The sequence below is a fragment of the Nocardia aurantiaca genome, from assembly GCF_009708175.1.
GTDB classification, from domain to species: Bacteria; Actinomycetota; Actinomycetes; order Mycobacteriales; family Mycobacteriaceae; genus Nocardia; species Nocardia aurantiaca.
Genome location: NZ_WMBB01000005.1, coordinates 1 through 115343 on the forward strand (window position 1 = coordinate 1; position 115343 = coordinate 115343).

Consider the following 115343-nt stretch of genomic DNA (forward strand, 5'->3'; position numbering starts at 1 on the left):
TCGTGACCGGCGTGATGCCGGGCAGCGGACCCATGATGCGCTGTTCGCGTTGTTGCGGCCGGGTGTGGATCCGGCCGGGCTGGGCAACCACCGGGGTTTGCCGGTGCAGGCGATCCTGACCATGAGCTTGTCGGCAGCGACCATCGGCCCCGGCATCGATGACCACCTTCCTACGGCCACCCCAACATCGGGATGTGAGGATCACCCCCGACAGCGACCCCAGCGCACGGCTTCAAAGGCGAGGGGGCTGGTTGGCGAGCTCGGCCTCCCAAAACCGCCCCTCCCTCCTCCTGGCGTCTTTTATCTTTCGATCTTCGAGTCTTTGTTCTTTCAGCTTTTGTTCTTTATCTTTTGCCTTGTGGCAGCACCCACCCTCACATCCGACCGCTGGCGCATCTTCCTGACGTGGTGGCGTTTCTGGGGCGTCATCGGCTTCTGCCTCTCCTCCTTCCTGTCCTTCCTGGTCATCAGCGACCTACAGGGAGTCCCCGCCTTCTGCGGCTGGCGCCACCCCTGCCCACCGCAGATCATCCTGGGCCTGGGAGCATTCCCCCTCTACGTCTGGGCAGCAGGCGGCGCCATCTCCTGGCAGATCGCCCGTATGGCCTTCCGCCACGGTCTACGCCCCGCACTGGGAATCGTGCTCGGCGCCTTGGTCTTCGTCTCCGGCATGATCCTGAGCCTCTACCTGGTCGCCGACTACTGGTGGCCCAACACCTGACCCGCCCCTCGACCACCCGCCGCAGGCCCGTCATCAGCCGAATCGGCGAACAGATCGGTACCACGCCGATCCGGATAGGCATTGAACTCGGCGATCAAAACGGCCATGGCGGCTTGGAAACGCCGCGGCCCCGCCGACCGGCTGGTATCGGCGGGGCCGCGGCTTCACGCGATCAGGGCGCGACAGACCCCCAATCGGCGAACCCGGTCGGATCGTGGCGACCCATGGTGCCGTGCTCGAACAGGCCCCAGCCCTCGGCGTCGCCGCAGCGCGCCTTGCCGACGTGATCGATGACGCCGAACGGAATGCGCCCGGCCACAGCGGGATCGGTCAGATCGTAGAGGCGGCTCTCGGACCAGTTGCGGCCCTTCCACTGGCCGTGCAGCCAATCCGGGTCGCCGCCGTAGCCGCAGCCGGCATTGAGGGCGATGAAGGTGCCGGCCTCGACCTCCACCTCGAGCGGCTTGCCGTCGGGGGTGATGAGTTCCAGGCGCAGCGCGGTCGGGATGCGGGTGCCGGGCTTGTAGGTGAGATGCACACGCGGCCAGCCCAGCTGCTCGACGCGGCCGTCGCCCCAGATACGGGTCGCGTCATTGAGGGTGCGGAAGCCGTTGGGCTCCTCCTGCACGATGACGATGATGGAGAAGTCGTCGAATTTCAGCGGCACGTAGAGCCACCAGAAGCCCTCCGACGGCTCGTCGGCTGCCCGCCCCGCCGGATCGGAATCGCCGACCGGCCGGATACCCCAGGACCGGTCACGGGTGCCGCACCACACGTTCGGGTCGATGGTGAAGTCGGCGCCGTCGACATTCAGTGTGCCGGACCAGGTTCCGACCTGGGCGAAGCGCTGCGCGTCGATGATGGGCCGGTTCAGTCCGGTGATGATGGTGTGCGGCTGCTCCTGCACGGTCGGGAACGAGCCCTCCCATATCAGGTCGAACGACAGGTCGTCGTGCTCGCACACCACGCGCAGCTTCTGCAGCGGCTCCAGCACCTCGATGCGGTAGCCGCCGACCGCCAGATCCAGCCCGCGCTGCTCCAACGCGTCCGAGAAGCGCACCGCGCGCTGGCTGTCACCACGCCGCACGGTGGCGAAGGCGTCGGTCACGCCGAGGTTCGGGTACACGCCGAACCCGGTGATGAGCATGGTGTCGCCGCCGGTCTCGAGGGCGTTGAAGTAGCTGCGGTCGTAGAAGTTCCGATCGCTGCTCATCACTCGCGCCATGGGCAGCGGGGTCTGATGGATGGGGTATTCGTCCAGCGGACCGATCATGTCCTCGTCTCTCAATCCCAGTCGTAGGTGCCGTCGAGCAGCGCTTCCAGCAGATGCCGGTGCATGACGTAGTCGTCGCGGTCGGCGGTGTCGGTGTCCTCGCCGAAGTGGATCATCCGGCGCTTGATGCGGCCCATGACGATGCCGTGCCGCAGCGCGGCGTAGATCAGGAACCAGTCCATGTCCCGCGGCGCGTGCCCGCTGAACTCCTCGTACAGCTTCTCGACATCGCTGCGCTTGAAGAAGTCGGGCAGGCCGGGCTGGTCGAAGCGGGTGGCGATGTCCTGGAAGAACCGGTGGATCAGGATGGGCCAGGCCACATCCAGTTCGCGCGGGCCGAGTGCGGCCATCTCCCAATCGAGCACGGCGGCCGGGTCGAACTCGTCGAAGATGATATTGCCGGGGCGGGCATCGCCCCAGTTGAGCACCTCGGGTTCGGCCTCGGAGGCCTCCGGCCAGTTCTGCTCCAGCCAGTCGAAGGTGCGCTCCAGCAACGGGATTCGGAACCCGTCGCGGGCCAGCCCCCAGTCGTACCAGTCCTTGTTGGCCTGGAAGTGGCGTCGCAGTGCCGAGCCCTCGCCGTGCAGCATGGGGAATTTCGCGGTGGGGTTCGCAATGGCGTGCACCCGGGCGATGACCTCGACGGTCTTGCGGGTCAACGCGTATCGCTGCTCGGGTGTGGCCTCGAAGAGCCAGCCCAGGAACACATAGGGCGGATTGTCCTCGGGCACACGGCCGTTCACGCGGCGCATGACGATGAACGGCGACCCCAGTATCTTCTCGTCGAGCTCCAACCAGCACAGCTCCGGGACCGGCACCTCGGTGTTCTCGGCGACACCGGCGATGACCGCGTATTGCGTTGCCAGGTCATAGTTCTCGAAGACCGGGAACGAGCTGTCCTCGGGGGCCAGCCGCGCCACGAACGAGCCGCCGGCCGCCTGACCGTGCTCGCTCCATTCCGCGTCGAAAAGCAACGTCGTGCTGGACATGCCGCCCGCCTGCGGCCGGGTTATCGAGGTGACCTTCGGAGGCTGGTCCGCCTGGACCTTGGTGGCCAGCCACAGCGCGAGCTCCTCGGACAATACGTCGAGGTCGCGTTCGCTGACGGTCAGTTGCCGCCGGGTATTGGGATCGGCCGACGTCATGGATCCTCCTGACATTTGAATTGGTGGAAATGTAACTCGTTCTAGTTCGCCTGGTGGCGGTTCCGGGCAAGAAATCCGCCCGTACCGGTGACCGGGATAGTCGCTGGTCACGGCGTCCGGACTCGTGCTGTCACGTAATCCCTCGGGAGTACTTCCGATTAGGCATATTCCGGGTCGGCTCAGGGTCTTCACGGAGGCGCCAGGACGCCGCGGCGTCCTACCGTCGAGATTCCGGATCGATGACGAGGGGATGCGTGGGATGAGCCTGCTGACAGCCGATACCGCAGCCGATCTGGCAGGGAGGGATCCGGGAGTGGTCACCGAGTGGAAACCGGCCACGCGGATTCTGTTTCGCTTCGGCTTCCTGTATTTCAGCCTTTTCTGCCTGCTCTATCCGCAGCCGATCTACGCCTTTCTCGGCGTAATCCATCAATGGCTGCCGGACAATACGCCGATAACGGTGGTGAACGCGTATCGAGAGCCGGTGAAATGGGTCGGGCGCACCGTCTTCGGCGCCGAGGTCGCGCTGAATCCGGAGTCCGGCAGCGGTGATCAGGCCTACCTGTGGGTCATCGTCTTCTGCGTCCTGATGCTCGCCCTCGCCGGCGCCGTGGTCTGGAGCATTCTGGACCGCCGCCGCACCGAATACCGCCGCCTCGCGGGCTGGTTCCTGCTGTTCATCCGGCTGTGCCTGGCCGGGCAGATGCTGGGATACGGCTTCGCCAAATTGATACCCACGCAGATGCCGGTGCCGCCGCTGGACGCGTTGATCCAGCCGCTGGGCGATGTCACCCATCCGGCCATGCTGTGGTTGCAGGTCGGCACCTCGCCGGTCTACGAAATGCTGCTCGGCGCCGCCGAGGTGCTGGGCGGAATCCTGTTGCTGATCCCGCGCGCCACCCTCGCGGGCGTGCTGCTCAGCCTGGTGAGCATGGCGCAGGTCTGGATATTGAACATGACCTTCGACATCCCGGTGAAACTGCTGTCGTTCCACCTCATGCTGCTGTGCCTGGTGCTGCTGGCTCCGGAAGCGCGTCGATTGACCGCGGTCCTGACGGGATCGGCGACCGGGCCCGCGACGACTCCCGAGCCCTTGGACAGTGCCCGTGGTCGCCGGATCGTCGCGATCGCGCAGGTGGCGATGTTGATCTGGTTTCTGATCGGCGAGGTGACGATGAGTGTCAAGGCCTACAACGACTGGGGTCCGGGGCGGCCGAAGTCGGAGCTGTACGGCATCTGGACCGTCACCGAGTTCGTCCGCGACGGACAGCCGGTGCCGCCGCTGGCCACGGATGAAAACCGTTGGCAGCGAATGGTGTTCGACAATCCTCAGATCGCCGCCTATCAGCGCATGGACGACACGGTGACCACCGTCGGCGCGCGGATCGACGGCGCCGCGCACAAGCTGGTGCTGCAATCCGGCGGCGGTCACGCCGAGGGGCCGCAGACGCTGGCCACCTTCACCTTCGAACGCCAGGCCCCCGACCGGCTGGTGCTCACCGGCGACCTGTCCGGCCACCCGGTCGCCATCACTATGCGGCAGGTCGACGAGCGCACGATTCGACTGCGGCAGGGCGGAATTCACTTCATCCAGGATGTCCCGCGGTTCAACTGACCCCGATGCCATCGCTGCTCCGGTTGTCCCACCGTGGATTCGGCGCGAGGAACTCACGATCCCGGAGACGAAGGCCCGCTGGGCATCCGCGCGGCCCAGCGGCGGGCGGCCGGGCGGTGGGGTAGCGGAGGTGGCCGCCGACGCTGGAAGTGCACGAGGGCAGGCGTCGGCGCAGTCCGGCTGGCCCTGAATGTCATTGGCCGCCGGGTTCGCGGTGCGCGATGGCGGCGACGGCGGTGAACTCCCTATCGATCGCTGCGCGGACGCCATGCGATTGTCGTGTACGACGATCCACGCCGTACGCTGAATCCTTGTGCAGAACCCCGCAGCCACCCCCGATGACCAGCCGGTTCCCGAGCCCCGGGTCGAGACCGGTGATCCTAACTACCTCGTCGGCCTCGACCTGAACGGTCGCCGCGTGGTCGTGGTCGGCGGCGGCACGGTGGCGCAACGGCGGCTCGGGCTGCTCATCGCCTCCGGCGCGGATGTGCACGTGATCAGTCGCGAGGTCACGCCCGCGGTCGAAGGCATGGCCACCTCGGGACAGCTGACCCTGGAGTTGCGCGCGTACGCCGACGGCGATCTCGACGGGGCCTGGTACGCCATGGCCTGCACCGACGAACCCGAGACCAATGCGGCCGTGGTCGAGGAGGCCACCCGCCAACGCGTGTTCTGCGTGCGCGCCGACACCGCTCGGCTCGGCACCGCGGTCACCCCGGCGACCGCCCGCTACGACGGCATGACCCTGGGCGTGCTTGCCGGCGGGCAGCACCGTCGCTCGGCCGCGGTGCGCAATGCGCTGCTGGAAGCCCTGCAATCCGGTGTGGTGACCGATGATTCGGCCCCGGTGGCCCCGGGCGTGGCGCTGGTCGGCGGCGGCCCCGGCGACCCGGATCTCATCACCGTGCGCGGCCGACGTCTGCTGGCGCGCGCGAATCTCGTTGTCGCCGACCGGCTCGCGCCGCCGGAACTGCTGGCCGAGCTCGGGCCGGACGTGGAGGTCATCGACGCGGCCAAGATTCCCTACGGCCGGGCCATGGCGCAGGAGGCCATCAATGCCGCGCTCATCGAGGGCGCGAAGGCGGGCAAGTTCGTGGTGCGCCTCAAGGGCGGCGACAACTATGTCTTCGGCCGCGGGTACGAGGAACTCGAAGCCTGCGTCGAGGCCGGGATCCCGGTGACAGTGGTTCCCGGCGTCACGAGCGCGATTTCGGTGCCCGCGCTGGCCGGTATCCCGGTCACCCATCGCGGTGTTACCCACGAATTCGTGGTCGTCAGCGGTCACGTCGCGCCCGACCACCCGGACTCGCTGGTCGACTGGCCCGCGCTGGCGCGGCTGCGCGGCACCATCGTGCTGCTCATGGCGGTCGAGCGCATCGAGAAGTTCGCCGACGCGCTGATGTCGGGCGGCCGCGGGGCCGACACTCCGGTGACCGTCATCCAGGAGGGCAGTCTGCGCACCCAGCGCATCCTGCGCGCCGATCTGGCCGCGGTGGCCGAGCGGGTGCGCACCGAGGGCATCCGCCCGCCGGCCATCATCGTCATCGGCCCGACGGCCGGTTTCACCGCGGGCGCGCCGGACCAGCAGCGCTCCTGACCGTGCGCAATGAGGTCGGTTACGCGGCTACCGCATCTATTACAGTGGGCGGGTGCTCGATAACCCCGCTGCGACGATGCAGTATCCGGTGACCAAGCGGGCGTTCGGTCTCGCCATTCTCGTCTTGAGCGGGCTGCAGCTGATGGTGGTGCTCGACGGCACCGTCATGATCCTGGCGCTGCCGCGACTGCAAGAACAGCTCGGCCTGTCCAGCGCGGGCAGCGCGTGGACGGTCACGGCCTACGGTCTCCCGTTCGCCGGACTCATGCTGCTGGGCGGCCGGCTCGGCGACTCCTTCGGCCGCAAGCGCATGCTCATCCTCGGCGTCGGACTGTTCACCCTGGCCTCGGCGCTGTGCGGCACCGCGCAGAACGAGGCATGGCTGATCGCGGCCCGCGCCCTGCAGGGCACGGGTGCGGCCATTGCCGCGCCGACCGCGTTCGCACTGGTGGCGAGCACCTACGCGCCCGGCCCGGCCCGCAATCAGGCGGTGGCCATCTTCGGGTCCATGGTCGGCGTCGGCTCGGTCGGCGGCCTGGTCATCGGTGGTGCGCTGACCCAGGTGGACTGGCGCTGGATCTTCTGGATCAATGTGCCGATCGGCCTGCTCATCGTGTGGGGTGCGATCTACCAGCTGCGCGACACCGAGCACCACCGGATCTCCCTGGACGTGCGCGGCGCGGTGCTGGGCACGGTGGCGTGCGCGGCCATTGTCTTCGGCGCCACCGAGGGGCCCGCGACGGGCTGGACCAGCCCGGTGATCCTGGGCGCGCTCATCGGCGGCCTGGCGCTGCTGCTGGTGTTCATCTTCGCCGAGCGCGATGTGGAGAACCCGCTGCTGCCGTGGTCGCTGTTCGACAGCCGCGACCGCGTGATCACCTTCGCCGCCATCTTCCTGACCTCCGGCGTGCTCGGCGCGACCACCTTCTTCGTCGCGCAGTTCCTGCAGAACGTGCTGCGCTACAGCCCGTTGCATGCCGGTCTGGCCAGCATTCCGTTCACCCTCGGCGCGGGCGTCGGCACCGCGGTGGCGTCCAAGGCGTGCATGTACGTCCGGGCCCGCTGGCTGCTGCTGGCGGCGGCGGTGGTGCTGGCGGGCGCGCTGTCTTTCGGTTCCACGTTGGACAGTTCGGCCGACTACTTCCCCACGCTGCTGGTCATGATGTCGATCGTGGGCTTCTGCGTCGGCACCGCCATCGTGATCCTGCCGCTGTGTGTGCTGGTCGGTGTGGACATGGCCCACATCGGCCCGCTGTCGGCGGTCGGGCAGATGTTCATGAACATGGGCACGCCGTTCGCGGTCGGCATCCTCAGCCCGGTCGCCCTGTCGCGCACGCTGTCGCTGGGCGGCGTCTCGGGCAAGGTCAGTGAGATGACGCCCGGTCAGATCGACGCGCTGGGCAGCGGGTACACCCTCGTTCTGCTGGTGTGCGCCATCGGAACCGCCGTGATGGGCCTGCTGGCGTTGACGCTGCGGTACACGCCCACGCAGCTGGCCCAGGCGCAGCACGCGCAGGACGAGGCTCAGAAGAACTAGGGCACCCGGGCGACGGCGATCGTCGATTCCGCGAGGGCTGGAATCCGGCACTTGGGTGTCAACAGTTGTTGGCCTACACTTGTGGGCATGACTGTGGAGACGGGTCCGCGGCGGTCGGATGCGACCCGCGCGGCGATTCTGGAGGCGGCGCGCCGCCGTTTCGCCGAGGACGGCTACCGGAAGGCGACCATACGGGCGATCGCGGCCGACGCCGGCATCGACCCCTCGATGGTGATGCGCTACTACGGCAACAAGGATGGATTGTTCGACGCCGCACTGGATGTCGACCTGGAGCTGCCGGATCTCGGTGCGGCCGCGGCGGATTCGCTGGGCACCCTGCTCGCGGCGCGTTTCCTCGAGCTGTGGGAGCAGCCGCCGACCAGCGAGATCCTGCTCACCCTCATGCGGTCGGCGCTCACCGACGAGGCGGTGGTGGAACGCACGCAGCGGATCTTCGCCCAGCAGCTCATGCCGGCGGTGCTGCGATTCGGCGATCCGGTCGACGCGCCCCATCGCGCGGGCCTGATCGCCACGCAAATTCTGGGCCTCGCGCTGTGCCGCTATGTGCTGCGGCTGCCGCCGGTGGTGGCGCTGACCCACGAGCAGATCGTCGCCGACATCGGGCCCACCATTCAACGCTACCTCGCCCTCGGCGACGCTTGATCTTGTGCGCCAGTGGTGAAAGCCACGGCGCCGGAGGGGTTTTCTCCGGACCGAAGTTTCGGCACACTGCCCGAATGGGGAAGAGTGTGGACGCGGACCTGCTGGACCGCTGGACGAAACTGGCCGGATCGCAGGCGCAGGCGGTGGGGGAGGACCTGGTCCGCCGCTACCGCGAGCCGCACCGCCGCTATCACACCGTCGAGCACTTGGCCGCCATGCTGGCCGTCATCGATGACCTCGCCGCCGACGCGGAGGATCTGGACGCGGTCCGCTATGCCGCGTTCTTCCACGACGCGGTCTACGCCATGGACGGCACCGACAACGAGGAGGCGAGCGCGCGATTGGCCGAAACCACGCTGCCCGCACTGGGAGTCGCGGCCGACACCGTGGCCGAGGTGGCGCGGCTGGTCCGGCTGACCGGTGGCCACCACCCGGAGCCCTCGGATCACAATGGCGCGGTGCTGTGCGATGCCGATCTGGCGATCCTGGCGGCCGACGCATCCGCCTACGCCGCCTATGCCGCCGCCGTCCGCGCCGAATACGCCCACGTCCCGGACGAATTGTTCCGCACCGGCCGCGCCGCGGTGCTGCGCGCGCTGGCCGAACAGGGCCGGCTTTTCCGCACCCCGACGGCGCGGGCCCGCTACGAGTCCGCGGCCCGGGCCAACCTCGCCGCCGAACTCGCCACGCTCACAGGCGATTAGGACCCCGCATCGAGATCACCGCGCGCTCGTGCGGCTCGTCGCCCTGGGTCCTCTGCCTCCGGCTGTTGTGAAATCCCTACGGCGCGTGCCGGACTCGCCACCCTCACAGGCGATCAGGAGCCCGCGCCGAGCTCTCTCGCGCACTCGTGCGGCTCTCGGTTCTTCGGTGCTGCCCCCTGCTGCGAATCGCGGCAGTGATCCGAGGTCTTCCCGGTTGGTCAACGCGTACCCCACTTGTAGGTCTGTTTGCGGAGCTTGAGGTAGACCATGATCTCGGCGTGACGGACGCCCGCCAGCGCGCGGATGCGGTTGGACACCAGATCGAGCAGGGCCTCGTCGTCGGGGCAGACCGCCTCGCAGAGGATGTCGTAGCGCCCCGCGCAGATGACCACATAATTGATCTCCTCGATGGCGGCGAGGGTGTCGGCCACCGGCTGCGCTGGGCCGTCCACGGTGATCGCGATCATGGCCTGCCGGAACAGCCCGACCTGGAGGGGATCGGTGACCGCCACGATCTGGATGACCCCGGCGTCGGCCAGCTTCTGCACTCGCTGCCGCACCGCTGCCTCGGAGAGGCCCACGACCTTGCCGATCGACGCGTAGGCCCGCCGCCCGTCCTCCTGAAGCTCGGCGATGATCCGCTTGGAGATGTCGTCGAGGTGTGGGGCTCCCCGGCCGGAGGTCTGGTCGGTCACGTGTGATCATCCTTCCCGAGGGGCACGGTACGTTGGAGAGCACGCCTTCTCCGGCGGCTTTCGGTCCGACAAGGATGATCCCCCGTGAAGTACCTTCCCCGCGCGGTTCTGTTCCTGGCTGTACCCGCGCTGCTGTTCCTGCTCCCGTGGTGGCTGTTGGTGTACACGACCCTGTCCGGGCCGTGGTTCTGGCTCGGCACCGCGGTCGTCCTGCTCGCCTACTTGGCGCTGCCCGCCGGCATGCTGCTCGGGCACGGTCCCCGGCAGTCGGATATCGCGTCCATGGTGGGCGACACATTGCTGGGTGTGGTGTGGGTGGTGTTCACCTGGTCGGTGATCGGCGCGGTGGTGCGAGCGATGCTGGCGGCGGCGGGTGTGGACGATCCGGCGCGCTCGCGCGTGGTGGCCGCCGGTGTGCTCGCGGTGTCGGTCGCCCTGTGCGGGTGGGCGATCTACCAGGCGCGCCGAGTGCCGCGGGTGCGTACGGTCGAGGTGAACATTCCCGGGCTCGGTGCGGGCCTGGACGGGTTCCGGCTGGCGGTCGTCACCGACACCCACTTCGCGGCGCTGGATCGGCTGCGCTGGTCGGAGCGGGTGGTGGACGAGGTCAATGCGCTGCGGCCCGATATCGCCTGTCACGCCGGTGATCTCGCCGATGGGTCGGTCGCGAAGCGCAAGGCGCAGGTGGATCCGCTGGGCAAGGTCGAGTCCGAGTTCGGCCGGTTCTACATCACGGGCAATCACGAGTACTTCGGTGACGCCCCGGGCTGGATCGAGCACATGGCCGGGCTGGGCTGGCGGCCGATGCGCAATGAGCACGAGGTCATCACCCGCAATGGCGACAGTCTCGTGCTCGCGGGCATCGACGATCCCACCGGGCGCGGTCTGCCCGGCCACGGGCCCGATATCACCGCGGCCCTGGCCGGGGCGGATCCGGCGCTTCCGGTGATCCTGCTGGCCCATCAGCCCAGGCAGGTCGCCGATGCCGTGGCCGCCGGTGTGGCCCTGCAGATCTCGGGCCACACCCACGGCGGCCAGATCTGGCCGTTCCACTATCTGGTCCGCCTGGAGCAGCCGGTGGTGGCCGGGCTCAGCCGCCACGGCGAGCGCACCCAGCTCTACACCAGCCGCGGCACCGGCTTCTGGGGTCCGCAGCTGCGGCTGTTCGCGCCCAGCGAGATCACGCTGCTGGTCCTGCGTCAGGAGTCGAAGCCCAATCCGGTGTAGTCGAGGGTCTTCAGCCACAGGTTGCGGCGGCCCTGGTGGGCGTCGGCGCGGGCCAGGGACCAGCGGGTGAGGTGAATTCCCGCCGAGCGCAACGGTTCCGGCGGCAGCGGTAGGGGCCGGGAGCGGACCAGGCGCAGGCGGGTGCGCTCGGTGTCCAGGCCCCACAGCCGGTCGAGCATGACCTCCGCGCCGAAGCGGGTCGCGCCGACGCCCAGCCCGGTGTATCCGGCCGCGTACACCAGCCGGCCCTTGTGGGCAGAGCCGAAGAAGGCGCAGAAACGGCCGCAGGTGTCGATGACCCCGCCCCAGCGATGGGTGAAGCGCAGACCGTCGAGCTGCGGGAAGGTCTGGAAGAAGTGCTGGGCCAGGGTTTCGAAGGTGGCCTCGTTGTATTCCAGGGTCGGGGCGATGCGATTGCCGAAGTGGTAGATCGCGTCGTAGCCGCCGAAGAGTATGCGATTGTCGCTGGTCAGGCGGTAGTAGTGGAACCGGTAGGAGGCGTCGGCCAGTCCCATGCGGGCGCCCCAGCCGATGCTGTCGAGCTGTTCGGCGGTGAGCGGTTCGGTCATGAGCGCGTAGTCGTAGACCGGCACCACGTGGCGGGACACCTTGGGCAGCGGGCCCGCGAAAGCGCTGGTGCACAAGGCGACTCGTGGCGCGCACACCTCGCCGTGCGGGGTGTGCAGGGTCAGCGTGCCACCGGTCGATCTCGAAATGCGTTGCACGGGAGTGCCTTCGAAGATGCGCACCCCGGAGTCCAGGCAGGCGCGCCGCAGGCCCCAGGCCAGCCGGGCCGGATCGAGCATGGCGACGCCGTCGCGGTCCCACCAGCCGCCGAGGTAGGTGGGGGAGTGCACCATGCCCCGCACCTGCCCGGTATCGAGCAATTCGGTGCGGTAGCCGAGGGATTCGGCGGCATCGTGGCTCTCGCGCAGCCACGCCAGCTCGTGGGGCGCGGTGGCCACTTCCATTTCACCGGTGCGCTCGAAGTCGCAGTCGATGCCGTAGTGGAGGATGGCCTTCTCGATGTCGTCGAGGTTGGACCGGCCGAGCCGTTCCAGCTCGTCGATCTCATCCGGAAAGCGCTCGATGCCATTGGACAGGCCGTGGGTGAGGCTAGCGGAGCAGAAGCCGCCATTTCGCCCGGAGGCCGCGTGCCCGCAGAGGCCGGATTCCACCAACGCCACGTCGATGCCGGGATTGCGTTCCTTGGCCAGCAGGGCGGTCCAGAGCCCGCTGTAGCCGCCGCCGATGACGGCCAGGTCGGCGTCGGCGGCGGTGGTGAGGGGGTCGGTGGGGGTCGGCCGCTCGGGCCGGTCGGTCCAGTACGGCGTCGGCGCTGCGTCCACGAGTGCCGACGCCCACGGTTTGCTTCCCTTGGCCGACATGGCCGATCAACTCCTTCTCTCCTGCCGGGAGGTCCGGCCTCCCGGCCCAACGACGGGTGTGTTGGCCTGTGTGCAGATATGCGTGAACCCGGTCCGGGTATGACGAGAACCCGCCGGTCGATCCAGGCATGGATGACCGGCGGGTGCGGTGAGAATCAGCTGGTGGCGGCGCGATCGTCGCAGCGGCGGCGCATGCGCAGCTGCCCGGCGATGTTCATGGCTGCGGCCTGCAGCCTCGGGTCCAACCCGGCGGAGCGGGTTTCCACGGTCACCACCACGAAAGATAGTCAGAATTCGACGTGTGTGGATCGAGGATAACCCACGACAGCGCGGGCGGGCTCCGAAGAGCCCGCCCGCGGGGTGTCGCCGGTGCGGTCCTAACTCAGCGTTTGCTCGAATGCCGAAGTGGCCGTCCCCGATTCACACGGTGTGGCCGTCGGCGACGGTGAGCGCCTGATCCAGAATGGCGAGTCCCTCCTTGGCCTCGGCCTCGGTGATGGTGCAGGGCGGGACCACGTGCAGGCGGTTGAAGTTCACGAACAGCAGCAGTCCGGCGGCCTTGGCGGCGGCGACGGTCTCGGTCATGGCCGGGCTGGTGCCGCCGTAGGGGGCGAGGGGTTCGCGGGTGGCGCGGTCGCGGACCAGTTCCACGGCCCAGAACACGCCCAGGCCACGGACCTCGCCGACGCTCGGATGCCGATCGGCCAGCTCCCGCAGGCCGGGGCCGAGGACGCGCTCGCCCATATCGGCCGCGTTCTCGACGATGCCCTCCTCGCGCATCGCGTTGATGGTCGCGACGGCCGCGGCCGTGGCCAGCGGATGCCCCGAGTAGGTGAGCCCGCCCGGGTAGGCGCGATCGTCGAAGGTGGCCGCGATGTGCGGTGCGATGGCGACGCCACCCAGCGGCACATACCCGGAGTTGACGCCCTTGGCGAAGGTGAGCAGATCCGGCGCCACCTCGAAATGGTCGATGGCGAACCATTTCCCGGTCCGGCCGAAGCCCGCCATCACCTCGTCGGCGATCATCACGATGTCGTACTTGTCGCACAGCGCGCGCACGCCTGCCAGGTAACCGGGCGGCGGCACCATGATTCCGGCCGTGCCCGGCACCGATTCGAGGATGATGGCCGCGATGGTGCTCGGTCCCTCGAACGCGATGGTCTGCTCCAGGTGCTGCAGCGCGCGTTCGGTCTCCTCGACTTCGGTCGTGGCGTGGAACTGCGAGCGGTACAGGAACGGCCCGAAGAAGTGCACGACCCCGGCATTGCCGTGGTCGTTGGGCCAGCGCCGTGGGTCGCCGGTGAGGTTGACCGCGGTCTCGGTGCCGCCGTGATACGACCGGTAGCGCGCGAGCACCTTGTAGCGCCCGGTGTGCAGCCGGGCCATGCGCACCGCGTGCTCGACCGCGTCCGCGCCGCCGTTGGTGAAGAAGATCCGGTTCAGCTCACCGGGAGTGTGCTCGGCGATGAGCCGTGCCGCCTCGGAGCGGGCGTCGTTCACATATCCCGGGCTGACGGTGCACAGGGTGGCCGCCTGCTCCTGGATGGCGGCCACCACCTTCGGATGCTGGTGTCCGATATTGGTGTTCACCATCTGCGAGGAGAAGTCCAGCAGCCGGTTGCCGTCGCCGTCCCACACGTGGCAACCCTGGGCGGCGGTGATGACCATGGGGTGCAGGGACTTCTGGGCGGACCAGGAGTGGAAGACGTGCTTGCGATCCAATTCGTAGGCGCGCGCGGCCCGCTCGCGCGCCGCCTCCGGGGTCAGGCCATTGGGCAGGGTCATCGCGGTATCCGTTCAGTGGTTCTGGGGGAAGCCGAGGTTCAGACCGCCGTGGCTGGGGTCCAGCCAGCGGGTGGTGACGGCCTTGGTGCGGGTGAAGAAGTGCACGCCGTCGGTGCCGTGCACGTGCGAGTCGCCGAACAGGGAGTTCTTCCAGCCTCCGAAACTGTAGTAGGCCATGGGGACCGGAATGGGGACATTGATGCCGACCATGCCGACCTCGACCTCGTTGTGGAAGCGCCGGGCCGCGCCGCCGTCATTGGTGAACAGGGCGGTGCCGTTGCCGTACGGATTGGCGTTGATGAGGGCCAGCGCCTCGTCGTAGCTGTCCACGCGCACCACCGAGAGCACGGGGCCGAAGATCTCGTCGGTGTAGACGCTCATATCGGTGGTGACATGGTCGAGAACGGTCGGGCCGAGCCAGAAGCCGTCGGCCGCGCCGTCGGCGGCCACCGCGCGGCCGTCGAGAACCACTGTCGCGCCGGAGGATTCGCCCGCCGCGATATAGGACGCCACCTTGTCGCGGTGCGCCGCGGTGACCAGCGGGCCCATATCGGCGCCGCGGGCGCCATCGCCGGTGCGAATGGTCTTGGCGCGCTCGGCGATGCGCGAGACCAGGTCGTCGGCGATGGAGCCCACCGCCACCAGCGCGCTGATGGCCATGCAGCGTTCACCGGCCGAGCCGAAGCCGGCGTTCACGGCGGCGTCGGCGGCCAGGTCGAGATCGGCGTCGGGCAGCACCACCATGTGGTTCTTGGCTCCGCCGAGGGCCTGCACGCGCTTGCCGCTCGCGGTGGCGTGCTCGTAGACGTACCTGGCGATCGGGGTGGACCCGACGAATGAAACCGCCTTGATGGCAGGGTTTTCCAGCAGTTCGTCCACCGCGACCTTGTCGCCCTGGACCACATTGAACACGCCGTCGGGCAGCCCGGCCTCCTGCCACAGCTCGGCCAGCCACAGCGAGGAGGAGGGATCCTTCTCGCTCGGCTTGAGCACCACGGTGTTACCGGCCGCGATGGCGACGGGGAAGAACCACATGGGCACCATGGCCGGGAAGTTGAACGGCGAGATGATGGCGACGGGGCCCAAGGGCTGACGGACGGAGAAGATGTCGACCTTGGTGGAGGCGTTCTCGGTGTAGGCACCCTTGAGCAGATGCGGTATGCCGCAGGCGAATTCGACCACCTCCAGACCGCGCGTCACTTCGCCCAGGGCGTCGGCGAGCACCTTGCCGTGCTCGCCGGTGATGATCGCGGCCAGCTCCTGCTTGCGTTCGTTGAGCAGTTCGCGGAAGCGGAACAGCACCTGGGTGCGCTTGGCCAGAGAGGCGTCGCGCCACGCCGGGAAGGCGGCCACGGCCGCCTCGACGACCGTGCGGACATCGGCGGAGGAAGCGAGGGCGACCTGTCCGGTCACCACGCCGGTCGCGGGATTGGTGACCGGTGCGGTCGCCGTGCTGGAACCGGTGGAGGTCTTGCCGTCGAGCCAGTGAGCGATGGTCTGCATGTCTCCTCGATTCCGTGATGCCGCCGGTCCCGCCGCGGATCGTCCGCCCCTACTCTGCGGCATTACCCGCCGGTTGATGCCCGACGTTATGTATGCGGTTTCGAACTTCGTATTACGATTCGTCGATGCTCCTCTCCGTGGGTGACGTGCTGGCCATGCCGGTCGTGCGGGCCGGGCACCCGGTGGTCGTGGGCGGCGGCTCCCTGGATCGGCCGGTGCGGTGGGTGCACGTGAGCGAACTGCCGGATGTGGCGAAACTACTGGTGGGCCGGGAACTGATTCTCACCACCGGACAGGCGCTGGCCGGTAGCGACACGGCCACTGTCGACTATCTGGAAGCGTTGGCCGCGGCCGGGGTGTCGGGGCTGGTCGTCGAATTGGGCACCTACGTGCGGGAATTGCCGCCGGTGGTGGCCGCGACCGCGGACCGGGTTGGTTTGCCGGTGGTGGCGCTGCACCGGGTGGTGCGGTTCGTGGAGATCACCGAGGCGGTGCACCGGGTGATCGTGGCCGATCAGTACGCGGAGCTGGAATTCGCGCGCACCGTGCACGAGACCTTCACCGACCTGAGCGTGCGGCGGGCGTCGCTGGCCGAGATCGTGAAGACCGCCGCCGGAATGCTGGACGCCTCCGTCGTGCTCGAGGACCTTGCGCACCGCGTACTCGCGCTGACGGCGCGGCACACCGGCACCTCGGCCCTGCTCGAGCATTGGGAGGCCGCCTCCCGGCTGTTGCCCGACACCGACCCGGATGTCGTTCCGGTGGGCCCGCATACGCAGCGCTGGGGGCGGCTCATCCTGCGCTCGAGCCGGGTGCCGAATGCCCGGGCCCGCATGGTGCTCGAACGCGCCGCGCAGACGCTGACCCTGCACCGGATGATCGAGCGTGATCGCTTCGGCCTGCACCGGCAGGCGCAGACCGGTCTCGTCGACGACATGGTCAACGGCCGCCTCACCGACGAACGCGACGCGGTGGCGCTGGCGGCCACGCTCGGCCTGGCCCGCCGCGCGCGGTATGTCCCGCTGGCGGTGGAGGTCGCGGCGGAGGCCGAGTCGGATCCGGTGGCGCGGCAACGGCGTACGGCCGCCTTGCTGGACGCGGCGCTGCACGGGGTGGCGCTGGCCAAGGCGACAGCGCTGGCCGCTCCCGATCACGGCAATCGGGTCATCGTCGTGCTGGCCGTCTCGCGCGCCGGCGATCTGGACGCCGCGCTCTCGATGGTCTGCGCGGCCATACTCGCTGAGATCCGCCGCGTCGCGGGCGTGGAACGCGCCGTCATCGGCGTCGGCGGCGAATCGGACTCCCTCCTCGACACCGCCCGCGAGCTCACCCGGGCCGCGCACGTCGCGGAAGTCGCCCTCGCCCTGAATCCTTCGCCTCCGCGCCCGTTCTATCGCAGCGGCGATGTCCGCCTGCGTGGCCTGCTCTCCCTCATTCGCGACGAGCCCGGCGTCCAGCGCTTCGCCGAAACCGAGCTGAGCGCTCTGCTCCGCTACGACATCCGCAATGCCACCGACCTCACCCGCACGCTGCGCCAGTTCCTCGATCTGGCCGGCAACAAAACCGAGCTCGCGAAGCGCCTCACCATCAGCCGCCCCACCCTCTACGACCGCCTCGCCCGCATCGAACGCATCCTCGACGTCGACCTCGACGACGGCGAAACCCGCACCTCCCTCCACACCGCCCTGCTGATCCGCGACCTGGTCGCTGCCCCCGAATCCCGCTGACCGCGGCCCGCGCCGGATCCGCCGACGATAATGCGCGGATGCGGGCATCGGCCCGAGAAGCGCTGTGCACCAGTGCATTCCCGTAAGCGATGGACGAGCGGTGCGCTGTGCCGGAACATCAACCCGTCATCCCCGGCATGCCTGTGGCGGGGATCCTTACCGGCCTGCTCCGACGGGTGCCGGCCGACAGCGCGGGCCGGAATGACCGAGACGGCTCATGTCCATGCGATGGGGATGAGTCTGGTCCGGGCATACTGGCCGCGTGGAGTTCGGGATCGTGGGTCCGATCGAGGCGCGGCGGGCCGATGGGAGCCCGTTTCCGATCGGAGGTCCGCAGGTACGGGCCTTGCTGGCGGCGCTGGCGCTGGACGCGGGGCGCGTGGTAGGGCGGAAGCGGCTGATCGACGAGTTGTATGGGGAACAGCCGCCTGGGGATGCGGGGCATGCGTTGCAGTCGCAGGTGTCACGGCTGCGGCGGGCGTTGCGGAATGGGGTGGGGGAGGGGGAACTCGTCCAATCCGGCGGGGCGGGGTATCGATTGGCGGTCGATCCGGAGGCGGTGGATGCGCTGCGGTTCGGGCGGCTGGCCGCACGGGGACGGAAGGCCGTGCAGGACAAGGACTTCGGGGCGGCGATGACGCTGCTGGAGGAGGCGCTCGGGCTGTGGCGCGGTCCGGCGCTGGCCGATGTGCGGGACGCGCCGTTCGCCCAAGGCCGGGCCGCCCGCCTGACCGAGGCGCGACTGGCCGCCGAGGAGGATCGGGCCGAGGCCGCGCTGGCGGTCGGTGAGCCGCTGGCGGTGGTGGGTTACCTATCGGAACTGGTTGCGGCACAACCGCTTCGGGAGCGTGCCCGTGCTCTGCTGATGCGCGGCCTGTACGCGGCGGGCCGCCAGGCCGAGGCGCTCGAATCCTTCGAGCAGGGGCGGCGGCTGCTCGCCGACGAGCTCGGGGCCGATCCCTCCGCCGAGCTCATGGACGCCCATCTGGCGATCCTGCGCGCGGATGTGGGTGCTGCGGTATCGAATCGGCGGCTGCCGACGCCGCTCACGAGTTTCGTGGGCCGGGATGCCGAGCTCGCCCGGCTGGCGCCGTTGGTCGCCCGGGCCCGGCTGGTGACCCTGACCGGTCCGGGTGGCACCGGGAAGACGCGCCTGGCGCTGGCCGCGGGGAGCCGGGTGCGCGGTGAGGTCTGTTTCGTCGAAATGGCTCCGCTGGTGGACGGCGTGCAGGCCGCGCAGGCGATCGCGAACGCGCTGGGTGGGCGCGATCTGTCGGCGCGTGCGGCCGGTGGCCCGCGCGATACCGAGTCGCGGCTGGTCGTGATGCTCGTCGATCGCCCGCTGCTGCTCATTCTCGACAATTGCGAACACGTCGTCCTCGACGTCGCCCGCCTCGCCCACCGGCTGCTGGTCGCCTGCCCCGGCCTGCGCATTCTCGCCACGAGCCGGGAGGCCCTGCGGGTCACGGGCGAAATGCTCTTCCCGGTCCCGCAATTGCCCACGGCTCCAACCGATTCGGCGCTGGCCGATCAGCTGGCGGCCCCGGCCGTGCGCCTGTTCGCCGAACGCGCCGCCGCGGTTTCGCTCCGGACGCGGGCACCATCGGCCTGGTCGCCCGCATCTGCGCCCGCCTCGACGCGGCCCGGACCAGCTCGAGCACCTGGCCCGCCTCGCCGCCGACCACGACAACCTCCAATCCGCCCTGCGCTGGTCCGCCGCCGCCGACCCCGGTCTCGCTGCCCGCCTGATCGCCGCGCAAGCCTGGTACTGGTGGCTCACCGGCCGCTCCGGCGACGGCCCGGCCGTCGCCAATCTCCTGCTACCCGAACTGAATTCGGACCCGGAGGCTCACATGTCCCGCGCCGAGCGGCGGGTCGTTCTCGACGCCGAGCGGTACGCGGTGTGTGTGGCGGTGGCCGCGCGGGGACGTGATGGTCTCGTGGCCGAGCTGGAACGGGCGGCGGCGGGGGTTGCGGCTCTGGGACGTCCGATGCGGCGACCGCACCTGGTGTTTCTGCTCGCCATCGCGGGTGGGGTACTGCCGGCATGCGCTCGCCCGGTGACGACGAGGTGTTGCGCGGGGATCTGGCGCGAATCCTGTTCGACGCCACCAAGAGCGGCGTCGACTACCGGTTCGGGGACTCCATCGCCGAGCTCATCGAGCACGCCGACGGCGTCGAGGTGCGCTTCCGTCACGCGGCTTCGCAGGTTTCGATCTGGTGATCGGCGCGGACGGCATGCATTCCACGGTGCGCCGCGACATCTTCGGCGCGGAAGAGCGGTTCGCCCGCCATACCGGCATGGCCGCCTGCGTCATCTCGGTGCCGAACTACCTGGACCTCGATCGCTGGGAGCTCATCCACGCCACGCCGGGCAAGGTCGTGCAGGTGTACAGCACCCACCGCTCGGTGGCCAAGGCGCAGTTCCTCTTTCCCGCTCCCGACCAGTTGCTCGACCGCGGGGACATCTCCGCACAGCAGCGGCTGGTCGCCGAGGTCTTCGCCGACGGCGGCTGGGAGGTGGCCAACCTGCTCGGCGCCATGCCGGAGTCGCCGGATTTCTATTTCGACACGGTGAGCCAGATCCACTTGGAGCAGTGGTCGTCCGGGCGCGTCGCGCTGATCGGCGATGCCGCCTACTGCCCGTCGCCGCTGTCCGGGCAGGGCACCAGCATGGCGCTGGTCGGCGCGTACGTGCTGGCCGGTGAACTGCGCGCCGCCGCGGGCGACCACCGCGTCGCCTTCGCCGCCTACCAGGAGCGCATGCGCGAGTACATCGACGAGAACCTGGCCCTGGGCTGGAACAACGCCACCCGGATGGTCGTCGGCGACGCCCGCGCGCTACGCCTGCAGATGACCATGATGCGCATGCTGCGCTGGATGCCGTGGAAGGGCCTGGCCCTGCGCTCGATCATGAAGCCGATCGAGAAGGCCGCCAATGCCATTCGACTCGAGCGGTACTGAGGCGACTCCAGAGGTATCGCGGGCGACTCGAGAGGTACTGCGGGGCACTCAGGGGTCATTCTCCGGGTGGATCCCGGATGTGCGCCCAGAGGGTTGGATGGGAATCTCGACGAATCGGACAGCAAGCGTGGAAGGACAGCCGAACGTGACCATCGCCGTATTCACCACCTGGGTGTGGCTGGCATTCGAAATCGGCCTACGGGTGCGAGATCGGGTGCGCGGCACCGGCTCCACCGCCGGCGACGGCGGCACCCGCCTGATCATCATGCTGTTGGTGGCCGCCGCCATGACCGTGGCCAGCTTCACCGGGATCCTTCTCCCCGCCGACAGCCCCCTGCGCTTCCCGGGCCCCGCGGTGCCGTGGCAGGTCGTCGGCGTCGCGCTCATGTGGCTCGGACTGGCGGTGCGGGTCTGGGCGATCACCGTGCTGGGCAAGCACTTCCGCACCACCGTCGAGGTGGACGCCGATCAGCCGGTCATCAGCCACGGTCCCTACCACTGGGTCCGCCACCCGTCCTACTCGGGCGTCCTGCTGATCACCGTCGGCTTCGGCCTGGCCTCGACCAATGTCCTCTCGCTGCTGCTCACGACGCTCATCCCCGTCTACGCGTTCCTGCGGCGCATCCGCCTCGAGGAGAAGACGCTCGTCGAAACCCTCGGCGCCTCGTACGAGACCTACCGGCTCACGACCAAGCGCCTCGTCCCCGGCGTGTGGTGAGAGCTCAGGCCGGTTCGGCGCCCATCGGATTCGGGTAGGGGACCTCGCCGCTGCGGATCACGGCACGGGCCGCGGGGGTGAGCACCGACAGTGTCTCGACGATGCCCGGGATGCCGCGGTAGGCGGTCATGGCCAGGGCGTCCGTCCGCGCCTCGATGTGCGCGCGCAGCGCCCGCCCGGCCTCGGTGAGGCCGTCGCCGTTGAGGAGGCCGCGGTCGGTGAGCCGCTCTTGCGCTGCCTTCCAATCGGTTTCGCTCCACCCACGATTGTCGCGCCACAGCTGCCCGGGGGTGCCGGTGGAGGCCGAGAACAGCACGTGCGCCTCACAGCCGTCGATACCCTCGCTCAGCAGGCACGCCACGTGCCCATCGCCACGGTGCTCGCGCAGGGCGGTGACGGACTGCCAGAGCGCGTGGACGGAGTCGCCGGAGGTGGGCAGGTCGCGATTGGCGGCGAAGAGCGGGCGGCCCGCCGCGGGAGCGTCGGCGATGGCCCGCTGAAGATGCGGAACGGCCCGCGCGGCAATGGTGGCGATATCGGGCACGACGGCCCGCAGCACCGCCGCCGCGGCGATGGCCCGGGTGGCGATGATCGCCTCCGGTGCGGCGAACCCCCAGGCATCCGGAATGGCTCGCCGGACCATGGCCGGATGGAAGTTGTAGAAGGTGGCCTCCACGACCGACGGGCCGACCGCGCCCAACGGAGCGGAACGGGCCGCGAAGTAACCCATCCAGAAGCCGCGCAGGCCAACGGCTTTGTTGGCGGCGATGCAATCGGCGGCGAAGTAGGTGACGGCATGCAATGGTTCCAGCACGCGCCACACGTCGCGAGCGAGGGAGCTGTCCATGGTCCCACCCTAGCGGCTGAATTTACCGAGCTGAAGCCAGGATCGCGGCGCCGAACGAGATCGTGGTGTCTGCCAGGTCTCCGGGACGGCGGTGGCAGCATGATCGGCATGGTCAATGCACAGGATCTGCTGGTCACCGCCTATGAGGAGGCGCAACTTGGCTTGCGGGAGGGCGGGATTCCCATCGGAGCCGCCCTGTTCGACAGCGCGGGCAATCTACTCGGGCGCGGCCACAACCGCCGCGTGCAGAACGACGACCCCAGTGCGCACGCCGAGACCGAGGCGTTCCGCAAGGCCGGTCGCCGCCGCGACTATCGCGACACCATCATGGTCACCACGCTGTCCCCGTGCTGGTATTGCAGCGGGCTGGTGCGGCAGTTCGGGATCGGCGCGGTCGTCATCGGGGAATCGCGAACCTTCACCGGCGGGCACGACTGGCTCGCGGCGCACGGGGTTTCCGTCACCGTGCTCGACGATCCGGCGTGCGCCGAGATGATGACCCGCTTCATCGCGGCACGGCCCGACCTCTGGAACGAGGACATAGGAGTGGCGGAATGACCCCGAACCGACTCGCGGGAACAAGCCCCGCCGGGGCCGCGTTGGCAGCGAACATGACGACGCTTGGATTGATCGGGAGCGGAAACATCGGCGGCACTCTCGCCCGGCTGGCCGTGGCCGCGGGAATCGATGTGGTGCTGAGCAATTCGCGAGGGCCGGAGACCTTGGCGGAGCTGGTGGCCGAACTGGGGGAGCGGGCCCGGGCCGCGACCCCGGCCGAGGCGGCCGCCGCGGGCGACATCGTGGTGGTCACCGTACCGCTGAAGGCGTATCAGCAGGTCCCGGCCGAGCCGCTGGTCGGCAAGGTGGTCATCGACACCAACAACTACTACCCGGGCCGCGATGGCGATTTCCCCGACCTGGAGGCGGGCGTGGCCACCAGTTCCGAACTGCTGCAACGGCATCTGCCGCGCTCTCGGGTCGTCAAGGCGTTCAACAATATTCTCTTCAAGCACCTGGCCGTACTGGGCCGGCCCGCGGGTGCGGCCGATCGCACCGCGCTGCCCATCGCCGGTGACGACACCGAGGCGAAAACCGTTGCGGCGGAATTGATCAGCGTGCTCGGCTACGACACCGTCGATATCGGCGCGCTCGCCGACAGCTGGCGCACCCAGCCCGACACCCCCGTCTACGGCACGCCCTACGCGGTCGCCGAGCCGTTCTGGGAGCATGAGGCCGCCCCGGCCGACGCCGAGAAGGTTCGCAAGGCGGTCGAGGCCGCCGAGCGCTGAAGTCCACCGAAACGGGTTCCAGCGCAGGGAAGTACGAGCCGGACGCCGGTGTCAGGGCCGCCGTCCGGCTCCGGCGATCAGTCGTTGCAGATGGCCGTGCGCACCAGGTACGAGTCGGAGTACCACTTGGCGGAGTTCTCCGCATCGGCCGGGGTCGCGCCGTAGCCGCCGGTGTACTTGTTCATCGAATCCGAGAAGGCCACCGCGCCACAGCCGGTGAAGGTGGTGACGGTGGAGCAGCTGGCCTTGGCGCACTTGTCGATGGCGGCCTGGCTGGCCGCGCCCTCGGTGTCGTAGTTCCAGGACCAGCCCAGATCGCCGTAGTCGGACACCGCGATCGCGCCCCAGGCGGAGGCGGCCTGTGCCGGGGCCGCGGGCAGCACCGCGGCGGCGGTGGCGAAGGCGAGGCCGGACAGGGCGAACAGAGTCTTGCGCATGTTGTTCCTAGCGTTGGTCGAACCTGATGGCGCACGCATCCCGGTGGGGTGGGGATGCGTGCGCCACTGTCGCAGTCAAGATCGGCCGGATTCGAAAACGCGTTAACCGCCGGGGGATTCGGCGCGTGGTCAGCCCTGCTGCGATTCGGCGGCCGGGGCCCAGCGATTGGCGGTGAGGGCGTACCCGGGCAGCTCGCCGGTCGACATCTTGGACTCGTATATGCGCTGGTAGCCGGTGCTCGCGATGCGCCAGACGCCGTCCTCGCGGCGGTAGGTGTCGTGGTAATAGGCCGCGCCGCGGATCAGCAGGCCGTAGTCGGCCGCGATCACGGTGTCCTCCAGACACCAACTGCCGGAAGCGGTATCGCCGTCCACGGTGATCTCCGGATGGTTGGCGACGTGCACGGTGATGATGTTCCCGCTCAATGCCCCGCGCATGAAGTCCACGATCTGATCGCGGCTGGTGAACTGCGCCGGCAGCCCGCCCGAGGGCGAGCCGTAGGAACCGACGATATCGGCGCAGAGCGTGTCCCCGAACTCGTCCCACTGCTTCAGGTCCAGGGTGCGCAGGTAGCGGTACTTGAGTGCGCGGATCGATTCGAGAGCTGCGAAATCCATACCGCAATGTAGCCGAATCGGACGCTGGCCTACCAAGCATTTGCTACGTTTCCCATATGATTTCCACCCTGGTCTGGGGCACGGGCAATGTGGGCCGCGCCGCCATCCGGGCGGTGGCCGCGCATCCCGGCCTGGAGCTGACCGGCGTGCTGGTCCACAATCCCGCCAAGATCGGTCGCGACGCCGGTGAACTGGCCGGGCTGGACACCGAAGTGGGGATCGCGGCCACCGGCGACATCGACGCCGCGCTCGCGGCCGGGCCCCGGGCCATCGTGTACGCCGCCTCCGGCGACATCCGCCCCGACGACGCCCTCGCCGATATCGAACGCGCCCTCGGCATCGGGGCCGTCGTGGTCACGCCGGCGCTCTACGCGCTCTACGACCACCGCAGCGCCCCGGCCGAAGTTCTCGACCGCGTCTCGGCGGCCATCACGGCCGGCGGCGGCGCGCTGTTCGTCTCCGGAATCGACCCGGGCTGGGGCAACGATGTGCTGCCGCTGCTCATGAGCGGCCTCGGCAGCAGCGTGGATGTGCTGCGCTGCCAGGAGATCTTCGACTACACCACCTACGACCAGCCCGACTCGGTGCGCTACCTCGTCGGCATGGGCCAGCCCATGGACTATCAGCCGCCGATGCTCGCGCCCACCGTCCCGACCATGGTGTGGGGCGGGCAGATTCGGATGATCGCGCGCGGACTCGGGGTGGCGCTCACCGACATCCGCGAGGTCGTGGAGCGCCGCGCCCTCGGCGAGACCGTCGAGACCGAGCGCATGGGCAAGTTCGACGCGGGCACCCAGGGCGCGGTGCGCTTCGAGGTGCAGGGCATCGTCGACGGCAGCCCGCGCATCGTCATCGAACACGTCACCCGCATCCACGCCGGCTGTGCGCCGGACTGGCCACAGCCACCCGGCGGTGCGGGCGCGCACCGCGTCTTGATCGAGGGCCGCCCGCGCATCGAGATCACCGTGCAGGCGACCGACGAGGACGGCAATCACTCCGCGGGCGGAAACGCCACCGCCGTAGGCAGATTGGTGAACGCCATCCCCTGGCTGGCCACCGCCGAACCCGGCCTCTACGACGCCCTCGACGTCCCGCTGCCCTTCGGCACGCTCGGAAGGAACCCGGCATGATCATCGACATCCCCGAGGGCAAGGACCCCATCGGCTACGTGTGGGGCGAAATGGTGCCTGGCATCGGCATCGCCGCCTCCAACCTCTCCCTCGCCGTCTACTCCCACTCCACCCTGGGCCTGCGTGAATTCGAGGCCGCGCGCCTGCGGATCGCCCAGATCAACGGCTGCCTGTTCTGCCTGGACTGGCGCACCGACCGCGATGGCGAGAAGGTCGAGGAGTCCTTCGCGGACGACGTGACCAATTGGCGCGCAACCGAATCCTTCGACGACCGCACCCGCATGGCCGCCGAGTACGCCGAACGGTACGCCCTCGACCACCACAATCTCGATGACGAGTTCTTCGAGCGCATGAAGCGGCTCTACACCGACGCCGAGATCGTCGAACTGTCTATGTGCCTGGGCTCCTGGCTGGCCTTCGGCCGCCTCAACCACGTGCTCGGCCTCGACGCCGTGTGCGTCCTGCCCGGCCATACCACCCATCGGTAGCGCCTGAGGACGTGAAAGCCGTCCGCACGGGCGAAGGAGAGCCGGGATCAGAAGGTATCCGGGAATCCGGGGGTACGCGAAATCCGGCGCGCCGAAACGGAACCGGGAACCTCACGTGGCTTCGGCCACGGGTTGCCGGAGAGCCGGATGCCGCGAAAGCTGGCCCGTTCGGTTCGGAAGGTGGCATGAGGAAACGGACCGGACAGTGAAACCGGCACCGCGCCCCATGGCGACGTTCATCATCGACCGCCGTGGTCGCCGACCGTCGCACATCATGACACCAACACCAGCCGGACCCTCACCGACGTCGATCCGGAGACGCGCCGTGCCCCGACCCGGTACCGCCGATGGCCGGTACCGGGTCGGGGGCGGTTGTGCATCTGCTGGTTACCGCCATCGAGGAGGGTCGGGACCTGTCCTCGATGAGCGGCATCCTGGCCGACAGCTCTTATCGTCTGCCGCCGGCCCGACGGCCCGGCCTCACTTCAGGTGCCGGGCGAAGAACCGGCTCCCTTCATCCGCCTCGGACGCTGGAACGCCGGTATGCCCGCCCATATTGGCGTGCAACGCCTTCTCCTTGGAGCCGAGGGCGTCGAACAGGTCCAGGGCCAACTGTCGGTCATTTCCTTCGTCATCCCACTGCAGCAGGACCTGCAACGGAATGGTGACCTGCCGGGCCTCCTCGAACATGCTGCGGGGCACGAAACTCCCCGCGAACAGCAGGGCGGCCGAGATGCGCGGCTCGACCACCGCCAGCCGGATGCCGATGGCGATCACGCCTCCCGCGTATCCGACCGGGCCGCCGATCTCGGGGAGTGCAAGGAGGGCGTCCAGGGTGGCCCGCCATTCCGGGACCGCCTGTTCGACCAGCGGGAGGATGAGCCGGTCGACGATGTCGTCGTCAACCGGCTGACCGGCCTGCAACGCCCGGCGCAGGTCGGCGCGGGCCTGTTCGGCGGCGGCGGAATGGGGCCGCTCACCGCTCCCAGGCAGCTCGATGGTGGCCGCGGCGAAGCCCTCCGCCACGGAGTGCCGGGCCCGGGCCACCAGTCGGGGGTACATCTTGTGCAGTCCGCCGGGGTGGCCGAGCAGGATCAGTGGGGTTGGTGCGGATGCGGATGCGGGCGTCCACAGGATGCCGGGGATCTCACCGAGGGTGAAATTGCGCTCGTAGATACCGTCGTCGAGGCGCTGTTCGGAAATGAATTGCACGGTCGTGCCTTTCGGGAGTGCTGTTGAACGGCGCTCCCGGACGACCTATCGCCCGACCGTGACCCCGGAGGGGAGCACCCATGTCGATACTGCGTTCACGGGTACCACCTCCTCGTTCTCTGGCACGGCCTTCAGGAAGGTAGCAGTGGTCGCCGTGGCCCGCCAACTGGTTTTCGCGGAGGCGCGGTGGGGGGATGCCACGGACCAGTCGTTTAGAGGCAGGCTGCGGCGCCCGCCGCGAAGGCGGTCACGCTCGGCCCGGCAAGATCCGACCGAGGTACATCACGCTCATCGGCAGCAGCGGACGTTCTGCACCGCACCAGGTTCCGGCCACCGGCGCCTCATGCTGGCCGTTTCGGTCAGCACGGTATGCGACTTCTTAGAAAGTGGTGAGTAGGGCTGGGTCCCGATCAGGACTCGCGGCAAGACCGACAAAAGGTGCTGGTGTACATGCTGGGTCGCTCATCGTCGAGTCGAGCCCGACCCAGCTTCGGTAGCGCAGGCCAACGAACAACACAGGAAGCACATTCCCCATGTATGTCGAGAGTGGAAAAGTTGAGCACATCGTCACCATCGCGGCATCGTTCGACTGGACCTGGACCGAGGAAGACCTCACCCCCTCTGCGAGGCGCCCGGGTGGGAAGGGGCTGTCAGCCGAACCAAGCGCATAGCCACTCTCCGCACCGATCTCTTATCAGCGAAGTCCCAGGCGTATTGGTGCGACTGGGACCAGGGCTGCATTGGTGAGCTATGCATGGTCGTCACAGACAATTCGGGTGAGAGGTGCTGTGGGGCAGCATGTTCGGGCGTATCGTGCCGATTTGTGGGTGGAGGTGGCGGTCGGTTGACCGATCGGATCAGGTTGGGTGTGTTGACGCGGGTGGTCTGCCCGGGCTCCTTCGACCCGGTGACCGAGGGCCATCTGGACATCATCGGCCGCGCCGCGACGCTGTTCGACGAGGTGATCGTCGGCGTCGGCAAGAACGTCGGCAAGCGCGCGCTGTTCACCGCCGAGGAGCGGATCGCCATGATCCGCAAGGTCACCGGCGAGTATCCGAATGTCCGCGTCGAGGCCATGGACGGGCTGCTCGTCGACTTCTGTGTGCAGCACGGCGCGCGCGCCATGGTGAAGGGCCTGCGCGCGGTGAGCGACTACGAGTACGAACTCACGATGTCGCAGATGAACCACCGCCTGTCCGGTGTGGAGACGTTGTTCGTTGCCTCCGATCCGGAGTACAGCTACCTGTCCTCGTCGCTGATCAAGGAGGTTGCGGCGCTGGGCGGCGACGTCTCCGGGCTGGTTCCCGATCATGTGCTCGCCCAGCTCACGACGCGACTGGCTGAGCGCAAGGCGAAGTCCGATTGACCTCCTACCCGCAGTATCGACTTCTCTGAGCATCGTGCTGGCCGCCGACCTCGAATCAGCACGTGATCTTTGCCTACCCAATGGTCGGTCCGATCGGCGCGGTATTCGGCAATGCAGTGCGTTCTCGCCGACGGTGCCCACACCTCATCCGCAGACTTACCGCGGACCGCTACCCGGCACTCCTTCGCGCCCATTTACTTTCGCCTCCATCCGTTGTGGCGGGACGCTACAGCGCGGCACCCACTGAGATCCGACAGCTGGGACGCATGACGTTGGCGAGCCACCTCCCGCTCATAGACAGTTCCGTGCGGTTGGCCGCGGCCACGCCGGTCCGAACAGCCCCGTAAGCGGCAGAACAGTGCGTTCTCAGTGAGCTGCAATCGGCTCAGAGGCCTTCGAGGCCGAGGGCCTTCGCACGGTAGACGAGCGCGTCCATCGCCCAGTGGAGGCTCGGATTCGGATCCATCCCCGAGCCATCACGCAGCGCCTTCACTGCTTCGATCCGACGTCCTTCCCGCAGCAATCGATCGAACTCGGCACGAGCCTCGAACGTTCTGTGCCTCAGGTGTCCGGACGTGGGGAACGTCCTCCTGATGCGCTTGTCGGGCTTGGTGTCCCATCGGGGTAGGAGGACGTTTCATGGTAACGGTAGTGGCGTGTCCCGGGGTGATCGCAATCGCAACGTGCGGGCATTCGGTTGGCCGCGGATGTGAGCATGGTCGTCGTCGAAGCTTTGTGGTCAGCGGCTGCCGATGCTCGGTTCGAGGATGGCCGCGATGTTTTGTGCGCTTGCGCAGGTGTTCTCGTCGGCGTTCGTGGCCTCGACGGTCATGACCCCGGTGGCGGTGCGGAGGTTGACTTCGCAACCCAACATGGACTTCGGGCCGACATACGCATCACGACCGTTGATCTTGGTGACGGTAGGCGCGTGCCCTCCTGGGCTGTTGGCAACCCTCTGCGCCGAGGCGAGGTAGGCGTCATAGGTCCGGATAGGCGCAAGAGCGCTGGGATGCTCGAGATACAAGCTGCCATAGCCGCTCAGAGGGGAGATCTCGCACTTCACCGAGTAGTTGGTCAGGGTTTGAACGACCTTCTTGGTATCCGGATCGAACCCGGCGCTTCGAATCGTTCTGTCGCTGATCTCCTTACATGGATCGAACATTCCCGTCGGCTTGTCCTCCGAGGCCGAACAGCCACTCACCACACCGAGCGCGAGACCGGCAATGATGACGCCGATCATCTTCGTCCGCACACATACCCCGTAAATACCTTCGAACACAACGATTTCGGCCACCGCAGCTGACCCGGCTGCAACTGTACCGACCGTGCAGTCCTTGACTTGATTCGCCCACGACATCCCCCCTTCCCACCGCCGCCCACGACTGAGAGCCCGAGCGCATCGCCGAGAGCGCGTTCCGTCAACGGCTGTACGAGGCTCGGTCCCTCGATCTTCCGAGAAGATTTGATGGTCGACTCGGTCCACGCGGGTTGCGGCAGTTGAGGTTAGAAGATCATCCGAACGGATCTCGTGCACGAGATTCGGAATGATCGAAAGTTGCCTGCGCGGTGCGGCGTTGGAAATGATGGGGCCCCAACGACTGCCGAGATGAAGCTGTAGACAGGATCCACTGATGTCGAGGCCAGCAGAGCCCCACACGTCCGATCTCACCGCTGGGCGAGCGGGCACACAATCGCTGCCCGGCCCGCGAGTGCTCCGTCGGATCATGAACATCTACCCGCCACTCTTGGGTGCCGGTGTCCGCGTCACGCATATCGCGGACGACTGGACCCGCGTAGAAGCTACGCACAAAGTTCGCCGATGGAACCGCAACCCGAACCGGGCAGCCTTCGGCGGCACTTTGTACGCGATGACCGATCCATTTTTCGGGCTCATGGCACGTGGTCAACTCGGAGCCGGCTATCGCGTTTGGACCAGTGGCGCGAGCATCGAGTTCATCGCACCCGGCCGTGAACTGGTGACCGCCTCCATGTCGCTCCCGCTCGATGAGGTCGCGACGATCCGTGCCGTCACCGACGATGGCAGCAAGTCGATAACCACGCACACCACTGAAATCGTCTCCAATACAGGCGTTCTCGTTGCACGAGCCACTCAGCAGCTGTACGTGCGTCGCGCCAAGTAGCGACCTCACAACGTCGTTCCACTTTCTGAACGCATCGCCGAAAGAGGCATTGACGCGGGCGCTCGAGGCCGCCGACGGCAAGGACGTCCGCAGCGGCGGGGGAGTGGCCACGGTCCGGGATTTCCTCGACGCCGATCTCATCGACCAGATGCCGATCTCATCGACCAGATGCCGATCTCATCGACCAGATGCATGTCGCGGTCGCGCCGGTCGAACTCGATCACGGCGAACGGCTGTGGACGACCCCGGACGAACTCACCGACCGCTTCCATCTGGAGCGGATCCCGAGCCCGAGCGGGGTGGTTCACCACTTCTTCTGGCGAAGGTGACCGGGCGCGCTGCCCTTACTTGTCGAACAGCGCCAGGTACTTGGTCTGTCCGAACATCTCGGCCGCGTCCCGGGCGGACGGGTTTCCCGCGTTCGGGTCCGCGCCGGCCGCGAGCAGAGCTTGGACGATCACGTCCGAGCCCTTGAACACCGCGGCGGACAGCGGAGTCTGGCCCTTCTCATTGCCGAAGTTGGGATCGGCCTTGCGTTCGAGGATGGCGTTCACCACCTCTGGGTGCGAGTAGTACGCGGCCAGCATGAGCGGCGTGTCGCCATTCTCGTTGGTCAGGTTCACCGGCACCCCGGCGTCGAGGTACGAGCCCAGGGCGGCGGCATCGCCGCTGCGCGCCAGCTCGAAGATCTTGCTCGCCAGCTCGAACACTTCCGGATCCAGGTCTTTGGGTTCCACCAGGCCACTCTATCGAGGGGAAGCGGCGTGGCCGGACCAACTTTCGTAGATGACCGCCTGGGGTGTCATCCGGTGCGTGTGAATGCCCCTCCTCATCCTTGTGCGCTTTGGTCGGGATCCCTCCCATCGCGGTGGATTCCGGCCGACAACGTGCCGGAATGACAAGAGGGTCTGTCGGAATGACGGAAGAGTCTCCCGCGCCTCAGGACGTGATGATGTGCAGCTCGGTCGGCGAGGCGATCTCGGTGCGCAGCCCCGACTTCTCGGCCACGCGGGCCAGCCCGTCGATATCCGACGGCTCCGACCGGGACAGCACCAGCGCCCGAGCCAGCAGGCCCTTGTGGTGTTTGTTGAAGTGGCTCACCACGGTTCGTCTGCCGTCCGGTCGCTCGGTCAGCACTGTCGCGGTGACCGCGCCCGGGATGCGGCCGAGATTCTGGTAGGTGCCCGACCGCAGGTCCACCACCAGGTGACCGGCCGCCTCGGCGCGCAGCGCCTGCGGCAGCACCGGCTTCCACAGCGATTGCAGCGTCGGCAGGCCGGGCAGCTTGGAACCGCCGGAAAGCCGGTAGGCCGGAATCCGATCGCCCGCGCGTATCACCCCGAACAGCGCCGAGCCGATGCCCAGGCGGGCCTCCGCCTTGGCGCGCTGGGCCTTGGTGAACCTGGCCGCGTCGAGAGCGTCGTAGAGCACGCCCGTGTAGCGGTCCAGGGCCGGGCAGGTGGCGGAGGTGCGCAGGGCGGCATTGCGCGCGATCTCGGTCTCAGCCCCCTTGCCCAGTCCCAGGGCGGCGCGCGAGGCGTCGGGATCGGCGGCCAGCCCGATCAGCTCGGCGACGAGTTTGTCGCGCACCGCTGTGAGCTGCGGCATCGCGAGGGAATCCAGGTCCAGGGGACCGCCCGAACCGCCGTCGGACTTGGTTTCGGAGGGAGGCAGCAGCACCAGCACGAGCCAACACGGTAATGCCTTGTGAGCTGTGTGCGAGCAGGGGCTACTGTGTTGAGCCGTGATCACCCGCCTCTCCCACCTGTTCCTGCGCACCCTGCGCGACGACCCCGCCGATGCCGAGGTGCCCAGTCACAAGCTGCTGGTGCGTGCCGGATACGTGCGTCGCATCGCGCCAGGCGTCTACTCGTGGCTGCCGCTCGGCCTGCGCACGCTGCGCAAGGTCGAGGATGTCGTCCGGACGGAAATGGACGCCATCGGGGCGCAGGAGATCTCGCTGCCGGCACTGCTACCGCGCGAACCGTACGAGACCACGAACCGCTGGACCGAATACGGCGACGGCCTGTTCCGGCTCAAGGACCGCAAGGGCCAGGACTACCTGCTCGGCCCCACCCATGAGGAGCTGTTCGCGCTCACCGTGAAGGGTGAGTACAACTCCTACAAGGATCTGCCGGTCACGCTGTATCAGATCCAGACCAAGTACCGCGACGAAGGTCGTCCGCGCGCGGGCATCCTGCGCGGGCGCGAGTTCATCATGAAGGACTCGTACTCGTTCGACCTCGACGAGGACGGGCTGAAGAAGAGCTACAACGCCCACCGCGAGGCGTACCAGAAGATCTTCGACCGGCTCGGTGTGAAGTACGTGATCGTGGCCGCCACCTCCGGCGCCATGGGCGGCTCCGCGTCGGAGGAGTTCCTGGCCGACAGCCCGGTGGGTGAGGACACCTACGTCATCTGCCGCGAATCCGGTTACGCCGCAAATGTGGAGGCCGTGGTCACCGCCGCGCCCGCCGAGATCCCGATCGAGGGCCAGGCCGAGGCCGTCGTCCACGACACCCCCGACACCCCGACCATCGCCACCCTGGTCGACTGGGCCAATGGCGCGAACGTGCTGGGCCGTGAGGCCACCGCCGCCGATACGCTCAAGAACGTCATGGTCAAGCTGGTCTATCCGGACGGCAAGACCGAGCTCCTCGGCGTGGGCATTCCGGGCGACCGCGAGGTCGACGAGAAGCGTCTCGAGGCGTCGGTCGAGCCCGCCGCGGTGGAACTGCTCGACGAGGCCGACTTCAAGGCCAACCCGTTCCTGGTCAAGGGCTACATCGGCCCGAAGGCTCTGCTGGCCAACGGCGTTCGCTACCTGGTCGACCCGCGCGTGGTCTCCGGCACCAGCTGGATCACCGGCGCGGACGAGCTCGGCAAGCACTACGTCGGCCTGGTCGCCGGCCGTGACTTCACCCCCGACGGCACCATCGAGGCCGCCGAGGTCCGCGACGGAGACCCCTCGCCCGACGGCCGCGGCGTCCTGGAAGCCGCGCGCGGCATCGAGATCGGCCACATCTTCCAGCTCGGCCAGAAGTACACCGACGCCTTCGAGGTCGACGTGCTGGGCGAGAACGGCAAGCCGGTCCGCCTGACCATGGGCTCCTACGGCATCGGCGTCTCCCGCATGGTCGCCGTTCTCGCCGAGCAGATGCACGACGACAAGGGCCTGCGCTGGCCCCGCGCGGTCGCTCCCTTCGACGTCCACGTCGTCATCGCCAACAAGGACGACGCCGCCCGCGCGGGCGCCGAACAGGTTGCCGCCGAACTCGATTCACTCGGCTTCGAGGTCCTCCTCGACGATCGCACCGCCTCCCCGGGCGTGAAGTTCAAGGACGCCGAACTCCTCGGCATGCCATACATCGTGGTCGTCGGCCGCGGCTGGGCGGAAGGCAAGATCGAACTCCGCGACCGCTTCGCCGGCACCAGCGAGGAACTCCCCGCCGACACCGCCGTCGCCTCGATCGCGGCCAAGATCCGCGGCTGACACTTTCTACAACGAAACCCTGAGTGGCGCATCATCTTCCGGTGATGCGCCACTTTCCTCACCGCGTCCCTTCGTTGTCGGGTCGCCAGATGTTCCAGCCCCGACCGGGCCCGCGAACCATCTCCGTGACGGCGTTCTCGTAGTACTTCTTCGCTTCGCAATCATTCGCGCAGGCCATGTGCCGTTCGAGGCCGCTCTTCGCGTCGGCGAGAGTGGCGGGACGCCGGTAGGGTGCGCGGTGCCGATTACGGGTCACACGTGCCACAACCCGGCTCCATCCGACTCGCCGGAAACCGAATGACCCTCGCGGACGTGATCTTCTCGGCGTCGATCTTGATGATCTGCCCCGCCGCCATCTTCCGCTCACACATCGCGGTGACGCAATCATGGTGCAGAACAAGCGATTCCATCGCTTCAGTGGACGTCATCGCGGGTTCCCGGTCCCCGACGTCGCAGCTTTCCAGCCTTTCGTAGATATCCACGGCCCATTCACCTCCCGACGCCCGCTCAATTCTTATCGCCCACGGCGGTGGCGGCCATGGTCTCTTTTTTCGTACCGACCGGAATTTCTAATATCCTCAGCGAGGCAGGCGGTGGAGACCACTGCCCCAACCAATGTCAAGATCATCAAAGCCCAAGCATCCCACGGCATTGCGACTCCTAGTTGCTTTCTGATGAATTCCCCGGCGCGGCTGATCTGGTGTCGTCGCCAGGTGCTGACTGCTTGTGTCGCTGGGTGTTGTCGTGTTGGTGGATACCAAAATATTGTCTGCGAACCGAGCGCGGTGCTCAGTTCGCGGAATAAGATAGATGTGCAGAAAGCACGTGTGCGCGACGAACATTCACCTTGATTGTGAGGCTAACGAAGTGGTCGGATCTGCGAAGACATCCGTTTCCCGGCTGGATTTCGGTAATTTCATGCAACGACTCCGCAAGCGTGCCAACAAGAACACGACCGTCGCCGGGCTGCACTTGGGTGAGGTCTCTCGCTTCGTCATCGGACGACTGGAAGACGGGACGCCGACGAAGCTCACCACACCACAGATCGAAAGCCTGCTCTGGTTCTACGACGCCACCGACTGTGAGCGGGAAGAGGCGCTGACGCTGTGGGCGGATATCAAGCGGCAGGAAAAGGTCGCGCGGGCAGAGGGTGGTGCGAAAGGGTTCTGGACCGAGTACACAGACCAGGTCGCACCTAACTTCTCGAAATTCCTGCGACTCGAGGAACTCGCAATCAGCATGGTCGCCTACCACCCGACGATCGTTCCGGGCTTGCTGCAGGGGCCGGACTATCGGCGCGTGATCGTCCTCATCGACAACCCGGGGCTGTCGGCCGTGAACGTTGAGCGCCGCCTCGAGCTCACGGCGCTGCGACAGAACCGACTGAACGAGAAGGATTTTCGCGTCCGCGTACTGATGTCGGCCGCAGTACTCCGGAATCTGGTCGGCGGCACGGCCGTCATGTCAGCGCAACTGCGGTGGTTGGCCGATATGAGCGAGCGCGAGAACGTCAGCATCCGCCTCATCGACTTCGGGGTCGCGTCGCATCGAGGGCTGACGATCCAACCCTTCACACGCCTCGAGTTCGCGCCTGGTGTGAGCGGTCTGACGAAGGCGCCGGTCGTATATGTCGAAGGCGCCTTCAGTATCGGCTACCACGAGCGGGAAGACGTCGTGACGAAGTACGACGAGGCGATCGCCGCTCTCGAAGCGGTAGCGTTGACAGAAGCCGGCACCAAAGACCTGCTGGTGCAGACAGCGAAGGAGTATGCGGCGTGAAGAATCCGCCAAAAGGCATGTGGTACAAGTCGAGCAGGTCCGATGGGGGGAACGCCTGTGTCGAGGTCTGTCACACGGCAGCCGCCACGCTGGTCCGAGACACGAAGGACAACGGCCGCGGTCCGATCCTCGAGTTCCCGGCCGACGTCTGGACCGACTTCATCGACAGCGGCATCTGGAAATGCTGACGAACCGGTAGAACCACGAAAATCCCCCGGCGGAATGTCGGAACGTTCCAGGGTCCGGTTCAGGGGAGATTGCGATGGGCTTCTGGATCGCCCGTCGAATCAGAGCCGCTTGCTGAGCAGGCGACGGCCGTCGTCGTGGAAACCGCGTGCGAGGTAATAAGCGAACAGATGCCCCACATCGCGACCGTTCGGTGCTACGACCAACTCCAGACACGGGCAACCTCGCTCGCGCGCCCACTCGGAGCTGTCCTCGATGAGTCGACCTGCCAGCCCGCACTGCCGTGCCGTCGGCACCACGAACAGATCGTCGAGTACGGCGATCAGCCCGTTTTCCAGACCGAAGCCGGTGGTGGTGACGGCGTAGCCGAGTAACCGATCCCCTGAATCCGCCACGGCGACTCGCGCCGCGGGCGATGCGAGCAACGTCGCGAGGTTGTTGCCCAACTCCTGCTCGTCGATGGCGAAACCGTCCTCTGTGTAGAACGCGACGGCCAACGCTGACACGGCGGCCAGATCGACCGGGTCGGCGGCACGCACGGTGGGAGATGAAATCGTCATACCCGCAGTACATTCGGCCGGTCCGAATCGGACAACCGAATTTACCTACCGTGCTTACCCCGGAACCGCTCGCAAACCGATTGCTCGCCACGTCGGATGTATTCATGCCGCAATGTCAGAGCTCCAGATACCGGGTCCGCGTCGCGCGGCTCCATCTCCCTCAGTGGCGACCGAACCACGCCCGCGCCTGTTTCAGCCGTGTGGTCTTCTGCCGGACCGTGCCGCCCGCTCGTATCGAGCGGGCGGCACCCTGTGGTATTCAGGCCACGGTATCTGTGCGAGGACGAGCGCATTCACATCGCCGACCGGTAGTGGGAAAGGTCGGAATCCACACGGCCACAAACGAATTGGGAATGCACCCGGCGCGATCCGCCGGGAGATCGCGCATAACGCCACCGTTGAGCCGGGCCGGACAGGCGATCTGTCGCCGGCCCGCCCGCACCGAAGCCCGCCGGCGCAGGCCGAAGATCTCCCAAGACCATGCGGCGGCAGAATCTTCACGTCCGACTCGACTCAGGTCAGTGGTGGATCGCCTCGCCGAGTCGCGGCAGAACGAGGCGCTTCCAACTGCGCTCCATCGCGTTGCGTACCATTTTCTGTCGACGATCTTCGATGTCGAATCCTGTCTGCGTCAGCAGAAGTCGTGTACCACGACCCTGCGGCTGCAGCGTCCAGTCGACAATCCACCGGGCGGGATACTCGGCCCGCGGATACATCCAGCTGTACGTCAACTGCTTGCACCGCCGGGCTGCCAGCACCTCGCAGATGATCTCGTTGATCGATGAGTCCGGGATGATGAATCGAAAGTGGGTTCCGACCGAGGCGGCGAACCCGGTCGGTCGAAGCAGCCACCGCTCCAGCAGATCCGGCTCTGTCAACGCGCGCCATACAGCGTCGGGTGGCGGTCGGAAGAAGCTGCCGAGCTCGACTGCGGCGGGATTCAACCGCGGATCAGCGATCATCGGCTCACCACCTCACCGAGGCACGAGACCGCCCCGAGCTGCTCAATTGGCCTGGCCTTCCTTGTATTTCGCTTCCATCTCCGCCGCGAGCCGCGGCTTCTCGGCCTCCATCTTCTGGACGTAGGCAACCGCGTCGCCGACGGTTCTCAGGCTCGCAAGATCCTCGTCGGGGACCTTCACGCTGTATTTATCCTCGAGTTGTACGGCGATCTCCACCAGCGACAACGAGTCGATGTCCAGATCGTCGACGAAAGACTTCTCGATCACCACCTCGGCGGCGTCGATACCGGTCACCTCCTCGACGATCTCCGCGATGCCGGCGACGATTTCTTCTTTCGTGGCAGCCACGAAACACCCTCCTCGGTGTGACGACGTATACGTAGGTCTCCACCGTCCTCCGCGACCGCTGTTTCGGCTGTCGGCGGCGGACGGCAGTGTCAGTACGCTAAGAGCTCCAGTGGGGTGGAGGTTCAATAGGTTGTGACGGACGGCACACGATCCGGTGTGCTGGTGAGCATCGGGGAGTTGGCGCGCAGCACCGGGTTCGCGGTGCGAACGATCCGGTTCTACTGCGACGAAGGAATTCTGGAATCCCAGCGCAGCGCAGGCGGGCATCGGATGTTCGACGCCGACAGCGCCACCGAACGACTGCGATTGGTGCGGCGGTTGCGTGCGCTGGGTATCGGGCTGAGCTCGATCATCGATGTGCTGCGAGAAGAGCGGTCGATGACAGAGGTCATCGCTGCCGAAAGTGCGCGGCTCGATATCGAATTCAGGTCAGTGGCATGGCGGCGGGCATCACTGCGGGCCATCGAGACGGTTGCGCCGGCGCAGCGGGCCGAGCGGCTCGCCTTGCTGGCCGCCGCGCAGGACGGTGGTGCGGTACACGATTGCCTCGTACGGTTCTGGCGGCGAATCCTCGCACCCATACCCCGGCATGAGATCGACAGGTGGGTGGGCTGGAATGTCCCGGAGCCACCGGCCGATCCGTCCATCGACGAGGTCGTCGCGTATGCCGAGCTGGCGGCTATCGTCGCTGATCCCGATATGAACAATGTTGTGCGACAGCAATACTGGCGAAGTCAGCCGGAGCTGATCCGCGACGATCACGGATTGTACGTCGAAGTAGGCGACGTGTTGACGGACGTTGTGCCACTTGTATCGGAAGGCGTGCGACCGCACGCCGGAAGCGAACTTGATCGATTCGTCAACGCCCACGCTCACGCGCGAGGGGAACGTGATTCCCCGCGCTTCCGCGAGCAATTATTGATCGACGCAACCGATTCCGACCACCGGGTTCATCGTTACTGGGCTCTGACAGCACGGTTCTTCGGAACTCGTGTCAGTGTCGGACGAGCCCACGACTGGGTGTATAACGCGTTGGCTCACCCCACCGATGTCGCCGATGCACAAGCACAGCACCACCGTTCACTTCCATCAATTCGCGAACGCTGATCCGCCACCGACGCCGCGCGGCAGGCCTGGCCGCGCGAAACTCTAATGGCGATTCGCGTGGTTCGAAGCGGCCACGGAACCGGCCGACTAACACACGGACATGGTGAGTTCTGTACGACTGCCCGAATCGGGCTCACTACCCCCCACCGATCGGTCCGCTTCCCGTTAATTCTGCTGTCCTAGTGCAGATTCAAGGGCCAGTCTTGGGATGTGGCGAACGGGCGAGGGTTTCGCCGGTGTGATGCGATGGCCGCGGCCCGGCGCGATGCGCCGGGCCGGTGGGATCAGTTGATCATGAAGCTGCCGGCCATCGGGGGCGTGCCATCGGTGCCGGCGGCCACGGTGCCGATGGGATCGCCCGAGCAGTCGATGCTGGCGTAGAAGGTGGCATCCTGGTCGGTGCCGTTGGACACCACCGTGGTGCTCAGGTCGGTGAGCAGGATGCGGACGCACCCGGTCGGATTGACCAGGACCCGACCGTTGGAGACCAGCGTGCCGGTCGCCGCACCGGCGGTTCCCTGGACGAGGACCGCCACCATCCCGGCCACCGCGGCAGCGCCCAGAACTCCGGCAATACGCAACTTCATTGAATCCTCCGTGGTGAATCTGCGCCCGACGACTCGGGCACCGTGACCCTGGCAACCTACCGCCGTCCTCGCACCGCGATGTAGCCGCCAGGAAACGACTGTATTTCGTCATTCGGCCGATAGCCGCCCACACCGAAGCACTATGACCTGCACCTGTGCCTTCGTATCGGTCACCGAATGGGCCGGTGGCCATGCTCATCACGCGATTCGAAGCGGCCGCGGCACCCGCAGACGAACGCACCATCACACCGAATGTCATGTGTTCGCCGAACGGTGTGTGCGTTGCCTCCCGACGCGCGACTCATGACTTTCGAGTCACCCGGAGGTAGCGCCAAAACATGTCGAATGCCGAGCCTTTGAGCTCGGGCGACTCCCCCGGAGCGCCGCACACTGATCCTGGCCTGGATCGAGCCCAGCCCCACCACCGGTCTCGGAGGAGCAGAGTTCGGGTGTTGCATGGGCGTGGAAGCGATCTCGGACGCGCCGATGCGCAGGTACGACGGCATTCGTGGACGCGTCCCCGAACGGGTTGAAACGACAGTGGATACACTTGGCCGTGCCGCTCACCTTTCCGTCGCATGCGTTCGCAGTGCTCCCGTTGAAAATCCGGTGGCCTCGTCATCTGGATGGTGTCGCGTTGGTGGTCGGCTCAGCGGTTCCCGATGCCTCCTATCCGGTGGCAGGGTTCTTTTCGATGCCGGAGACGCATGCACTACCGGCGTTGCTGTGGTGGTGTCTACCCATGGGAATCGTCGCAACGGTCGTGATCCGTTGGGGTGCCGCGCAGATTGCCGCACATCTGCCACGGCTGGGGTCGTTCGATCTGCCCGCCTATGGCGTACTCGGTGCCGTGCGATATCGGTGGTATGTCACGGGATACTCGATTCTGATCGGTGCGTTCACTCATATCTTCTGGGACGGGTTCACCCATGATCCGGCCGGCGGGCATGGCTGGGGAGTAGCCAGATTTCCCGTGCTGTTGCAGCCAGGTCCGCTCGGCAGGCCCTGGTGGTACCTGCTGCAGCAGACATCGACCCTGGGCGGTGGGGCACTCGCGGTCGGGTTGTTCTACTACATCGGCCGGCACGGACTACTGCGAGCCTGGCACGGTGACCCACCGCCCACCCGGCGCGCACCGAGGCGGTTCTGGCTGGCGGCCGGACTGGTCGCCGTGTTGACCTTGTCGTTTATTCCGCTGATGCCCTTGGCATTCCAGCCGTTCGTGTTGGGAGTCCGTTTGCTCTATGTAGGGGCGCTGTCGTTGCTGGCAGGCGCAGCGTCGATGCGCCTGGCAGGTCGCGAATCCCACAACGCCGACGCCAACAAACCAGACCTCGGCGTTCACGGTCTCGAAGACGACATGCCAAGGCGATGAGACCTCGGGACTCGCCGTATGGGCGGGCACACCGGCATCCCGGCGTCCGAGGCGGATGAAGGAAGCCGGTTCTTCGCCCGGCATCTGAAGTGAGGCCGGTCGGTCGGGCCAGCGGTAGACGATAGGAGCTGTCGGCCAGGATGCCGCTATCGAGGGCAGGCCCCCGGCCTTCGCGATCACTGTGGCCGCAGTCAATGCACTCTCGTGCCGCATATCGCGCTGACCGAACCGGCCAGCGCGGGGTGCCGTCGGAACGTGGTGCGGTGCGTAGCGTTGGAGCCAAGGGGGTGCTCTCTTGGTTGCCGAGTTCCGTAATCAACTGTGCAGGGGAAGGATTCGTTTCTGCCAAGTGCGACGAACATCGATGTTCCACATCTCGGGCTCGCGAGTTCGGGTTCGTCGTCGGTGAGGCACGCGAACCGTTCGCATAGCCATGAGACCGACTGCGGCTCAGTCGAATCCACTATTGCAGATGTACGGCCATAGGCAACCAGACTTTCACCAACATCAGAAGGAACCTCGTCAGCGAAGAATCGCTTGACTGGGTCGAGGCAGGGCCAGGACTTACGCTAGAGCTCCACCGGGGTGGAGGTTTAACAGATCGTGACGGATAACACGCAGACGCGCGTGCTGGTGAGCATCGGGGAGTTGGCGCGCAGCACCGGGATTGCGGTGCGCACGATCCGATTCTACTGCGACGAGGGCATTCTGGAATCCTGCCGCAGTTCGGGCGGGCATCGGATGTTCGATGCCCAGACCGCGACCGACCGACTGCTGCTGGTCCGGCGGCTGCGCACGCTCGGCCTCGGACTGGGCTCGATCACCGATGTGCTTCACGCACAGCGGTCGATCGCCGAGGCCATCGCCGCCGAAAGCGCGCGAGTCGATGTCGAATTCAGGTCGCTGGCCTGGCGGCGGGCATCGCTGCGGGCCATCGCCGCGGCCGGCCCGACGCAACAGACAGAGCGAATGGCGCTGCTGGCCGCTGTACAAGACGGCGACGCGGCATACGATTGTCTCCTCCGATTCTGGCGGCGCATCCTCGCACCGATACCGCAGCGCGAATTCGACATCTATGTGTACTGGAATATCCCGGAACCGCCCGTCGATCCGTCTGTCGACGAGATTGTCGCGTATGCGGAATTGGCGGCTCTCGTCTCTGATCCCGAAATGGACAGTGCGGTGCGACAGCAACTCTGGCGGGGTCGATCGGAGCTGATCCGCGACCGCCGAGGCCTGTACACCGATGTGGGTGACATCTTGGTGGACGTGGTGGCACTGGTCATGGAAGGAGTGCTGCCACACGGCGGCAGCGAACTCGATCGATTCGTCCACGCCCATGCCGGCGCACGAGGTGAACGCGATACCCCTAGTTTCCGCGAACAATTGCTGATCGACGCCACCGACGCCGACCATCGAATTCGTCGTTACTGGGCCCTGACCGCGCTATTCCTCGGAACTCGCGTAACTGTCGGGCAGGCCCACAACTGGCTGTTCGACGCCCTGGCCAGCGGCACCGAGGCAGCCGACCGACCAGCAGCTCAGCTATCCGCACCCTCGATGGGTGATCTGATCAGTTCCGGCAACGAGCACGACAGTGCACGGCGCCGCGCTGGCCGGCGAGCCGAACTGCTGCGGCAGCTCCTGTAGCACCGGCTCACATCTCGACTCGCCGCGAGGCTGGACCGCAGATGAACGCACTGTCATGGCGCACCTCGAGCACATCCGCCAGCCTGGTCGTGAAGGTGGACGTACTCCAAGGCCGCAGCCCCGCGCTGACCGAACCGGCCAGCGCACGTCTGGGGAAGATCAACTCGCCGAGACAATCTCGGTGTACGTCCCACTGCCCCCAAAGCACTGAAATGCCGAGCTTCGTGCGCTGGTCCTGACCTTGCGGATCGGAGGGAGTCCACTGGCGGGGCACATCATGCAAGGCGGCGTCGAGCTTGCTCGGGCGCGATGAACATTCATTCATCGTCGCCCGCTACCCGACGGAGGCAGCGCCGCCGATCGATCGCGATTTCGGCGGAGATCCGCAGTTCACCGCGTATGCGGTGGTTGTGGATGCTGTTCGGACCAACCCCGAGAGCACAGTCGGTCCGTTGATCCCCATGCCCCGTGTGCCCGTCGATTCCCAAACTGACTCACGATCATTTCAGAAACTGGTCCACCGACCACTTCGCCGTGATCTAATGCTGCCCAACTCGGGTGCGACAACACCTCGACGACCACGTCAAGGGACACCCGACATATGTGGGAGAAATGATGGTGGACAGTAGTATTCGGCGCACGGCCGGTTCGGTGGCCGCGTTCGCGGTGGCGGCCGGTTTCGCGGTGGCGGCGATCCCCGGCACGGCCTCGGCCGCAGCGGGAACAACCACCTGGACCGACGGGAACAGCAAGTTCACCCGGACGGTCTCGGACACCAACCCGATCGCGGGCGAAACTATCACCGTCACGACCATGTTCGAGCGGACCGGCATTCCGGTCGAGTACATCTACTCCGTCAAGGACATGCACCCCACCTGCCTGACCCCGGTCCCGGGCTCGGGCAAGATGGGCGGCGACCAGGTCTCGCTCGACACCTCGGCCCCGGACTCGGTCAGCGCCTCCTTCAGCATCATCAAATACCCCGTGTACCCGAACATCTCGCCGAAGTCCCAGACCTTCGAGGTGCAGTACACCGTGGGCGTCAACTGTGCCCGCGACACTCCGCTGCCGACTTCGATGAGCTACACCGGCTCCCTCGGCGCCGGCAACTACACCGACAAGGGCCCGGCCATCACCGTGTCCAGCGACGCCGTGTCGACCACCACGCTCGCGACGGTGAGCGGCGCCCAGGTCAACCAGGCCGTCACCCTGCAGGCGACCGTGTCCCCGGCGGCCGCGGGCGGCACCATCCAGTTCAAGGCGGGCGACCAGGTTCTCGGTGACATCCCCGTCGCCGCGAACGGCACCGCATCGATCGTCTGGACCCCGGGCGCCGCGGGCACGTACAACATCGGAGCCACCTTCTCCGGCCGCACCGGCGTAGCCGGATCGACCACCACCCAAGCGGTCACCGTGGCCGACGTCCCGACCCCGACTCCGACCCCCACCCCGAAGCCCAGCACCGGCTCCTTCGGCTGATCGCCGCACTCGGCACGCCGTGACCACTGTGGTCGGGGGCCCCAACTCTCGACCACAGTCACGTACAGGCGATGCCGCAGCGCAGGCTGCCAAATCTGTTGCGATAGTGCACGTTCAGGCCGTTGCCGAGCCAGATGAGTCATTCGCACAACAAACTCACACCCGGCAACCCGCCGACCGAACGCCTTGAAATGCCGAATGTCGTGCGGTCAGCAAAGTGGTGGCGCCCGATGCATGGGGTGGCGGCAGTTGGTCAGGAATTGCTGCGAGTGAGTCCCAATTCGACGTCGAGGTATGTCATAGTGCCAGGTCCCCACGAGGAGAAGGTGATTTCGTCCGGCCCGGCGACGCCGAGGACGTCTCGGAACGTGGCGACCGTTCGGTGAGCAACATCGCCCAAGGTCGTATGCCACCACGTGCGTACTCGCGGACCGATCCATCCCGGGTGCTCGACGCCGTAGGCTTCCTGGGGTGCCCATTTGCAGCCGAGCCGCGTCATCCGCTGATGAAACTCTTCTCGAGTGAGTCCAGCCGATTCCCACATGACCGATTCATTGGCGATGGCGAAGTTGTGGTTGATGAACTGGTTGAAACATTTGTCGCGGTCCGGGCCCGGCGCCGACATCGTCAGCAGCGCGCCCTGCGGGAGTGTGGTGAGCACCCATTCGAAACGCTCGACGAAATCCCGCCATTCGAGACATCTGTTGGGCGCACCCCGGTCACTGGGACGATCCGCTGCTACTGACGTCAACTTGCGCGTGATCCCATAGAGCGCCGCGACCGGGCCGTGACAGTCGAAAGTGCTGTAGCGCAACCGCTCCGGTGTCGCTCCCAGCCCATCACGCAGAACCTCGACAACCGCGGCGGCGATCCTCGAGCGGCCCGCTGGGTCGTCCGGCCAGTAGGTGCCCCATTGCAGTGCTGTCTCGGGGCGCCGGGCAACCCGCTCGCGTGCTCGACTGTCGGCCGGGTACGCCAGCTCCTCCGCAGTCCATCCTTCGCTGGCTTCCTCGGCCGTGGTGACCCATCGCGGTTCGGGGTTCCACAGGGGCAACTCGGATACGACGCGCTTGCTCGATTCCGCCTCGATATAAATTGCCACAGAGTTCTTTCGATGTGATCGCATCACGGATAGAAGACGGTCCCGGACGTTGTGGTCGGCGGGAACAGGAATTTTGATCTCTGCCTCGTCTCCGGCGGCGCGGAACAGCCACCTCGTAGCCGGTCTCGGCGTCGCGGAGCCGAATTCCTTTCCCCGCGCGCGGTTCTGCCTCGACAAAGTTGAACAGGTGCTCCGGCATGTCCTCGAGCACCCGCGCCCAGCTGAATTCGGTCATCGCCCACTCCTCGATCCATCGTCAGCGCGAACAGTACTGTTCGGTACCGACATGGCGGCAAGACCGAGTGTCGGGATAATGGCTCTGTCCCTCTCTTGGTGGTGGCTGCGCGTCTGTGACGGCACGATGTTTCGGTGCGTGAGGTGAATGTGCCTGCCGCCATCACCTTTTCAGGGTTATGGCCATTGGTGGTCGAGGATGTGGTCGATGAGGGTGAGCGGATCCTGGTGCGGGCGAGGACTCCGGGCGGTTCGGCCGCTTGCCCTGGCTGCGGAACGGACTCTGCACGGTTGCATGCCTACCATCACCGGACCGTGGTCGACGTTCCGCTCGACAGCCGGGCGGTGGTGCTGCAGGTCCGTGTTCGCCGCCCGGTGCGCCTGACATTGAACTGCTGCAGGACATTTCGAGAACAGGTTCCCAGCGTCCTGGATCGTTATCAGCGTCGCACTACGCTCAACCGCCGCCGTATGTCTTGGGCGTGGACCACCTCGCCGAGTCGGTCGCCCGTGTGGCCGAACGGCGCAATCATGCGCGTGAGTACAGCCGGAACACATCGGCCGACTACACGGTCAGGGGCGGGTGGAAGTGCCCGGGTGGAAGTCGGGGGTTCCGGCCTGCTGGATGATGGCGGCGGCGAGACTTGCGTAGTTGGCGGCCATGTCGCGGGCGGGGAGAGGTTGGTTGTTTGTGAGCCACCAGGTGACGGTCTGCACGAACATGCTGCCCAACAGTGTGGCGACCAAGTTGTCCACGGGTGTGGGGAGGGGAAGATGGGTGGCCGTCATCCCGGTGACCGTGTCCTGAATCCGGGTGGCGAACCACCGGCTGCCCTTGGGGCCGAGCAGCGCACGATATAGATGCGTGAATTGGGCGACGTGCTCGAAGAACAGCTCGAGCCGCCGCAGTCGGTCGGTGTCGGAATCGCTGTCGCTGGCGTCGGTCAGGGCCGCGGCCGCCTCGTCGAAGATCTGCTCGACCAGCTGATACTTGTCGCGGTAGTTGCGGTAGAAGGCGGCGCGGCTCACCATGGCCCGCTCGGTGATCTGCCCGACGGTCACGCGTTCGAATCCGTGCTCCTCGATGAGATCGATCAGCGCCTCCCGCAACAGGATTCGGGTGCGTCGCACGCGAACGTTCTCCGGTGAGCGAGACAATTCATGCTCCTTGTCCGCTTCGAGACGACTCGGCGGGTTTGTGACTGTCACCGCGCCGCCCCGGAAGCAAGCATTGATTGCGGACAGTATGACCAAGAAGAGACAACATGTCTCGGACATAAGGAGTTCGTTGAACCACGCAACTTCACAACTGATGCGCGCCGCTGTATACGACCGCTACGGCGATCCGGAGGTGCTCTCGGTTCGCGATGTGCACCGCCCGCAGCCGGGTCCGCGGCAGGTGCAGGTGCGAGTGCGCGCGACTGCGGTGAATCCGGTGGACGCGAAGATCCGTTCCGGTGCAATGAAACTCATGTCGGGACGCCGCTTCCCCAAGCGGACGGGCGGCGAGTTCTCGGGCGAGATCACCATGCTCGGCTCCGGCGTCAGCGACCTCGCCCCTGGAACGCAGGTCTGGGGCTTTCTCGGCGAGGTTTCCGGAAAAGCTGGGTCGGCGGCACAATACCTCGTCGCCGATGCCAGCTCGATCGGTCCAGCGCCGACCACGATCGATCCCGTAGCCGCCGCGGCACTGCCAACCGGCGGCGTGACCGCGCTGCTGGCCCTGCGGGATACGCTGAAAGTGACACCCGGCCACCGGCTGCTTGTAGTCGGGGCCAGCGGTGGTGTGGGTAGCGCGGCCATTCAGCTCGGTGTCGCGTTCGGGGCGGAGGTGACCGCAGTTTCCAGTCCAGCCAACCACGATTTGTGCCAGCATTTGGGTGCCACCAAGGTTTTCGACTACGCCGACCCTGCCGCCGTCAGCGGCCGGTTCGACGCGATACTCGATTGCCACGGCACAGCGCTGGCCACCTACCGCCGCCTGGTGCGCCGCGGCGGCAGAATGCTGAGCACCGATCCGAGCGGCATGAAATACGCCGTGCTCAGCACCGTGCTGCCCGGACCACGGGTGCGGATGATCATGGCCAAATCCCGCCGCGCCGATCTCGTCGCACTCGCCGAATTCGTCGACTCCGGGCGACTTCAGCCCGTTATCGATGACGTCTACGCGCTCGACGACATCGCCAAGGCGCATCAGTTGGCCGAGACCGGGCATGCCCGTGGGAAGCGGCTCGTCACCATCGACTGACCGGACCCGCCAACGGGTACGAGGCGATCTCCAGAGGACTCCTGTGTCTTGCTCGACTCGAGCGCGCAGTCGGCGGACGTGCCCCGATCCAGCGGTCGTGGGATTCCGGATCGGTGATCGCCGGTGGTCGATCCGTCGCTGGGGATGTCGCGGTTGACGTGGTTGTCGACCGGCCCGGTGGAGGCTTCCGCGGCTGCGGCTGCGGTGAAGGCCGAGGTCGACAAGCTGGGGTTCCTGCGCGGGCTGGGCCGACACCCTGGACATCTCGGTGCTGCCCGCGGAGCGGCGGCGGTTCCTGGCCACGATGGGCCGCCGCCTGACCGGTCAAGCACTGGAACGGCGGGATCCCCAGCGGCGGTATCCGATCCTGCTTGTGCCACGCCTGAGAGCGTCCGGCCCGGTAGGTGCTTTCCAGGCGATGGCCGATGACGCCCTCGATGTCGTGCTCGGCGGCGACTTCCAGCATCCGCTGGACCGGGATGTCCCGGTTAGGACAGCGGGACCGGGCCATGGGGCAGTCCCAGCCGTTCGAGGTGCTCACGGCGTTCCAGGTGGGTCACGAGTGGCCGCTGTACCGTCGGCGAACCGCTCCGATGACAACACCGCCGGAGTGGACTGCCGCATGTCGGCGCACACAGAACTCAGGTGTCTTGTGTAGCTGTCTCAGGCGCGCAGGGCTTCCTCGACGCTGTGGTAGAGCGCGAGAAACTCTTCCAGACCGGTGATTTCGATCGGACGAACCACCGGCCGGTTGCTGTCGACGACGATACGCAAGGGCTGCTGCAGTTTTTCGGCACTGCGACTGACCTCGAGAAGAGCCGCGAGGCCATGGCCGCCCAGGAAACGCACGTCGGTCAGATCCAGGACACAGAACCCGCCGCGAGTGCGGGCCAGGCAGGTACGCACTGCCTGCTCGAGCTGCGCGCGGGTAGCGATGTCGACCTCACCACGTACCGTCACGATCGCGACCTCGCCGGCCATCCGATGTTCGGCCACCAGCTCGGAAACCGCCGACTCATCATTTCGGTCAGTCATAGACAAGACCCTAAACCTCGGCCATCAGCTGGCAGCACCGGCCCGGCCGGGCACGAATGGATCGTGCGACCCATCCCAGCGGCGCTGCCACACCTGCGCGCCGCAGTCGCGGGGCCAGCCCATATGCCGAATTCTGTTGGATTTTCGACGGATTCGACCAAACGACAACTGACCCCGCGGGTCCGTGCCCGTGCCTTGTCCGGCAGGTAGCGTCAGGACGATGTGTCGAGACCGGCCTTGACGGGCTGCTCCGGCGACGACCCCATCATCGACGCACCATAGATTCCAATCCTGTCACCCCGACTGTGTGGATGAGACACAAGAAAAGGTCCTGACCATTTCATATGGTCAGGACCATTCTTCTATTCGGGGAGGGCGAGAGTACACGTCATGATGCGATATGGCCGCGTGCCGAGAAGGACCACAACAGCGGGATCCCCCGGCGGTCGATTACTCGGCACCCAACGTCCAACATCGCCGCATACCGCGCTGGCCGAAACGGCCTGGCACCGGGCATCGGAACATGAAGTGGCCGTGCCGATCTGAGGATGGCAGAACGTCCGCTACCGCCGATTTCAGTGTGGTTTGCAGAACTGCCGGTCGCGTAGGCTCACCACGCAAAGCTCACGTCTTCGGAGTGGACCGTAGGAAGCGCCGAAATATGATTATCGCCGAATAGCCCTCGAACATTCAGGCCACGTCGAAGTAGTGGCCCTCCTCCAGATCTTCGAGGAGACCGGGATGGGTGGGTTTCCAGCTCATAACCTCCCGGGTGAGAGAGCTGTCGGTCGGATTGTCCGCGCCTGCGATGAAACTCAGGAAGCCGAAGTGCTCAGCGGCCTGGTCCGGCTCGATGGGGGCAGCGGGGAGCCCGAGGCGGCGGCCGATAGTCTCGGCGATCTCCCGGAACGGGATGCCTTCGTCGCCGACAGCATGCAGGCGAGTGCCCGCGGGTGCGGATTCGACAGCCAGACGGAACAATTCGGCCGCATCCAGGGTATGGCAGGCAGGCCAGCGGTTCGCGCCGTCGCCAAGATACCCGGCCACGCCCGTGCGGCGCGCGATGCCGATGAGGACATGGGCGAAGCCGTGGTGGTCGAGGTGACTGTGCACGATGGGCGGCAGCCGCACCATCGACGACCGGACACCCCGCCCGGCCAGTCCGATGACAAGGTTCTCGGTCGCCACACGTGGCGAACTCTCCGCTGCCACATCGGTTTCCAGCCCGGGCCTGTTCAGGCCCAGAGAGGCCAGCAACAGCGTCCCGGAGGCAGCCGTGAATGGCTTGCCGCTGCCGGCCAACGCGTCCCCGATGGCCTCTGCGACGCGCAAATCCGTCGCCGCCGCGCCCGCGATATCGCCGGAGACCAGGGCCTCATGGTCATAGGCCAGGTGCACGACGCCGTCGGCGGCCGCGGCGGCCGTGGCCAGAAGCTCGAGATCGGTCAGGCTGCCGCGGACGACCTCGACACCGCGGGCTTGCAGCACAGCGGCGGCAGCGTCGGAACGGGCCAGACCGACGATCTGGTGACCGGCGGCCCGCAACGCGGGGACGACGGCGGATCCAAGATGACCGGACGCACCGGTGACGAATACACGCATGGGAATCACTCCGGGTAGAAGGGAAGATGAGTCGCTGATGTCAGGTTCTGACATCAGGTTACGCCTTCATGTCAGCTCCTGTCATCACCTCGTGTAACATCGAGTCGTGAGCCGGTGGGAACCCAATGCGCGCGGCCGCCTGGAGACGGCGGCTCTGGAGCTGTTTCGTGAGAACGGGTTCGATAGCACCACGGTCACCGAGATTGCCGCCCGCGCCGGACTGACCGAGCGCACCTTCTTCCGCCACTTCGCCGATAAGCGCGAAGTGCTGTTCGGCGGCTCGCAGCTAGTGCGAGACCTGCTGATCTCCAAGGTCGGCGCGGCTCCCGCCCATGCCACGCCCTGGGCTGCGGTGGTGTACGCGCTCGAGGAGATCGCGGCCGAGGTCTTCGAACCGAGACGGCCGCTGGTGCTGCAACGGCAGGTCGTCGTTGATGCCAATCCCGAACTGCGGGAACGGGAATTGATCAAGAGCGCCACCTTCGCCGCGGCCATCGCGGACGCACTGCGGGACCGAGGCGTGGCCGACACTGCGGCGGAGCTGGCCGGTCAGGCGGGAATAGCGGTGCTGCACACCGCCTTCGGGCGATGGACCCGCCAGGACGGCGACCGTGAACTGTCCCGGTTCATTGGCGAGACAGCAGACGAGATGCACACACTCACCGCGCGGGAAAGCCCCACCGGACGTCGATAGCGAGTGCGCCTCTGCGCACCCTCAGCGCCTGACACAGCTGAGCCGTTGCATGTCGGCTGGTGACGGGGCCGGCCACGACCAGATCCGGTGTCAGCGTCGCATGGGTATCCAGCGCCCGCTGAACTCGAGTGCGCGCTCATGCCGAATGTCGTGCATCCTGTTCCGTTGATCTGGACAGCGCGGCAGACTGCGAGGGCCAGGATCCGTACGTGCTCCATGAGATAGGCAGGGTCACATACGCGGTGGATGTAGCGGCGTGATTCGACTGGACTTGGGCTGGTCCGGATCTGGAGAGATTCCCGCAGCGAAGGGTGGGGCGATTGCGCAGTCCTCACCGTGCTCGCGCAGGCCACGGCCTGCGCCTGTGTCTCCCGACTCGGCCGCGAGATTTACGGTTGGGCGAGCTCCTTCGGCACTACGTTCGCGTGGTGGTCCTCGGGTGTGCCGGAGCGGCGGGCGGGCCGAAGACGGCGCGCAGCACCGTTTGTGTGCCCGGCGCCTGGCCGATGTCGGCCAGCATGGTGATGAATTCGTGGAAGTTCGTCTTGATGGGGTTGAAGGTTCCGATGTTCTTGGTCAGGCCGTAGGTGATGGGGCTGGTTTCGTGCGCGTAGCTGCCGAAGATGCGGTCCCAGATGATGAGGACGCCTCCGTAGTTCTTGTCCAGGTAGGGGTTGTTGGAGCCGTGGTGAACGCGGTGGTGGGAGGGGGTGTTGAAGACGTATTCGATCGGTGTGGGCAGGAAGCCGATGCGTTGTGTGTGCAAGGGCCACTGGAAGATTGTGCTGGCGAGCTGCCAGAACAGGATGATGAACGGTGGGACTCCGATCACGGCCGCGGGCACGAACGCCGCGTTGTGCAGGAAGGTGGCGAAGGGCATCAGGGCGGGCATTCGGAGTGCGGTGGACATGTTGAACTGCTCGCTGGAGTGATGCACGCTGTGGGCGGTCCAGAGGATGCGGACCCGGTGGTCGGCTCGGTGTCCCCAGTAGTAGCAGAAATCGGTGGCCACGAACGCGGTGATCCAGGTCCACCAGCGGTCGGCGGGCAGGTGAATCGGCGTCAACGCGGCGGCGACGAGGACGAACGAGAATGGGACGAGCAGGTTCTCCAGCGGGCCGGTTGCTTTGCTTGCGATGCCGATGACCAGGCTGTTCATGGTATCGGGGCCATGGAATCCGTTCTTGCGATCACTGCCCGCGATGTGACGCCAGGAAATCCATTCGGCGGTCACGAGGACAAGATATGCGGGTATCGCAATCGTGAAGATACGAGCGTAATCCACCGTTGGGGTCCTCGTCGGGTGTGTGTGGCGGGTGCTGCAGGAGATCGATTCTCGGACGCGCGGACCTCCCGCAGGGATTGTGCTGCGGGAGGTTTCGGTGACGGCGAAACGGCTCGGAATCCCAGTTCCAGCTGGGATTTCGATTATCCGGACCCGATGCCCCAGCAGGGGCCCAGGCCGCATCGGAGGATGTTGTCGAGGTAGGCCGACCCGGTCGACGATCCTGTTGCCGACACCGTCGCGGGCGAGGTCGAGTTCCCAATCGGTGCGGCGGGCTGAAGGGTAATCGGTGCAGCAGCTACGGCGGCGCCTTTGGCTGCGGCCAGTCCGGCGAGAAGCGCTGCGGCGGCGAGTGATGCGCGAAGCATCGTTCGAGTGTCAAATTTGGACACGGTAGGTCCCCCAGCTAGGTAGGTGCAGAGGTTCCCGAGGCTATCGACTGTGAAGCACTTATGTTTCATATTGTGTGCCCCGATTTTTCGGGGCACTGTTCCGGCTGAAGGTCCCCCAAGACCTGAACGACCAGCGCGCGGACATGCGCATTCAGCGAACACACTGTTTGCGCGCTCACGGGGTGGCTCGGACCGGCCGAGACGCGGCCGGCCGAACGCACGGAACTGCCGATTACACGACGTCTGGCCGAGGCCGATTCTTCTAAGGTTTGGTCATGTCGTTTACACCGCTAGCCGCGTTGACCCCAGCCGCCTATCTGGCAGACGACCCAATCATCGAGGTCGACCATCCGGAGGTTCGTGCGCTCGGGGCCCAGATTCGGTCGAGATCCGACGGTGAGATCGATTGTGCCCGGAGGTCATTCGAATGGGTACGGGACAACGTCGCACACTCCTACGATGTACGCGATCCTCATGTGACGCTGCGTGCGTCGGACGTTCTCGACCAGCGAGTGGGCCTCTGCTACGCGAAATCTCATCTGCTCGCCGCCATTCTGCGAGGCAACGGGATCCCCACCGCACTGTGCTACCAGCGGTTGACTCACGGTGATGGGCACGTTCTCCACGGTCTGGTTGCCGTGCATCTCGAGGGGGCCTGGCATCGGCAAGACCCCCGCGGCAACCGCGCCGATGTTGCGGTGGAATTCTCGCTGGGCGAGGAACGGCTCGCATTCCCCGTCGACTCCCGGCGCGGCGAGATCGACTATCCAGAGCTTTACCGCACACCGGCAGAATCTGTCGTCGACGCGCTGTCGAATGCAACTGACATTCTCGCGATCTATGACCGGGGACTGCCGTCGCAGCTCGCTTGATCTGGTGCGTTCACTGGGGGGATGTCCGCTACTGGCACCCCTCTATGTCAAGACGTCGGTGTAGGTGCGGAGCTAGCCTTGTTGGTGGGTCCGGGATGTGGCTTGTCCGAAGGACCGGTGCGCGGGTTGGAGCCGGTCACGCTGGAGTCAGGAGTCGTCCCCGATTGCCCTCCCGGGCCTGCTAATTCGCGGCGCTGCTGATCGGCGAGCATCCGGGTGTAGATGGTGTTCGACAGGCGGCGTTTGAGGGCGCGCAGTGCTTCCATCGAGGTCTTCCCGCCCGCTCTGCGGGTGTCGTAGTAGACGCGGCCGGCGGTGTGGTTGCGTAGTTGGACGATCGCCATGATGTGCAGGGCCCGGTTGATCTTGCGGTTGCCGGCGCGGGAGAGCCGATGCCGTTGTTGGTCGCCGGAGGAGGCGTCCAGGGGTGCGGTGCCGTTCCAGGACGCGAACCGGTCCCGGGTGGCGAAGCGGCCGATGTCGCCGGTATCGGCCAGAAGCCGTGCCGCGCCGGAAGGCCCGATGCCGTGTAGATCCATCAGGGTCGACCCGCGTTCGAGGACCAGCGCCCGCAACTCTTTGTCGGCGGCCTTGGTCTTGCGGTCGATGGTTTCCAGATCCTCGATCAGCTCGGTGATCAGGCGCAGCCGGACTCGGGCGGCCGCGTCCCGCGGCAGGATCGAGGCGATGGCCTCGCGGGCTTGTCTGGCCGACAGGAACTGTTTGGCGCCGCCGGGAACCAGCTCGAGTAGCCGGTGCAGCCGGCACAGGGTCTCGGTGCGGGCCCGGCCGAGTTCGTCGCGGCGGTCGGCGAGCATACCCAGAGCGACCAGTTCCGGGTCGGCTTCGACGCGACGCAGGTTCGGTGCGTGCAGGGCGGCCAGGGCGACCGAGTGGGCGTCGACGGGATCGGTTTTGCGGCCGTTGCCGGTGGCGAAGACCCGGACCTGGGCCGACAGTTTCGCGGGCACGTCGATCACGGTCTCGCCGTCGTGGACCAGCCGGTGCGCCAGGTGGCGTCCGATGCCGTTGCAGCCCTCGATGGCCCAGACCCGATCGGTGAACTACTCTCCCGCAGAAAGCATTTCGTTGCATCCGGCGGTGTCGGTGGCATACCGGCCGCCGGTCACTCGGCGAAGAAGGTGCCGTTCGGAATCAGGAAGTTCTGTCCCGCAAGGATTCCGGTAGAGGCCATGGCTTACTTGCCCGGGGCCGCGAAGGCGAACAGCGCCATGAAGGTCAGGTTGATGAAGTACACGGCATCGACCAGGCTGACCGCCATCAGGTAGTTTCCGCGCAGTTTGCCTTCGTGCTCGGGTTGCCGGGAGACGCCGGTGATCAGTGCCGAGTCGGCCATTCCATTGCCGTAGCCCGCCCCGTCACGCCCCGACCTCGTGTGGCGCGATCCTCACCGGCACGAGTGGGCAGAATCGGATGGGTGAGGCTAGCCGAGATCTTGTTTTGTTTTGCGAATGCCGCAGGTTTGGCCGCGTTGTGGGCACCGTTGCGGGGTCGGCTGCGCCAGCTTCGGCATCTACCCACTATCCCGCCCCTTGCGGCGGTTGCCCAAGTGATGGTCGATGGATACCGCTGGCCCATGATTCCGGCGTACGCGCTGGGTGCCGCGATCGGGGTGTCATGGCTGCTGCGGGTCGCCCGCCCCGCGCACCGGTCACGATGGGGCCGCTGTGTCGGGATGAGCATCGGGATCGTCGTGTTCGTCGTCTCTGCGACGGCGCCGGTTGTTGTTCCGGTTTTTCGGCTTCCACAACCTGCTGGGCCATACGCGATCGGCACGGTGACCTACCATTGGCGCGACGCTGATCGACGGGAAATCTTCAGCACTGATCCCGCTGCCCGCCGCGAGCTGATGGCACAGGTCTGGTATCCAGCCGACCCCGGGGCCAAAGCCCCTACAGCGCCCTACGTTTCGGACGCAACGACACTGTCGGGCGCAGCAGGCCGGCTTCTTCATATCCCCGGATTCGTCTTCGACTTCTGGGACATGGTTCCCACCCATGCTACTCAGATGCCGCCGATGGCATCGACTCGTCCCAAATACCCTGTGCTGGTCTTCGCCTCAGGGCTCGGTGGTTTCCGTCAGTCCAACATGTTCCAAGTCGAGCAACTGGTGTCACGCGGCTTCGTCGTGGTCGGTCTCGATCAGCCATACACCGCCGCTGCGACCGTATTTCCTGACGGGCGCACGATTGCCGGATGGACCAAGGATCGGGTGTACCCCGCCATCGAGCAGAGCATCACACCGATCACGCCTGCACCCACACTCGGTGGTGTCGAGTTACCGAACGGTCTAATCCCCTATCTCGCACAGGATGTCAGCTTCGCCCTGGATCAGCTGGCGCGGTTGAATACCTCGGATCCGCAGGGGCTGCTTACCCATCGACTCGACCTGGATCAGGTCGGCGCATTCGGTATCTCACTCGGCGCCATGGTGGTCGGCCAGGCATGTCACGCCGACACGCGGCTGCGGGCATGCTTGATGATGGATGCTGCAATGCCCGCGGATGCTGTGCGCGATGGCCTGCGGCAGCCGAGCATGTTTCTGACTCGCGATGCCGATTCCATGCTGCTGGAACGGAGCCGTAGCGGCGGCTGGCCGGACCACGATATCGACGAAACCCTCACCACTCAGCGAAAAGTGTTCGCGCTGAGCCCTCCGGGATACGGTTACTACGTCGAGATCCCTGGCATGTTCCATGTGAACTTCACCGACGCCCCGAGCTGGACACCGATGGCGGAGCTGCTCGCGCTCTCAGGACCGATTGGTGGAAAGCTCGGCCACGAGATCGTCGCCGCATACTCCGTAGCCTTCTTCGACCGGTTCCTGGCCGGCAACGATCCAGCGCTACTTGATGCCCCACCGCCCTGGAACGGCGTCCGCATCGATAAGCGGTGAGCACTGGCTGCCCGCGCTGGCGCAGTGTGTTGAAACGGCGTTCCGACCGGTGCGAAAGACAACGGCGACCGTCGCCGATGCCGGCCCTCGCTCTGCTGGTGAAATCCGACATCGATTATCGGCCATTGACGACGTCACGCAGCACGGTCGAGATCCGTTGGCATCGGCGAAAACTGATGACGCCAGCTGGGGCCTGATCTCCTCGAGCCGCAGCGACGGCTCGTCATCGACTGCTGCAGCGGTTGCCGTAGAAAGACCCATCCGTGGTACTGGAACATCGCGACAGCCCAGTTCTACGCATCCGGAATTGCCGCATACCGCGCTGACCGAAGCGGCCGTCGCGTGGTGTCACAAGACCAACGGGCAGAGGGTCTCACGCTGTGGGCAATGCGCGCACATGCCGATGACCGTGCCGTCGCCATGATCGACTGTGGCCGTGGTACGACAACGCACGCCTGCTCGGGACTCGTGATCCTCACCTTTGTCGTGGGCGGAGTTGAGGAGTCCTTATGCGTGGTGGGCGCGGGTGGTGAATCGGTCGGCGAATTCGGTGACCAGGGAACGTAATTCGGTAGGCCGGTCGATGGTGAAGGGCCGGTCGAGGGCTGCCAGTATCGAGGGTAGCCAGTCGAGTCGCTCGGCGCGGATCTCGACGCGGTACCAGCGTTCGGTGGCGGGATCGGGTGCCCGGTGTGGTTCGAGGTCTTCCAAAACAGCGATGCTCGCGGGCAGCTGATGCCGGATGTGGTCGAGGGTGGCGTGGATGCGCACGATCACCTCGTGCCGGTAGGGCGCGGTGGCGAATCCGGTCAGCAGCGATTGCGCCGGGTCTGAGTCGGCGGCGGGCTCGAACGATCCTGGCAGTGTTCTCGCGTCGGTGATGCGGTCGAGCCGGAATGTGCGGCCCTGCGCCAGGTCGGGGTCGGTGGCGGTGACGTACCAGCGGCCCGCGTGCGCGATGACGCCGTGTGGATGCACGATGCGTCGGGTGGGCCGGCCGTGGCGGTCGGTGTATCGGATCGAGAGCGGGCGGTGGTGGTGTACGGCGTCGGTGACGGCGAGCAGGACCGCGGCCTCGGGGGCCTCGGATCGGCCGGGCGGTTCGGTGAACGACACCGATTCCAGGACGCTGGTGAGCCGATCGGCCAAGCGGGCCGGTAGTACTCGCCGGATTTTGGCGGCCGCCGTCTCGTTCGCGGTGGCCGCTGCCGCGGTCAGTCCGGTCCTCTGTCCGGCGATCAGCCCGAGCAGGACCACGAGGGCTTCGTCGTCGCTGAACATCAATGGCGGCAACCGGAAGCCTGGGGTGAGGCGATAGCCGCCGTAGCGTCCGCGTACCGCCTCGACCGGGACCTCGAGATCGATCAGGTGGTCGATATAGCGGCGCACCGTCCGTGTGTCGACCCCAAGGTGCTCAGCCAATTCGGTCATGGTTCGGGTGCCGCCCGATTGCAGCAGTTCGAGCAGGGCCAGCACCCGCACAGTCGGTCGAGTCACGGTCACAACGCTAGCGCGAATAGTGGACCGGATCTGTCCACTATTGGTTCTAGCATCGGGAAAGTAGCAGTTCAGCGAGCAAAGGAGAACGCCATGGACTTCCTCTCGGTCCGGATCATCACCGACGACGTGGCACGCCTGGCAGGGTTCTACGAGAAGGCCACCGGGCTCACCGCGGTGTGGTCCACACCGGAATTCGCCGAGATCCGCACTCGCCGCGCCACATTGGCGCTGTCGAGCCTGGGCAATATCGAACCGCTCGTCCCGGGTGCGACTGCCCCATCTGCCAACCGCAGCGTGATCATCGAGTTCCTCGTCGAGGACGTGGACGCGATCTACGCGAATGTCTCCGGCTTGGCGACCGAGGTCGTCAAGCAACCGACCACGATGCCGTGGGGTAACCGGTCGCTGCTGGTCCGCGACGCCGACGGCAACCTGCTCAACTTCTTCGCTCCGGTCACCGCCGCCGCGAAGGAGAAATTCGCGCACTGACACCGTGCCCCTTACCCCAGAGCGCAACCTGTGGGCCCGAGTTTGCACCTGATCACACGCTCGTGGCTGCGGGTTCGAGCGGTTCGGAACTCGCGGCCGATGGCTGGAAGATCAACTGTCCCTGGCGGTCTCGGCGCCGAAGAAGTGCCCTGCATTGCCGCATGCCGCGCTGGCCGAACCGGCCAGCGCCGGGCATTGGAAGATCAACTGGCCGTGCGGATCCGAGGCCGGCGGAACGTCCGCTACTGCCGTTGCGACACGATGTCGCACGATGCGAGTGAACGCAGATAGGGGGCCGAGTTTGGTTTCGGCTGTGTGAGTTTCGGGCTGGTGCTCGAGGCCCGGCCCCGCTCTGACGTGCGTTGCTGGTAACGGCAGGGTGCGAAGCTCAGGGAAACACCGAAGGGCTCCCGTGCCATCCGGGGGCCACGGGCCGGGGGTAGACCGGACGGGTGAATCGCGTGAACCTTAGTTGATGTCTGCTAAAGCGGACCTTGTCGATGGACAGCAGTTGGCAGGGGATAGGGACCGGCCGTTGAAAGGCGGCGGGCGCCGGTCGGGGACGGCACCCGACCGGATGAGCACCGCCGTCCCCGGGATAGAGGAGGCACCCACCCCGGTCGTATCCCGCACGTGTGGAACGTGGGAACCCCGACGGGGTCCGGACACGACAGCATGGTGTCCGATAAGCCGACACAGGCGGTGGGCAGCCGAATATTGGGAGCATCCCACCGGGCACCTGGATCAGATCCTGGCCGGGATCTGATCCTGACACCGGTCTCTTACCAGCCGATGACAGGATGGTTATCCCACGGTCACCGAGTGTTCGGCCGGTTGGATTTGTGTCGGGATGCCAACACTGCGGGCATCAATCGTGGTAGCGGCGGCAGTGGCGCGGACTCGGAGGAGGTCTGGAACGCTCGGATCATGAGTGCGGCGAAGCGTCGGGAGGCCGCGAGGCGTGTTGCCGGCGTGGTCGCGTGAATGCCGTTGTTGGCCATGATCATGAGGATGAGGTCGTCGAGCGTTATGTCGGGGCGTAGGTGCCCGGTGGCCTTGGCACGGCGGATCAGTTCGGCGGCGGCGGTCAGCGAGGATGTGCGGATCGCGGCGAAATCCAGCGCGTGGGGGTAGGTGGACATGAAGGCCGCGGTAAAGCCGTGGTCGCGTGCCTGCAGTTCGCAGAGCTTCTCGATCGTGAGGCAGAACCCGTGCCAGGGATCGGGGTCGGCGAGCCCCTCGTCCACGAGGGACCGGCAGGCCAGCATCTGATCGGTGAACGCCTCCGCGACCAGCATCTCCTTGGTCGGGAAATGACGGTAGAGGGTCGCGGGCCCGACCTCGGCACGTCGGGCGATCTCTCGTATCGGCACGTCCAGGCCAGCGCGGACAAATATGGTGCGAGCCGCTTCGAGGATGCGTTCGCGATTGTCACGCGCGTCCGAACGCAGTGTGTGAGGCAAATGAGCAGTCACCGCTCTCACTTTAGCTAAACGGACGGGAGCGTCCGTTACGGTCCGCTCGTTGGTTCCGATCGAAAAGAAGATGGAGAAACCGGTGAAAGCAGTGATGGTCCAGGCATTCGGAGGTCCCGAGGTGCTCGCGGTCGCCGACCTCCCCGACCCGCATCCGGCCGCCGGACAGGTGTTGATCACAACCGAGGCGATCGGCGTCGGCGGTGTCGACGCCCTGATCCGAAGCGGTGCGCTGGCCGCGTACGGCGCCGCGCCCGGTCGCATCCTCGGTAGCGAGGTCGCGGGCACCGTGACCGAGGTTGGCGAGGGCGTCGACACCACCTGGGTCGGCCGGCGCGTGTGGGCGCTCACCGGTGAGAGCGGCGGCTATGCCGAACAGGCCCTCGCACCGGCTGAGACGCTCGTCCCCATCCCGGCCGGCCTGTCGGCCGTCGCCGCGGTGACGCTGGGCGGCTCGGCGACGGTGGCCCACTTCGCCCTGCGTCACGCCCACTTCACTCGCGGTGAGTCGGTGCTGGTGCGCGGCGCGGCCGGCGGCATCGGGGTCATGGCGGTCCAGATCGCGGCCCGTGGCGGTGCCGGTGCGGTGGCGGTCACGACCTCCTCGACCGAGCGTGGCGATCGCCTGCGAGAGCTGGGCGCCACGCATGTGCTGGATCGGCTCGGCCGGGGTGCACCGGATGCTCCGGGGGGCTACGACGTCATCCTCGACATCGTCGCCGGTGCGGACCTGCCTTCCTTCTTCGCCAGGCTCGAGCCGAACGGTCGCATGGTGGCCGTCGGCGTGATGGCTGGTCCGCCACCGGCGGACTTCGGCATGGAGATGGTCGCGGCGTTCCGGAAGTCGATGTCGTTCGCCACCTTCAGCGCCGACACCGTGCCCGCACCCGACCGACGCGCCGCGACCGCCGAACTCTTCACTGCCGCCAGTCGTGGCGAGCTGAAAGCCGTTGTGCACGAAACACTTCCCTTGAAACAGGCGGTTTTGGCCCACCAGAAAATGGAAACAGGCGAGGTGTTCGGCAGGCTCGCGCTCACACCGTCGCGGAAATAGACGACATCGCCTCTCATTCGAAAACCACGCACGCACATGCCGCTACCCGCGCTATTCGCCCTGACTAGTGCGGCAGCACCGGGCGATTTGGCAGATCCGATCACGCATCGCTTGATCGGTCTTCGCCGGCCTGCCCCCTCCATTTTGAGTCCAGAGCGTCGAATCCCTTCTTGTTGAAGTCGTGGATCACTTGCCGCACATACGACTCCGACACCTGCATCAGCTTCGCGATGAACCCGACCGGCTGATGCTGCGCCGACGCCATGACCACCACTGCCCGCCGCATCCGGACCGGCTGCCTGCTGCGCCGCGCGATTTGAGCGAGCTTGCGACCCTCCTCGGGCATCACCGCTCTGACCAACAATTTCGGCTTCCGAGCCACCGGCACCACCTCCACCGGTCGCACGCCGATGATCAACCCGCCACCCCGAGCCAGGGTTTCAACATCAAACTTCTTGGACGCGGCACTAGCGCGCCCGATTTTGCGGCCGCGCTTCACTCTCGGTCACGGCATCAATGGCGGCTCGCAGCGGTGTGCCCGGCCTCCCCAGTAGCGCCCAGGTGATCGCGATTGCACGGATCGTGCTTGTGCCACGCTCGACCAGGAAGGTTTGGACCGCTTGCATCCCGTCGTTTGCGAGGATGGGGCGGCACTGCTCGACGAGAGCGGTCCACCGTACGGCATCCTCCGGGCTCAGGCCGATGACGTCGTCGAACACAAGCTCTCCTCTCCGCGTCCTTGGCACTGTAAGTGCTACGTGTGCGCACACCGCGCGCTCATGGCGCATACCGCGCTGGCCAAAGCGGTCAGCGCGGGGAGTCGGAAGACCAACGGGCAGAACGTCATGCGGCCGACGGAGGAAGGAGCATTTTGACGAATTCCCAGGTGATGTAGCGTTTCCGGCTCCGTGGGGGGCGAAAGCGGCCTCGGACCGCAAACGCCCTGGATCCGACCAAGCGATCACGACGGAGGCGACGACGACAGCTCCGACGCCGGGTGTCGAGGTCAGGTCCGCTGCGGTGGTTTCGACCAATACAGGCGATGCTCACCGGGACGAGCACGTTCACGCTCACTTGCGCGCCCGGCGCAAGACAGCCGTGAATCGCTGTCGGCGGGTGGCGAGCAAGGCGTAGAGCCCACCGGCGACGACGCTGCCCGACAGCCAGGAGAAGTCGGTATTGCCCAGGGAATTGGCCAGGGGGCCTTGCATACTGGGGACCAGACCGTATTGCCAAACCCAGCTGGCGATCAAGCCGGCCACGAGGCTTGCCAGGCCCGGGATATTGAGCTTGCCGTAGGCGGAGGAGCTCGCGTCACGGTAGAGGTCGGGGATCGACAGGGTGCGGCGGCGGATCAGGAAATAGTCCACGAGCAGGATGGACATCCAGGGACTGATCCACATGAGGATGGAGACCATCCAGTTGTCGAAGGCGTGGGCGAAGCTGGATGAGTTGATGAAGACGGCGAGAACTATGGAGGCGATCGCGCCGGCGAAGAGGGTGATCTTCCAGCGGTCGATGCGGATGCCGATGGTCAGGGCTGCCAAGGAGCATGAATAGAGGTTGAGGATGTTCGTGGCGACCGGGCCGTGCATGATCAGCAGGAGTACCGGGATCGCCAGGGCTCCGAAAGTGCCGACCACCAGGGTGGACGGGTCGGCGCTGCCGCCGGCGCTCGCGAGACAGGCGCCGAGCGCGGCGAGCCAGACTGTCGGAACGTACATTCCGGAGGCCGAAGCCCAAAAGACAGTTCGGGCGGGCAGCTTCGGACGGGCGAAGCGGCTGTAGTCGGCGGCGTAGGGAATCCACGTCAAGCCCCAGCCCACGCCGATGGCGGTGATCAGCTGTGTGATGGCCGTGAGCTTCTCGGCGGGGCTGTCGGCTTTGGCGGATGACCAGTCCAAATGGGTTCGGGCGAGCGCCACCAATGTCATCACCACCATGACCGCGACCGTGAGCGGCACCGTGTACTTCTCGAAGGAGCGGATGGCGTAGAAGCCGTACAGGGCGAGGACGAGCTGCACAGCCATGATCACCGCCGCGACAGCGATCTTCAGCGCCAGACCACCTCGGATGCCTACCTGTTCGAGCACGGCCAGCACCAGGTCGAGCACCACCCAGCTGTTCACGCCGACCCAGGCCATGGTCAGCAGGCCCTGCACGATGGCGGGCAGAGCGGCGCCGGTGATGCCGAAGGCCGAGCGTCCCAGCACCATCTGATTCACGGCGGTGCGGTGGCCGATGACATTGAACAGGCCGAATATCGCGCACCCGAACAGATTTCCGACCACGACGACGATCAGGGTGTCGAACAGGCTGAGCCCGAGGGTGATGCCGAGCGCGCCGAGCACCCAGTTGATGGGGGCGATATTCGCGCCGCACCAGATCCAGAAGAGTTCCCAGGGGGAGCAGTCGCGTTCCTGGTCGGGGATGGGCAGGACGCCGTGCTGGTCGAAACGGACGCCAGGATCGACGGGGGAGGTGATCTCAGTGGTGCCAGGGGGTTGCGGTGAGGACATAGCTGCATTCCTTCATAGTGAGGTACTTCATAACAGCACCGTCGCAGCCATGAGGGGGATGGATGTTCATCCACCAATCACCCTTAGCCCGTGTACATTCCACCAGATGTTGACCATTAGCCGACTAGTCGCGGATCCCGCCCTCGGATTACGGGTGGTGACGTCGGAACTCACCGAACCCCTGGGGGAGGAGATTCACTGGCTGCATACCACGGAGCTCGCCGACCCGTCGCCCTACGTCCGGTCCGGTGAACTGGTGCTGACCAACGGGCTGTGGCTGTCCCACGTCTCCCCGGACCGGTTCGTGGCGGCGGTTGCGCGGGCGGGTGCGGCCGGGCTGGTGTTCGGCCTCACGGCACAAACCCCCACGCTGCCCGAAGGGCTTGCCGCGCTGTGCCTTTCCCACCGTCTACCGCTGATCGAGCTGTGTGTCGGGGTGCCGTTCGCCGCGCTCACCCGCGCCGCCGCCCGGATCCAGAACGAGGTGCTACAGGCGGAGCTCACCGCCACCGTCCATCGTGGTGACGCCCTCGCCACCGCTCTCTCGCGAGGCAGCGGCGCGGCGGGGGTACTCGAAATCCTGCGCGGTGAAACCGAATTGCCGTTGCTCGTGGTGGACCGCAAAGGTCGCCGCCTGGCCAGTATCGGCTGTGAGCCGACTGATGAGCAGGTGCGGCTGGCCGCGGCCGCGCTCAATCGCACCCCGCCGCCGATCGAGGTCGATCTGCTCGGACGCGGGCCGGCGGTGCTGTATCTCGTGGAGGGCGCGATGGGGGAGGTCGACGCCGGGCTCTACTGCCTGGAGCCGGCCGAGACTCTCGCCGCGGCCGATCGGGAGGCGCTCGCGCAGGCCGCGCGCTTCTTGAGCCTCGAGGTCACCAAACAGCAAGCCGTGCACGCCATCGAGGCGCGGTTCGCCGCAGAGCTGTTGGAGATGATCCTGTCCGGGCCGCGAAGCAGCGGTGAGGTGATTCGCCGCCTGCGCGCCTACGGCGTGCCGCCGGACCGGCCGCTGGGCGTGCTGGTGTCCGCACCGGTCGCAGCCTCCGACCCCGATACCCTGCCCGGCGATATCACTCACGCAGTCGGCGCGTTCTTCGCGACCCACGGCATACCTGTATTCACCGCGGCGGGCAGCCGGGATGTGGTGTCCATCTGCCTGTGGGAGCGCTCGGCCGAGGAGTTGGCGCGCTTCGCCCGCGACCTGGCCGCGGAGGTCGGCAGGCGTGTTCCCACCGGAAGGGTCGTGATCGGCATAGGCGATATCGCCACGGCCGGTGTACTCCGGGAATCGCTGGTCCGCGCCCGCGAGGTGTGCCAGATCCTGCGGGCGCAGCCTGCCCCCGACATCGCTGCCTTCGCCGATATCGCGACCTTCCGCATGCTGCTCGGTTTACTCGATAATCAAGTACGGCAACGATTTTCGGAGCAGGTGCTGGGCGCCATCCGGGACCATGACGCCCGCGCCCACACCGACCTCGAACACACCCTGCGCACCTTCCTCGCCCACGACGGCCAATGGGCGGTCACGGCCACCGCCTTGCACGTCCACGTCAACACCCTGCGCAACCGCATGGCCCGCATCACCGAGCTGACCGGTCGCAATGTCAACCGCCTCGAGGACACCATCGACCTGTACCTGGCCCTGGTAGCCGAACCCTCCGGCCCCGCCACGGGCACGTCAGCCCACTGACCGGAGGGCATGATCGGCACACGGCACCGACTTCGCGCAGGTGTCACCGCGGGTAGACGGCCTCGTCCAGGTCGTAGGTCGGCAGGGGGCGGGTCGGAATGTGGGTGTCCTCCCGCGCCCAGGCCGCCACATCGCGGCAGCGGGCGAAGGTGACGTCCGCGCGGTCCTGGGCATAGATGATCAGGTTGCGCAGGGCCAGCATTCGGCCCGGGCGACCGGTCAGGAACGGATGCATGCACACGTTGAACAGACAGCCGTAGTGACGCATGCCATCGAGTTCGGCCCGCCACATCTGCTCGACCTTGACCGGGGACTCGATGACCGAGCCGATGCGCGGGGCGGGCAGGTAGGCGTACTGCTCCCAGTCGTCCAACGACCAGTGCACGGGCAGCTCCACGACCGGCCCGTGCGGAGTATCCACGTGGTACGGCCGGTCATCACCCATCAGTGAAGAGTCGTAGGCCAGGCCGTATTCCGCTATCAGGGACAGGGTTTCGTGACTGGCGCTCCACATGGCGGCGCGATGTCCGGCGATCTCGATGCCCTGTGCCGTGAAGACCTTCAGAGCGCGTTCGAAATCTGCGCGCTCGGCACCGGCGGGCAGCGAGGTGGGTGGCCGGTGGCTGTAGGAGTGATGCCCGACCTCATGGCCGCGTTCGATGATCGACGCGGCCAGACCCGGGCGCTGCTCGGCGACCCAGCCGGGCACGAAGAACGTTGCGGGGACCCTCATCTCGTCGAGAAGATCGAGAATGCGCGGTACCCCCACATCCGGTCCATACGTCTGGTGTGACATCACCATGGGCTGATCTGCGTAATGCCGGCCCTCCGCGAGGATAGGCGTCTCCGCATCCACGTCGAAGGTCAGCGTCGCCACGGCGGCCGCGCCGCGACTCCAGGTCCGTTCGCTCATTTGCCGGCGCGCTCGCGCCAGGCCGCGGCGCAGTCCAAGGTGGCCATGGGGTGCAGCATCTCATGATCGAACGCGGAGAGTGCGGCTCCGGTCTCGACACGGCGCGGCAGGTCCGGATTGGCCAGTGCGCCGGTGCCCAGCGACAAGACGTCGGCGTGCCCGCCGGTCAGCACACCGGCGGCCTGGCCAAGATCGTGCATACCGCCATTGGCGATGACGGGGCGGCCGGACACCTCGCGGGCCAGTTCGGTGATCGTCGCGCCGCTCGGGAGTTTCGCGGTTTCGAGGAAATCCCGGCCCTCGCTGGCGATGTGCAGGTAGGTCGCGTCGGTCAAGGCCGCGAAGATGGTCCGCGCGTCGGCTTCGCCACCCGGCCAGCGATAGGTGAAGTCGTTGACCTTGGTCTGCGACAGCCGCACACCGACGGGGAAGTCGCCGAGGGAGTCTCGAATCGCGTGCAGCACCCGCGCGGTGAGCCGAACGCGATTCTCCACCGGCCCGCCGTATTCATCGGTGCGCTGATTGGTGTAGTCGGTCAGGAATTGATCGAGCAGATAGCCGTTCGCCCCGTGGATCTCGACTCCGTCGAAACCGGCCACACGGGCGTTCTCGGCCGCGGCGACGAAACCGGCAATGACATCGTCGATATCGTGCGCGGTCATCTCCCGGGGTGCGTTCCATGCTCCACCGACACCGCCATAATCGACCATCATCTGCCCCCGCGGCTGAATTGCGGACGGTCCGATGGTCTCGAATCCCTTTGCATTGCCCTGCGAAAGGGCTCCGGCGTGCATCAGCTGCGCGACGATCGGAGTGCCGGACGCGTGCACGGCGTCGACCACCGCGCGCCAGCCCGCGACGTGCTGTTCGGTGACCAGACCGGGCTGGTTGAAGTAACCCTGGCTGTGGACGGCGTCGGGATAGATGCCCTCGGTGATGATCAGGCCGAATCCGCCCATCGCGTATTCGCGGTAATACGCGGCCATCTGCTCGGTGGGCGTGCCGTCGGGGGTGGCCGAGACCCGGGTCATCGGTGCCACGGCGAATCGGTTGCGCAGTTGCAGAGTATCCAGCCCGAATGGCTCGAGTGCGGGGTGGGCGAGTTCGGTGGTGGTCATCGGGGGGTCTCCTCACTGATAGGGGAAAGGATGGTCAGAGCCAGTGGCGTCGGCCGGGACCCATTGATCGGGTTGTGGTCTTGTGGACAGGCCGAAACGACCACCAGACAGTCCATTTCGGCGCGCAAGGTGATGCTGTCTCCGGGCGCGGTAATGGCCTCGAGCCAGGTCAGACTCTCGTCCGCCGCCACCGGAATGCGCATGAACACGTTGATCGGTTGCGGAATGAATGGCGGCGCACCGTATCCCAGCTCGGCGATGATTCGGCGCAGATTGTCGGCGCAGTTGGCGTGTTCCGGATCTCCGTACGCCGCATAGCGTTCCGGATCGCAGGCGGCGATCAGCATGTCATGCACTCCCGGTGAGGTATCGGCCACATACGTGAGGATGGGCCGACGCCGGTTTGTCACGAACGATTCGCCGAGCGTGGGAAACAATCGTGCGGTGTGAGTGCGCGTATGCGAGGCGCTGTGGTGCTCGGTGAGGTCATCGGCGTTGTAGGCGAACACGTCACCCACCTGGCCGCCATCGACGTCGGTGATCCGCAGGCTCTGCCCGGCGCGCAGGGTCACCGCTCGGGCCTGCCCGGCCGGCACGGTGACCGCCTCCGGATAGCTCAACACTGTCATGGGTGTGAGTCAACCGAACGGCAGGCTGCTCTCGTAATGGATGATCGTACAGCGTCTGTGGCGGATAATGGATTTTCATCCATACCGCAGGGGGAACATTGCTCGGTAGCGTCCAGTCCATGACCACCGCCACCGACATGGCTCAGGCGCTCGCGGCAGGCGAGACGACCTCGGCCCAGCTGGCCGCCGCCGCCATCGACCGGGCGCGGCAACCGGATTCGACCGCGGTACTGATCACCGTGACCGCCGAGCGCGCCGGAAACCAGGCCGAGGCCGCCGATCGCCGCCGTCTGCGCGACGCCCAGCGTGGCCCGCTCGACGGAGTCCCGATCGCGTGGAAGGACGTGTTCGATATCCAGGGCACGGTCACGACCAGCGGTTCGGCCAGCCACCTGTACGACGAACCCGCCGCCGTGGACAGCCGTCTCGTCCGGCGTGCCCGCGACAGCGGATTGGTCACCATCGGCAAGACCAACCTCAGTGAGTTCGCTTTCTCCGGCCTCGGGGTCAACCTCCACTTCGGCACTCCCGCCAATCCCGCGGACCCGCAACGAGTCCCGGGCGGATCCTCATCCGGATCCGCGGTGGCGGTCGCGCGCGGCATCGTCCCGCTGGCGGTCGGCACCGACACCTCGGGCTCGGTCCGAGTGCCTGCCGCCTACTGCGGAATCATCGGGTATCGCGCCAGTCCGGGACGCTACGGTGCGAACGACTTCGCGCCGCTGTCCGTCACCCTCGACAGCGTCGGCGTCTTCGCCACCGCCATGAACGACATCATCGCTCTCGACCGGATTTTCGCGCCCACTCGACGCGATCAGCCCGCCCCGCCCCGGCGGTTCGTCGTGCCGGGCGGTGAGTGGACAGCGGACGTCACGCCCGGGATCGCCGCCGACTTCGAAGCCGCTCTCGCCGAAATTCGATGCGCCGGAGCCGATATCCGCGCGCGGGACATGGCATCGCTGAGTGCCGCACAGGACTTGATGGACGGAGTCGGCACCATCGTGGGCGCCGAGGCGTACCGCCTGCATCGCCACCGTCTCGACTCCAGCCTGCCGATCGAGCCCGCCACTCGGCGAAGGCTCGAAACCAACTCGCACACGGCCGATTTCATCGGCCCCGTGTATGCCCGAATGAGCGACTTGCGCGAGGAGTTCGCCGCCGAACTCGATGGTGCGACACTACTGTGCCCCACCGTGCGCCACCCACCGCCGCGTCTGGCCGATCTCCGCGACCCGGCCGACTACGACCGCGCGAATATCACGACCCTGCGCACAACGATGGTCCTCAGCTACCTGGGCGCCTGCGGAATTACGCTACCTGTCGGTACTTCGGCGGGCGGGCTACTGCTGTCGCTGCCGTCCGGGCGCGACGGCGACCTGCTCGCGCACGCAGATTGGGCGGAGCGCGTCTTCGCGAATGCGAAGACATCGTGACGTCTCTCAACCCACTGTGTCACCTTGGGGCACAGTGCATCTGATCAACTTTTGGACATTCGAATCGCGGCGGCCGCCGATCGCGGTGCCCTCACAGTGGGTACCCATGGCGCCACGGCCCGGACGCTGCGGAGACGGCGTCCGGGCCGCGCTGCCCTGGCACTGCATGCGCTGCCGGCGCAACTGCTGGGCACCGGAGGTCCTACGGCGACATCGGTGGCGGGAGTCTGAATTCTGCCGCCGGTGACGCGGGGGTGCATTCCCTGCGCGGTGCCGCGCGCAGCGTGCGACATAGTGCCGGATCAATTCCGGCGGGCGCGAAGTTCCGCCGGTGTCAACGAGTTTCGCGTATCCGGCTGGGCGCGGCACTCCGGGAAAGGCTGGTAGGCACGCAAGGTCGCTGGCTTGGCACGACTGGTCGGTCGATTCGGCCGGTATGCGGCCGTGCCCGCCACGGGTCGAGCATCCCGCGGAGCGGGCGGCCGTGGCGTGCTCTGCTCGAGAATCCGGCTGATCGGTGAGGTGTGGGTGGGCGAATTCGGGTGTCGCTGTCCGGCTGAGATCCGGTGTCACTGGACGGCCGCACCGGGGGCGGGCGCGACCAGGCCGTGCGCTCGCGATCCGCAGGGGGTGGCACAGTGGACCAGTGTCGGGCCCGAGTGAGGAGAACAGATGAGCGGACGTACCCCGAGCCGGTGGGAGGAGCTCACTGCCGCCGACCCTGCGCATTCGACGTGGTACGTGGAGCGGTTCCGGGCATTGGCGGCCGAAGGCACCGATATCGTCGGGGAGGCTCGGCTGGTCGACGCGATGCTCGACCGCGGCAGCCGAGTCCTGGATGCGGGGTGCGGTCCGGGGCGTGTGGGTGGCTACCTGCACCGAGCTGGTCATGTCGTGGTCGGCGTCGACGTCGATCCGGTGTTGATCGCTGCGGCGGAACAGGACTATCCCGGCCCGACCTGGATAGTCGGTGATCTCGCCGAACTCGACTTGCCGGGCCGTGGGATCGCCGCCGATTTCGATGTCATCGTGTGCGCGGGGAACGTGATGACATTCCTGGCGCCGTCTACCAGGGAGACGGTGCTGGCCGGGTTCGCCCGCAATCTCGCCCCAGCCGGTCGGGTGGTTGTGGGGTTCGGTGCCGATCGCGGTTACGAATTCTCGCAGTTCCTGACAGACGCCGAGAACGCCGGACTCACGGTGGATTTGCGGCTGTCGACGTGGGATCTACGCCCATTCACCGATGAGTCCGACTTTCTGGTGGCGGTGTTGTCGCGCGCGGTGTGATACCGGCGAATCCCGAATCCCACTGCGCTCTGTCCGTTCCGCCGCAGCGCCTGAACCCGCACTGTTGAGCGCCCACTACGAAACGGTCGCACTGCTCAGCCGGGAGCCAATCGGCCGCGACAGTCTTGAATAGTCGCCCACTCACAGAACTGGTGATTCGCCGGCCTGTTTTCAGGCAGGGCATACGCCGCGGCACCCGCACCCCGAAGCCGAACCGGCCATGAGCAGCCGTCGTGGCCTGGCGCGGCAGAGGAGGCGGAGGGCATGGGCTGTCTCCTCGAATCACGGGTACGGGTGGTATTGCGGAGTGGCGCGCGCCACTCCTACACTCCGCAAGTGAATCTGCACTAGTTTCACATGCCTGGAGAGAACAACGATGTATCTGACCCAGTCCCTGCACCGCGCCCTCCAGCAGGACCCCGGGGCGATCGCGACCATCCACGGGGAGCGTGTGCGCACCGTCGCCGAGTCGGTGGACCGGATCGCGCGGCTCGCCGGAGCGCTGCGCGAGCTGGGGGTCGGCAAGGGCGACCGTGTCGCCATCCTGGCGTTGAATTCGGACCGGTACCACGAGTACTTCTTCGCCGTCGCGTGGCTGGGGGCGGTGGTCAATCCGGTCAACATTCGCTGGAGCTCGGACGAGATCTCCTACTCGCTGACCGATTCGGGTACCCGGATCCTGTTGGTGGACGACACTTTCGCCGCGACAGTTCCGGCGATTCGCCGGGCTTGCCCCGGACTGTCGCAGGTGATCTTCCTCGGCGACGGCGCTCGACCGGAGGACATGCTCGACTACGAGTCACTGATCGCGCGGGCCGACCCGATCGAGGACACCCGGACCGGCGGTGACGAGTTGTTCGGCGTCTTCTATACCGGCGGCACCACCGGACACCCCAAGGGCGTCATGCTCAGCCACCGCAACGTGATCGCCTCCGCGACCGGAACTTTGATCACCGACGAGGTGGTGACCAGGGGCGGTCGGGTGCTGCATGCGGCGCCGATGTTTCATCTGGCGGATTTCGCGATGTGGTCGATGGGAAATCTCGTAGGCGCCACTCATGTCACCATTGCGGCGTTCACTCCGGCCGGCGTACGGGAGGCTGTCGCGGCGCACGGTATCACCGACCTGCTGCTGGTGCCGACCATGATTCAGATGCTGGTGGACGATCCCGCCACCGCCGAGGTCGATCTCAGCAGTGTGCGCCACATCCTGTACGGCGCGTCGCCGATCTCCGAAGCGGTGCTGCAGCGCGCGCGGGCCGCCTTCCCCACGGCCGGGTTCGCACAGGCCTACGGCATGACCGAATTATCGCCGGTCGCAACGCTGCTGACCGTCGCGGACCACGATAGAAGCGACTTGCTGCGAGCGGCCGGCCGCGCGGCCGCGCACGTGGAGGTGCGCATCGTGGACCCGGAGGGCCTCGAAGTTCCACGTGGCGCCATCGGCGAGGTGGTGGCGCGCGGTGACGGGGTGATGGCGGGCTATTGGAACCGTCCCGGCGAAACCGCCGACGCGATCCGAGGCGGCTGGATGCACACCGGCGACGGCGGCCGGATGGACGAGCACGGCTACGTCTACATCGTCGACCGGATCAAGGACATGATCATCACCGGCGGCGAGAACGTGTACTCGGTCGAGGTGGAAAACGCGCTGGCCAAGCACCCGGCCGTCGCCTCCTGCGCGGTCATCGGAATTCCCGACCCTCGGTGGGGCGAACGCGTGCACGCGGTGATCGTCCCGCATCCCGGGCACACGGTGTCCGAGGAGCAGGTCACTGCGCACTGTAAGGCACTGATCGCCAACTACAAGATCCCGCGCAGTATCACCATCGCCACCGAGCTGCCACTCTCGGGCGCCGGCAAGATCCTCAAACGCGAACTGCGCAAACAGTTCTGGGATCAGTCGGGAACGCAGGTGTCCTGACCCGGGTGGCGGACGCGGTCAGCACGGCCGCGGCCGCTCGCACTTGCGTGCCGTTGGCGCAAAGTGCTTAGCTAAGTGAATTCGTATTAGTTTTCTGTGATTGGGAGAACTCATGAAGCACCGCGTTGTCGTCGCGGGCGTGGGCATGATTCCGTTCACCACACCCAGCCGTACTCAGACCTATGACGTCATGGGCGAGCTCGCGGCCAGGGCCGCGCTGACGGACGCCGGCATCGACTACTCCGCCGTCCAGCAGGCCTACGCCGGGTACGTCTACGGTGACTCCACCGCCGGTCAGGCGACGCTGTATCGCGTCGGCCCCACAGGCATCCCCGTGGTGAACGTCAACAACAACTGCTCGACCGGGTCGTCGGCGTTGTTCCTGGCCCGGCAGGCGATCGAGCAGGGCATCGCCGACGTCGTCATGGCACTGGGGTTCGAACAGATGCAGCGGGGCGCGCTGGCCATGGCCTTCACCGACCGCCCGTCCCCGTTCGACTCGTTCTCCACGGTGGTGAACCGTCTGCAGGGTGAGAGCGAAGCCCCTTTCGCCGCGCAGTTCTTCGGCGGCGCCGGACGTGAATACGCCGACAAGTACGGGATGGACCCCGCCGTCTTCGCGCGCATCGCGGTGAAGGCGCGCCGGCATGCCGCGAACAATCCCTACGCGGTTTTCCGCGACGCGGTCACCGTGGACGACGTGCGCTCCTCGCCCCAGATCTACGGCCCGCTCACCCGGCTGCAGTGCTGCCCGCCGACCTGCGGTGCGGCCGCGGCCGTTCTGGTCAGCGAGGAATACGCGCGCACCCACGGTCTGCGCGCCGACGTGGTCATCCGAGCCCAGGCGATGACCACCGATTCGGCATCCACCTTCGACAGTGATTCCATGGCGGCGATCGTCGGCTACGACATGTCGAGGGCCGCCGCGCGGCAGGTGTACGAGACGTCCGGCGTCGATCCGCGCGACATTCCGGTCGTGGAACTGCACGACTGTTTCACCACCAACGAACTGCTCAGCTACGAGTCGCTGGGGCTCACACCGGAGGGCACCGCCGAGAAGTTCATCGCCGACGGTGACAACACCTACGGCGGACGCGTGGTCACCAACCCTTCCGGGGGACTGCTGTCCAAGGGGCACCCACTGGGCGCGACCGGTCTCGCACAGTGCACGGAGCTGGTCTGGCAGTTGCGCGGGCAAGCCGATGCGCGGCAGGTCGACGGTGCGCGAATCGCCCTGCAGCACAACATCGGACTCGGCGGCGCGGCTGTGGTGACCCTGTACGAGAAGGTCAGCTGAATGTGGCCGTGAATCCGAATGCGATCGGCATTGTCCATCCGATGGCGACCATGACGCTGGACCCGGGCCGATCGACGTTCTTCGTCAAGACGATCGGCGAGACCAACCCCATCTTCACCGATGAGTCCGCTGCCGCCGAAGCGGGATATCGACCGCTGCCGGTTCCGCCGGTCGAGCTCGAACACACTGATCCCTGTGCCTGGATCACCGCCGTCGGCGTGGATCTGCGGCGGATCCTGCATGGCGAAAAGGAATTCGCCTGTTACTCGACAGCCTATGCCGGCGAGTCTGCAGCGGCGGCTTCAACTTCCAGGAGCGACACATGAATGGCACGTACCGGTCCCCGTGGATGGACGACGACGTCGTCGCCCTGAAGGAGATGGCGACCAAGTTCATCGAAACCGAAGCACTGCCTCACCGCGAACGCTGGAACGAGCAGAAGCATGTCGACCGCGAATTCTGGCGCACGGCGGGCGAACTCGGCCTGCTGTGCGCGTCGATCCCGGCCGAATACGGCGGCGGAGGCGGCAGCCACGTGCACGACCTCGCCATATTTCAGGCATCACTGCAGCTCACCGAGACCGGATTCGGATTGGGCAACGCGGTTCACAGCGGCTTGGTCGCGCACTATCTGCTCGCCTACGGCACCGAGGAACAGAAGCGGACGTGGCTGCCGAAAATGGCGTCCGGCGAATACATCGGCGCCATCGCCATGACCGAGCCCGGTGGCGGTTCAGACCTGAAAGCGCTGCGCACCACCGCGATCCGCGACGGCGACCACTATGTGGTGAACGGTTCGAAAACCTTCATCACCAACGGAATGCAAGCCGATCTGGTGATACTCGTCGTGCGGACCGACCCGTCGGCCGGCACCAAAGGCATCTCGCTTCTGGTGGTCGAGACCGCCGGGGCCGAAGGATTCCGCGTCGGCCGGGTCTTGGACAAGGTGGGCTTGAAATCGCAGGACACCGCCGAATTGTTCTTCGACGACCTGCGCGTGCCCGCGGCGAACCTGCTCGGTGAAGAGGGCAAGGGCTTCTACTACGCCATGCGGCAGCTCCCACACGAACGCCTCATCATCTCCGATGGCGCCGTCGCCGTCGCCGAGGCGGCGCTCGCCGAAACCGTGCGATATTCCAAGCAGCGCAGAGCATTCGGCACCCCACTGTTCGAAATGCAAAACACCCGCTTCGAACTCGCGCAATGCGCGATCCTGGTGCGCACCGCCCGGGTGTTCGTCGACGACTGCATCGCGCGCCATCTGAGAGGTGAGCTCGACGCGGCCACGGCGTCCATGGCCAAGGCGCATTCCACGGACGTGCAATGCGAAGTGATCGACCGATGCGTCCAATTGTTCGGCGGATACGGGTACATGCTCGAATACCCCATCGCGCGCATGTACGCCGACGCCCGAGTCCAGAAGATCTACGCCGGCGCGAACGAGGTCATGCGCGAGCTCATCGCACGCTCGCTCTGAAGCCTTCGTCGTCCCCGGCGGCCCTCCCGGCATCCACCGGCCGGGAGGGCTGGCAGAATCTGATCGAGTGAGCCCAGAGTCCGAACAGCACCGGAGCCCCACCCGGAGAGGCTCGAAGAGATGACCACCAGCGGAACGGCTCCAGCCAAAGGGACCCGCCCACGCAACCGCCGGGCGCTGATCATCGCCGCCGCCGGCGAGCTTTTCTATCGTGACGGCTACGCCGCGACCAGCATGAACGCCATCGCCGACGCCGTGGCGATCCGGCCGTCCGCCCTGTACCGTCATTTTCGCAGCAAACAGGACCTGCTCGCCGCCGTTGTCGTGGAGGCCAGCCAGGCCGTCCGCGAACAACTCAACTCGACCGCCGCCGACGACCTGGCCACCACCGTGGGGCACGCCGCCGTCGCGCACCGCACCGTCGGAGTGATCCTCCAGCGCGAATCGCGCTACCTCTCCCTCAATTCGCAAAGCGAGGTCGGCGATGTGGTACGGACGGTCCGCGGACGGATCGCCGACCTGATTCGCATCGAACACCGGCATGCGACACCCGACCAGGCCGATTTCCTGGCCACCTGTGTGCTCGCCGTCATGACGAGCATCTCGTATCAGTCCGTGCAGATGCCCGACGAGCGGCTGGCCCGCCTCATCGCTGATCTCGTCTCCGCCGTCACGGCAACCGAATTCAGCGACACGACCGGCGCGGTCCCGCCCTCGAAGCCGCCGCGTCTGACCGAGACTTCGCGCCGCAGTGCGATCCTCACCACCTCGAGTGAGCTGTTCGCACGGGAGGGCTTCTCCAATGTCTCGATCGAGGATATCGGCCGAGCCGTCGGAATCGCCGGCCCCAGTGTGTACAACCACTTCACCGGCAAGATCGAGATCCTCGAAGCAGCGTTCGTCCGCGGCAACGAATGGCTGCGACTCGATATGAACCGAGCCCTCGCCGAGGCCACCGGTCATGAGGACGCATTGCGCCAACTGCTCGGCGGATACATCGATTTCGCCCTGGACTGGCCCGCCTTCGCCCACCTCCTGCTGACCGAGGTGGTGGAGCTACCCGAAGACACCCGCCACCGCATCCGCGTGATGCAACGCGACTACATCAATGAATGGGTCCATCTGCTGCGCAGTCTGCGTCCGCGACTCGATGCCACGTCCGCCCGCATCAGAGTGCAGGCGACCATACACATCGCCAACCAGATCGCTTTGACACCTCACTTGCAGCAGGCCTCCGACAGCCGCGCGCGACTGCTCGCCGTCGGAAGCAACACAATCGGAATCCGCTCCGCGTCAATGTGATCATTGGTCGCGGAGTCCGGGTGAAAGCAGGGTGCTTCCGGCCCCGGGCACCATGCCGGCCGCACATGAGTCGGTGGCTTCGAACGCGGATCGGGCCGGGCATCGAGTGATGCCCGGCCCGATCCGCGGCGTCGAGTCAGTTGTAGGACTTGGCGACGCCGTCGAGGAGATGCTCGAGGGTGTCGTAATCGGGCGGGCTCACCTGGTTGACGAGGTTCGCGTCGACCGGGACCTGGTGCGCCGCGGTGACATTCGTGAACAGGCCGACGTCGGTGGGGCGGAAGCCGTGTTCGGCGGCCAGGCGCTGCAGATCGGGATCGGTGGTCAGGAGCTTGCCGATCTGATCGCCCTTGTCGTTGAGCGGGACCACCGTGTGCTGGGACATGACGGTCGGCGTGGGATACATCAGGACCATGTCCGGCTTGAGCTGGTTGTGCACGGCCGCGTCGACATACTGGGCTTCGTAGATCCAGGCCATCGGGACCGTGCCCATGCCATTGGACAGGTAGTCCTTGAAGGGGCCGTCGCTGCTGGACTCGGTGTAGCCCTGCCGGGTGAACAGGCGCGAAACGCGGGACACCGCATAGTCTTCCGCCTTGGCGCCGCGCACGATGGTGTTGTCATTGGCGACGTAGGCGGTCACCGCCAGATACATGGCCGCCGAATTGGAGGTGCGCGGATCGGTCGTGGAGACCAGCACGTTCTTGGGCACCGAATAGGTCGAATTGCCCTGCAACTGGGTCCATTGCACGCCCTTCTCGGCCAGCCCGAGGTACTTCCCGACATCGAAAGTCGTCGTCGCGCCGGGCTGCACGATTCCGGCCTGGGTCAGCAGGTCGGCGATCGGCTTGAACGTGGCAATGGCCATGGGGGAGGAGAACGGCACATACTTGCCGCTCACCTTGCTCTGCCGCTGAATCCGCTCCGCGGCGGCCGAACTGGACGGAAACGCGAAATCATACTTGCCCAGATCCACCGAGGTGGCGATCTGCCGCGACCCCGCGGGCTCCACCTCCACCTTGAACCCGTGCTTGGCCAGCGCGTCGGCCACCTTCGGATCGTCGAAGAACGCCGACTTCTCCGAGCCGACGACACCGTGCACAGTGGTCAGCGCAGCCGCTGCCGTCGCGGTCGACGGCGAATCAGGTTGCCGCACAGCCATGATCGCCGCCACCGCCAGCACGGCCACGATTCCCGCCGTGACCACCCCGAGTGCCCGCTTGTTCTCGACCAGCCGCGCTGGAATGAATCGCCCGGCGACAGCGGCGAACACGCTCGAAGCGTCCGCCTGGTCTCCCTCCCGCGAATTCTCCTCACCCGCTTCACGGGCCGCCGTGGACTTCGTCAAATCCACTTCCGCGGCAGGGTTTTTGGCCCGCGTCGGATCCAACTCCCGTCGCGCAATCCGCTCGACGAGAATCGGTACGAACTCCCGCACCGAATGCCCCTCGAACCGCTTGCGCACCGCCCCGACCACGGCCTCGACCCGCTCCGCCGGATGCGCCTCGCCATAGTCCTCGACCAGGCGATTCGTCACCTCCCGCAGTGCCTTCTCTTCCCTCGCAGCATCCACCGCCACAACATCTCCCTCGACCTCACACCGAAATGGTCTGCACGGCAGGAAATTACGAGAAGCCGCGCCGCTTGGACCCTAATCACCCAGGGTGCCCAGTCATGATCGAGAACGGAAACGTCAAGTACGCCCGGGCGAATTCTCGGTGACCGCAACCCTTCTCCGGGCTGGGCTGCGATGCGGCCATCCGGTCACCGCCTCGCCCTGCTCGACCGGCTCGACCGCGCCGAAGCGGCCTTCACCACCGGAATCGATGCCACTCCGACCATCGCGACCTCTGCCTGAAATCGGTCCAACTGGTCCGCGACCTGCGCGGGGCGCAATTCATCCCGATCAGAATTCGAGTTCGGCCCAAGGGATGCGGATGGGGAAGGGATGGTCGGAAATGATTCCGGTCGACGTATTGGGCTCCCACTCGCACACCAGGATGTAGTTCGAGGGATGGAGTGGGGCCACCCCGGGCGGCAGTTGGCCGTGACTCAACTCGAGAGCATAGGCGCGAACGCTCTCGATGCCGCCTGGGTCCTGTACGAGGGAAACCTCCCAGTACCAAGGGATCCCCGCACTCGCGTAGCGGGCCTTCTTCGCCTCGATGACATGCGGGGTATTCGAGGGCGATATCACCTCGCCGGCGATGAGCACGTTCGCGGCGCGTATATCCTGGTGGCGCTGCTCCAGGCAGCGGTAGACGAGAAAGTCCGGTGTAACGAAGTCGGACTTTCCGGTCGCGCCGAAGAAGACGTCGCATTCGACGGAAACGCGCCAACAGTGTTCGGGTCGCCTCGACATCTCCTCACGTGCGCACCGACGCAGAGCGTTGCGAAACTCCACCGAGCAGTCCTGACGGTCCGCGGGGCCGCGGCGCATCCATACAACCCGGCCTTCCCACAGTTCGATTTCCCCGGCGATCTCGTCCGGCAACTCCTCGAGTTTCTCCCAGGTCATGAACTCGGGGAGGTTCGGACGATCGACATCCGAGGTCGGCATATCGGCCATGTTACCGAGACCATCGTGTGGTTCGACGCCTGCGCAACTGCCTGTCATGGGTCCCCTCCAGCTGGACGTCTTCAGCTGAAGGGGATTCGGTCCCGACGGGGCGCAGGATTGCTGTGGGTCAGGGCTTGCCCGGGAACGCTGCCGTCGCGGGGTTGGTCCCGAGGATGGACTGCCAGGTGGCAAGGCGCACAGCGCATTCGGTGAGGGCCTCGATGCCGGTGCGCCGCACGTCCGTTGTGTCGGCCTGCTCGACCACCGAGCGCCACGCTGCCGCGGTGTCGGACTCGACGGTGACCGCCAGCTTCGCCGCCGGGATCGGGTCGTTCACCGGTATCGGCGAGGTGTAGGCGGCGGCGGGCTCGGGAACCGTTGCGCCGGAAGCCTTCAGCGCGTCGATGGTGGCGTCGCGGCGCGCGCGGTGCGCGGCGGTGTATTCGGCCACCAGACTGTCGCGATCGTGGTTGGCGTAGGCGGCGATCACGCCGTAGGCGTAGACAGCGGCGTACTCGGCGCTCAACGCATCGATGAGCGCCTGCTGATCCGTCGTGGTCATCCGAGCAGAACCCCCGAGTGGGTCGCGCAGCATGCGCTGATAGAGGAGAGCAGGCCGGCGCGGTAGCCGGTGAGCTGGACGCACAGGTCGGCGGCCGAGCGCTGGGACTGCTGGAGCTGGGTACGCAGGGCGGCCACTGTCGGTGGCGGCACCGGCGCGACCGGCGTGACCGGCGGGATGCGGCGGCTGGGGGTAGTGCCGTCGCCGTAAACACCTGTGGCGCGGTCGATTTCGGTGCGCAGCGCATCGGCGTGCGCGGTGCGCTGGGTGGCGACGGTCTGCAGAGCCCCGGCCTTGTCCGGGCTGGTCGCGATCGCCGCGGTGGCGGCGGCCGCATCCGTGCGCGCCGCGGTCTCTTGCGTGATCAGCGGATCCGGCGTGGCGGGAGTCTCGTCCTTCGTGCAGGCGGCCAGCGCGCCCACCGCCGCCATCGCCAGCGCGCCGCCGCCGGCAAGCCGCAGCGCGGAGCGGCGGTTCACGGCGGGGAGGGAAGGCGGGGTGGGGGACGACCCGGTCCGGTCCGGCTGGACCGTGAGACCGACGACACCGGCCGGAAGGCCGCTCTGACTGCTGGGCACGGCATACATGGTGCCAGCCGTCGCGGGCAGCTTGCTGCACGAGGGTCGTCGGATAGGCTGTGATCTGGAACGACGGGAAACCGTCATGGGCGCGTCGCTGCTGGATATGCCGACAGCACCGCTGCGCCGACCATGCCGAACTCGAGCGAGTTGGCTGGTCCTTTACACTCTTTCCGCGCGTTACGCTAGATCTTCGGCACGGTATTTCGCCGAATCCGCCCTCGCCAGGGCGGAGACAGGCCTGCCGACCGTGCCCGACCAGTATCGATACCGACAACTCAACCCGTGACAACTGAACCAGGAGCCGCCCCACATGCCGATGCCGACCGAGGAAAGGGTGAGCCAGCTAGTTGCTGGGCTCGTCGAACGCCGAGGATTCGACCTCGAAGGCGTCGCGATTTCGGCTGCCGGTACAGCGCAGGCCAAGGTCAAGGTCACCGTCGACAGTGATGGATCTCCCGACCTGGACGCGGTCGCGGAACTCAGCTCGGAGATCTCGCAAGCCCTCGACGACGCCGGTGACTTCGGCGAGACCGCCTACCTGCTCGAGATCACCACCCCCGGCATCGACCGGCCTCTCACCTCCCCGCGCCACTGGCGGCGCGCCCAGGGACGCAAGGTGCAGATCGTCCTGCGCTCCGGCGCCGAATCACCGGAAGAGAAGGGCAGAACCACGTTCGAGGCCCGCGTCGGCGTCGTCACCGACAACGACGTCGCCCTGGTCCTCGGCGGCAAGCGGAAGCCACACCGGGTGACGGTGCCGCTGGCCGATATCCAATCCGCTGTCGTCCAGGTGGAATTCAATCCACCCGGCGCGGCCGAACTGGAGCTCGCAGGGGGAGTAGCGCCGGGCCGTCCCCAGCCCGGCGCACAGGAGGGATCCGAAGCCGACACAGCAGCGTCCGATTCACTGACCGAAGGGATCGTGGAATGAACATCGAAATCGAAGCCCTGCGCGCGATTGTCGCCGACAAGGGGATCTCGATGGAGACGGTGATCTCCGCGATCGAGTCCGCCTTGCTCACCGCCTACCGGCACACCGAGGGCCACCAGCCCAACGCCCGCATCGACATCAATCAGAAGACGGGTGTCGTGCGGGTGATGGCCCGCGAACTCGACGCCGACGGGAACGTCATCTCCGAATGGGACGACACCCCCGAAGGTTTCGGCCGCATCGCCGCCACCACCGCCCGCCAGGTCGTCCTGCAGCGGCTGCGCGACGCCGAGAACGAGAAGTCCTTCGGCGAATTCTCCACCCACGAGGGCGACATCGTCGGCGGTGTGGTGCAGCGCGACGCCCGGATGAACGCCCGCGGCACCGTCGTGGTCCGCATCGGTTCGGAAGCCCATGGCGCCGAAGGTGTCATCCCGCCCGCCGAGCAGGTGCCGGGCGAGACCTACGAACACGGCGACCGCATCAAGTGCTACGTGGTCGGCGTCTCCCGCGGCCCGCGCGGCCCGCAGATCACCCTCTCGCGCACCCACCCGAACCTGGTGCGCCGCCTGTTCGCGCTGGAGGTCCCCGAGATCGCCGACGGCTCGGTGGAGATCGTGGCCGTGGCCCGCGAGGCCGGGCACCGCTCCAAGATCGCGGTGCGCTCCACGGTCCCCGGCGTCAACGCCAAGGGCGCCTGTATCGGCCCGATGGGCCAGCGGGTGCGCAATGTGATGAGCGAGCTGGCCGGCGAGAAGATCGACATCATCGACTACGCCGAGGACCCCGCCGCCTTCGTCGGGAATGCGCTGTCCCCCTCGAAGGTTGTATCCGTAACGATCGTGGACCCCGAAGCCCGCGCCGCGCGGGTGGTGGTTCCGGACTTCCAGCTCTCGCTCGCCATCGGCAAGGAGGGCCAGAACGCCCGACTGGCGGCCCGGCTCACCGGCTGGCGGATCGACATTCGCTCCGATGCGGCCCCCGATGTACAGGGCGGTGTCCGGCCGGCGGCGGCCGCGGGTGGGTCCGATCGCGCGTGAGGCGGCCGCTCACCGGGGTTGATCGTGCCGGATCGATCGGGTCCGGCCGGTCCCGAGATTTGTGAAACAGACCCCTGGGATGACAGGTTGGTAACTTCCAAGGGGTACGGATGCGGAGATCGGGACGTGACAGCGGTAGAGTGGACGCAGGCTCAGCGCGAGTCTTCGGCTTCTCTGCGCGCCGAGCGGGTGTCAGCAAGATCAACACCCGTCCGGACCTGCATCGGATGTCGCAGACGCGAGCTGGCCGCCGATCTGATGCGGGTCGTGGCGCAAGGGACTGCCCCCGGTGGGCAGGACATTGCGGTCATTCCGGATCCGCGGCGCAGACTTCCCGGAAGGGGTGCGTGGTTGCACCCCTCTTCGGCTTGTCTGAGCCAAGCAGTTCGGCGCCGAGCATTCGGCAGAGCACTACGAGTGTCCGGACATCTGGATATCTCAGCCCTGGAGCATTACGTAGAGAACAGGCACGAGCACTCATGAGCAAACCGTGAAGTCCCAGAAATGATCGGCCTTCGAAATTAGTCGAGGTCGTGCGGGCGTCCCGTCGTGAAACGGGCTGTCGCGCTCGACCTCTGAGTGAGGAGAGCAGTGGCAGGCAAGGCCCGCGTGCACGAGTTGGCGAAAGAACTCGGTGTCACGAGCAAAGAACTACTCGCGCGGCTCAAGGAGCAGGGCGAGTTCGTGAAGTCGGCGAGCTCGACGGTGGAAGCACCCGTCGCGCGCCGGCTTCGGGAGTCGCTCGCACCCAAGAGCGCCCCGTCCAATGGGACCGCCAAGCCGGCGGCCCCCAAGCCCAGCGGTGACGGTGCCGCGCGTCCGGCCGCCAAGCCGGCCACCCCGGGTGCGTCCGGTCCCCGGCCCGGTCCGCGTCCGACGCCGCAGGCCCCGGCCCCCGCGCCGCAGGCTCCGGCCGCACAGGTCGCTCCGGCTGCCCGCGCCGAGACCCCCGCGTCTCCGGCTACGGCGGCTCGCCCGGCCCCCGGTCCCAAGCCCGCCGCTCGCGAAAACGCTGCTCCGGCAGCGGCTTCCGCGTCGGCTACCCCGTCGGCTCCGGCTCCGCAGGCCCAGCGTCCGAACGCGCCGCGTCCGGGTGCTCCGGCCCCGCGTCCGGCGCAGGCGGGCAATGCCCCGGCGCAGCAGGGCACCCCGCGTCCGGGCGGACCCAAGCCGGGTCCGAAGCCGCCGCGGGTCGGTAACAACCCCTTCTCCTCGGCTCCGGAGCGTCCGGCGCCGCGTCCGGCTCCCCGTCCGGGTCCGGCCCAGGGTGGCCCGCGTCCCGGTCCGCAACAGGGCGGCCCGCGTCCGGGTCCGGCCCAGGGTGGCCCACGTCCCGGTCCGCAGGGCGCTCCCCGTCCGGGTCCGGCCCAGGGCGGCCCGCGTCCCGGTCCGCAGGGCGGCCCGCGTCCCGGCCCGGGTCAGGGTGGCCCGCGTCCGGCCGCCGGCCAAGGTGGCGGTCCCCGTCCGGGTGGCCCGCGTCCGAGCCCCGGCTCGATGCCGCCTCGGCCCAACCCGGGTGCCATGCCCGCTCGCGCTCAGCGTCCGGCCGGTCCGGGTGGCGCAGGCCGTCCGCCGCGTCCGGGTGGTCCGGGCGGTGCGGGTGCCGGTCGTCCCGGCGGCGGTGGCGGCGGCTACCGCGGTGGCGGCGCTCCCGGTGGTGGCCAGGGTGCCGGCGCCGGTGCCGGTGCCGGTGCACCGGGTGGTTTCCGCGGTCGCCCCGGTGGTGGCGGCGGTGGCCGTCCCGGTTCCGGTGGCGGTCGCGGCGGTGCCGCGGGTGCCTTCGGACGTCCGGGTGGCGCTCCCCGCAAGGGTCGCAAGTCGAAGCGGGCCAAGCGCGCCGAGTACGAGAACCAGCAGGCGCCCATCGCCGGTGGCGTGCGGCTGCCGCGCGGTAACGGCGAGGTCGTTCGCCTCGCTCGCGGCGCGTCGCTGTCGGACTTCGCCGAGAAGATCGGTGCCAACCCGGCCTCGCTGGTGCAGGCGTTGTTCAACCTCGGCGAGATGGTCACCGCTACCCAGTCGGTGAACGAGGAGACCCTCGAGCTGCTGGGTTCGGAGATGAACTACGTCGTGAACGTGGTCTCTCCGGAGGACGAGGACCGCGAGTTGCTCGCCAACTTCGACCTCACCTATGGCGAGGACGCCGGCGATGAGGGCGACCTGCAGGTCCGTCCTCCGGTGGTGACCGTCATGGGCCACGTCGACCACGGTAAGACCCGACTGCTGGACACCATCCGCAAGGCCAACGTCCGCGAGGGCGAGGCCGGCGGCATCACCCAGCACATCGGCGCCTACCAGGTCGAGGCCGAGGTGAATGGCGACGAGCGTCTGATCACCTTCATCGACACCCCCGGTCACGAGGCGTTCACCGCCATGCGTGCCCGTGGTGCGAAGGCGACCGACATCGCGATCCTGGTCGTGGCCGCCGACGACGGCGTCATGCCGCAGACGGTGGAGGCCATCAACCACGCCCAGGCCGCGGACGTGCCGATCGTGGTGGCGGTCAACAAGATCGACAAGGAAGGCGCGAACCCGCAGAAGATCCGCCAGCAGCTGACCGAATACGGTCTGGTGGCCGAGGAATACGGTGGCGACACCATGTTCGTCGACATCTCCGCCAAGCAGGGCACGAACATCGAGCAGCTGCTCGAGGCCGTCGTCCTGACCGCGGACGCTGCCCTGGATCTGCGGGCGAACCCGGACATGGACGCGCAGGGTGTGGCCATCGAAGCCCACCTCGACCGCGGTCGCGGCCCGGTGGCCACCGTCCTCATCCAGCGCGGCACGCTGCGCGTCGGTGACTCGATCGTGGCGGGCGACGCCTACGGTCGTGTGCGCCGCATGGTCGACGAGCACGGCGACGATGTCGAGGCGGCGCTGCCGTCGCGGCCCGTCCAGGTCATCGGTTTCACCTCGGTGCCGGGCGCGGGTGACAACCTGCTCGTGGTCGAGGAAGACCGCATCGCGCGTCAGATCGCCGACCGCCGCAACGCTCGCAAGCGCAACGCCCTGGCCGCGCGCAGCCGCAAGCGGATCTCCCTGGAAGATCTGGATGCCGCTCTGAAGGAGACCTCGGAGCTGAACCTGATCCTCAAGGGCGACAACTCCGGTACCGTCGAGGCCCTCGAAGAGGCGCTGCTCGGTATCGATGTCGGCGACGAGGTGCGACTGCGCGTCATCGACCGCGGTGTCGGTGGCGTCACCGAGACCAACGTCAACCTGGCGTCGGCGTCGAACGCGATCATCATCGGGTTCAACGTCCGGGCCGAGGGCAAGGCGACCGAGCTGGCGAACCGCGAAGGCGTGGACATTCGCTACTACTCGGTCATCTACCAGGCCATCGACGAGATCGAGAAGGCCCTCAAGGGTCTGCTCAAGCCGATCTACGAGGAGCACGAGCTGGGCCGGGCGGAGATCCGCCAGATCTTCCGCTCTTCCAAGTTCGGCAATATCGCCGGTTGCATGGTGCTCTCGGGCATCGTCAAGCGGAATGCCAAGGCGCGCCTGCTCCGCGACAACATGGTGGTCGCCGAGACCACCATCCAGTCGCTGCGTCGCGAGAAGGACGACGTGACCGAGGTCCGCGAGGGCTACGAATGCGGTCTGACCGTCGGCTTCAACGACATCAAGGACGGCGACATCATCGAGGCCTACGAGCTGCGGGAGAAGCCGCGCGACTAGGAGGCAGTACACGATCCCGCCGGGCCTTCGGGTCCGGCGGGGTGGTGCCCCTTTTCCTTTCCGGGTAACCATGCGCGCATTCCCCGGGGCGCGTTCATATGACTGAAAAGATGTTCTTCGGAGCGCTCGAGTTCGATATCTTGCTCGGTGATGTGCATTCACTGAAAGAGAAGCGCTCTGTCATCCGCCCTATCCTCGCGGACCTGAAGAGGTTCGGCGTGAGTGTCACCGAGGGCGGAGATCATGACCGGTATCGGCGGGCATTGCTCGGTGTGGCAATGGTCAGCTACGGCATGAATCACCTGACCGAGGTGCTGGACAAGTGTGAACGGCACGTCGCCAATCGTCCGGAGCTACAGTTGCTGGCGGTACGCCGCCGCATCTTCGGACCCGAAGACTAGACAGGCGCGGGGAGAGACAGAGGGCTCCTCCGCCAGGAGAAGTGAGGAGGGCTCGGCATGGCTGATCAGGCCCGAGCACGCCGACTCGCGAAGCGCATCTCGTCGATCGTGGCCACCGCGATCGAATACGAGATCAAGGATCCGCGACTGCGGTTCGTCACCATCACCGACGCCAAGGTGACCGGCGACCTACGCGAGGCGACCATCTACTACACCGTCATGGGCGAAACCATCGACGCCGAACCCGATTACGCGGAGGCCGCGGCCGGTTTGAAGAAGGCCGCCGGCATTCTGCGCTCCAAGGTCGGCGCGGGCACCGGGGTGAAGTTCACCCCGACCCTGGCGTTCACGCTGGACACCGTGCCGAACGCGGCTCGCGAGATGGAAGAGCTGTTGGCCAAGGCCCGCGCGAGTGACGCGCGCGTGGCCCAGGTGGCTGTCGGCGCGAGCTACGCCGGCGACGCGGACCCGTACAGGAGCGACGAGGACGACGAAGACGACGAAGCCTGACACGCCGTGCCTCCCGTCGATGTCACCCCTGCCGTCGAGGTTCTCGATGCCGCGAAATCGGTGACGATTCTCTGCCACGTCCAGCCCGATGCCGATACCGTCGGCAGCGGGCTGGCCTTGGCGCAGGTGCTGCGTCGACGCGGGGTTCCGGTCGTCGTCTCCTTCGCCGAACCGGCCGAGCTGCCGGCCTCCATGCGCTCGCTGCCCGGCACCGACCTGCTGGTCGCTGCCGATCGGGTGCCGCGCGAGGTGGATGTGCTGGTCACGGTGGACTGCGGCAGCGCCGGTCGACTCGGTGCACTGCGTGACCGATTGGCCGGTGCCGCAACCACTCTGGTGATCGACCACCACAGCTCGAACACCCGCTTCGGCGCGGTCAATGTCGTCGACGAGGCCGCCGAATCCACCGCGGGCGTCATCGCCCGCATCCTCGACGCGTGGTCCGAGCCCATCGACCGCGATATCGCGCACTGCCTCTACGCCGGATTGGTCACCGACACCGGCTCTTTCAAATGGCCGCGCGCTGGTTCCCATACTCTCGCCGAACGACTCCTGGCGACCGGCATCGACGGCGCGGCCATCACCCGCACCCTCATGGACACCCACCCCTTCGCGTGGCTGCCCATGCTGTCCCGAGTTCTGGCCTCGGCCCAGTTGATCCCCGACGCCGCCGCCGGTGCGGGCCTGGTCTACGTCGTGGTCCGCCGCCAGGACATCGAATCCGTCCGCTCCGAAGAGGTCGAATCCGTCATCGACATCGTTCGCACCACCGCCGAAGCCCAGGTCGCCGCCGTCTTCAAGGAAGCCCGCACGGACCCCGACCACTGGACGGTCTCGCTGCGTTCCCACGCCGATACCGACGGCTCGCCCGGCCTGGACGTCGCCCGGATCGCCATCGCCCTCGGCGGCGGCGGACACCGCTACGCCGCAGGGTATTCCACCACCGGCACCGCACCGGAGCTCCTCGCCGACCTTCTGCGCGAACTCGGCTGATCCGGCGGCGTCGACGACCGGATTCCGGCGGGCGGTTTCCGGAGTTCGTGCGCGGGTGGCCAGACGTGCGTTCGAGCGGGTGCGCCGATCGAGTGTGAGATGGTTGGCGGGTGAGCTGTACCGAGGTGTTCGACGGGGCAGGGGAGGAACCCGGGTCTTCGGCGGCCGCGCGTGGGGCGCAGGCCGCGGGGGCGGGGCCGCGGCGGATTCTGGGGATCGCGGTGCCGACGCTCGGGGTGCTGGTCGCGGAACCGGTCTATCTGCTGTTCGACATGGCGGTTGTGGGGCGGTTGGGCGCGTTGGCGCTGGCCGGACTGGCGGTGGGCGGTTTGATTCTGGCGCAGGTCAGTTCGCAGCTGACGTTCTTGAGCTATGGGACGACGGCTCGGGCCGCGCGGCGGCACGGGGCGGGGGATGTGCGGGGGGCGGTGATCGAAGGGGCGCAGGCCAGTTGGCTCGCGGTGGGGGTGGGGTCGACGATCGTGCTGGTGGTGCAGGTGTTCGCGGGGCCGATCACCCGGGCCATCGCGGGTGGGGGTGACATCGCGTCGGCGGCGGAGTCCTGGGTGCGGATCGCCTTGTTCGGGGTGCCGTTGATTCTGTTGTCGATGGCGGGGAACGGGTGGATGCGCGGGGTGCAGCAGACCCGGCGGCCGCTGGCCTATGTGCTGGCGGGGCTGGTGATTTCGGCGATCCTGTGCCCGACGCTGGTGCATGGGCTGCTGGGTGCGCCGCGGATGGAGCTGGCGGGGTCGGCGGTCGCGAATCTGATGGGGCAGTTGGTTTCCGGCGGATTGTTCGTGCGGGCGCTGCGGCGGGCGCAGGCGCCGCTCGCGCCGCACCTCACGATCATGAGGGCGCAGTTGGTGCTGGGCCGGGATCTGATCGTGCGGAGCTTGGCGTTCCAGGCGTCGTTCGTGTCGGCGGCGGCGGTGGCCTCGCGGTTCGGGGCGGCCTCGGTGGCCGCGCATCAGCTGGTGTTGCAGATCTGGAATTTCCTGGCGCTGACGCTGGATTCGCTGGCCATCGCGGCGCAGACCCTGGTGGGCGCGGCGCTCGGGGCCGGAAACGCGCGCGGCGCTCAGGGTTTGGCGCGGCGGATCACCGGTTGGTCGACGGTGTTCGCGGTGGTGCTGGCGGCCGTTTTCGCGGCCGGATACGCGGTGATCCCGCGACTGTTCACCGAGGATCCGTCGGTGCTCGATCGCACGCACGTGGTCTGGTGGTTCTTCGTCGCCATGATCCCGGTGGCGGGCGTGGTGTTCGCGCTCGACGGCGTGCTGCTGGGCGCGGGTGACGCGGCGTTCCTGCGCAATGCCACGCTGGGGTCGGCGCTGCTGGGGTTCCTGCCGATGATCTGGTTGTCGCTGGCCTTCGATTGGGGGATCGGCGGAATCTGGACCGGCCTGGTCGCTTTCATGCTGCTGCGTGTGGTCGCGGTCGGCTGGCGGGCGCTGTCGGGACGGTGGGCGCGGGTCGGGGCGGAGGTGCCGGGACGACTGTCGTGACCCGTCCCGGCGGTCGCGGAATCAGTCGGTGGAGCCGTTCGCCTGCGCGGCGGCCCGCCTTTCGAGGTTCTCGGCGACCTCCGCCTGCCAGTTCTCATTGGCGTGGGTGGTGTCGACCTCGTATTCGAAACGGTCGGTCATCTCCGGTTTCACATCGGCGACGTCGACATAGAACTGTTCGTACCAGCGCCGGTGCTGATAGACCGGCCCGTCCTCCTGAGTGAGCAGTGGATTGTCGATGCGGGTCTTGTGTTTCCAGATCTCCACGTCCTGCAGGAAGCCGACGCCGAAGCTCTTGCCGAATGCCTTGGCCAGTTTCTCGGACTTCTCCGGCGGCAGGCCCTTGATGCGCTGCACGCTCACACCCCATTGCAGGACGAAGGAATTGTGCGTCACCGGGTAGTGGCAGTTGATGAGCACCACCTCCACGGTATTGTCGCCGAAGTCGTTGTGCAGGTAGTTGATCATGTACGACGGCCCGAAATATGAAGCCTCCGAACGCAATAGCGACATCTCCTGCGAGTAGTTCGACGTCGTGTGCACGTCCGGCCGCCCCTTGGAGTGCAGGAACTGCGTGGCGACGTGCCCCTCGAACACATTCTTGAAGTACACCGGGTACGCGTGGTGAATGTAGAAGAAGTGCGCCATATCGACGTTGTTGTCGATGATTTCGCGGCAGTGCGAGCCCTCGATGAGCAGGCTGTTCCAGTCCCAGTCGCTCCACTCGCCGGTGCCGATGCCCGTGATGTGCGGAATGGCGACCTCGGGCGGCGGCGGATTGCCCTCCGGGTCGTTCCACACGAAGAACTGCCCGTTCTCCTCGCAGGTGGTCCAGGATTTGGTGCGCGCCAAGGGCGGAACGCGGCGCGCGTAGGGAATGGCGGCGCATTTGCCGTCGCCGCGCCAGCGCCAATCGTGGAAGGGACAGGCGATGTTGTCGTCCTTGACGCTGCCGTAGGACAGATCCGCGCCCATGTGCCGGCAGTAGCCGTCCAGGGCGTGCAGTTCGCCCTTGCTGTCGGACCAGATCACCAGCTTGGTGCCGAAGGCGTCGACCGAGTGCGGTTTTCCGTCGCGGAAGCTTTCCGCGAGCCCGAGGCAGTGCCAGCCCCGGGCGAATCGCGTCATCGGTTCGCCGACATCGATACTGCGATAGTGCTGACTCATGTGTGCCTCCGCGTTCGATTATCAGGGTCATCACATCGGGCGGGAGCCGATTGAGACCGATGATGCGGCGCGGAATTGACGTCCACGACCTGGCGTCAGGCGGTGTCGGTCATTCGGCGAAGTCGGGGCCGACCACGATGCCGGTGTGGTCGAACGTGAAGTCGAGCCGCCGGTGCTCGGTCACGGCGCGCTCCACCAGGTCGGCCGGCGTCTCGTGATCGGTCACGTCGGCGACCAGGGCGGCGAGGTCCCGGCGCTGCTCGCGGCGGGCGAGTCCTGGCCCGTCACCTCGCGATCGACGGCGTAGACGCGCGGGCCCGCTGCGGCGGCCGGGTCACGAGCGCCCTCCCCATGCCCGAGGCGGCGCCCGTGACGATCGCGGTGGCGGCGGAACAGGTTACGAGCCCGAGGACGAGCACTTGTGAATACCGGAACAAGCGTCAGTTTCTCGGGCGATGCCGGATCGGGGCGGTTCAGGCCCTGCGATACCGGCGCACAACGACTTTGGCGGGCCGGATGGAGCGATCCCCTATGGACAGTCCCGGCTGGATGACCGACTCCACGGTCCGGTCCGCGGTCGGATCGTCGGTGGCGGTGAGCTCGGCGGCCTCCATGGTCTCCGGATCGAAGGCCGTGCCCCGGAACGGTGTCACCAGCTCGCCGCCCCGCTCGGCCAGCATGCGCTCGACCCGGCGGCTCATGGCCTCGAAGCCCTGCCGATCCGGCTCCGAGTTCGAGGTGGAGGCGAAGGTCTGCGCCAGGCCGTGCAGGGCGAACAGATCGCGGATCAGGGGCGCGTCGGCCTCGGCCCGCTCGTCCTGGATCTTCAGCTTCGCCGCGTCGGCGAGTCGTTCGATGGTGGCGGCCTGCCGGGCGATGACGCGCGCGAGGTCGTCGATGCGTTCGGTGATGCGGTCGAGTGTCGCCGCGGGCGCGTCGGTCATGGCGGGCACCTCGTGGAGCGTGGCCGCCGGGGCTGGATCGGTCATGCTCGAACGATAGACCCGGCAGTCGGCTACGGCTGCTACCATCGCCGCCATGGGGGTCTATGGAATCGATCTGGGCACAACGAATTCGGCAATTGCGGCAATAGCGGCAGATGGTCGGCCGGAGGTGCTGATCGGGCTCACTGGTGAACCGACCGTCCCGTCGGTGGTGTTGTTCGCCTCCGCCACCGACCATGTGGTGGGCGAGGGCGCGCGGCGGCAGGCCCGCCTGGATCCCGATCACGTGTGCACACTGGTGAAGCGCCGCATGGGGGATGCGGAGTGGCGATTCGGCGCGCATGGACAGCTGTGGTCGGCGCCCGTGGTGTCCGCGCTCATCCTGAAAAGCCTTGCCGCCGATGCCGAATTCGCCGGCGGCGAACCGGTGCGGCGGGTCGTGATCACGGTGCCCGCCTACTTCGGCGACGAGGAGCGCCGCGCCACCATGCAGGCCGGCACCTATGCCGGATTCGATGTGGCGGGCGTGCTGTCCGAGCCCATCGCGGCGGCGCTGTCCTACGGCTTCGGTCGCCTGGACGGCAGCATCGACATCGGCAAGACGGCCGCGCGCGAGACCGTGCTGGTCTATGACCTCGGCGGCGGCACCTTCGACGCGACCGTCATCGAACTGTCCGACCGGCGCATCTCGGTGCTGGCCGTGGAGGGCGACCATCAACTCGGTGGCGCGGACTGGGACGAGCGTTTGGCGCTGCACCTGTCACAGCAATTCTGTGCGGCCAACCCGGATGCCGAAGACCCCCTAGACGATTCGGTCGGCTCGCAGCTGCTGGTGCTGGCGGCCGAACAGGCCAAGCGGGAGCTCACCACCGCCGACAGCACCGAGGTGGTGATCGCGCACGATGGCGCACGGGCGGTGATCCCGCTGACCCGGGCCGAAGTCGAGTCGCTGACGGCCTCGCTCATGCGGCGCACCCTGGACCTGACCAAGGCGGTGCTGGCCGCGGCGAAGCAGCGCGGGGTGCGGCAGGTGGATCGGCTGCTGCTGGTCGGCGGCTCCTCGCGCATGCCGATGGTGGCCGAGCAACTGCACAAGGAATTCGGGCTGGCCGGTGAGCTGCGCGATCCGGATCTGTCAGTGGCGCGCGGGGCCGCGCTCTACGGCGAGAAGCTGGAAATGGAGCGGCTGGTGCTCGCCGATCTGGTCACCCGGGGCCGACTACGCGACGGCGCCGAACTGCGTGACGCGGATCCGCGCGATCTGGAGGCCTCTCTGGCCCGGGTGGCCGATTCGTTCGGGCAGCCGGTGGGGCTGGTGCGGCGCATGATCGAGATCCAGGTGGACACCGTGGTGTCGCGCGGATTCGGGGTGCTGGCGCTGGATCCGTTCAACGGGCTGGCCGCGAGCTGGCTGGTGCATCGCAATCAGACGCTGCCCATCAAGGTGCGGCGTTCCTACGGCACGGTGCGCGCGGATCAGGATCAGATCGAGCTGACCATTGTCGAGCAGCAGGGACAGGCGGCCTCGACGCGGCCCGAGGACACGAAGGTGTTGGTGGAGGGCAGGATTCGTGATATCCCGCCCGGGTACCCGGAGGGCAGTGAAGTCCGGGTGACCTTCGAGATGGGATTCGACGGCGTCCTGCACGTGACCGCCTACCATGTGGACGCCGATCTGCCGCTGACGCTGTCGGTGCAGACCGGGGCCACCCTGTCGCAGGCGGATGTGGAGCGTGAACTGGATCAGCTGCAACGCACCCGCCGCCGCAACTCCTGACCGATATACGCTGTCCGCCGAAAAGCCATGCACGCCTTCGATCCCAATGACTACCGCAAACGCGTCCTCGCCGCCGTCGAACGACGAGGCGGCCTCGAGGAGTCGGATGCCTTCGAGCTGTACGACCTTCCGCTCGCGGAGGCGGCGCGGCTGACCGACGCCGAGGTGGCGGCGCGGGTCGAGGACGTCTGGGCCTGCTGGCAGAAGCTGCGCGACCATCCCAAGTTCCGGGTGCTGGCGGGGTTGCTGGTGGACGCGCACAAGGAACTCTCGGAACCCTTGCTGCACACCAGCTCCCGGCTTCTCGAGGCGGACCGGGTGACGCAGGTGCGGGCGCGGCGCGAGGCCGAGCGCTACGAGATGCTGGACGCGGCCATCGAGCGACTGGTGCAGCGGCACGGCGGAATTCCCGCGGGCAAGATTCCGGGCCTGGAGGACATCGGCCGGATGGGCGGGCTGACCGTGGCCGAGATCAGCACCCGGGTGCGCCGCCACCGCATCATCGACGAGCCCCCCGCACCGACGCCGCCCGCCGCGCCGGGAGTGAGTCCCGAACGCCGCCAGCAGATTCGCAAACTCCTCGCGGAATACGAGCGTCTGCTTCCCGGTGATCCGGTCCCGACCCTGCTGGCCCTGCTCGGTATGAACTTCTCCTCCGCGCACCACACCGGCGAGATCCGGCTGCGCGCCGCCGCGCTGCGCGCCCGCACCCGTGAACTCCCGCCCGGCCGCGTGCGGGTCGTGCTCGACGAACTCCTCATCCATATCGGCGACCTCCTCGAACCGGGTGGCGCCATGGTCGACGCCTATCTGCTCACCATCACCGAGACCGTCACCGACCAGCTCCGCCCTCAGGTCCGGGCCGCGATCCTGGTCGAAGACCTGCTGGTGGCACCGGATTTCGACTATCTGCTCGGTGTGGCCATCGCCGGGGGCCTCGACCGCGCCACCGCCGAGCGCGTCCTCATCGGCCTCGCCGATGAACTCGGCACCACGGTCGAAGGCCGCGAACACCTCGCTGCCCCGCACCGATCCGGTGGTTCCCCACAACCTCACTTCGCCACAACTCCTTCGGCCCATTCGCCAACCGGCGTCGTGTCCGCCGGTGACCCGCCCGAGTCCGCGGCAACAGCGGCCCGCAGCGCCGGCCGCGAATCCGCGGAGGCGACCGGCGGGCGCGAAACGCCGTCCGCCGCGGCGCGCGATGGCGGATTCGGAGCCGACCACGGCCCCACGAACAACCCGCGGCGTGACAACTCCGCCGCCTCCGATTCCGGCGGCTCCCCGGGCGCCGCATCGGAAAGCCCTGACGCGCAGGAGGATTCAGGGTCGAGTCTTCCGGGCCGCGGTGGGGGATCGCGGGCCGACGGCGCTGCGGGGCCAAGGCGTTCGCAGGGCGACGCGGCTCCGCATGACGGGGCGAGCTCGTCGGGTCCGCCGGCGGCGCAGTGGCAGCGGACGCCCTACGCCGGTGGGTCAGCCCACTCGGGGCGGCCGTGGGAGGCCGCGTTGCGGGCGGCCCGGGCCTCGTTGCGGGCGGGGCGCCCCAAGGAGGCGGCCGGATTCGTGACGGATGCGCGGCGGAGCGTGGGGGATGACAGCCTGGGGGCGCGGTCGGTGCGGGCCATGGGGGAGGAAGTCGAGCGGGTGCTGGCGGAGGCGGCCGTGCACTGGCGCGGGGCTGTGTCCTGTTGTGCCGCACGGCGGTTCGTGGAGGCGCTGGCGGAGCACCTGGATTTCCTGGATCGGCGGGCGGCCGATGTGCCCAATCCGGATCCGCGCGGTGCCACCCGGGAGCTGCTGATCGGGCGAGCGCGCGCGGCGGTGACCGAGGCGGCACGGCTGTTCGAGGCGCTGCCCGTGGATCCCGGGCTGCGCATGCAGGCCGTGCGGGCGGTGCTCGAGGTGTGCGCCGACCATGCCGGGGCGCTCGGTGCGCTGGCCGAATTGCAGGTGGGCGCGCCGGGGCAGGTGAAAGCCAGCCGGAAACCCGACGGGACGGTGGTGATCACCTGGACCCAGTCGGCGACCGAGCAGGTGGAATACCGGGTCACCCGGTTACTGGTCGACGGGTCATGGCGAGTGGTGGGCCGCACTCGCGGTACCGCGCTGGAGGACGGCGGGGCCCTGACCGGGCCGGTACCGGTGTACGGCGTGGTCGCGTCGATCTCTGGGCGCGCCTCGGAAATGGCCCGGTCCGACCGGAATTCGCCGGTCGCCGAGGCGGATGCCGATCCGGCCGGCGGCCTGCCCACCGTGCGCGGCCTGTCCGAGCGCGGTGGCCTGCTGGTCTTCGTCTGGCCGACGGGCATCACCGAGGTGATGGTGGTGGCCCGCCACGACGCGCCGCCGGTCGACCCGGAGGATCCGCGGGCGCGGCGCTGGAAGGTCACCAATATGCGCTATGAGATCGACGGCGGCGTCCGCATCCCCGCCGAGATCCCGCGTCCCTGCCATGTGGCGGTGGCCTCCTGCCGCCGGGAGCCCTCCGGAACGCTCACCGTGGCGGCCGTATTCGCCCCGGACGCCCGCATCCGCTGGGTGCGGTGACCGGCGGCGGGATCCAGCATGGGAATCTGTTGGGGGCCGGGACGGTTGCTGCGAGGACCGGTCGGAGACAGAGAGGCGGAACCGGGTGATTCCGAAGTTGATGGCGGTGAGCGACATCCATGTCGGTCATCAGGGCAACAAGCCGGTGGTCGAGGCGATCCGCGCGGACTCCCCCGAGGACTGGCTGATCCTGGCCGGTGACGTCGGCGAGAAGGCCGATGACATCCGCTGGGCCCTGGAGACCCTGCGCGGCCGCTTCGCCAAGGTGGTCTGGGTCCCCGGCAACCACGAATTGTGGACCACCGCAAAGGATCCCGTGCAGATGCACGGCGCGGCCCGCTACGACTACCTGGTCTCGCTGTGCCGCGACCTCGACGTCGTCACCCCGGAGGACCCGTTTCCGGTGTGGGAGGGCGCGGGCGCGGAGGAGTACGGCGGCGCGGTCACCCTGGCTCCGCTGTTCATGCTCTACGACTACTCATGGCTGCCGGAGGGCGCGAAGACCAAGTCCGAGGGGCTGGCCATCGCCCGGGACCGCAATGTGGTCGCCACCGACGAATTCCTGCTCTCCTCCGAGCCCTATCTGACCCGCGACGCCTGGTGCCACGCCCGTGTCCAGTACACCCAGCGCCGCCTGGACGCCCTGCCCGCCGAAACCCCGCTGGTCCTCATCAACCACTTCCCGCTGCTGCGCAAACCGGTCGACATGATGTGGTACCCGGAGTTCTCCCTCTGGTGCGGCACCGATCTCACCTCCGACTGGCACACCAGCTACAACGTGGTCTGCGCCGTCTACGGCCACCTTCACATCCCCCGCACCACCTGGTACGACGGCGTCCGTTTCGAAGAGGTCTCGCTCGGCTACCCCCGGGAATGGCAGCGCCGCGGCCTGCCCGACAAACTTCTCCGCCAGATTCTGCCCGCGCCCGACTATGGTGACACCCTCAACGAGTGGGGCGGCCACTTCAAGGTCACCCCCGAAATGCGGGCCGCAGCACTGAAAATGAAGGAGGCCGCCGAACGCCGTCGCGGCTCGGCCTGAGCGTCGACGCCGGCGGGCGGAGCTGGCGAAAGCCTGGCCATGCACCGGCGAGCGTGCGCGGCGAAAGAGCGCACCCGGATGACGGGCGGACCTCTGCCCGCCTGCCCGGTAGGCTCGATCCGGCAGTGTCGGAAGCGAGCAGGAGGCAGGTCATCGAGGAGCGGGCAGTCGCGGCGACGGAATCGGCGCGCATACTCGGCAGGATTCTCCCGGGCGGGGTCGCCGCGGCCGAACTGACGGCATACCCGGAGGACCTGAAACCGCATCCCGGCGAGGAACATCTGATCTCCCGCGCGGTGGAGAAGCGGCGGCGGGACTTCATCGGCGCCCGTTATTGCGCCCGGCGGGCCCTGGCCCAGCTGGGCGAGCCGGCCGTCGCCATCGGCAAGGGCGGCACCGGGGAACCGGTATTCCCGCGCGGGGTCGTCGGCAGCCTGACCCACTGTGAGGGCTACCGGGCCGCCGCGCTCGGCCACAAACTGCGCTTCCGCTCCATCGGCATCGACGCCGAACCACACGCTCGGCTACCCGAGGGTGTCCTGGACTCGGTGAGCCTGGCGCCCGAACGGCAGTGGCTGAAGACCGTGCTGCCCGGCACGGATCTGCACCTGGACCGGCTGCTGTTCTGCGCCAAGGAGGCCACCTACAAGGCGTGGTTCCCCCTCACCGGCCTGTGGCTCGGCTTCGAGGACGCGCACATCACCTTCACCGTCGACGAGGAGTCTGCGGAGGGCGGTTCCGGCGCCTTCCACACCGACCTGCTCATCCCCGGCCCCGTCACCGACGGCGGCGCACCCCTGACCTCCTTCGACGGTCGCTGGCTGATCTCCGACGGCCTCATCCTGACCGCGATCGTGGCGGCCTGATGGGCGCGGCGCAGGCCAAACGCGAGAAGCTGCCGCCGCTGGTCGACGCCTTGGGCGGACTGTTGATCGTCGACAAGGACGGTGGCTGGACCAGCCACGATGTGGTCGCCAAGTGTCGAAGGCTGTTGCGCACCAAGAAGGTCGGGCATGCCGGCACCCTGGACCCCATGGCCACCGGCGTGCTGGTGCTGGGTGTCGAGCGCGCCACCAAACTGCTCGGGCAGCTCACCCTGACCACCAAGGCGTACACCGCCACCATCAGGCTGGGCCAGTCGACGATCACCGACGATGCCGAGGGTGAGGTGACCGCCACGGCCGCGGCCGGGCATCTCACCGATGCCGAAATCGGCTCGTGCATAGCCGAATTGACCGGCGACATCCGACAGGTGCCCGCCACCGTCAGCGCCATCAAGGTCAATGGCGAGCGTGCCTACGCCCGGGCCCGCGCCGGTGAGGAGGTCGAGCTGGCCGCCCGGCCCATCACGGTCAGCCGCTTCGATGTGCTCGCCCGTCGTGATATCGACGCCGGCGCAACCCGATTCGTCGATCTGGACGTGGAAGTGGAATGCTCCTCGGGCACCTACATCCGCGCCTTGGCCCGCGATCTCGGCGAGAAGCTCGGTGTCGGCGGCCATCTCACCGCGCTGCGCCGCACCCGCGTCGGGCCCTTCACCCTCGAGCACGCCCGCACCCTGGACCAGCTGGCCGCGGCCGCCGAGGCGGGCGAAGCGCTGCTCAGCCTGGATATCGACACGGCCGTGCGCACCGCTTTCCCGGTCCGCGACATCACCGCGGCCCAGGCCGAGGATCTGCGCAATGGCCGCTGGCTCGAACCGGTCGGTCTGCCAGGGGTTTACGCCGCCATCGACCCGGCGGGTCATGCCATCGCGCTGCTCCAGGAGTCCGGCAAGCGCGCCTCGTCGGTCATGGTCGTGCGCCCGGCGAATCTCTGAGCCGCCCACCGATCCCGGCGCGGCGATGCCGGGCAGCGCGCCGCTCGTGCGGAAGTGCGCGCTGATCGATAGGTTTCGCGCCGTGATCGAGGAGCCCCACTCTGCAGACGTCGGGCGGCGGGGCGATGTCGGCCGGCGTGGATGACGGCGGGGACATGGTGTTGTCGCGCGGCATGGCCGGTATTGCCGGCGGGGTGTCGTCGGGCGGCGTGGCGAGACGCGGTGGGGTGGGTGATGTCGGACAGGTGGAACGTTGGGCGTTGGGGCGATAGTGGGGCTGTGCTGCCCAATCTCTGACCCGCTGTTGCCCAATCGCTTACCCGGTCGGGTGGGGCGGTGGACGATGAGAAGGTCGTTCGACCGCGCAGAGGAGGCGATCATGCCCACCGACCTCTCCCTCGAATCCATGAAGCAGTTCGTCGCCGACCACTTCGAGGAATTCGTGAACCGGCGCAATGCCGCCGTCATCCACCGCAATATGACCCCCGACTTCCTCGACCACGACGGTCCCGGTGGCAAGCCCACCGACCTGACCGGCGACGAGAAGATGATGCTCGGCATGTACGAGGCCATGCCCGACCTGCACGTCACCGTGGTGGAGATGCTCGCCGAGGGCGACCGGGTCATGTGCCGCAATATCTGGCGGTGGACCGACCGCGCCACCGGGCAGCCCCTGACCTTTCAGGGCTTCGTGCTCTGGCGATTCCAGGGCCGCCGTATCGCCGAACGCTGGGCTACTGTCACCTCGCCCTCCCCGAATCCGGGTTGGGTGTAGATCGAGCTCGAATCCGGAGCTGTTCCCGCACCCCGGCTGGGTATCGTCCCGGCAGCCATGACGCCTACCCTTCAAGGGTGGAATTGCGGCAATTGCGGTATTTCGTGGCGGTGGCGGAGGAGCTGCATTTCCGCCGCGCGGCCGAGCGGTTGTTCATCTCCACGCCGACGCTGAGCCAGCAGATCCGCGCCATCGAACGCGAGGTGGGCGGACCGCTGCTGATTCGCGGCAATCACGGGGTGGAACTGACCGCCGCGGGCGAGGTGCTGTTGAAGACGGCCCGAAATGTCGTGGAGGCGGCCGAGACCGCGCTGCGCGAGACGCGGGCCGTGGCCCAGCCCGGCAACGCGGTGTTCCGTCTCGGCATCGTCAACGGCGCGCCCGCCTGGCTGCCCGGCCGGATCGAGGCGCTGCTGAAGGCGCGCCGGCCCGGGGTCCGGGTCGCGCTCGCCACCGGCAGCAGTGGCGAACAGGCCAGGCTGCTGGATCGGGAGGAGGTCGACCTGGCGGTACTGCGGCTGCCGGTGCGGCTGGCCGAACATCTCACCTGCACGCCCATTGCCGACGAGGAGCTCGGCATCGTCATGTCTCGCGAGAATCCGCTCGCCGCAGCGGTTTCGGTCGAACCGCAGCGCATCGGCGATCACGAGCTCATCATGTTCGCGCGCGACGCGGCCCCCGAGGTCCACGACTCGGTGCTGTCGCAGTTGCGTGAGCGCGGCGCGACGGTCGTGCTCAGCGACAGCGCCATGAGCCACGCCCAGATGCTGCAACTGTTGCCGCTGCGCCCCGAGGCCATCGGTGTCGGCTCCGCCCGCACCGCCTCGGTATCCGGCCTGGTCTGGCGGCCTCTGGATCCTCGCCCGTTGGTAATCACCTATGCCGCCGCGTGGCGTTCCGCCACGCGGAACCCCTTGCTGCACACCATGGCCGATGCCCTCGCCGGCGGCCTCCGCCTCACCTCCAGCTGATCCTCTCCCGCCCGGGCGTCGGCTTCTGCAGTGACGCGGCTCGCACTCCTGATCGTGTCAGGTGAACTACGCGCGAGACGAAGGGCCGAACGTCATGAGGCGACCCGGCGGGAGATTCCGGATATCGCGTGGTCACCGGTTCGGGAGCACAGCCTCGCCCAAGTGGAGTCTTTCGACCCTGCCGCGGGAGAGGGGCGCGCAGCAGCCTGTAACCGTGATCATGACTCTTGCCGTCGAGGAACCGCCCCGGACGATCGAGCCTCGGATATTCGACCAAACAATTGAACGGTTGTGCGTCGAGTTCGGCGGTACCACCGCGCGGCAGTACGTGGAATCGGTGCTGCGATGGAGCCTGGCCGATCTGGCCGGCAGTCCGGTCGGCGCCATGCCCGAACTCGGCGAACGCCTGGCGAGGCAACGGCTCTCGGAGGACGCGGCCGGCGCCGGCCTCGGTGTACCACTGTCCATCGGGTGAAGTCGGTGTGGCGCTTCGGTCATTGCGCCGGAACGGCCGCCCGAGTGAATGTGGTTGTGTCGCTATCCGTTTCGGCCAATTCAGGACCGGTATCCTTCTTCTGCGCCGGGTTTGGAGCCGAGGTCGGTGACGGTGTCGCGGATCCGGCGCATGATGGCGTCGAGACCATTGATCACGTCATCGATGCGAGCGGCCACGCCGGGGGTGCGGGCCTGAGAGCGAACGCTGCCGAGCTGCATGCTGAGGGCGAACAGATTGTCGATGACGGTGCGGTGCAGTTCCAGGGCGATGCGGTCGCGCTCGTTGACGACCCGCAGGGCACGCAGCCGGGCCTCGGCCAGCCGCACGTTCACCAGGTTGTCGGCGCGAGCCCGCAATTCGGCGAGGGGGAAGGGCTTGGCCAGGAAGTCATTGGCTCCGGCGCGCAGCAGGGCCAGCCGGGTGTCCTCGTCGGCGCGGGCGCTCATGATGAGGACGGGAGTGTTCATCAGTTCCGGGTCGGTACGCACCCGCTGCAGCAGTTCGTCACCGCTCAACAGCGGCATCATGATGTCGCACACGATCAGATCGGGCCGGCACGTGCGCGCCATGCGCAATCCGGCAGAACCGTCGAAGGCGGACATGACCTGGTATGAAGGCGACAGCGACTCACCGATCGCATTGTTCAGATCGATATTGTCCTCGATCAGCACCACCAGCGGTTTGGCGAGCTCTTCCTCGTCGCCGCGCACGGCCTCACTCGGGGTGCTCAGTTCAGCGAGCAATCCCGCCGCGGCCGCCCGGTTGCGCACCGAGTCGTCGTGCGCGCTCGTCCGCACCTCGGCGCCCGCGGGCGCGGTGCGCGGCAGATCGACCACCACCATCGCCCCGCCCTCGGGTGCATCGGTGATCGACACGTCCCCCCGATGCAGCAGGACCAGATCGCGAACAATGCTCAGCCCCAGGCCTGTTCCGCCCACCGTGCGGGTGGCGCCACCGTCGACCTGACGGAACCGCTCGAACACGGTGGCCCGGTCTTGGGCCGCGATGCCGGGGCCACTGTCGGCGACCTCGATCAGGACACGGTCATCGGCGGGCCGGACGCTGCATCGAATGACGCCGCCCGCGTCGGTGAACTTGAACGCGTTGGACAACAGATTGAGCAGTATCCGTTGCAGATGCTCCGGGTCCAGTTCCGCGGGAACCGCCTGCGGGGCATCCACACTCAGCGTGATGTGCCGGTCGGCGGCCAGGGCTTCGAAATAGCCGGTCGCCGACCGCAGTTGGGCGGCGGTGTCGATTCGTGCGTAATCCGGGTGCAGCGCACCGGCTTCCAGCTTCGAGGCGTCCAGCAGGTTGTTCACCTGCCCCAGCAGCATGCGCGCGTTGCGGATGATCACCTCGAGCTCGGCACGCTGGGTGTCGTCGGCATGGGTCTCGAGCAGCTTCTCCGCCGGGGCGAGGATCAGCATCAGCGGGGTGCGCAACTCATGGCTGACATTGGCGAAGAACTGGCTCTTCAGCTCATCGAGTTCCTTGGTGCGCGCATACAATTCGACCAGCTCGGCGTTGGCCTCCTTGAGCTGGCGGCTGGTCTCGGCGACCTCATGGGCCCGGGCGAACACCTCGCTCTCCATGCGCCGAGCCGACTCACGCAACGCCGCCGCCTCTCGCTGTTGTACGGCGTCGGAGGCTTGCAGGCGCATGTAGTCGGTGACGTCTTCCACGCGGTGGATGATGTAGCGCAGCGCGCCGTCCTCGGCCAGGACCGGAGAGTTCGACGGACTCCAGAATCGCTGCTCGAATCCCCCGTCGGGGCGGCGCACATCGTAGCGCTGCACCGGCATGTCATCCACGATCCGCTCCCGCGACACCCGCTCGAGCGACACCCGCAGATTCCGCACCCCCTCCGCGTCGGGATCATCCGGGTTGTCGGGAAACACCTCGAAGATGCCCTTGCCCACGATCGCCTCGCGATCGGTCATGGTCGCATGCGCATAAGCGTCGGTCACCGCGACAATGCGCAGCTCCGGATCCAGCACCAGAAACAACCCCGGTGCCGATTCGAACACGACGCGAAAATCCACGCCCGCACTCACCGGGTCTCCCTCCACACCATCACCACACCTGGGCAATTGATCGAACACAGAATAATCCGGCATTCCGCCCACGGCCCGCTGACCGCGACGACCGGCACGGGCTCGACCGCGTCTCGTACTCCGTGATCGGCGGCCGGCCTATGCGTGTTCGGCTATTCACCTCGGGTCAGGGTACGGGTTTGGTTGTGTGCGGCTGGTTTTGGCGCGGTAGAGCGCACGGTCGGCGGCGTCCAGCAATGTGTCGGCCGCCCTGCCGGCGATGGGGCTCACCACGACGCCGATGCTGGCCGACACCGGCAGCCGGTGTGCGCCGACGGTGACCGGAGGGGTCAGTGCGGATCGCAGTCGGTCGGCGACCTCGCTGACCTTGCGGTCGTCGGCGGGCGGGGCGACGAGGGTGATGAATTCGTCGCCGCCGAGGCGAGCGATCATACAGTCGCATTCGCGCAGGCTCTCGCGAAGCCGGTCGGCGACGGTGACCAGGACCTGGTCGCCGGTGGCGTGGCCGTAGTGGTCGTTGATCTGTTTGAACCGGTCCAGATCGATGAAACACAGCCCGATCCGGTCGCCCCGGGTCGCGGTGGCGGCGATCTTTTCGATCCGATCCAGTAACTGGCGGCGGTTGGGCAGGCCCGTGAGCTGGTCGTGACGGGCCTGCCAGTGCAGTTGCTCCTGCAGCCGGTGTCGTTCGGTGACGTCTTCGACCACGCCGAGGCCGAAGTCGTCCTGCCCGCCGCTGGCCGGCACATAGGTGACCGCGAATGAGGCCCATCGGACGCTGCCGTCGGCGCGCACGAGCCGCCGCTCCATGCACACGGTCCCCGTACGCGCCGCGAGCAACCGGCCGAAGATCATCGCGTTGACCTCGACCTGATCTTCCGGATGGGAGAACTCGCCAACCGTGATCCGCTCCAATGTCTCGATCGGTACGCCGAGCAGCTCGCCCATGGCCCGGTTGGCGTAGAGCAGCTCGCCGTCGGTGTCGCCGAAAGCGATCGCGATCGGTGAGTTCTCAACGGCGATCCGGAACATCTCGTCCGGAACCCGCCACGGCGGCTCCGGCTCCCCGTCGGGCCCGGTCGCCGGGGTCCGCGGCTGCCGTGGTGCCTGCCGGTGGCCTTGGGCGATCGCGCCGAGCAGCGCGTCGGCCCGTTCGTCGGCATCCGGTCGTGGGCTGCGGGCGGCGATGCGGTACAGCACCGCCGCCGCGGTGGCCGGTGCCGCAGGATCGAGCAGGCCCGCGGCCACCAGGGCCGCGCCGGCCCGCACGCCCACCGCGTCGTCGAAGCGCTCGCTGTCCACCCCGGCCGCCAGATCGTCGACCAACGTGTCCAGCACCTCTCGCGCGGGCGGCGGCATCGGCATCCCACCGGCATTCGTCAGCGCCCGCCACCACAGCGCCACCAGCGCCGCTCGCTCGAGTTCCTCCATCGCGTGGTCCCTCGGTCATCGTCCATCGTCCGGCGCCCGGTCGAGGGACGCCAGCGTCCAACCACCACCATAGGGGCCAGACCCTTTTCCATCGAAAATAGTCCCGATGACAAGTGCCTCTACCCGATAAATTTCGGTCAGGGGGTGCGGTCCCATGCTCCGCCGCTGGTCGATCAACGGTATGCGGCCGCGGCATGTGCGAGGAACCTCGGTACGGTCAGCGCGAATTGCGTCGCTGCGGCCCTATTCCTGGAAGGGGACGGCAAACGCAGCGCGACGCCGACCATCCGGTCTCCAGCACCGTCGGTCCTCGCCCGGACTCGGGGCTCCCGCCTGCGCATATCCGATCAGAAGTTCGTCACTCTGGCGAGGCTTGATCGACAGGTGACGGGGTAGTTCCCGACGGAAGGGACCGGTTCGAAGGAGGGTGTATGGAGCAGGTTCCGCACTATCCGCTGTTCGTGGTCATTACGCATGGGCTGAATATCTTGTTCGTCACCTTGCTCATGCGCTCGGGCGTCGAGGTGCTGTCGTCGATGCCGAAGCTGTACTGGAGCGATGGCTGTCCGCCGGGACGGGAATGGCTTCGGTTGTCCGGCAAGAACTTCGGCGGCGATTCGCGCCGGCCATGGGTATCGCTGGACGAAGAGGAGTCCTGGCATCCGGTTATCGCGCTGCCGGGTCGCAAGAATCTGGGCGTCGGGCGGCATTGGCATTTCCTGACAGTGCCATTCTGGATTCTCACCGGCGCGGTCTACGTGGCGATGGTTTTCGTCTCCGGATATTGGAGTTATCTGGTGCCCACGCATTGGAGCATCGTGCCGCAGGCCATTCGCGATATCGGCACGTATCTGCATTTCCAGTTGGCGCCTCAGCTTCCCGGACAGCCGTTCGACGCCGCTCAGAAACTCACCTATTTCGGTGTCGTCTTCGTGCTGGCCCCGCTGCAGATCGCCTCCGGAGTGGCGATGTCACCGGCGATGCTGGCCCGATTCCCTTGGTATGGAAGGCTGTTCGGCGGTAAGCAGGGCGCGCGCAGCGTCCACTTCCTCGGATTGTGCGCGATGCTCGCCTTCGTCGTCGTCCACCTGTTCATGGTCGTCGTGCACGGTATTCCGGGCGAATTCGCCAAGATCTTCCTGGGCTCCGAGGACGGCGACCGAGTTCTCGCGACCGTGGTCGGCTCGCTGACGTTGCTGGCCGTGGTGATCGTTCACGTCGGGGCCACCGTGTATTCCCGGATCGATCCCCGCCGCACCCAACGGCTGCTGGGCAAGCTTGTGCACCGCTTCGAGCACATGCTGTCGCGGCTGGGCCGGTCTCGACAGCATTACCGGCGACGCGACATCTCCGAATACCACCGCGTCAACGGCTACCCGCCGACCGACATGGGATATCGGCAACTGGCCGCCGACGGATTCGGCGGATACCAACTGCCCGTGGGAGGTCTGGTCGACCATCCGGTGACGCTGTCGTTGCCCGAATTGGCGCGGCTGGGCATGACTCGCCAGATCACCAACCACAACTGCATCCAGGGCTGGAACGGCATAGCCGAATGGGGCGGCGTGCCGCTGTCGGCACTCATCGACCTCGTCCAGCCGTCGAAATCGGTGAGCCACATCGTGTTCTACGCCATGGACGACAAGGCGCTCACCGAGGGCCGAGGGCGATACGGATATTTCTACGAGGCTGTTCCGATCGCCATCGCCCGACAGCCACAAGCCCTGCTCGCACTGGAGATGAACGGCGCGCCGCTCCCCATCGAACACGGCGCTCCGCTGCGGCTGCGACTGGAAAGTCAGCTCGGCTACAAGATGGTCAAATGGATCAAGGCCATCGAATTCGTCGACGGCATCGCCGATATCGGCATGGGGCAGGGCGGCTACCGCGAGGACCAACTGTATTACGGCAGCAGCCCCGGAATCTGAGTCACCCGACTGGGACGACAGAAGGGAAGCGCTCATGACCGGACCTATCGAACAAGCACTGGACGCCACCCAGCTCACGGTCGCCCGAGCGCGCGCCGAAGTCCTGCAGGGCTGCGGCCCCGATGCCTCACCCGCCGAACAAGCCGCCGCACAACACGATCGCGACCTGCTCGGCGCGCTCCCGGCCCCACTGGAACGCGAACTGGTCCACCTGGCCACCACGCTGATCAGGCAAACACCACACGGACCGATATCGGAACCCTTGCGCGCCCAATTCGACCGGCTCCGCACAGCGTGGCAGGTGCCGGAAGGCCCGGCGACCGCGCGACTGCGCCGGCGGGACGGGTGAAGATCATGGGTCTTCGGGTCGCAGGCGCGGGCTTTCGATTTGTGGGTCGATCATGATGTGGTCCCGTCATGTGGTAACCGGGCCCGCAGCGGCGACGTGGGTGCACCACGTTGAAAGGCTTCGACTCCACACAGCGCGGCGAACAACGATGTCTCCGACCACCGGTGTCGTCGGCCCGCGCTGAGGCCGAAGTTGCGGCTGGGCTGGGGCGTTAGGGCGTGCCTCAGGGGCGTTCGGTCGCGCGTCGTGGACGGTGGGTCACGCCGTGGGTTGGCTGAATGGCATGACAGACAAGGGATTTTCAGGTGCGGCCGGGCGTGCCGTGGTTGTGGGCGGGGGGTCCGGGATGGGGCAGGCCATTGCCGACGCGCTGCTGGCGGAGGGGTTCGAGGTGGTGATTGTCGGGCGGTCCGAACAGCGGCTGGCCGATGCGATGCGCGAGCTGGGGGAGGGCAAGCTCACTGCCATCGCCGCGGATATCACTGACGAGGAACAGGTTTCGCGGTTGTTCGAGACGGTCGGCGTCGTCGATCACGTGATCAGCACGGCCGCCGATCTGACGGGCGCCTACGGCCCTATCGCCACCTTCGACTTCGAGCACGGCCGCGGCTTCCTCGACGTCAAACTGATCGGATCGATGCTGCTGGCCAAGCACGCGCGCCTGAGCGAAACCGGTTCGCTCACCTTCATTTCCGGTATAGCCGCCTATCGCCCGGCGGTCGGAGGCGCCATGGTGGCGACGGTGAACGCCGCCCTGGAGGGCCTGGCCCGGGCCCTCGCGGTGGAGCTCAGCCCGATTCGGGTGAACGTGGTGTCGCCCGGCTGGGTCTTGACCGACATCTGGCAGTCGATGCCGTGGGACGACAGGGAGGAGCGGCTGCGAGCCATGGCGGACAAGCTCCCCGTCAAGCGACTCGGAAATCCGGACGACATTGCGTCGGCGGTGGTTTCACTGCTCGGCAACGGCTTCGTCACCGGCACCATCCTGCACGTCGACGGCGGCCACCGCCTCGTCTGAGCGCGTGCGGCTAGTGCGCCTCGCTGAGCCAGATGGCCTCGGCGGCGATGCTGCCGAGGTCGATGGTGCGCTCCCGCACCCGCACCGCGATGGTGCCCGCGAAATCGCGGCGCTCCACCACCGTGATCAGGGTGTCGAGAGCGATTCCCAGCGAATCGAAGTAGCGCAGCATGGCCGGGTCGGAGTCGGAAATCCGTGCTACCCGGCCTGATTCGCCGGCGCCGAAATCACTGAGCTGGCGGGCCGGAGGTGTGGGCACCGCGCCGTCCACCGACGGGATGGGGTCGCCGTGCGGATCCCGGTCGGGGTGGCCGAGTTTGGCGTCGATGCGCTCTATGAGCGTTTCCGAGACGGCGTGCTCGAGCACCTCGGCCTCGTCGTGCACCTCGTCCCAGCCGTAGCCGAGTTCGTTCACGAGGAAGGTCTCGATGAGCCGGTGCCGGCGCACCATGGCGACGGCGGCGCGGCGGCCGTCCTCGGTGAGCGTGATGGCTCCGTAGCGGGCGTGCTCGACCAGGCCCTGGTCGGCGAGCTTGCGGACGGCCTCGGACACCGTGGACGCGGAAACGCCGATCTTCTCGGCGAGCAGCTTGGTCGACACCTTCTCCTGCGACCACTCCTGCGCGCTCCAGATCACTTTCAGATAATCCTGCGCGACCGACGACAGCACCGGTGCGACAGTGGTGGTCCCGTGGGGTTCGGAAGGTGCGGACGGATCGGCCAGCTCGCGGCGGGTGGCGATGTCTCGTTTTCCGGGCACGCACCCGAGCTTAGGCACACCCCACGCGGTTTCACACATCGGCGCGCTCGCTGGTAGGGGCGCGGTTCCGCGTCGAGGGCGGAGTGGTGAACACACGGTGACGGGCATGCTTCCGGTCGTGAAGATCCGCACCGCCGAATATTGTCTGTGACGCGCTTTGCGTAGGCTTCCGGTGTGCAGAGATGGCGAAGTCTCGACGAGATGCCCGCGGACTGGGGCCGGTGTGTCCTCACCATCGGTGTGTTCGACGGCGTGCATCGCGGTCACGCCCAGCTCATCAGCCGTGCGGTGAAATCCGCTGCGGTGCGGGGTGTTCCGTCGGTGCTCATGACGTTCGACCCGCACCCGGTGGATGTGGTGCGACCCGGGTCGCATCCGGCGCAGCTGTCCACCTTGGACCGGCGCGCGGAACTGGTCGAGGAACTCGGCATCGACGTGTTCGTGGTGATGCCGTTCACCCGCGACTTCATGAAGCTCACGCCCGAGGAATACGTCGAGGAACTCCTCGTCAACCGCCTGCATGTGGCCGAGGTCGTGGTGGGCGACAACTTCACCTTCGGCAAGCAGGCCGCCGGCACCCTGGACACCATGCGTGAGCTCGGCGCCCGTTACGGCTTCGACGTCGACGGCGTGCAGCTGCTCGGCGAACACGCGGTCACCTTCTCCTCCACCTACATCCGCGGCTGTCTGGCCGACGGCAATGTGGGCGCGGCCGCCGAGGCGCTGGGCCGGCCGCACCGGGTGGAGGGCGTGGTCGTGCACGGCGACGGACGCGGCAAGGGTCTGGGCTTCCCGACCGCCAATGTGGCCCCGGCCATGCATGCCGCCATCCCCGCCGACGGCGTCTACGCGGGCTGGTTCACCGTTCTCGAACCCGGCGACGAATTCGAGGGCACGCGGCATATGGCCGCCATCTCGGTCGGCACCAACCCGACCTTCGACGGCAGCAACCGCACGGTCGAGCCGCACCTGCTGGATTTCGACGGCGACCTGTACGGCAAGCATGTGGCCGTCGACTTCGTCGAACAGCTGCGCGGCATGCGGAGGTTCGGGTCGATCGAGGAGCTGGTCGAGGCCATCGGCAAGGATGTCGACCAGGCCCGCAAGGTGCTCGGCGACGGCACCGACGACTAGGGCTCGACAGGGCCGATTTCCGCGATAGCGGGCACTCCGGTAAGCTGTCCCGTCGGGTTTGCTGCGGTCCGCGGTGGCGCCCAACCGGATTTCATCCGGTCCCTCGGAGCGCGGACTGAAACAAGGAGATTCTGTGGCTCTCACCACTGAGCAGAAGTCGGCGATCCTCGCCGAGTACGGCGTGCACGAGAAGGACACCGGTTCTCCGGAGGCGCAGATCGCGCTGCTGTCCAAGCGGATCGCCGACATCACCGAGCACCTCAAGAAGCACAAGCACGACCACCACACCCGCCACGGTCTGATGGCGCTGATCGGTCGTCGCAAGCGGCTCTCGAAGTACCTGCAGGACAAGGACATCGAGCGTTACCGTTCGCTGATCGAGCGTCTCGGCCTGCGTCGCTGATCCAAGCCGCAGAGCTTCTGCCGGTCGAGGTGACACACCTCGAGAGCAGAGGTAGTTGACGAACCGGCCAACGAGGAGGCATAGAATCTCCTCGTTGGCTTTACGTATATGTGGCCGGTAGTCCCCATGAGGGGGAGGCCCGGCCGGATATACGCCAACATGAGCCGTATGCACCCGTCGCGTGGCGTCGGTCTTCGGTAGTGGCTTTTCGGGGCGCGAGATTGAGATGAACCATGCGCGCCCGGAGGGCTTCGATCGATGACCGCCTCCGCGTCGCCGTTCATTCGAAGATCCCAAGGGGATATCGGCCGGGTGTGCGTGTTGTGGCCAGGAGGGCTGCCGCGCGCCCATGCCGGGTACGGCTCACGAGTCGGGTCGCGCGCGAAGGAACGCGTGCTGGACCCGGCGAAGACGAGAGGTTGAGATAACAAAGATGTCTGACACCCAGATCAGTTCCGCCGCCGAGGTCGAGCCCGGCGTCTTCGAGTCCGTCGCCCTGATCGACAATGGCGCCTTCGGGACTCGCACCATCCGTTTCGAGACCGGCCGGCTGGCCAAGCAGGCCGCGGGTTCCGTGGTCGCCTATCTCGACGAGGAGACCATGCTGCTGTCGGCCACCACGGCGTCGAAGCAGCCCAAGGACCAGTTCGACTTCTTCCCGCTGACGGTGGACGTCGAGGAGCGCATGTACGCCGCGGGCCGCATCCCTGGCTCGTTCTTCCGTCGGGAAGGTCGCCCCTCCACCGACGCCATCCTGACCTGCCGCCTGATCGACCGCCCGCTGCGCCCGTCCTTCGTCGACGGCCTGCGCAACGAGATCCAGGTCGTCGTCACCGTCATGTCGCTGGATCCGAAGGATCTGTACGACGTGGTCGCGATCAACGCGGCCTCGGCGTCCACCCAGATCGCGGGCCTGCCGTTCTCCGGCCCGGTCGGCGGCGTGCGCGTCGCGCTGATCGAGGGCCAGTGGGTCGCCTTCCCGACCGTGGAGCAGCTCGAGGGCGCCGTGTTCGACATGGTGGTCGCGGGCCGCGTGGTCGACGGTGACGTCGCCATCATGATGGTCGAGGCCGAGGCCACCGACAATGTGCTCGCCCTGATCGCCGGCGGCGCCTCCGCTCCGACGGAGGTCGTTGTGGCCGAGGGCCTCGAGGCAGCCAAGCCGTTCATCGCCCGCCTGTGCAAGGCGCAGTCGGACCTGGCGTCCCTGGCCGCCAAGCCGACCGAGGAATTCCCGATCTTCCTGCCGTACCAGCCCGACGCCTACGAGGCCGTCGAGGGCACTGCCAAGCGGGAGCTGCACGAGGCGCTGTCCATCGCGGGCAAGCAGGAGCGCGAGGAGAAGATCGACGAGATCAAGCTCGCCGTGCTGTCCGAGCTGGCCGAGTCCTTCGAGGGCCGCGAGAAGGAGATCGGCGCGGCGTTCCGCTCGGTCACCAAGAAGCTGGTGCGCCAACGCATCCTGACCGACAGCTTCCGCATCGACGGCCGCGGCCTTGCCGACATCCGCGCGCTCTCGGCCGAGGTCGCGGTCGTCCCGCGCGCCCACGGTTCGGCGCTGTTCGAGCGTGGCGAGACCCAGATCCTGGGCGTCACCACCCTGGACATGGTGAAGATGGCGCAGCAGGTCGACTCGCTCGGCCCGGAGACCTCCAAGCGCTACATGCACCACTACAACTTCCCGCCGTTCTCCACCGGTGAGACCGGCCGCGTGGGTTCGCCCAAGCGCCGCGAGATCGGCCACGGCGCGCTCGCCGAGCGTGCGCTGATGCCGGTGCTGCCGTCGCAGGAGGAGTTCCCGTACGCCATCCGTCAGGTGTCGGAGGCGCTGGGCTCCAACGGCTCCACCTCGATGGGTTCGGTCTGCGCCTCGACCCTGTCGCTGCTGAACGCCGGTGTGCCGCTGAAGGCCCCGGTCGCCGGTATCGCCATGGGTCTGGTGTCGGACACCGTGAAGAACGACAAGGGTGAGGACGAGGTCCGCTACGTGGCCCTCACCGACATCCTGGGCGCCGAGGATGCCTTCGGCGACATGGACTTCAAGGTCGCCGGCACCCGCGAGTTCGTCACCGCCCTGCAGCTGGACACCAAGCTCGACGGCATCCCGTCGCAGGTGCTGGCCGGTGCGCTGAACCAGGCCAAGGACGCACGCAACACGATCCTGGACGTGATGGCCGAGGCCATCAACACCCCGGACGAGATGAGCCCCTACGCTCCGCGCGTCACCGCCATCAAGATCCCGGTGGACAAGATCGGCGAGGTGATCGGACCCAAGGGCAAGGTCATCAACCAGATCACCGAGGACACCGGCGCCAACATCTCCATCGAGGACGACGGCACCGTCTTCGTCGGCGCGACCGACGGCCCGTCGGCGCAGGCCGCGATCGACGCGATCAACGCCATCGCCAACCCGCAGCTGCCGAAGGTCGGCGAGCGCTTCCTGGGCACGGTCGTGAAGACCACCGCCTTCGGCGCGTTCGTCTCGCTGCTGCCGGGCCGCGACGGTCTGGTCCACATCTCGAAGCTGGGCAACGGCAAGCGCGTCGCCAAGGTCGAGGATGTGGTCAACGTGGGTGACAAGATCCGCGTGGAGATCGCCGACATCGACAACCGCGGCAAGATCTCGCTGGTGCCGATCGATGAGGATTCGGACAAGTCCGAGGCCTCTGCTGCGGCAGAGGCGAGCGCAGAGTAATTATTTCTCTGTGACGAAGAAGCAGTCCAAGCCCCCCTTGCTCCGAAATCTGGAGCAAGGGGGTTCTTCACTGGTGATCGCCCGGAACGAGGCGCCCGCAATGGATGTCGGCGGCGTGCGCCGCACCGTGCTGCCCGGTGGTCTGCGGGTGGTCACCGAGCATGTGCCGGGCGTGCGCTCGGCGTCGATCGGCGTGTGGGTCGGTGTCGGCTCACGGGACGAGGGCCCGACTGTGGCCGGCGCCGCGCACTTCCTCGAGCATCTGCTCTTCAAGGCCACGCCCTCGCGCTCGGCGCTGGACATCGCGCAGGCCATGGACGCGGTCGGCGGTGAGCTGAACGCGTTCACCGCCAAGGAACAGACCTGCTACTACGCGCACGTGCTGGACGAGGACCTCCCGCTGGCGGTGGACCTGGTTACCGATGTGGTGATGAACGGGCTGTGCCGCGCCGAGGACGTGTCGGTGGAGCGTCAGGTGGTGCTGGAGGAGATCTCCATGCGCGACGACGATCCCGAGGACATGGTCGGCGACGCCTTCCTGACCGCCCTGTTCGGCGATCATCCGATCGGCCGTCCGGTGATCGGCAGCGTCGAGACCGTCGAGGCCATGCAGGCCCACCAGTTGCGCTCGTTCCACGTGCGCCGCTACCGGCCCGACCGCATGGTGGTGGCGGTGGCGGGCAATATCGAGCATGAGCACACCGTCGAACTGGTGTACCGCGCTTTCGGGGATCGGCTCGAGTCCGGCCTGGAGCCGGCGCCGCGGCGCGAGGGCAAGTTCCGCCCGCGCGGCAATCCAGAGTTGCTGCGTATCCACCGCGACAGCGAGCAGACGCATCTGGTGTTCGGCACCCGCGCCTTCGGCCGGCACGAGGGTGAGAAGCGCTGGCCGCTGTCGGTGCTCAACACCGTGCTGGGCGGCGGCCTGAGTTCGCGCCTGTTCCAGCGTATTCGGGAGGAACGCGGCCTGGCGTACTCGGTGTACTCCAGCGTCGACACCTTCGCCGACACCGGCGCGTTCTCGGTGTACATCGGCTGCCAGCCCGAAAACCTGGGCCGGGTCGCATCTTTGGCGCGCGGCGTGCTCGAGGAGGTGGCGGCCAATGGCATCACCGACGCCGAATGCGCTCGCGCCAAGGGTTCGCTGCGCGGTGGACTGGTGCTGGGGCTGGAGGATTCCGGCTCGCGCATGAACCGCATCGGGCGTTCCGAGCTCAGTTACGGCAATCACCGCAGCGTGTCCGAAACCCTCGCGCGCATAGACGAAGTCACCACCGACGAGGTGTCGCGGACGGCGGCGAGCCTGCTCGCGCGGCCCTTCGGGGTGGCTGTGGCGGGGCCGCACCGGCGCACCCGTGATCTCCCCGCGGCGGTCCGCCATCTCGTCCCCTGAGATCGCTACTCGGAAGTAGTCCCGCGCACGCGGTCAGGTATGCCGGTTTGTGGCTATGATCACCTCGCCGGAATGGGAGGGGTTGTGCTCGAACCAGGTGAGATCTTCGCCGGGTATGTCATCGAACGGGAGCTGGGCCGCGGCGGGATGGGCGCGGTGTACCTGGCTCGGCACCCGCGCCTGCCCCGGTGGATCGCGCTCAAACTGCTGAACTCGGAGTACCACGGCGACACCGAGACTCACGCCCGCTTCGTGCGCGAGGCCGACCTGGCCGCGCGATTGAATCACCCGGGCGTGGTCACCGTGTACGACCGGGGTGTCGAGCACGGTCGGCTGTGGATCGCCATGCAGTACGTCGACGGCGTCGAGGCCGAGGCGGTGACTGATATGTCTCCCGAGCGGGCGGTGGCGATCGTCACCGCCACCGCCGACGCTCTCGACTACGCGCATCGGGTCGGCGTGCTGCACCGGGATGTCAAGCCCGCCAATATCCTGCTGGCCCGCGAGACCCGGGAGCAGCAGGCGGGGGTGCTGCTCACCGACTTCGGCATCGCGCGGTTGCAGGAGGAGACGGGTCGGCTCACCGGCTCGGGATCGGTGATGGCGACGCTGGCCTACGCCGCGCCGGAGCAGTTGCGGAATCAGCCGGTTGATCATCGCTCGGATCAATATGCGCTGGCCTGCACGCTGTTTCGGTTGTTGACCGGGGTGACGCTGTTCCCGGCCGCGGATCTCGGGGCCATTGTGAAGTCGCATCTGTACGACAGTCCGCCGCCGGTGGGGAGGATCCGGCCGGGGTTGCCCGCGTCGCTGGATCCGGTGCTGGCGCGGGCGCTGGCGAAGAATCCAGATGACCGGTATCTGTCGTGTACGGAGTTCGCGGTGGCGGCCCGGCGGGCCCTGGAGGCGGGCACCGCGACCGCCGCAAGGCCGGGACCGCGCGAGAAGATTCCGGAAATGCCTGTGCGACGGGCGAATTCACCAGCGGTCCGTCGGACCGGCAACAGCGCGCCGGGCTCGCGAGTGCCGACGTCGGAGACACCGGTGCCACGCCGTGCAT

General features: G+C 67.1%; 104 protein-coding genes and 5 pseudogenes (1 of these 109 running past the window's edge). 67 read left to right on the forward strand and 42 right to left on the reverse strand.

Annotated features, from left to right (window positions below):
• Both GLP40_RS35050 and GLP40_RS11125 read left to right on the forward strand, forming a co-directional pair.
• A pseudogene (locus GLP40_RS35050) lies at positions 1-142 on the forward strand (DUF222 domain-containing protein); the annotation flags it as partial.
• Positions 143-358: 216 nt separating this feature from the next.
• Positions 359-721, forward strand: coding sequence for a hypothetical protein (locus tag GLP40_RS11125; protein ID WP_154787834.1), 363 nt, complete (start codon positions 359-361; stop codon positions 719-721).
• 172 nt (positions 722-893) lie between these two features.
• On the opposite strand, the gene GLP40_RS11130 is transcribed toward GLP40_RS11125, so the two are convergent.
• Positions 894-1994 carry a hypothetical protein gene (locus GLP40_RS11130; RefSeq protein ID WP_154787835.1) on the reverse strand — a complete coding sequence of 367 codons (1101 nt, stop codon included), beginning with the start codon at positions 1992-1994 and terminating at the stop codon, positions 894-896.
• A gap of 11 nt (positions 1995-2005) precedes the next feature.
• Positions 2006-3139 (reverse strand): phosphotransferase family protein, encoded by a 1134-nt coding sequence (locus tag GLP40_RS11135; RefSeq protein ID WP_230329477.1) that lies wholly within the window; start codon positions 3137-3139, stop codon positions 2006-2008.
• A gap of 124 nt (positions 3140-3263) precedes the next feature.
• Here GLP40_RS11135 and GLP40_RS11140 point away from each other — a divergent pair, with 124 nt between their 5' ends.
• From GLP40_RS11140 to GLP40_RS11160, 5 genes are all read left to right on the forward strand, one after another.
• Positions 3264-4754: a DoxX family protein gene (locus GLP40_RS11140; RefSeq protein WP_328290002.1), complete on the forward strand. Its 1491-nt coding sequence runs from the start codon at positions 3264-3266 to the stop codon at positions 4752-4754.
• 403 nt (positions 4755-5157) lie between these two features.
• Positions 5158-6351 (forward strand): uroporphyrinogen-III C-methyltransferase, encoded by a 1194-nt coding sequence (gene cobA / locus GLP40_RS11145; protein WP_154788175.1) that lies wholly within the window; start codon positions 5158-5160, stop codon positions 6349-6351.
• 52 nt (positions 6352-6403) lie between these two features.
• Complete coding sequence (locus tag GLP40_RS11150; protein WP_407671573.1) at positions 6404-7888, forward strand: MFS transporter; 1485 nt, start codon at positions 6404-6406, stop codon at positions 7886-7888.
• 87 nt (positions 7889-7975) lie between these two features.
• Entirely contained in the window at positions 7976-8551 is a 576-nt protein-coding gene (locus tag GLP40_RS11155) for a TetR/AcrR family transcriptional regulator (RefSeq protein WP_154787837.1), read from the forward strand.
• Between the two features lie 74 nt (positions 8552-8625).
• The gene (locus tag GLP40_RS11160; RefSeq protein ID WP_154787838.1) at positions 8626-9255 is read left to right on the forward strand and encodes an HD domain-containing protein; all 630 of its coding nucleotides are present in this window, start codon (positions 8626-8628) and stop codon (positions 9253-9255) included.
• Between the two features lie 218 nt (positions 9256-9473).
• Here GLP40_RS11160 and GLP40_RS11165 read toward each other — a convergent pair whose 3' ends face one another.
• Positions 9474-9950 carry an Lrp/AsnC family transcriptional regulator gene (locus GLP40_RS11165; RefSeq protein ID WP_328290003.1) on the reverse strand — a complete coding sequence of 159 codons (477 nt, stop codon included), beginning with the start codon at positions 9948-9950 and terminating at the stop codon, positions 9474-9476.
• An 84-nt stretch (positions 9951-10034) separates the two neighbouring features.
• Between GLP40_RS11165 and GLP40_RS11170 the strand changes: the two genes are divergently transcribed.
• Positions 10035-11177, forward strand: coding sequence for a metallophosphoesterase (locus tag GLP40_RS11170; RefSeq protein WP_328290004.1), 1143 nt, complete (start codon positions 10035-10037; stop codon positions 11175-11177).
• On the opposite strand, the gene GLP40_RS11175 is transcribed toward GLP40_RS11170, so the two are convergent.
• The 3 genes from GLP40_RS11175 to GLP40_RS11185 all read right to left on the reverse strand — a co-directional run bounded on the left by GLP40_RS11175 (position 11150) and on the right by GLP40_RS11185 (position 15853).
• Positions 11150-12565, reverse strand: coding sequence for an NAD(P)/FAD-dependent oxidoreductase (locus tag GLP40_RS11175; protein ID WP_154787839.1), 1416 nt, complete (start codon positions 12563-12565; stop codon positions 11150-11152). The genes GLP40_RS11170 and GLP40_RS11175 overlap by 28 nt on opposite strands.
• 420 nt (positions 12566-12985) lie before the next feature.
• Positions 12986-14350, reverse strand: a complete 1365-nt coding sequence (locus tag GLP40_RS11180; RefSeq protein ID WP_154787840.1) for an aspartate aminotransferase family protein — start codon at positions 14348-14350, stop codon at positions 12986-12988.
• A 12-nt stretch (positions 14351-14362) separates the two neighbouring features.
• The gene (locus GLP40_RS11185) at positions 14363-15853 is read right to left on the reverse strand and encodes a CoA-acylating methylmalonate-semialdehyde dehydrogenase (RefSeq protein WP_154787841.1); all 1491 of its coding nucleotides are present in this window, start codon (positions 15851-15853) and stop codon (positions 14363-14365) included.
• Between the two features lie 125 nt (positions 15854-15978).
• Between GLP40_RS11185 and GLP40_RS11190 the strand changes: the two genes are divergently transcribed.
• From GLP40_RS11190 to GLP40_RS33725, 5 genes are all read left to right on the forward strand, one after another.
• Positions 15979-17580, forward strand: coding sequence for a PucR family transcriptional regulator (locus tag GLP40_RS11190; RefSeq protein WP_154787842.1), 1602 nt, complete (start codon positions 15979-15981; stop codon positions 17578-17580).
• Between the two features lie 262 nt (positions 17581-17842).
• Positions 17843-19513, forward strand: a complete 1671-nt coding sequence (locus GLP40_RS11195) for an AfsR/SARP family transcriptional regulator (protein ID WP_154787843.1) — start codon at positions 17843-17845, stop codon at positions 19511-19513.
• 114 nt (positions 19514-19627) lie between these two features.
• A complete protein-coding gene (locus tag GLP40_RS11200) occupies positions 19628-19804 on the forward strand; it encodes a hypothetical protein (RefSeq protein WP_154787844.1) in 177 nt (58 codons plus the stop codon).
• A complete protein-coding gene (locus GLP40_RS11205; protein ID WP_154787845.1) occupies positions 19801-20544 on the forward strand; it encodes an FAD-dependent monooxygenase in 744 nt (247 codons plus the stop codon). The genes GLP40_RS11200 and GLP40_RS11205 overlap by 4 nt, the downstream gene beginning before the upstream one ends.
• Positions 20545-20689: 145 nt before the next feature.
• Complete coding sequence (locus GLP40_RS33725; RefSeq protein ID WP_196054620.1) at positions 20690-21262, forward strand: methyltransferase family protein; 573 nt, start codon at positions 20690-20692, stop codon at positions 21260-21262.
• A gap of 4 nt (positions 21263-21266) precedes the next feature.
• Here GLP40_RS33725 and GLP40_RS11215 read toward each other — a convergent pair whose 3' ends face one another.
• Positions 21267-22109: an SCO6745 family protein gene (locus tag GLP40_RS11215; RefSeq protein WP_154787847.1), complete on the reverse strand. Its 843-nt coding sequence runs from the start codon at positions 22107-22109 to the stop codon at positions 21267-21269.
• A gap of 108 nt (positions 22110-22217) precedes the next feature.
• Here GLP40_RS11215 and GLP40_RS11220 point away from each other — a divergent pair, with 108 nt between their 5' ends.
• Both GLP40_RS11220 and GLP40_RS11225 read left to right on the forward strand, forming a co-directional pair.
• Complete coding sequence (locus GLP40_RS11220) at positions 22218-22667, forward strand: nucleoside deaminase (RefSeq protein ID WP_154787848.1); 450 nt, start codon at positions 22218-22220, stop codon at positions 22665-22667.
• Positions 22664-23398: an NADPH-dependent F420 reductase gene (locus tag GLP40_RS11225; protein ID WP_230329478.1), complete on the forward strand. Its 735-nt coding sequence runs from the start codon at positions 22664-22666 to the stop codon at positions 23396-23398. The genes GLP40_RS11220 and GLP40_RS11225 overlap by 4 nt, the downstream gene beginning before the upstream one ends.
• Before the next feature lie 77 nt (positions 23399-23475).
• Here the strand turns inward: GLP40_RS11225 and GLP40_RS11230 are convergent, their stop codons facing one another.
• On the reverse strand, positions 23476-23835 hold the full coding sequence (locus GLP40_RS11230; protein WP_196054621.1) for a DUF4189 domain-containing protein: 360 nt from the start codon (positions 23833-23835) through the stop codon (positions 23476-23478).
• 129 nt (positions 23836-23964) lie between these two features.
• Complete coding sequence (locus GLP40_RS11235) at positions 23965-24453, reverse strand: nuclear transport factor 2 family protein (protein WP_154787850.1); 489 nt, start codon at positions 24451-24453, stop codon at positions 23965-23967.
• Positions 24454-24509: 56 nt separating this feature from the next.
• On the opposite strand from GLP40_RS11235, the gene GLP40_RS11240 reads away from it, so the two are divergent.
• On the forward strand, positions 24510-25583 hold the full coding sequence (locus tag GLP40_RS11240; protein WP_154787851.1) for an NAD(P)H-dependent amine dehydrogenase family protein: 1074 nt from the start codon (positions 24510-24512) through the stop codon (positions 25581-25583).
• Complete coding sequence (locus tag GLP40_RS11245; RefSeq protein WP_154787852.1) at positions 25580-26071, forward strand: carboxymuconolactone decarboxylase family protein; 492 nt, start codon at positions 25580-25582, stop codon at positions 26069-26071. Before GLP40_RS11240 ends, GLP40_RS11245 begins: the two co-directional genes overlap by 4 nt.
• Positions 26072-26551: 480 nt before the next feature.
• On the opposite strand, the gene GLP40_RS11250 is transcribed toward GLP40_RS11245, so the two are convergent.
• Positions 26552-27283 (reverse strand): alpha/beta hydrolase, encoded by a 732-nt coding sequence (locus GLP40_RS11250; RefSeq protein ID WP_328290005.1) that lies wholly within the window; start codon positions 27281-27283, stop codon positions 26552-26554.
• Between the two features lie 871 nt (positions 27284-28154).
• On the opposite strand from GLP40_RS11250, the gene coaD reads away from it, so the two are divergent.
• A complete protein-coding gene (coaD, locus tag GLP40_RS11255; protein WP_154788179.1) occupies positions 28155-28649 on the forward strand; it encodes a pantetheine-phosphate adenylyltransferase in 495 nt (164 codons plus the stop codon).
• Positions 28650-29388: 739 nt separating this feature from the next.
• On the opposite strand, the gene GLP40_RS33220 is transcribed toward coaD, so the two are convergent.
• The gene (locus GLP40_RS33220) at positions 29389-30006 is read right to left on the reverse strand and encodes a DUF3558 family protein (protein WP_196054623.1); all 618 of its coding nucleotides are present in this window, start codon (positions 30004-30006) and stop codon (positions 29389-29391) included.
• Positions 30007-30373: 367 nt separating this feature from the next.
• Here GLP40_RS33220 and GLP40_RS11265 point away from each other — a divergent pair, with 367 nt between their 5' ends.
• Entirely contained in the window at positions 30374-30790 is a 417-nt protein-coding gene (locus tag GLP40_RS11265) for a DUF4442 domain-containing protein (protein ID WP_196054624.1), read from the forward strand.
• A pseudogene (locus tag GLP40_RS33730) lies at positions 30783-31119 on the forward strand (dihydrofolate reductase family protein); the annotation flags it as partial. The gene GLP40_RS11265 and the pseudogene GLP40_RS33730, both read left to right, overlap by 8 nt.
• 15 nt (positions 31120-31134) lie before the next feature.
• Here the strand turns inward: GLP40_RS33730 and GLP40_RS11275 are convergent.
• Both GLP40_RS11275 and yaaA read right to left on the reverse strand, forming a co-directional pair.
• Positions 31135-31527, reverse strand: a complete 393-nt coding sequence (locus GLP40_RS11275; protein ID WP_328290006.1) for an ankyrin repeat domain-containing protein — start codon at positions 31525-31527, stop codon at positions 31135-31137.
• Positions 31528-31729: 202 nt separating this feature from the next.
• Positions 31730-32476, reverse strand: coding sequence for a peroxide stress protein YaaA (gene yaaA, locus GLP40_RS11280; RefSeq protein ID WP_328290007.1), 747 nt, complete (start codon positions 32474-32476; stop codon positions 31730-31732).
• Between the two features lie 58 nt (positions 32477-32534).
• On the opposite strand from yaaA, the gene GLP40_RS11285 reads away from it, so the two are divergent.
• The gene (locus GLP40_RS11285; RefSeq protein WP_328290008.1) at positions 32535-34283 is read left to right on the forward strand and encodes a proline--tRNA ligase; all 1749 of its coding nucleotides are present in this window, start codon (positions 32535-32537) and stop codon (positions 34281-34283) included.
• Between the two features lie 245 nt (positions 34284-34528).
• Here the strand turns inward: GLP40_RS11285 and GLP40_RS11290 are convergent, their stop codons facing one another.
• Complete coding sequence (locus GLP40_RS11290; RefSeq protein ID WP_154787855.1) at positions 34529-34765, reverse strand: hypothetical protein; 237 nt, start codon at positions 34763-34765, stop codon at positions 34529-34531.
• Positions 34766-35150: 385 nt separating this feature from the next.
• Between GLP40_RS11290 and GLP40_RS34420 the strand changes: the two genes are divergently transcribed.
• Positions 35151-36062: a helix-turn-helix domain-containing protein gene (locus GLP40_RS34420; RefSeq protein ID WP_154787856.1), complete on the forward strand. Its 912-nt coding sequence runs from the start codon at positions 35151-35153 to the stop codon at positions 36060-36062.
• On the forward strand, positions 36059-36250 hold the full coding sequence (locus tag GLP40_RS11300) for a DUF397 domain-containing protein (protein ID WP_328290009.1): 192 nt from the start codon (positions 36059-36061) through the stop codon (positions 36248-36250). Before GLP40_RS34420 ends, GLP40_RS11300 begins: the two co-directional genes overlap by 4 nt.
• 99 nt (positions 36251-36349) lie before the next feature.
• Here the strand turns inward: GLP40_RS11300 and GLP40_RS11305 are convergent, their stop codons facing one another.
• From GLP40_RS11305 to acpM, 3 genes are all read right to left on the reverse strand, one after another.
• The gene (locus tag GLP40_RS11305; RefSeq protein ID WP_154787857.1) at positions 36350-36808 is read right to left on the reverse strand and encodes a GNAT family N-acetyltransferase; all 459 of its coding nucleotides are present in this window, start codon (positions 36806-36808) and stop codon (positions 36350-36352) included.
• A gap of 518 nt (positions 36809-37326) precedes the next feature.
• The gene (locus tag GLP40_RS11310; protein WP_154787858.1) at positions 37327-37770 is read right to left on the reverse strand and encodes an SRPBCC family protein; all 444 of its coding nucleotides are present in this window, start codon (positions 37768-37770) and stop codon (positions 37327-37329) included.
• A gap of 42 nt (positions 37771-37812) precedes the next feature.
• A complete protein-coding gene (gene acpM / locus GLP40_RS11315; protein ID WP_328290010.1) occupies positions 37813-38118 on the reverse strand; it encodes a meromycolate extension acyl carrier protein AcpM in 306 nt (101 codons plus the stop codon).
• A 177-nt stretch (positions 38119-38295) separates the two neighbouring features.
• Between acpM and GLP40_RS11320 the strand changes: the two genes are divergently transcribed.
• On the forward strand, positions 38296-39225 hold the full coding sequence (locus GLP40_RS11320) for a MerR family transcriptional regulator (RefSeq protein ID WP_196054625.1): 930 nt from the start codon (positions 38296-38298) through the stop codon (positions 39223-39225).
• Positions 39226-39509: 284 nt separating this feature from the next.
• Here the strand turns inward: GLP40_RS11320 and GLP40_RS11325 are convergent, their stop codons facing one another.
• Positions 39510-39812, reverse strand: a complete 303-nt coding sequence (locus GLP40_RS11325) for a hypothetical protein (protein WP_154787860.1) — start codon at positions 39810-39812, stop codon at positions 39510-39512.
• Between the two features lie 556 nt (positions 39813-40368).
• On the opposite strand from GLP40_RS11325, the gene GLP40_RS11330 reads away from it, so the two are divergent.
• The 3 genes from GLP40_RS11330 (at position 40369) to GLP40_RS11340 (ending at position 44316) form a co-directional block, all read left to right on the forward strand.
• Positions 40369-41187, forward strand: a complete 819-nt coding sequence (locus tag GLP40_RS11330) for a DUF4184 family protein (RefSeq protein WP_328290097.1) — start codon at positions 40369-40371, stop codon at positions 41185-41187.
• Positions 41188-41790: 603 nt separating this feature from the next.
• A complete protein-coding gene (locus GLP40_RS11335; RefSeq protein ID WP_154787862.1) occupies positions 41791-42837 on the forward strand; it encodes a MerR family transcriptional regulator in 1047 nt (348 codons plus the stop codon).
• Between the two features lie 615 nt (positions 42838-43452).
• Positions 43453-44316: an Ig-like domain-containing protein gene (locus GLP40_RS11340; protein ID WP_196054627.1), complete on the forward strand. Its 864-nt coding sequence runs from the start codon at positions 43453-43455 to the stop codon at positions 44314-44316.
• 253 nt (positions 44317-44569) lie between these two features.
• Here the strand turns inward: GLP40_RS11340 and GLP40_RS11345 are convergent, their stop codons facing one another.
• Positions 44570-45442, reverse strand: a complete 873-nt coding sequence (locus GLP40_RS11345; RefSeq protein ID WP_154787864.1) for a TY-Chap domain-containing protein — start codon at positions 45440-45442, stop codon at positions 44570-44572.
• A 438-nt stretch (positions 45443-45880) separates the two neighbouring features.
• On the opposite strand from GLP40_RS11345, the pseudogene GLP40_RS35055 reads away from it, so the two are divergent.
• Positions 45881-46012, forward strand: a pseudogene (locus GLP40_RS35055) (transposase family protein); the annotation flags it as partial.
• A gap of 213 nt (positions 46013-46225) precedes the next feature.
• Here the strand turns inward: GLP40_RS35055 and GLP40_RS11355 are convergent.
• Entirely contained in the window at positions 46226-46810 is a 585-nt protein-coding gene (locus GLP40_RS11355; RefSeq protein WP_154787865.1) for a TetR/AcrR family transcriptional regulator, read from the reverse strand.
• A 154-nt stretch (positions 46811-46964) separates the two neighbouring features.
• Between GLP40_RS11355 and GLP40_RS11360 the strand changes: the two genes are divergently transcribed.
• Entirely contained in the window at positions 46965-47900 is a 936-nt protein-coding gene (locus GLP40_RS11360; RefSeq protein WP_196054628.1) for an NAD(P)-dependent alcohol dehydrogenase, read from the forward strand.
• Positions 47901-48023: 123 nt separating this feature from the next.
• A pseudogene (locus GLP40_RS34790) lies at positions 48024-48277 on the forward strand (hypothetical protein); the annotation flags it as partial.
• Positions 48278-48563: 286 nt separating this feature from the next.
• Here the strand turns inward: GLP40_RS34790 and GLP40_RS11370 are convergent.
• Positions 48564-48896, reverse strand: a complete 333-nt coding sequence (locus tag GLP40_RS11370; RefSeq protein ID WP_196054629.1) for an anti-sigma factor antagonist — start codon at positions 48894-48896, stop codon at positions 48564-48566.
• A gap of 729 nt (positions 48897-49625) precedes the next feature.
• Positions 49626-50537, reverse strand: coding sequence for an SDR family oxidoreductase (locus tag GLP40_RS11375; RefSeq protein ID WP_154787868.1), 912 nt, complete (start codon positions 50535-50537; stop codon positions 49626-49628).
• A gap of 106 nt (positions 50538-50643) precedes the next feature.
• On the opposite strand from GLP40_RS11375, the gene GLP40_RS11380 reads away from it, so the two are divergent.
• Positions 50644-51231, forward strand: a complete 588-nt coding sequence (locus tag GLP40_RS11380) for a TetR family transcriptional regulator (protein ID WP_328290011.1) — start codon at positions 50644-50646, stop codon at positions 51229-51231.
• A 415-nt stretch (positions 51232-51646) separates the two neighbouring features.
• On the opposite strand, the gene GLP40_RS11385 is transcribed toward GLP40_RS11380, so the two are convergent.
• Entirely contained in the window at positions 51647-52465 is an 819-nt protein-coding gene (locus GLP40_RS11385; RefSeq protein ID WP_328290012.1) for a sterol desaturase family protein, read from the reverse strand.
• 718 nt (positions 52466-53183) lie between these two features.
• Between GLP40_RS11385 and GLP40_RS11390 the strand changes: the two genes are divergently transcribed.
• Positions 53184-53780: a transglutaminase-like domain-containing protein gene (locus tag GLP40_RS11390; RefSeq protein WP_154787870.1), complete on the forward strand. Its 597-nt coding sequence runs from the start codon at positions 53184-53186 to the stop codon at positions 53778-53780.
• A 47-nt stretch (positions 53781-53827) separates the two neighbouring features.
• On the opposite strand, the gene GLP40_RS11395 is transcribed toward GLP40_RS11390, so the two are convergent.
• Positions 53828-54823, reverse strand: coding sequence for an IS110 family RNA-guided transposase (locus tag GLP40_RS11395; protein WP_328290098.1), 996 nt, complete (start codon positions 54821-54823; stop codon positions 53828-53830).
• Between the two features lie 155 nt (positions 54824-54978).
• A pseudogene (locus GLP40_RS11400) lies at positions 54979-55167 on the reverse strand (F0F1 ATP synthase subunit C); the annotation flags it as partial.
• A 51-nt stretch (positions 55168-55218) separates the two neighbouring features.
• Between GLP40_RS11400 and GLP40_RS11405 the strand changes: the two are divergent.
• The gene (locus tag GLP40_RS11405) at positions 55219-56697 is read left to right on the forward strand and encodes an alpha/beta hydrolase family protein (RefSeq protein ID WP_328290013.1); all 1479 of its coding nucleotides are present in this window, start codon (positions 55219-55221) and stop codon (positions 56695-56697) included.
• 507 nt (positions 56698-57204) lie between these two features.
• On the opposite strand, the gene GLP40_RS11410 is transcribed toward GLP40_RS11405, so the two are convergent.
• Positions 57205-58194 (reverse strand): helix-turn-helix transcriptional regulator, encoded by a 990-nt coding sequence (locus tag GLP40_RS11410; protein ID WP_328290014.1) that lies wholly within the window; start codon positions 58192-58194, stop codon positions 57205-57207.
• A gap of 93 nt (positions 58195-58287) precedes the next feature.
• Between GLP40_RS11410 and GLP40_RS11415 the strand changes: the two genes are divergently transcribed.
• Positions 58288-58686: a VOC family protein gene (locus GLP40_RS11415; protein WP_154787872.1), complete on the forward strand. Its 399-nt coding sequence runs from the start codon at positions 58288-58290 to the stop codon at positions 58684-58686.
• 815 nt (positions 58687-59501) lie between these two features.
• Here the strand turns inward: GLP40_RS11415 and GLP40_RS11420 are convergent.
• Positions 59502-60161 carry a TetR/AcrR family transcriptional regulator gene (locus GLP40_RS11420; RefSeq protein ID WP_328290015.1) on the reverse strand — a complete coding sequence of 220 codons (660 nt, stop codon included), beginning with the start codon at positions 60159-60161 and terminating at the stop codon, positions 59502-59504.
• An 82-nt stretch (positions 60162-60243) separates the two neighbouring features.
• On the opposite strand from GLP40_RS11420, the gene GLP40_RS11425 reads away from it, so the two are divergent.
• The gene (locus GLP40_RS11425) at positions 60244-61215 is read left to right on the forward strand and encodes a zinc-dependent alcohol dehydrogenase family protein (protein ID WP_328290016.1); all 972 of its coding nucleotides are present in this window, start codon (positions 60244-60246) and stop codon (positions 61213-61215) included.
• Between the two features lie 100 nt (positions 61216-61315).
• Here GLP40_RS11425 and GLP40_RS11430 read toward each other — a convergent pair whose 3' ends face one another.
• The 3 genes from GLP40_RS11430 to GLP40_RS11440 form a co-directional block, all read right to left on the reverse strand.
• A complete protein-coding gene (locus GLP40_RS11430; RefSeq protein WP_230329479.1) occupies positions 61316-61633 on the reverse strand; it encodes a helix-turn-helix domain-containing protein in 318 nt (105 codons plus the stop codon).
• Positions 61634-61682: 49 nt separating this feature from the next.
• Entirely contained in the window at positions 61683-61934 is a 252-nt protein-coding gene (locus GLP40_RS11435) for a hypothetical protein (RefSeq protein WP_230329480.1), read from the reverse strand.
• Positions 61935-62285: 351 nt separating this feature from the next.
• Entirely contained in the window at positions 62286-63734 is a 1449-nt protein-coding gene (locus GLP40_RS11440; RefSeq protein ID WP_154787873.1) for a cytosine permease, read from the reverse strand.
• A 106-nt stretch (positions 63735-63840) separates the two neighbouring features.
• On the opposite strand from GLP40_RS11440, the gene GLP40_RS11445 reads away from it, so the two are divergent.
• Positions 63841-65427 (forward strand): helix-turn-helix domain-containing protein, encoded by a 1587-nt coding sequence (locus GLP40_RS11445; RefSeq protein WP_154787874.1) that lies wholly within the window; start codon positions 63841-63843, stop codon positions 65425-65427.
• Between the two features lie 43 nt (positions 65428-65470).
• On the opposite strand, the gene GLP40_RS11450 is transcribed toward GLP40_RS11445, so the two are convergent.
• From GLP40_RS11450 to GLP40_RS11460, 3 genes are read right to left on the reverse strand one after another with little or no spacing between them, the layout of a single operon-like run.
• On the reverse strand, positions 65471-66340 hold the full coding sequence (locus GLP40_RS11450) for a polysaccharide deacetylase family protein (RefSeq protein WP_154787875.1): 870 nt from the start codon (positions 66338-66340) through the stop codon (positions 65471-65473).
• Positions 66337-67458, reverse strand: coding sequence for an oxidoreductase (locus tag GLP40_RS11455; RefSeq protein WP_154787876.1), 1122 nt, complete (start codon positions 67456-67458; stop codon positions 66337-66339). The genes GLP40_RS11450 and GLP40_RS11455 overlap by 4 nt, the downstream gene beginning before the upstream one ends.
• The gene (locus GLP40_RS11460; protein WP_154787877.1) at positions 67455-68087 is read right to left on the reverse strand and encodes a DUF1989 domain-containing protein; all 633 of its coding nucleotides are present in this window, start codon (positions 68085-68087) and stop codon (positions 67455-67457) included. Before GLP40_RS11460 ends, GLP40_RS11455 begins: the two co-directional genes overlap by 4 nt.
• A gap of 119 nt (positions 68088-68206) precedes the next feature.
• Here GLP40_RS11460 and GLP40_RS11465 point away from each other — a divergent pair, with 119 nt between their 5' ends.
• From GLP40_RS11465 to GLP40_RS11495, 7 genes are all read left to right on the forward strand, one after another.
• Complete coding sequence (locus tag GLP40_RS11465) at positions 68207-69520, forward strand: amidase family protein (RefSeq protein WP_154787878.1); 1314 nt, start codon at positions 68207-68209, stop codon at positions 69518-69520.
• A 672-nt stretch (positions 69521-70192) separates the two neighbouring features.
• Positions 70193-70807 carry a class I SAM-dependent methyltransferase gene (locus GLP40_RS11470; protein ID WP_154787879.1) on the forward strand — a complete coding sequence of 205 codons (615 nt, stop codon included), beginning with the start codon at positions 70193-70195 and terminating at the stop codon, positions 70805-70807.
• Positions 70808-71183: 376 nt separating this feature from the next.
• Positions 71184-72731 (forward strand): long-chain-fatty-acid--CoA ligase, encoded by a 1548-nt coding sequence (locus tag GLP40_RS11475; protein ID WP_154787880.1) that lies wholly within the window; start codon positions 71184-71186, stop codon positions 72729-72731.
• A gap of 112 nt (positions 72732-72843) precedes the next feature.
• On the forward strand, positions 72844-74028 hold the full coding sequence (locus GLP40_RS11480) for a lipid-transfer protein (RefSeq protein WP_154787881.1): 1185 nt from the start codon (positions 72844-72846) through the stop codon (positions 74026-74028).
• 2 nt (positions 74029-74030) lie between these two features.
• On the forward strand, positions 74031-74354 hold the full coding sequence (locus tag GLP40_RS11485) for an FAS1-like dehydratase domain-containing protein (RefSeq protein ID WP_154787882.1): 324 nt from the start codon (positions 74031-74033) through the stop codon (positions 74352-74354).
• Positions 74351-75505 (forward strand): acyl-CoA dehydrogenase family protein, encoded by a 1155-nt coding sequence (locus tag GLP40_RS11490; protein WP_230329481.1) that lies wholly within the window; start codon positions 74351-74353, stop codon positions 75503-75505. Before GLP40_RS11485 ends, GLP40_RS11490 begins: the two co-directional genes overlap by 4 nt.
• Positions 75506-75625: 120 nt before the next feature.
• Positions 75626-76807, forward strand: a complete 1182-nt coding sequence (locus GLP40_RS11495) for a TetR/AcrR family transcriptional regulator (protein ID WP_154787883.1) — start codon at positions 75626-75628, stop codon at positions 76805-76807.
• A 136-nt stretch (positions 76808-76943) separates the two neighbouring features.
• Here GLP40_RS11495 and GLP40_RS11500 read toward each other — a convergent pair whose 3' ends face one another.
• From GLP40_RS11500 to GLP40_RS11515, 4 genes are all read right to left on the reverse strand, one after another.
• A complete protein-coding gene (locus tag GLP40_RS11500) occupies positions 76944-78386 on the reverse strand; it encodes a three-helix bundle dimerization domain-containing protein (protein WP_328290017.1) in 1443 nt (480 codons plus the stop codon).
• A 327-nt stretch (positions 78387-78713) separates the two neighbouring features.
• Positions 78714-79367 (reverse strand): Uma2 family endonuclease, encoded by a 654-nt coding sequence (locus tag GLP40_RS11505; RefSeq protein ID WP_230329482.1) that lies wholly within the window; start codon positions 79365-79367, stop codon positions 78714-78716.
• A 127-nt stretch (positions 79368-79494) separates the two neighbouring features.
• Positions 79495-79929, reverse strand: coding sequence for a ferritin-like domain-containing protein (locus tag GLP40_RS11510; protein WP_154787884.1), 435 nt, complete (start codon positions 79927-79929; stop codon positions 79495-79497).
• On the reverse strand, positions 79926-80507 hold the full coding sequence (locus GLP40_RS11515; RefSeq protein ID WP_328290018.1) for a hypothetical protein: 582 nt from the start codon (positions 80505-80507) through the stop codon (positions 79926-79928). Before GLP40_RS11515 ends, GLP40_RS11510 begins: the two co-directional genes overlap by 4 nt.
• Before the next feature lie 313 nt (positions 80508-80820).
• On the opposite strand from GLP40_RS11515, the gene rimP reads away from it, so the two are divergent.
• The 8 genes from rimP (at position 80821) to GLP40_RS11555 (ending at position 89574) form a co-directional block, all read left to right on the forward strand.
• Positions 80821-81441, forward strand: coding sequence for a ribosome maturation factor RimP (rimP, locus tag GLP40_RS11520; RefSeq protein WP_154787885.1), 621 nt, complete (start codon positions 80821-80823; stop codon positions 81439-81441).
• Positions 81438-82481, forward strand: a complete 1044-nt coding sequence (gene nusA, locus GLP40_RS11525) for a transcription termination factor NusA (RefSeq protein ID WP_154787886.1) — start codon at positions 81438-81440, stop codon at positions 82479-82481. The genes rimP and nusA overlap by 4 nt, the downstream gene beginning before the upstream one ends.
• Before the next feature lie 174 nt (positions 82482-82655).
• Positions 82656-82964, forward strand: a complete 309-nt coding sequence (locus GLP40_RS11530; protein ID WP_230329519.1) for a YlxR family protein — start codon at positions 82656-82658, stop codon at positions 82962-82964.
• A gap of 108 nt (positions 82965-83072) precedes the next feature.
• Positions 83073-86162 (forward strand): translation initiation factor IF-2, encoded by a 3090-nt coding sequence (infB, locus tag GLP40_RS11535; RefSeq protein WP_328290019.1) that lies wholly within the window; start codon positions 83073-83075, stop codon positions 86160-86162.
• Positions 86163-86272: 110 nt separating this feature from the next.
• Complete coding sequence (locus tag GLP40_RS11540) at positions 86273-86563, forward strand: DUF503 domain-containing protein (protein ID WP_154788195.1); 291 nt, start codon at positions 86273-86275, stop codon at positions 86561-86563.
• Between the two features lie 57 nt (positions 86564-86620).
• Positions 86621-87073: a 30S ribosome-binding factor RbfA gene (gene rbfA, locus GLP40_RS11545; RefSeq protein ID WP_154787888.1), complete on the forward strand. Its 453-nt coding sequence runs from the start codon at positions 86621-86623 to the stop codon at positions 87071-87073.
• A 6-nt stretch (positions 87074-87079) separates the two neighbouring features.
• Positions 87080-88066 carry a DHH family phosphoesterase gene (locus GLP40_RS11550; protein ID WP_328290020.1) on the forward strand — a complete coding sequence of 329 codons (987 nt, stop codon included), beginning with the start codon at positions 87080-87082 and terminating at the stop codon, positions 88064-88066.
• A gap of 206 nt (positions 88067-88272) precedes the next feature.
• Positions 88273-89574, forward strand: coding sequence for an MATE family efflux transporter (locus tag GLP40_RS11555; RefSeq protein ID WP_328290099.1), 1302 nt, complete (start codon positions 88273-88275; stop codon positions 89572-89574).
• 21 nt (positions 89575-89595) lie between these two features.
• Here the strand turns inward: GLP40_RS11555 and GLP40_RS11560 are convergent, their stop codons facing one another.
• Together GLP40_RS11560 and grpE are read right to left on the reverse strand one after the other, a co-directional pair.
• Positions 89596-90741 carry a Rieske 2Fe-2S domain-containing protein gene (locus GLP40_RS11560; RefSeq protein ID WP_154787889.1) on the reverse strand — a complete coding sequence of 382 codons (1146 nt, stop codon included), beginning with the start codon at positions 90739-90741 and terminating at the stop codon, positions 89596-89598.
• 473 nt (positions 90742-91214) lie between these two features.
• On the reverse strand, positions 91215-91730 hold the full coding sequence (gene grpE / locus GLP40_RS11565) for a nucleotide exchange factor GrpE (RefSeq protein WP_230329483.1): 516 nt from the start codon (positions 91728-91730) through the stop codon (positions 91215-91217).
• A gap of 49 nt (positions 91731-91779) precedes the next feature.
• Here grpE and GLP40_RS11570 point away from each other — a divergent pair, with 49 nt between their 5' ends.
• The 8 genes from GLP40_RS11570 to GLP40_RS11605 all read left to right on the forward strand — a co-directional run bounded on the left by GLP40_RS11570 (position 91780) and on the right by GLP40_RS11605 (position 101094).
• Positions 91780-93462, forward strand: coding sequence for an Hsp70 family protein (locus GLP40_RS11570; protein ID WP_154787890.1), 1683 nt, complete (start codon positions 91780-91782; stop codon positions 93460-93462).
• 27 nt (positions 93463-93489) lie between these two features.
• Positions 93490-96012 (forward strand): hypothetical protein, encoded by a 2523-nt coding sequence (locus tag GLP40_RS11575; protein ID WP_154787891.1) that lies wholly within the window; start codon positions 93490-93492, stop codon positions 96010-96012.
• A gap of 85 nt (positions 96013-96097) precedes the next feature.
• Positions 96098-97054 (forward strand): metallophosphoesterase family protein, encoded by a 957-nt coding sequence (locus GLP40_RS11580; protein ID WP_328290021.1) that lies wholly within the window; start codon positions 96098-96100, stop codon positions 97052-97054.
• Between the two features lie 191 nt (positions 97055-97245).
• Positions 97246-97920, forward strand: a complete 675-nt coding sequence (gene npt, locus GLP40_RS11585; protein WP_328290100.1) for a 4'-phosphopantetheinyl transferase Npt — start codon at positions 97246-97248, stop codon at positions 97918-97920.
• Positions 97920-98873 carry a tRNA pseudouridine(55) synthase TruB gene (truB, locus tag GLP40_RS11590; protein ID WP_154787892.1) on the forward strand — a complete coding sequence of 318 codons (954 nt, stop codon included), beginning with the start codon at positions 97920-97922 and terminating at the stop codon, positions 98871-98873. The genes npt and truB overlap by 1 nt, the downstream gene beginning before the upstream one ends.
• Before the next feature lie 379 nt (positions 98874-99252).
• Positions 99253-99648, forward strand: a complete 396-nt coding sequence (locus GLP40_RS11595) for an ester cyclase (protein ID WP_154787893.1) — start codon at positions 99253-99255, stop codon at positions 99646-99648.
• A 77-nt stretch (positions 99649-99725) separates the two neighbouring features.
• On the forward strand, positions 99726-100619 hold the full coding sequence (locus GLP40_RS11600; protein ID WP_196054630.1) for a LysR family transcriptional regulator: 894 nt from the start codon (positions 99726-99728) through the stop codon (positions 100617-100619).
• A gap of 289 nt (positions 100620-100908) precedes the next feature.
• A complete protein-coding gene (locus GLP40_RS11605) occupies positions 100909-101094 on the forward strand; it encodes a hypothetical protein (RefSeq protein ID WP_154787895.1) in 186 nt (61 codons plus the stop codon).
• An 80-nt stretch (positions 101095-101174) separates the two neighbouring features.
• On the opposite strand, the gene GLP40_RS11610 is transcribed toward GLP40_RS11605, so the two are convergent.
• Together GLP40_RS11610 and GLP40_RS11615 are read right to left on the reverse strand one after the other, a co-directional pair.
• The gene (locus GLP40_RS11610; protein ID WP_196054631.1) at positions 101175-103172 is read right to left on the reverse strand and encodes an ATP-binding protein; all 1998 of its coding nucleotides are present in this window, start codon (positions 103170-103172) and stop codon (positions 101175-101177) included.
• A gap of 156 nt (positions 103173-103328) precedes the next feature.
• The gene (locus GLP40_RS11615; RefSeq protein ID WP_154787897.1) at positions 103329-104603 is read right to left on the reverse strand and encodes a sensor domain-containing diguanylate cyclase; all 1275 of its coding nucleotides are present in this window, start codon (positions 104601-104603) and stop codon (positions 103329-103331) included.
• A 431-nt stretch (positions 104604-105034) separates the two neighbouring features.
• On the opposite strand from GLP40_RS11615, the gene GLP40_RS11620 reads away from it, so the two are divergent.
• The 3 genes from GLP40_RS11620 (at position 105035) to GLP40_RS11630 (ending at position 107898) form a co-directional block, all read left to right on the forward strand.
• A complete protein-coding gene (locus GLP40_RS11620; RefSeq protein ID WP_154787898.1) occupies positions 105035-106531 on the forward strand; it encodes a molybdopterin-dependent oxidoreductase in 1497 nt (498 codons plus the stop codon).
• Between the two features lie 34 nt (positions 106532-106565).
• Positions 106566-106880, forward strand: a complete 315-nt coding sequence (locus tag GLP40_RS11625) for a hypothetical protein (RefSeq protein ID WP_154787899.1) — start codon at positions 106566-106568, stop codon at positions 106878-106880.
• A gap of 283 nt (positions 106881-107163) precedes the next feature.
• Positions 107164-107898, forward strand: coding sequence for an SDR family oxidoreductase (locus GLP40_RS11630; protein WP_154787900.1), 735 nt, complete (start codon positions 107164-107166; stop codon positions 107896-107898).
• A 10-nt stretch (positions 107899-107908) separates the two neighbouring features.
• Here GLP40_RS11630 and GLP40_RS11635 read toward each other — a convergent pair whose 3' ends face one another.
• The gene (locus GLP40_RS11635) at positions 107909-108658 is read right to left on the reverse strand and encodes a metal-dependent transcriptional regulator (protein ID WP_407671575.1); all 750 of its coding nucleotides are present in this window, start codon (positions 108656-108658) and stop codon (positions 107909-107911) included.
• A gap of 174 nt (positions 108659-108832) precedes the next feature.
• On the opposite strand from GLP40_RS11635, the gene GLP40_RS11640 reads away from it, so the two are divergent.
• The 5 genes from GLP40_RS11640 to GLP40_RS11660 all read left to right on the forward strand — a co-directional run.
• A complete protein-coding gene (locus GLP40_RS11640; protein WP_328290022.1) occupies positions 108833-109792 on the forward strand; it encodes a bifunctional riboflavin kinase/FAD synthetase in 960 nt (319 codons plus the stop codon).
• 133 nt (positions 109793-109925) lie between these two features.
• Positions 109926-110195, forward strand: a complete 270-nt coding sequence (gene rpsO, locus GLP40_RS11645) for a 30S ribosomal protein S15 (protein WP_040859570.1) — start codon at positions 109926-109928, stop codon at positions 110193-110195.
• Between the two features lie 433 nt (positions 110196-110628).
• Positions 110629-112890 (forward strand): polyribonucleotide nucleotidyltransferase, encoded by a 2262-nt coding sequence (locus GLP40_RS11650; RefSeq protein ID WP_154787902.1) that lies wholly within the window; start codon positions 110629-110631, stop codon positions 112888-112890.
• 100 nt (positions 112891-112990) lie between these two features.
• Positions 112991-114283 (forward strand): M16 family metallopeptidase, encoded by a 1293-nt coding sequence (locus tag GLP40_RS11655; RefSeq protein WP_154788202.1) that lies wholly within the window; start codon positions 112991-112993, stop codon positions 114281-114283.
• An 84-nt stretch (positions 114284-114367) separates the two neighbouring features.
• Positions 114368-115343: the 5' portion of a serine/threonine-protein kinase gene (locus GLP40_RS11660; protein WP_328290023.1), read on the forward strand. It continues 722 nt past the right edge of the window; only the first 976 of its 1698 coding nucleotides appear in the window; its start codon is at positions 114368-114370; its stop codon lies off the right edge, out of view.

Coding starts and splice junctions, on each gene's coding strand:
- GLP40_RS11130 (WP_154787835.1), bottom strand. CDS start 1,994: ATGATCGGTCCGCTGGACGAATACCCCATCCATCAGACCCCGCTGCCC.
- GLP40_RS11135 (WP_230329477.1), bottom strand. CDS start 3,139: ATGACGTCGGCCGATCCCAATACCCGGCGGCAACTGACCGTCAGCGAA.
- GLP40_RS11155 (WP_154787837.1), top strand. CDS start 7,976: ATGACTGTGGAGACGGGTCCGCGGCGGTCGGATGCGACCCGCGCGGCG.
- GLP40_RS11160 (WP_154787838.1), top strand. CDS start 8,626: ATGGGGAAGAGTGTGGACGCGGACCTGCTGGACCGCTGGACGAAACTG.
- GLP40_RS11175 (WP_154787839.1), bottom strand. CDS start 12,565: ATGTCGGCCAAGGGAAGCAAACCGTGGGCGTCGGCACTCGTGGACGCA.
- GLP40_RS11180 (WP_154787840.1), bottom strand. CDS start 14,350: ATGACCCTGCCCAATGGCCTGACCCCGGAGGCGGCGCGCGAGCGGGCC.
- GLP40_RS11185 (WP_154787841.1), bottom strand. CDS start 15,853: ATGCAGACCATCGCTCACTGGCTCGACGGCAAGACCTCCACCGGTTCC.
- GLP40_RS11190 (WP_154787842.1), top strand. CDS start 15,979: ATGCTCCTCTCCGTGGGTGACGTGCTGGCCATGCCGGTCGTGCGGGCC.
- GLP40_RS11200 (WP_154787844.1), top strand. CDS start 19,628: ATGCGCTCGCCCGGTGACGACGAGGTGTTGCGCGGGGATCTGGCGCGA.
- GLP40_RS11215 (WP_154787847.1), bottom strand. CDS start 22,109: ATGGACAGCTCCCTCGCTCGCGACGTGTGGCGCGTGCTGGAACCATTG.
- GLP40_RS11220 (WP_154787848.1), top strand. CDS start 22,218: ATGGTCAATGCACAGGATCTGCTGGTCACCGCCTATGAGGAGGCGCAA.
- GLP40_RS11225 (WP_230329478.1), top strand. CDS start 22,664: ATGACCCCGAACCGACTCGCGGGAACAAGCCCCGCCGGGGCCGCGTTG.
- GLP40_RS11230 (WP_196054621.1), bottom strand. CDS start 23,835: ATGCGCAAGACTCTGTTCGCCCTGTCCGGCCTCGCCTTCGCCACCGCC.
- GLP40_RS11235 (WP_154787850.1), bottom strand. CDS start 24,453: ATGGATTTCGCAGCTCTCGAATCGATCCGCGCACTCAAGTACCGCTAC.
- GLP40_RS11240 (WP_154787851.1), top strand. CDS start 24,510: ATGATTTCCACCCTGGTCTGGGGCACGGGCAATGTGGGCCGCGCCGCC.
- GLP40_RS11245 (WP_154787852.1), top strand. CDS start 25,580: ATGATCATCGACATCCCCGAGGGCAAGGACCCCATCGGCTACGTGTGG.
- GLP40_RS33220 (WP_196054623.1), bottom strand. CDS start 30,006: ATGTCGTGGGCGAATCAAGTCAAGGACTGCACGGTCGGTACAGTTGCA.
- GLP40_RS11265 (WP_196054624.1), top strand. CDS start 30,374: ATGAACATCTACCCGCCACTCTTGGGTGCCGGTGTCCGCGTCACGCAT.
- GLP40_RS11305 (WP_154787857.1), bottom strand. CDS start 36,808: ATGACGATTTCATCTCCCACCGTGCGTGCCGCCGACCCGGTCGATCTG.
- GLP40_RS11310 (WP_154787858.1), bottom strand. CDS start 37,770: ATGATCGCTGATCCGCGGTTGAATCCCGCCGCAGTCGAGCTCGGCAGC.
- GLP40_RS11325 (WP_154787860.1), bottom strand. CDS start 39,812: ATGAAGTTGCGTATTGCCGGAGTTCTGGGCGCTGCCGCGGTGGCCGGG.
- GLP40_RS11340 (WP_196054627.1), top strand. CDS start 43,453: ATGGTGGACAGTAGTATTCGGCGCACGGCCGGTTCGGTGGCCGCGTTC.
- GLP40_RS11345 (WP_154787864.1), bottom strand. CDS start 45,442: ATGCGATCACATCGAAAGAACTCTGTGGCAATTTATATCGAGGCGGAA.
- GLP40_RS11360 (WP_196054628.1), top strand. CDS start 46,965: ATGCGCGCCGCTGTATACGACCGCTACGGCGATCCGGAGGTGCTCTCG.
- GLP40_RS11375 (WP_154787868.1), bottom strand. CDS start 50,537: ATGCGTGTATTCGTCACCGGTGCGTCCGGTCATCTTGGATCCGCCGTC.
- GLP40_RS11390 (WP_154787870.1), top strand. CDS start 53,184: ATGTCGTTTACACCGCTAGCCGCGTTGACCCCAGCCGCCTATCTGGCA.
- GLP40_RS11415 (WP_154787872.1), top strand. CDS start 58,288: ATGGACTTCCTCTCGGTCCGGATCATCACCGACGACGTGGCACGCCTG.
- GLP40_RS11440 (WP_154787873.1), bottom strand. CDS start 63,734: ATGTCCTCACCGCAACCCCCTGGCACCACTGAGATCACCTCCCCCGTC.
- GLP40_RS11445 (WP_154787874.1), top strand. CDS start 63,841: ATGTTGACCATTAGCCGACTAGTCGCGGATCCCGCCCTCGGATTACGG.
- GLP40_RS11450 (WP_154787875.1), bottom strand. CDS start 66,340: ATGAGCGAACGGACCTGGAGTCGCGGCGCGGCCGCCGTGGCGACGCTG.
- GLP40_RS11455 (WP_154787876.1), bottom strand. CDS start 67,458: ATGACCACCACCGAACTCGCCCACCCCGCACTCGAGCCATTCGGGCTG.
- GLP40_RS11460 (WP_154787877.1), bottom strand. CDS start 68,087: ATGACAGTGTTGAGCTATCCGGAGGCGGTCACCGTGCCGGCCGGGCAG.
- GLP40_RS11465 (WP_154787878.1), top strand. CDS start 68,207: ATGACCACCGCCACCGACATGGCTCAGGCGCTCGCGGCAGGCGAGACG.
- GLP40_RS11470 (WP_154787879.1), top strand. CDS start 70,193: ATGAGCGGACGTACCCCGAGCCGGTGGGAGGAGCTCACTGCCGCCGAC.
- GLP40_RS11475 (WP_154787880.1), top strand. CDS start 71,184: ATGTATCTGACCCAGTCCCTGCACCGCGCCCTCCAGCAGGACCCCGGG.
- GLP40_RS11480 (WP_154787881.1), top strand. CDS start 72,844: ATGAAGCACCGCGTTGTCGTCGCGGGCGTGGGCATGATTCCGTTCACC.
- GLP40_RS11490 (WP_230329481.1), top strand. CDS start 74,351: ATGAATGGCACGTACCGGTCCCCGTGGATGGACGACGACGTCGTCGCC.
- GLP40_RS11495 (WP_154787883.1), top strand. CDS start 75,626: ATGACCACCAGCGGAACGGCTCCAGCCAAAGGGACCCGCCCACGCAAC.
- GLP40_RS11505 (WP_230329482.1), bottom strand. CDS start 79,367: ATGCCGACCTCGGATGTCGATCGTCCGAACCTCCCCGAGTTCATGACC.
- GLP40_RS11510 (WP_154787884.1), bottom strand. CDS start 79,929: ATGACCACGACGGATCAGCAGGCGCTCATCGATGCGTTGAGCGCCGAG.
- rimP (WP_154787885.1), top strand. CDS start 80,821: ATGCCGATGCCGACCGAGGAAAGGGTGAGCCAGCTAGTTGCTGGGCTC.
- nusA (WP_154787886.1), top strand. CDS start 81,438: ATGAACATCGAAATCGAAGCCCTGCGCGCGATTGTCGCCGACAAGGGG.
- GLP40_RS11540 (WP_154788195.1), top strand. CDS start 86,273: ATGTTCTTCGGAGCGCTCGAGTTCGATATCTTGCTCGGTGATGTGCAT.
- rbfA (WP_154787888.1), top strand. CDS start 86,621: ATGGCTGATCAGGCCCGAGCACGCCGACTCGCGAAGCGCATCTCGTCG.
- GLP40_RS11560 (WP_154787889.1), bottom strand. CDS start 90,741: ATGAGTCAGCACTATCGCAGTATCGATGTCGGCGAACCGATGACGCGA.
- grpE (WP_230329483.1), bottom strand. CDS start 91,730: ATGACCGATCCAGCCCCGGCGGCCACGCTCCACGAGGTGCCCGCCATG.
- GLP40_RS11570 (WP_154787890.1), top strand. CDS start 91,780: ATGGGGGTCTATGGAATCGATCTGGGCACAACGAATTCGGCAATTGCG.
- GLP40_RS11575 (WP_154787891.1), top strand. CDS start 93,490: ATGCACGCCTTCGATCCCAATGACTACCGCAAACGCGTCCTCGCCGCC.
- truB (WP_154787892.1), top strand. CDS start 97,920: ATGGGCGCGGCGCAGGCCAAACGCGAGAAGCTGCCGCCGCTGGTCGAC.
- GLP40_RS11595 (WP_154787893.1), top strand. CDS start 99,253: ATGCCCACCGACCTCTCCCTCGAATCCATGAAGCAGTTCGTCGCCGAC.
- GLP40_RS11615 (WP_154787897.1), bottom strand. CDS start 104,603: ATGGAGGAACTCGAGCGAGCGGCGCTGGTGGCGCTGTGGTGGCGGGCG.
- GLP40_RS11620 (WP_154787898.1), top strand. CDS start 105,035: ATGGAGCAGGTTCCGCACTATCCGCTGTTCGTGGTCATTACGCATGGG.
- GLP40_RS11625 (WP_154787899.1), top strand. CDS start 106,566: ATGACCGGACCTATCGAACAAGCACTGGACGCCACCCAGCTCACGGTC.
- GLP40_RS11630 (WP_154787900.1), top strand. CDS start 107,164: ATGACAGACAAGGGATTTTCAGGTGCGGCCGGGCGTGCCGTGGTTGTG.
- GLP40_RS11650 (WP_154787902.1), top strand. CDS start 110,629: ATGTCTGACACCCAGATCAGTTCCGCCGCCGAGGTCGAGCCCGGCGTC.
- GLP40_RS11655 (WP_154788202.1), top strand. CDS start 112,991: ATGGATGTCGGCGGCGTGCGCCGCACCGTGCTGCCCGGTGGTCTGCGG.